Genomic DNA, 115,343 nt, shown 5'->3' on the forward strand with positions numbered 1-115,343 from the left:
TCAAGCAGAGCAATATATTCAAAACAAGCGGTCTGAAATTGCAGATATTTTACAGCTAACTTTTAAACAATGTGAATTATATCAAGCTAAAGAAAAGAACCATTTATCTCATCAACTTCCATTTAAAGATTTCCTGACATTGCATTTGCGAAATGCCATCACTCAATCGTTGCGTAAATATGATGGCGGTTTAGTTGCACTCGCTTCTATTGGTGCAGTTGCGCCGTTTATTGGATTATTTGGCACAGTCTGGGGAATTTTTAATGCACTTATGGATATTAGTCAGCAAGGGCAAGTCAGTATTGCAACCGTATCTGCCCCTATAGGTGAGGCTTTAGTTGCAACGGCAATGGGATTATTTGTCGCCATTCCTGCGGTGCTTGCTTATAACTTAATTACTCGCCTTAATCGTAATCTTTCTCAAGATTTAGATCATTACGCAAACGAGTTATTTATCTATTTATTACATCACTATGGAGAAAATAAATAATGGCATTTGGAAGTTTTGATAAAAATGAAAATTCGGTAATGTCAGAAATTAATGTCACGCCATTAGTAGATGTAATGTTGGTGTTATTAATTGTTTTTATGATCACAATGCCTATATTAACGCAATCTATCCCGCTTGAACTACCAACCGCCAATGTTGAGAAAAAAGATGAAGCAAAAGATATTTTCAGGGTGGCGATTAATCCTACTGGCATTTATTTAGGCGAAAAGCTAGTGAATGAAGAAGAATTAAAACAATCTTTTCTGACAAAATTTCAGGAAAATAAAAATACCGTTATTGCTATTTCTGCGGATATTTCCGTGGAATATCAACATATCGTGAAAGTCCTTGAATTAGCTCAAAATGTTGGGCTAACCAAAATTGGCTTTGTAACCCAACCAACTAAATAAATGCAGTGTTTTTATATCGGAGGCAAATATGCATTTTAAACTTAATCCCTATGCGTTAGCGTTTACTTCGCTGTTTATTGTCGCTTGTTCTGGCGGAAAAGGAAGTTTTGATTTAGAAGATGTTCAGCCTAATAAGACAACGGGCGTGTCTAAAGAAGAGTATCAGGATGTGGAAACGGATAAGAAAGTAAAAGAACAGTTAGGGGAATTGATGGAACCTGCTTTGGGGTATGTTGTAAAAGTTCCGGTGAGTTCTTTTGAAAATAAGAAAGTTGATATTTCAGATATAGAAGTGATTACGAACGGAAATTTGGATGATGTGCCATATCAAGCAAATTCTTCTAAATATAGCTATCCAGATGTAAAAACAAAAGATTCTTCTCTTCAGTACGTTCGCTCAGGATATGTTATTGATGGGGAACACTCTGGTTTTAATGAAAAGGGATATGTGTATTATAAAGGTAATTCACCTGCAAAAGAATTACCCGTTAATCAGCCTTTAACTTATAAAGGAAGTTGGGATTTTACTTCCAATGCGAATTTAAATAATGAAGAGGGAAGACCTAATTATTTAAACGATGATTATTATACTAACTTTATAGGTAAACGGGCAGGGTTGGTTTCAGGAGATGCGAAACCTTCAAAGCATAAATACACTAGCCAGTTTGAAGTTGATTTTGCAACTAAAAAAATGACAGGTAAGTTATCCGATAAAGAGAAAACGATTTATACAGTCAATGCTGATATTAGAGGCAATCGTTTTACGGGTTCTGCTACAGCAAGTGATAAAAACAAAGGGAAAGGTGAATCATATAACTTCTTTAGTGTCGATTCTCAGTCTTTAGAAGGTGGTTTCTATGGTCCAAAAGCGGAAGAAATGGCCGGTAAATTTGTAGCCAACGACAAATCTCTTTTTGCCGTTTTTTCAGCAAAACACAATGGCTCTAATGTTGACACCGTTCGTATTATTGATGCCTCCAAAATTGATTTAACTAATTTCAGTATTTCAGAACTTACCAATTTTGGCGATGCCTCTGTTTTGATTATTGATGGGAAAAAAATGGAGCTGGCAGGTAGCGGGTTTACAAATAAGCACACTATTGAAATCAATGGCAAAACAATGGTAGCCGTAGCCTGCTGTAGTAATCTAGAATATATGAAGTTTGGTCAATTATGGCAACAAGCAGAGGGCGAAAAAGCTAAAGATAATAGTTTATTCCTACAAGGCGAACGTACCGCAACAGATAAGATGCCAAAAGGCGGAAACTATAAATATATTGGTACTTGGGATGCTCAGGTTTCAAAAGAAAATAACTGGGTTGCTACAGCAGATGATGATAGAAAGGCTGGCTATCGCACAGAATTTGATGTTGATTTTGGCAACAAAAATTTAAGCGGTAAGTTATTTGATAAAAACGGTGTAAATCCTGTATTTACCGTAGATGCAAAAATTAATGGTAATGGTTTTACCGGAAAAGCTAAAACCTCAGATGCTGGCTTCGCTCTAGACTCAGGTAGTTCACGTTATGACAATGTGAAATTTAGCGATGTAGCAGTTAATGGTGGCTTCTATGGTCCAACGGCAGCAGAGCTTGGCGGACAATTCTTCCATAAATCAGACAATGGCAGTGTAGGTGCTGTCTTTGGTGCAAAACAACAAGTAAAAAAATAATAAGGAATTTGCTATGAAAAATAAATTAAATCTTATTAGCCTTGCTCTTCTTAGCCTCTTTGCCGCACAAAGCTATGCAGAACAAGCGGTACAATTGAACGATGTTTATGTCACAGGTACCAAAAAGAAAGCACATAAAAAAGAGAACGAAGTGACAGGCTTAGGGAAAGTGGTGAAAACGCCAGACTCACTCAGTAAAGATCAAGTGTTAGGGATGCGAGATCTGACTCGTTACGACCCCGGTATTTCTGTAGTAGAACAAGGACGAGGTGCAACAACAGGCTACTCCATTCGTGGGGTAGATCGTAATCGTGTTGGATTGGCGTTAGATGGTTTGCCACAGGTTCAATCCTATGTAAGCCAATATTCACGTTCCTCAAGCGGTGCCATTAATGAAATAGAATACGAAAATCTGCGTTCAATCCAAATTAGTAAAGGGGCTAGTTCTTCTGAGTTTGGTAGTGGTTCGCTAGGCGGTTCGGTGCAATTCCGTACCAAAGAGGTAAGCGACATTATTAAGCCAGGGCAATCTTGGGGATTAGATACCAAAAGTGCTTACAGTAGTAAAAATCAACAATGGCTAAACTCACTTGCTTTTGCGGGTAGTCACAATGGCTTTGATGCTCTTGTGATTTACACTCATCGTGATGGTAAAGAAACGAAAGCTCATAAGGATGCAGAAAGCCGTTCTAAGAGTATTCAGAGAGTGGATCTCGCAGACAATAATCCTCAAGATAGCAATTGGTTTATAGTTAAGAATGATTGTCCAAGTTTGAACTGCGAACCACGTCAGCAGGCTAAAGTGTCTTATGATGGGCAAAAGTATCTAACAGAGCAACTTAGTGCTAAAGAATATACAGGTGAAGAACGAGCTTTGCCTGATCCAGTGAAATATAAATCTGATTCTTGGTTGGTTAAATTAGGTTATAGCCTTTCACCAAAACATTATGTGGCTGGTGTTTATGAACATAGCAAGCAACGCTATGATACTCGCGATATGACCTATCCTGCTTATTGGCAGCTATCAGATTTAAAAAATGGTAATACGTGGTATCCAATGAATAATGCTAAAGGGTTATATCGTAGTAATGCTTTAGATGGTGTTGCTATTGATTACTTTACAGAAGATGGTGTGAAATCCTCAAAAGGATTACGTTGGGCAAAAGCTCGTTTTATTGATGAGTGGCACACTCGTGATCGCTTAGGTGCTTTATATCGTTATACCAATCAAGATAAAGATCGTCTGATTGATAGTCTATCTTTAAGTTTCGATCAGCAAAAAATTGATTTATCTACCCGCTTGAGAGAAAACAACTGTTCGGAATATCCAACCATAGATAAGAATTGCCGTGCAACTCTTGATAAACTTTGGTCTTCTACTAAAAATGAGCAAAGTTCTTATGAAGAAAAACACGACACTATTCAGCTCTCGTTAGATAAAACCGTACAAACGGGATTGGGCAAACATCAATTAAATATGTTATTAGGTTCAGACCGTTTCAATTCCACCTTAAAACGCCACGAAATTTTGAGTGAATTTTCTGTAGGGAGTTGGGGGCTTGTTAGAAACATTGGCTATCGAAATGGAGCTTACAATAAGCCTTATGTGTATGAGCTAAAAAATCAAGCAATTTATAGTAAAAATGAATGTGATTATAGTGGCACTATTGCAGGTAAGGCTGATTGTGCTACAAGTAAAATCAAAGGGCATAATCACTACATTGCTCTGAGAGATAATTTTGCTATAACCAAGTATTTGGATATTGGTTTGGGTTACCGTTTCGATAAGCATAAATTCCGTAGCACTCATCGCTGGGCAAATCAAGGCGATTATAAAAACAGTGCGTGGAATATTGGCATAGTCGCAAAACCAACGTCATTCCTATCGCTCTCTTATCGAGCATCATCAGGCTTTAGAGTGCCAAGTTTCCAAGAGCTATTTGGCTTACGCTATGATGGTGCAAGAGTAGGCTCCAGCGATGCTTACCAAAAAACAGAGAAGTTATCTCCTGAAAAATCCTTAAACCAAGAGGTTGCTGCGACTTTCAAAGGTGATTTTGGTATCGTTGAAGTCAGTTATTTCAAAAATGACTATAAGCAGTTGATTGCTCCAGCAGAAAGAATGCACCAAACTCAATCAATGATTAACTATTTTAATGTGCAAGATATTAAATTAGACGGTATTAATCTGATTGGTAAGTTAGATTGGAATGGGGTATTTGATAAGATTCCAGAGGGCATTTATACAACATTGGCATATAGCAAAATGCGAGTGAAAGAGGTGAAAAATTATCCTGGGTATATGAACATTCGCACCCCATTGTTAGACACCATTCAGCCTGCTCGCTATGTCGTAGGGATCGGTTACGATCAACCAGATGAAAAATGGGGCGTGAATCTAACAATGACTCATTCCAGCGGAAAAAATCCAGATGAGTTAAGAGGTAATGAACAAGTCGGTTTTGCCAATTATGAACGAACTGCTACGAAAAAAAGAACACGCTCTTGGCATACCTTTGACTTAACAGGATATGTCACCCCTTGGAAACATGTAACGGTACGAGCGGGTGTATATAATCTGATGAATTACCGTTACACCACTTGGGAATCCGTACGTCAATCTTCGCTTAATGCGATTCATCAGCATACTAATGTGAAAGATTACGTAAGATATGCCGCACCTGGTAGAAACTATGTCCTTTCAGTAGAGATGAAGTTCTAACTTTCTATAGAGCATGGAATAAATTTGTGTAAATACCTGTTTCTGTGATAATACATCTAGATACAGGTATTTTTATAGGTGAGCAGGAATTCGGCATATTATACGACAAGTGTTATTGAATCTCTAGGTGATGTAATCCGTCGAGTAATTAAGGAAAGAAACGTATTTCCAATTGATGATGTGACATTTTAAATAGCATAGTTTTTGGCAGATCAGCAAACAAATTTGCCTACTTGCCGCAATTAATGAGGTGGCGAAAATGAAGCATGCTAACTCTAAACTAGAAACAGCCAGCTTATTGATTTTGGTGATCGCCTAAGCGACCACCATAAGTTTAAAATGAAGATACTTAGAATTAGAGATAGATGTACAAATAACAGCGCTTGGATATGTTATCTCAGATACAAATATTTACGCCATCTATAATGCTTCATTCGCTTTTTTAATACTATCATCTGCTCTGCGTGCTTCACCTTTATGTTTTTGTTTATTTAACTGGGTTTCAAGTTTTGATTCTACTTCGTTGATAGCTTTATAGAGATCTTCATCATGTGCTTTTGCAAATAAATCGCCAACAGGGGTTCCAATAGAAGCCTCAACTTCGTAACCATTTGGTAATTTGTGGATAATAAAGTGAGGGTTAATTAACTGAGTTTGCCATTTATTCAGTTTAGCCAAACGCTCCTCAATGTGCGTACGAATTGCAGGAGTCACTTCCATTTGTTTGCTTGAAATATTGATTGTCATAGCATGTACCTCTTTTATTATGACCTTATTGGTCGTTGAATGGATGACTTCAAATTATGCTTTTCCCCCTAAAATTTCAACCCCTAAATCTAAGTAACTTTCAAAAACTTGATCTACTTAACACTTTTCTGGTTTTTTTGACTATAATTCCAACGATATTTATGGGAAGTATTCTATGTTATCAGAAACTCGCTTGGCAAAAATTCATGAAATGGAACAGATTTTAAATGAAGCAAATAGCCTAATGAATAAAATGGAACAGCTTCAACAGTCGTGGACAGTTCTTTTACCTAAAATCCGAGAACTAGAAAATTATTATTCTGAACAGTGGCAAGAAGATTATAATGCTGATGAACGAGGGGAAATTCCCTCAGAGATGATTCGAGGCGTATTAAGTGAAGATGCCGTGTATAATTTATTCATTGCTCATCGAGAAATCGCACTGGAGTGGATTCGCTTGTCAGTGAAATCAATGGAAACAACATAATGATAGATAAACCACTTCCTCCTTTTCAGCGAGCCTTTTTACATCCAAAGTATTGGGGTTTATGGCTAGGATTGGGAATTTTCAAACTGATTTTATGCTTACCTTACCCTATTTTAGCGAAAGTCGGTAAGGGCTTAGGTAAACTGTTTACCCGATTAGGTTTGGATAAACGCCGTATGCGAATTGCCAAACGGAATTTGGAGCTTTGCTTCCCAGATTATACTGCTTGTCAAATTGATGAAATTTTAGCTCAAAATGCCGAATCTGTCGGAATGGCAATTATTGAAACAGGGATGGCGTGGTTTTGGTCAGATGAACGTATTCTTAAATGGTCGAAAATAGAAGGATTGGAACATCTGAAAAATCAGCCTGAGGGTTCGGGGATTATTTTTGTCGGTGTTCATTTTCTGACCCTTGAACTTGGGGCAAGAATTGTCGGGCTTCATCATCAAGGGATTGGCGTATATCGTCCGAATGATAATCCGCTGTTAGATTGGATTCAATTTCGTGGGCGAGTACGTTCTAACAAAGCCATGCTAGATCGCAAAGATTTACGCGGTATGATTAAAGCTCTTCGTGCAGGGGAAACCATTTGGTATGCTCCCGATCACGATTACGGACGCAAAAACAGTGTTTTTGTGCCGTTTTTTGCGGTGAAAGAAGCGTGTACAACAGCTGGAACGAGAATGTTATTACGTTCCGCCCCAAATAGTATCGTTGTGCCATTTACCCCAATGCGAAACGACGATTTTTCAGGTTATACCGTCAAAATCAGGCCTGCAGTAGATTTTAGCCAGTGCAAAAATGACGTTGATACTGCAACCTTAATGAACAAGGTCGTAGAAAGCGAGATTATGCAAGCTCAGAGCCAATATATGTGGCTACATCGTCGTTTTAAAACCCGACCGAATGAGAGCGATCCGAGTTTGTATTAAACCGCCGACATTAAACCTAGTAGGGACGCCACGCTTGGCGTCCTAGCAAACAATTTTTAAGGTAGGGACACACTGAGTGTGTCCGAAAAATGAATAAATAACGGACACACGCAGTGTGTCCCTACTGTATTTGTGAATGCTCATAGTTTCAGAAATTTCAATATGAGGAAAGAGATAGTGAACAAAACCAAAATTGTCCTTGCCACAGGCAATCAAGGAAAAGTGAAAGAAATGGCTGATGTGTTAGCTGAATTTGGCTTTGAAGTAATCGCCCAAAGTGAATTTGGCATTCAAAGCCCAGAGGAAACAGGCTTAACCTTTGTAGAAAATGCATTGATTAAAGCCCGTTATGCCTCACAAATGACAGGTTTACCGGCGATTGCCGATGACTCTGGTTTAGCGGTTGAAGCATTGGGCGGTGAACCAGGGCTTTATTCTGCTCGTTATGCAGGTGAAGAAGGAAACGATCAAGCCAATCGCCAAAAATTATTGGCTGAAATGGCAAATGTTGCCGATGAAGATCGCACGGCAAAATTTGTCAGTTGCATTGTGATGTTACAACACCCGACCGATCCTACTCCAAAAATTGCCATAGGCGAATGTTACGGACAAATTTTACGCGAGGAGCGTGGTTCAAGCGGTTTTGGTTACGATCCACTATTTTTCTATCCGCCTAAAAACTGCACCTTTGCAGAACTTGAAACCGTCAAAAAGAAAAAAATCTCCCATAGAGCGATTGCATTACAATCCCTGAAACAGCAATTGAAATAGGAACATTATGATTATTAGCACAACCTCGAATATTGAAAATCATCAAATCGTTGAGTACAAAGGCTTAGTCTTTGGTGAAGTCGTGTCAGATGCAAATGCCGTTGTCGGGGTGTCTATGGAATATCAGTCTATGGGCGGTGATAAAGGAATGTTTATTGTGGTTGCGATCGGCACAGCGGTTGTTATTCGCTAATGTTGCAAAAAAATCTTCAAATCACACCGCTTTTTTGGCAAACTAAAACACTGCTTGAAATGAATGAAGCAGAGTGGGAAGCCCTGTGCGACGGCTGTGGTAAGTGTTGCTACCGCAAATATATTCAAGGCAGAGGCAAGCGGGAACGGCTGTATTACACCTCTGTTGCCTGTAATTTGCTTGATGTGAATACAGGTCGGTGTAGCAACTATGCGGAGCGTTGCAAAATCGAAAAAGATTGTACCAAGCTCACCAAAAAGAACCTATCCGATTTTGGCTGGTTGCCGAAAACCTGTGCCTATCGACTGATTTATGAAGGCAAGCCGTTGTTTGATTGGCACCCACTGATTTCACAAGATCCTAATTCAGTGAAAAGAGCAGGGGTGTTAATCCCCAACGGCATTCACGAAAAAGATGTGATTGATTGGTTTGAGTTTGTGATTGATACTGTATAAATCTCAATATGGTTAGTATTCTTTATGAGTAATTTAAATTACTTTTAAAGTTCTAACAAATACGCCTTCAACTGATGAATCTTATCCCTCACCGCAGCCGCTTTTTCAAACTCAAGATCTTTAGCAAAATCTCTCATCTGTTGTTCAAGCACTTTCAGTTCTTTTTCTAACTCTTTGCGAGTTTTCGGAATGTAAGCGGTCTGATCATCGCTTGATTTTGCAGATTTCTTACTGCGTTTCGGTTTATCCGTCTGCCCAATATCAAGCAACTCGCCGACTTTTTTGTTCAATGCTTGTGGCACAATGCCGTGTTCTTCGTTGTATTTTTGTTGTTTCTCTCGACGGCGTTCAGTTTCGGTGATCGCTTTTTGCATTGAATTGGTAATACGGTCGCCGTATAAAATCGCTTTGCCGTTGAGGTTTCGGGCAGCACGCCCGATGGTTTGGATTAAAGAACGTTCGGAACGCAAAAAGCCCTCTTTGTCGGCATCTAAAATCGCCACCAGCGACACTTCCGGCATATCCAAACCTTCTCGCAGTAGGTTGATCCCCACTAACACATCAAACATTCCCATGCGTAAATCGTGGATAATTTCGACCCGCTCGACTGTGTCAATATCGCTATGTAGATAACGCACTCGTACGCCGTGTTCATCGAGGTAGTCGGTTAAATCTTCCGCCATTTTTTTTGTCAGCGTTGTGACTAGCACTCGTTCGTCCACTGCTACACGCTTATGAATTTCCGATAATAAATCGTCCACTTGCGTTGCCACAGGGCGAACTTCGATAATTGGATCTAACAAGCCAGTCGGACGAACCACTTGGTCGATCACATCAGGATTTTTCTCTAACTCGTAAGGTCCAGGGGTTGCCGATACATAGATTGTCTGTGGCGATAAGCGTTCAAACTCTTCAAAACGTAACGGACGGTTATCCAAAGCGGACGGCAAGCGGAAGCCGTATTGCACCAAAGTTTCTTTTCTTGCTCGGTCTCCCCTAAACATACCGCCGATTTGTGGCACGGTGACGTGAGACTCATCAATAATCAGCAAGCCATCAGACGGCATATAGTCAAACAAGGTCGGGGGCGGTTCGCCCTCTTTTCTGCCCGATAAATAACGTGAGTAGTTTTCAATGCCTGAGCAGTAGCCCAACTCGTTCATCATCTCAATATCAAACTGAGTACGCTGGGCGATCCGCTGTTCTTCAAGCAATTTATTCTCTTTGATAAAGTAAGTTCGACGGTCGGCAAGCTCTTTTTTAATCTGCTCAATCGCCTCTAAAATCCGCTCTCTCGGCGTAACGTAGTGGGTTTTCGGGTAGATTGTATAACGGGGAACACGCCCTAAACTATGTCCTGTAAGCGGATCGAATAAAGAAAGGTTTTCGATTTCATCATCAAACAGCTCCACACGCAGAGCAACATCGTCCGATTCGGCAGGGAAAATATCAATCACTTCGCCACGCACACGGAAAGTCGCCCGCTGAAAGGCTTGATCGTTACGAGTATATTGTAATTCAGCAAGGCGAGAGAGAATTTTGCGTTGGTCGATCATTTCCCCCACTTGCAGATGTAACATCATCTGCATATAGGCATCTACATCTCCCAAGCCGTAAATTGCCGACACCGATGCGACTACAATCGTATCCCGTCTTTCTAAAAAAGATTTGGTGGCAGACAGTCGCATCTGTTCGATCTGCTCATTGATAGACGCATCTTTTTCAATAAAAGTATCGCTGGCAGGCACATAGGCTTCAGGCTGATAGTAGTCGTAGTAGGAAACGAAATACTCCACCGCATTTTCAGGGAAAAAGGCTTTCATCTCGGCATAAAGTTGTGCCGCAAGGGTTTTGTTCGGGGCAAGCACCATTGCTGGACGGTTTAAAGTCGCAATCACATTGGCAATGGTAAAGGTTTTGCCCGATCCTGTTACACCTAGCAAGGTTTGATGTGCCAAGCCATCATTCAATCCCTCGACTAATTTGGCAATCGCAGTCGGTTGGTCGCCTGAGGGTTTGAAGGGGGAATGTAAAATAAATGGTTTACCCTGTTTGCTCATTGAAAATCCTTGTCTGAAAATTTGCTAGAATTCTAACATAGAATAAGTGGTGAGATTTTGGGAATTTCAGCCTAAAAAGAAATTTTGTTATTCATACAATTTACTTTAAAAATCCTCTTTGGTGGACGCTCAGAAATCCATTACAATTCTTCGTAAAATAATGCTAAAACTCACCGCTATGATTGATACACAAACTTTAAAAACAGAACTTCAGCAATTTAATAGCACACAAAAATCCCTTTTTAGTACTGAAGATATCAAAAATTTACTCGAACAACGTAGCCATTTTTATGATGATTTACTGACAACGCTCTGGCAACAATTTGGGTTGATGGAGCGGCAGGACTTGGCTTTAGTGGCAGTCGGGGGATATGGGCGGAGGGAGATGTTTCCGCTGTCTGATTTGGATATTTTGGTGTTGAGTGAACAGCCTTTAGATGAACAGACGCAAAATCAATTAAATCAACTATTTAACCTCTTGTGGGATTGCAAATTTCAGCTGGGGGCGAGTGTGCGAACCTTGGCGGAGTGTGTTGAGGTGGGCAGAGCGGAAATTTCTGTGGCAACGAATATGTTTGAGAGCCGTTTTTTGCTTGGCAATGAAGCCTTGTGGCAACAGCTGATGAGCAAGCTGTTCCATGCGGAGTTTTGGTCTATCCAAGCCTTTTTTGAGGCAAAAATGGCGGAAAAAAATGAACGTTATGCCCGTTATCATAATACCAGTTATAACCTTGAGCCTGATTTAAAACATAGTCCGGGGGGGCTACGGGATTTGCATTTGCTCTCTTGGATTATGTTACGCCATTATGGGCTGTATAGCCTAGAGAGTTTGTTTAGTCGGGGTTTGCTCTATCCTGAAGAATTTATTGAGCTTCAGCAGGCTCAACATACGTTATTTAGAATGCGGTTTGCCTTGCATTTGCAATTAAAGCGTTACGATAACCGCTTGCGGTTTGATCGCCAGTTACAACTGAGTGAGCAGTTAGGCTATCAGGGCGAGGGTAATCAGCCTGTGGAAGCGATGATGAAAGATTTCTTTCAGGCGACGCAATCTATTTCGCAATTAACGCAATTGTTGCTCAATCATTTTCATCAAGAGGTGCTACAGGCTTTGCAAAATGTACAGCAAAAACAGCCGCTTGATGACTATTTTTATTTGCAAGGGGAACAGCTAATTTGTAGTAACACTTTGATTTTTAAGCAACAACCTGAGCGGATTTTGGATCTTTTCTTCTATCTCACTCAGCATACGCAGGTGCGTGTAGCCAGTACGACGTTGCGACAACTTCGGCTGGCGTTACAGACCTTAAACCAGCCGTTGTGTGAACTGCCTCAAGCTCGACATCGCTTTATTCGGCTGTTTTCTCAGCCTGATGTGGTTAAAAGAGCCATTATGCCAATGCATCAGTTGGGCGTTTTAACCGCTTACTTACCGCAATGGGTTGGTATTCAAGGCTTGATGCAGTTTGATCTTTTTCATATTTATACGGTAGATGAGCATACTATTCAGGTGATGCTTAAATTGGAAAGTTTTCTGCAACAGGAAAATGCCGAAAAACATCCGCTTTGTTGTCGTCTGTTTCCGACACTTGCAGACCGTCCGTTGCTCTATTTGTCAGCCTTGTTCCACGATATTGCTAAAGGCAGAGAGGGCGATCACGCTAAAGTTGGGGCGGAAGATATGCGTGCTTTTGCTCAACGACACGGCTTTTCTCAAGAGCAAAGTGATTATATGGCGTGGTTGGTGGCAGAGCATTTGACGATGTCAATTACGGCACAACGTCGGGATATTCACGATCCCGATGTGGTGAAAACTTTTGCAAATGTGGTGAAAAATCCGACCGCTTTAGCTGCTTTAACCTGTTTAACCGTTGCAGATATTTGTGCGACGAATGAAACCCTTTGGAATGATTGGAAGCGGTCGCTTTTCCTTAAACTTTTTCAATTTACCGAACAGCAGTTGCAGTTAGGCAGTGAGGAAACGATTAATCATCAGCAACTGAGCCAAGCCCATCAGCAGCAAGCCTATGCAGAGCTTGAGGGGGTAATTTCGGCGGAACAAAAAACACGGCTGTTGCAATTTTGGCAATCCTGTCCTGAAAGCTATTTTGTGCGAAACAGCCCGACACAGCTCTATTGGCACGCGTTGCATTATTTGAAAGATCCTGCGTTGCCGATGGTGTTGATTAGTAATCAGTATGCACGGGGGGCGACGGAAATTTTTGTGCATTGCCAAGACCAAGCCCAGCTTTTTGCGAGAATTGCACAGATGTTAAGTCAGAAGAAAGTGAGTATCCACGATGCTCAAATCCTTACGAGCGATCACGGTTTGGTGTTGGATAGTTTTATTATTACGGAAATGAACGGCGAGCCACTGGATGATGAGCGAAGCGAGCAAATTCAATCGGCATTGCTGAAAACTTTGCTTGCGGATACGGAAAAGGTGTTTAATCCGAGTAAGAAATCCGTTAAACATCAGGCATTTAAGCGAAAAACCAAGATCCGTTTTTTAGCAAATTCCCAGCCAAATCAGACCGCTTTTGAGCTATTTACCTTAGACCGAGAGGGGCTGTTGGCTCAGATTGGGTATATTTTCGGGCAACTTAAGCTGAATTTGCTTAACGCTAAAATTACGACCATTGGTGAACGGGTGGAGGATTTTTTTGTGGTGAGCAATCAGCAAAATGGGGCGTTGGCGGAGGAAGAACAGGCGATGTTGAAACAACATTTGTTGGCGATGTTAGAACAAGAATAGAATGCTATACTGTCTATCAAACAATGAATTAAGAGTAAAAGATGTTATTGTTATATTCAGTATTAGTAAAAAGGTAATAAAGAATGCTACTCGCACAAGACCCCGAACAGTTTCGAGAATCTGCGTATTTACGCCAATTTTGGATAGAGTTGAGGAAAGACACCTTTGCACTCATCAGCCTTAATCTCTTTATTCTTCTGATGGGATTGGTTTTTTTTGGCTATTTACTTGCCCCTTATGCAGCCGATCGGCAATTTAGTGGAATGGAATTAATGCCACCATCGTGGAGTGATAGCGGTCAGATTAGCCATTTTTTTGGCACAGACGATCTAGGAAGAGATATTTTCAGTCGCGTCCTCTACGGCTTCTACTACACCGTTGGTTCAGCATTGGTCATTACCATTGCTATCGGTATTTTAGGTGGCATTCTTGGCGTGATTGCAGGGACAAAACGGAGTGGATCTATTTTTATTCTCAGTCATCTTTTTGATACCTTTTTATTTACGCCGATTTTGCTGATTGCCATCATCATTGCAACTTTAATGGAGGTCTCGCTCATTAATGCAATGTTGGCCATTTTTCTTGCTATGTTGCCTCACTTTATCCATAAAATTTATCAAACGACCCAACGGGAGCTGGCGAGAGAATATGTCATCACTTTAAAATTAGAGGGTGCAAGAAAACGAGATTTAATCCGTGAAGTGATCTTACCTAATTTAACTGTGATTGCCGTCAAAGAACTTGCGCATATTTTTGTTATTGCCGTGTTAGACATCAGTGCATTGAGCTTTATTTCACTGGGGGCAACGAGCCCAACGCCAGAATGGGGAGCGATGATCCGCGATTCTCTTGAATTAATTTATGTTGCCCCTTGGACGGTCATTCTTCCTGGATTTGCTATCATTTTTACTCTACTTATCATTACAATGCTTGGAAACAGCATTGTACGGGTGCTTGAAAAATATCGTTATTAGGGAAGGGAAACAATGGCATTACTGGATATTAGACATTTAAGTATCGAAATTGATACGCCAAACGGGCGTATAAAAATGGTAGATAATATCAATCTTACCCTTGATAGCGGTGAGATATGTGGTTTAGTTGGCGAATCAGGGTCAGGAAAAAGTTTAATTGCTAAAGTGATCTGCGGATTAGTCAAAGACGAGTGGATCATTACTGCCGACCGCTTTCGCTTTAACGATATTGAATTACTGAAACTTTCCCCCTATCAGCGCCGAAAACTGGTTAGTGATCAGATTTCAATGATTTTCCAAGATCCACTCTCTTGCTTAGACCCAAGCGAACGTATTGGTAAACAATTAATCGAAACTATCCGCTTTAAAGGCAAGTGGTGGGAACGTTTTGGCTGGAAAAAGAAAAAAGCCATTGAATTACTACACAAAGTGGGGATAAAAGATCATAAAGATATTATGCAAAGCTATCCAACGGATATTACCGAAGGTGAAGCACAAAAAGTGATGATTGCAATGGCAGTGGCAAATCAGCCTCGCTTGCTCGTGGCTGACGAACCAACCAATACAATGGAATCAACCACACAGCTACAAATTTATCGCTTGCTTTCCAGTATGAACAAAAATCTTGGTACGTCTATTATTCTAGTGAGTAACGATATGCTCAGTATTTACAAGTGGGTAGATTCATTTAACGTTTTGTACTGCGGGCAAACCGTTGAAATTGCAGAGAAAGAAACCATTATGGAAACCCCTTATCACCCTTATACCGCAGTACTATTGCATAGCGTACCCGATTTTTCTAAACCTTTGCCTTTTAAAGGTCGCTTGAATACCCTTAAAGGCTCAGTTCCAATGTTACAAGATATGCCTATTGGTTGCCGTCTTGGGCCTCGTTGCCCTTTTGCGCAGAAAAAATGTGTCGTTAAACCACCGCTACGCAAATTCCGCCAACACGAATTTGCCTGCCATTTTCCGATTAACTTTAGAGAACAAAATTTCTTACGTAAGGAAGAATTTGTGCCAGTGATCGTAAAAGTAGATTAGATGTTATATAGCTTAGTCCATATTAATGATGATAGAAAAAAGTCTATATCGGTATTTAATACTCGAATATATAATTGGTCTTAATTTAGAAAAATCCCTTTTCGATCAAATATCCTTTAAATTTTTGTGAAGCTCATCACTTTTTTACAAGACAAATTTGTAAAATCCCATTACCATATGCAAGTCTTTTCAACATTAACTATTAACTCTCATAGAGGATATTAACAATGGCAAAAATCGTTAAAGTAATTGGTCGTGAAATCATTGACTCACGTGGTAACCCAACTGTTGAAGCAGAAGTTCACCTTGAAGGTGGTTTTGTTGGTTTAGCAGCAGCGCCATCAGGTGCATCAACAGGTTCACGCGAAGCATTAGAATTGCGTGATGGCGACAAAGCACGTTTCTTAGGCAAAGGTGTATTAAAAGCTGTTTCTGCAGTAAACAACGAAATTGCTAATGCAATCGTAGGTAAAGATGCATCTAACCAAGCTGAAATCGACCAAATTATGATCGACTTAGATGGTACAGATAACAAATCTAAATTTGGTGCAAACGCAATTTTAGCGGTTTCTTTAGCAAACGCAAAAGCGGCTGCAGCATCAAAAGGTTTACCACTTTATGCTCACATTGCAGAGCTTAACGGTACTCCAGGCGTGTACTCTATGCCATTACCAATGATGAACATCATCAACGGTGGTGAGCACGCAGACAACAACGTTGATATCCAAGAGTTTATGATCCAACCAGTGGGTGCATCAACATTAAAAGAAGCACTTCGTATCGGTGCTGAAGTATTCCACAACCTTGCTAAAGTATTAAAAGCGAAAGGCTTAAATACTGCTGTGGGTGACGAGGGTGGTTTCGCACCAAACCTTGCTTCTAACGCAGATGCATTAGCTTGTATCAAAGAAGCAGTAGAAAAAGCAGGTTATGTTTTAGGTAAAGATGTAACTTTAGCGATGGACTGTGCGTCTTCTGAGTTCTACAACAAAGACAACGGTTTATACGAAATGAAAGGTGAAGGTAAATCATTCACTTCTCAAGAATTTACTCACTACTTAGAAGGCTTATGCAAAGAGTACCCAATCGTGTCTATCGAAGATGGTCAAGATGAGTCAGACTGGGAAGGTTTTGCATACCAAACTAAAGTATTAGGTGACAAAGTTCAATTAGTAGGTGACGACTTATTCGTAACCAATACTAAGATCTTAAGCCGTGGTATCGAAAATGGTATCGCAAACTCAATCTTAATCAAATTCAACCAAATCGGTTCATTAACTGAAACTTTAGCCGCAATCAAAATGGCTAAAGATGCAGGTTACACAGCGGTTATTTCACACCGTTCTGGCGAAACTGAAGATGCAACTATCGCTGATTTAGCGGTGGGTACAGCAGCAGGTCAAATCAAAACGGGTTCAATGAGCCGTTCAGACCGTGTTGCGAAATACAACCAATTAATCCGTATCGAAGAAGCATTAGCTGCAGCAGGTACACCAGCACCTTTCAACGGTCGTAAAGAAGTGAAAGGTCAAGCGTAATTTGCGTTGATTTATTGAATATAGCCACCTTGAGAAATTGAGGTGGCTTTTGGCTTTTATCAGCTATGTGCCATAAAACTTACCCTTTCGGGCGGAGATATAAGGTACAAATAGCGTAAGTTATTTCAATCTTGTTAAGTTTGTGATTACTTGATAATAAGCGTTCAGCAGAAAGAGCTCACCGAGGGTAGCCTATAACAATCAATCGGAGCTAGTTGGAGCCTTCGTCTTTAAAGACTTGGACGTCAACAATTCTTCAATCTAATAAAATACATCAAGAAATCTTATAAGAATTAATTTCATAGTTTGTGGAATGCTATGGTAGAATTGCGAAAAAACTCTGATTTGATTTCATAGAAGGAGAATAAGATGTCATCTTTTGATATTGTTTCTGAACTTACCATACATGAAGTACGCAATGCAGTAGAAAATGCAAATAGGGTATTAAGTACACGTTATGATTTTCGAGGAGTTGATGCCACAATAGAACTTAATGAAAAAAATGAACTTATACGGGTTACTACAGAATCTGATTTTCAACTTGAACAGTTAATTGAAATTTTAATAGGATGCTGTATTAAACGTGGTATTCAACATACTTCCCTAGATATTCCTTCTGAAAGTGAACATCATGGTAAACTTTACACAAAAGAAATTAAATTAAAACAAGGGATTAAGTCCGATATGGCTAAGCAGCTTGTTAAACTTATTAAAGGCTCTAAAATCAAGGTACAAGCTCAAATTCAAGGAGATTCCATACGCATAACAGGAAAATCCCGTGATGATTTACAATCGACAATACAGCTTGTGAAAAATGCTGAATTAGGGCAGCCTCTTCAATTTAATAATTTTCGTGATTGATTTTCCATATAGATCTTCTTTCATTTAATCAATATAAAGAATCTTTTCATTGAATCTAATCGCTCAACCTTACTAGAGTGATTTCTCTGTTTTCCTATAGGCTGTAAAGAGATACTTATGTCAGAAAAACGCTACGGTGCTGATGAAATTACCGTTCTCAAAGATCTTGAACCTGTGCAACTTCGCCCAGGTATGTACACTGATACCACCCGTCCAAATCACTTAGGGCAAGAAGTAATTGATAACAGTGTCGATGAAGCGTTATCAGGTTTTGCTAATCAAATTGATGTTATCTTACATAGCGATAATTCCCTTGAAGTCGTTGATAATGGACGGGGTATGCCTGTGGATATTCACTCGACTGAAAAAATTTCAGGGGTGGAACTTATCCTAACAAAACTGCACGCAGGCGGTAAGTTCTCTAATAAAAATTACACCTTTTCAGGTGGTTTGCACGGTGTAGGGATTTCGGTTGTAAATGCCCTTTCTGAAAGTGTTGAGATCACCATTAAACGTAATGGCGAGATTTATACCATTGCTTTTGCAAATGGCGTTAAAGTGGAAGAGCTGAAAGTGATCGGTTCTTGTCCAAAACGCCAAACAGGCACAACGGTTCGCTTTTATCCAAATCCAAAATATTTTGATTCGCCGAAGTTTTCGGTTAGTCGCCTACGTCATCTATTGCGAGCCAAAGCGGTACTTTGTCCGAAATTAACGATCAATTTTACCGACCATATCAATAATACCCAAGAAACGTGGTACTACGAAGATGGCTTGCGTGATTATTTAACAGATGCATTGAAAGAATATGAATATCTGCCAAATCCTCTTTTTGTTGGTGAAGTGATTGGGGAAACTGAAGCTGTGAGTTGGGCGTTAAGCTGGCTCACAGAGGGTGGCGAGCAGATTAATGAAAGCTATGTAAACTTGATTCCAACCGCACTTGGCGGCACACACGTCAATGGTTTGCGCCAAGGTTTATTTAAGGCAATGGCTGAATTTTGTGATTTTAGAAATCTGTTGCCTAAAGGTGTCAAATTAACTGCCGACGATGTTTGGGGGCGTTGTTGCTATGTGCTATCACTTAAAATGCAAGAACCACAGTTTGCAGGGCAAACCAAAGAGCGTTTATCATCACGACAAGCGGCGAGTTATGTTGAAAATAGTGTAAAAGATGCTTTTAGTTTATGGCTAAACCAAAACGTACAGGTTGCTGAACAACTGGCTGAAATGGCAATCAGTTCTGCACAAAATCGCCTTAGAGCCGAAAAAAAAGTCGTACGAAAAAAATTGGTTAGTGGCCCTGCCTTACCTGGAAAATTGGCAGATTGTATCTCACAAGATTTAACACGTACTGAGCTATTCCTTGTAGAGGGAGATTCTGCGGGCGGTTCTGCAAAACAAGCGAGAGATAAAGAGTTTCAAGCGATTTTGCCGCTTAGAGGTAAGATTCTCAACACTTGGGAAGTATCACCTGATCAAGTTCTCGCGTCTACAGAAGTACACGACATTGCTGTCGCATTGGGCATTGATCCTGACAATGAAGATCTAAGCCAACTACGTTACGGTAAAGTTTGTATTCTTGCTGATGCGGATTCAGATGGTTTGCACATTGCCACATTATTGTGTGCTTTGTTCCTCCGCCATTTCCCAACATTAGTAAAAAATGGCCACGTTTATGTTGCAATGCCGCCACTTTACCGTATTGATATTGGTAAAGATGAGGTGCATTACGCATTAGATGAATCTGAAAAAGAGGCTATTTTAGCTCGTCTTGCAAAGAAAAAAGGAAAACCAAATGTTCAACGCTTTAAAGGTTTAGGTGAGATGAACCCAAGTCAATTGCGTGAAACGACAATGGATCCAAATACACGACGTCTAGTTCAGCTAACCTTAGAAGATAATAGCGATGATGAAGAGGTTTCAACCTTTGAATTAATGGATATGTTGCTTGCTAAAAAACGGGCTGAAGATCGCAAACAATGGTTACAAGATCGTGGTGATGAGGCGGATTTATAAATAAACCAAATAAAGATTGGCGTTGAAAATTAATAGTATTTTTTTATTAATTCAATAGTTTTACAAACTTATAACTATCAATGATAATACTCGTAACCTATTAATAAGCTATTTTTGGAGGAAATTCACTATGTATAAATGTCCATTTGATCACGGATCAAAAACCTTAACAACAGCAGCAGGCGCCCCTGTTGTTGATAATGACAACACAATGTCTGCTGGCCCACGTGGTCCACTTCTTTTACAAGATGTATGGTTTCAAGAGAAATTAGCACACTTTGCTCGTGAGCGTATTCCTGAGCGTGTGGTTCACGCTAAAGGTTCAGCAGCTTACGGTACATTTACTGTAACTGCAGATATTACTAAATACACGAAAGCTGCGGTATTTAAACCAGGTGCACAAACTGAAGTATTATTACGTTTCTCAACTGTTGCTGGCGAGCGTGGGGCTGCCGATGCAGAGCGTGATGTGCGTGGTTTCTCATTAAAATTCTATACCGAACAAGGTAACTGGGACTTAGTGGGTAACAATACACCAGTATTCTTTATCCGTGATCCATTAAAATTCCCAGATTTTATTCATACACAAAAACGTAACCCTCAAAATAACTTGCGTGATGCAAATGCAGCGTGGGATTTCTGGTCACGTCACCCTGAATCAATGCACCAAATTATGACATTGTTCTCAGATCGTGGTATTCCAGCGACTTTACGTCACATGAACGGTTACGGTAGCCACACTTATAGCTTTGTAAACGCAAACAACGAGCGTTTCTGGGTGAAATTCCACTTCAAAACACAACAAGGTCACAAATTCTTCACTAACGAAGAAGCAGCTAAAGTTGTAGGTGAAGATCGTGAGTCTAGCCAAAAAGATTTATATGAAGCGATTGAGCGTGGTGAATTCCCACGTTGGACTGTTCAAGTGCAGATTATGCCAGAAGCAGATGCTCACAAACATAACTATGCCTTTGACTTAACTAAAGTATGGCCACACGCAGATTACCCAGTGATCGAAGTGGGTGTATTAGAATTAAACCGCAACCCACAAAACTACTTCGCAGAAGTAGAACAAGCGGCATTTGCACCATCTAACATCGTTCCGGGAATCGGCTTCTCGCCAGACCGTATGTTACAAGGTCGTCTGTTCTCTTACCAAGATGCACAGCGTTACCGTTTAGGTGTAAACCACCACCAAATCCCTGTAAATGCACCAAAATGCCCATACCACACGACTCACCGTGATGGTGCAATGCGTGTAGATGCAAACGGTGGCAACCACCCTAACTATGCACCGAACCGTTTTGACACTTATGTGCCAACCCACGATCAATTACCATTACAAATTGAGCGTGAAGCCGCACACTTTAACTTCCGTGAGTACGATGAAGATTACTACTCACAACCAGCCGCACTTTACAACTTGTTCACAGCGGAAGAAAAAGATCGCTTAGCAGGTAACTTTGCAGCAGGTTTATCAGGTGTAACTATTCCTGAAATCGTGGAAAGACAAATGGCTCACTTTGAAAAAGTTAGCACAGAATTAGCAAATGCGATTCGTCAAAAATTAGCAAAATAAGCTAATTAAAGACTTATTTTCTCCTTACACTTGTATTTGCTATACTTTAAGCCCAACCGTTTTTGTTGGGCTTTTTTCTTGGAAAGAATAAATATGGAATACCGCTATTACATTATCACAGCCGTTTCAGTTATCGCTCTTCAATTTCTGCTCTTTTGCTTTTCTAAAACAGCAACTTGGTTAGGCGATTTATCAAATAGAAGTCGTAAGATCGTTACATTTTCTATCTATATCGTTGCAAATCTGTTGATGATATTGCACGTTACACGCATTTTGCCAAACTTCCGCTTAATTGCTTTAATACTCACATTACTTTTATTTATCTTCTTCATCAGCTTCTGTTTTTGGGGGATTTATACTGTCGGCAAACAGATATTCTCGCCGAATAGCCTTAATCGCTGGCTTAAAATAAGCTATATCCCTGTTTTATTCGGGTTAATTGGGCTGACTATTTACAACGCCTATTCAACCAAAGTGGTGCATTATCAAGTCACATTAGATAAACCTATACAGCCACTTAAAATTGGCGTCGCCAGCGATTTCCACTTAGGGAAATTTTTCGGGGGGAAACAGCTAGATAAGTTAGCAACCATCTTTAATCAAGAACAAGTTGATCTAATTTTGCTCCCTGGCGACATTATGGACGATAATGTTGAAGCCTATTTGGCGGAAAATATGCAACCGCATTTGGCAAAGTTAAAAGCACCGCTTGGGGTATATGCTACAATGGGAAACCACGATTTTTTTGGGGCTGAAGCTGAAATTTATCAAGAAATCACTAAAGCTGGCATTACTGTGCTATGGGATCAAGCGGTTACTTTAGACGGAAAATTTACGATCATCGGTCGTAATGATGAATTAGTGAAAAATCGCCCTGAAACAGCAGAGTTATTGGCTCTGGTAGATAAAAATTTACCCGTTTTCCTAATGGATCACCGCCCAACACAAATTGAGCAACATGCTCAACTGCCTATTGATATTCAAGTGTCGGGCCATACCCATAATGGGCAAATTTTCCCAGCGAATATCATTACTCACTTTATTTACCGACTTGCTCACGGTTATGAAAAAATCGGTAATGGACATTTTTTTGTTACTTCGGGATACGGATTTTGGGGGATACCGATGCGACTAGGTTCACAGTCGGAAGTGATGATTATTGAGGTGAAAGGGAAGTAATTACACAAAGCACAATTCAAGGCTACTTTTTAGGGGCCATTTTGCCTGTTACTCCCTATGTTTTAAATGACGCTATCCCAACAACGCCTTCAAATTTGCTTTCATCTTATCCACTTGCTCTGCATAAATCTGTTTCTTCTCTAATTCATCAATCAAATAATGAATGGTTTCAGACAAGGTCAGATCCATTTCTTTGGCTTGCTTGGACAGGCGTTGCCAGCTGGCGTATTCTAAATCGATAGATTTTTTACGGGTAGATTGCTTTTCGGCATTGAAAAAACGCTTGCGTCTTGCTCGAATAGATTGACGCATTTTCTTGCGTTGCTCAGATGTCATTTCCGCCTTAATCCATTGCTCGATCTCTTCGGGCGAGTTTTGTAAGGTGGTTAATAATTGAACTTTCAATTCGATCAAGCTCTGTTCGTCGTATTTGGTGATATTTTCGCCTTCACGATATTTTTTCAGCAAGTATTTCCATTTCCAACTTGCTTCTTGAATTTCAAGTTTTTGGTATCGCATTTTGCCTCCGAATTATTTGTGAAGTATAGCGTAATTATAGGTATAATGAAGCAAATTTCTATAAAGAGGCAAATTTGTGCAAGTATCTCCATTATCGTTGCAATCATTAAGCGTTCACTATCCTTTCAAACAGACCGATCAAGCGGTGAGATTTTTGGATTTTCAACCAAATACACAGCAGGCAATGCAACAATTTGCCCTGAGTGAATTTGGTTCGGCACTCATTTTGAAAACGGAATTATTTCCCGAATTTTTAAATGAAATCACGGACTATTTTGAAAATTTGCATTGTCAAACTGTGTTGAAAACAGAATTTAATCACCAAAGTTTATTTGGATATAGCCTTTATTTAGAAAAGGAAAACCAAATTAAAACGGTGGCAGGGGCAATTGAGCAAGCTCATAAGGGTATTCTAATTTTAAATGTGAGTGCATTATTATTAGATATTGTGCAATGGGATAAATTAAAACAAGCTCTTTTATTTGGGCAGTTTGACCCGATTATTGCGGGAAAATTACCTGAAGCAATTATGCCTATTCAATCTCAATTCAAATTGATATTAGTGGGTAGTCGAGATGATATTGCGACTTTGCATAATTATGATGAAGATTTATATCAATTTTGCCAATATGCTGAAATCGAGTCGTATTTGAATATTGATGAAGAAAATAGCGAACAATGGGGAAGCTATATTCAATCTTCAGCTAAAAAATATCTAAATAGAACCTTTTCTAAAACAGGTTTAAATCAGCTTTTACATTATTATATTCGTGAAAGTGAAAACCAAACATTAATTTCTATTTCACCGACATTATTAAAAAAACATTTATTAGGATTACAACATTTTTATCCAAAACAAACCCAATTTAACCATATTCAAGATTATTTTGATTATTTAGAAAAACAATCTGGTGTATTAAATAAATTTGTTTTAAATGATATTTTAAATCATCAGCTTTATATTGAAACGGAAGAAGAAACCATCGGGCAAATTAACGGCTTATCTGTGGTCGAGTTTGATGGTGTTCCCCATAGTTTTGGTGAGCCATTACGCATTAGCTGTAACGTGCAATATGGTGATGGAGAAATTCACGATATTGAACGCAAAGTGGAGCTGGGGGGCAATATTCACTCTAAAGGGATTATTATCGCTCAATCTTGCTTGGCAAATTTACTGGAATTACCGACACAGCTTCCGTTTTCAGCGTCCGTTGCCTTTGAGCAATCTTATGGTGAAATTGATGGGGATAGTTCATCGTTAGCCATTTTCTGCGTGCTTATCAGTGCCTTAACCAAGTTGCCGTTGCCACAATCCCTTGCGGTGACAGGGGCGATTGACCAATTTGGGAATGTATTAAGCGTAGGGGGCGTTAATCAGAAAATTGAAGGCTTCTTCAATGTTTGTGAAGCAAGGGAATTAACGGGGAAACAAGGGGTGATTATTCCTGCGGTATGCGTTTCCCATTTGAGCTTAAAACCTGCAGTATTATCGGCGATTGAAGCAGGAAAATTTCATATTTGGGCGGTCGAAGATGTCTTTGAAGCCTTACAAATTCTGTTACAGCATCCGTTTTATGATGAAGATCTACCTGAAAATAGTGAGAAAAAATCACTTTTCGCGTTAGTTCATCAAGGGATCGAACAGAATGAAAATGAAGACGCAAGCGGTTCGATTTTCCACAAAATTCGCAAACTGTTAAAGGGTCACTGATCCGACAAGTCAGCTTACAACTGTTCGCTATTTTAAAAGTCTGTTAAGATGTGTTTATCAAGCAAACGTAACATAAACCGTCAATAACGGACTTTTCTACTTTATTACAGGAACAAAATAATGAACACTTGTACACCTAACATCAAATCAAGTTATGATTACAACGATCTTTTAGCGTCAGGACGAGGCGAACTTTTTGGTAGCGAAGGTCCACAACTGCCAGCACCGTCGATGTTGATGATGGACAGAATTACCAAAATCACCGACAAAGAAGGTCTGTTTGAGAAAGGGTATATTGAAGCGGAATTAGATATTAACCAAGATCTGCCTTTCTTTGGCTGTCACTTTATCGGCGATCCTGTAATGCCGGGTTGCTTAGGCTTAGACGCAATGTGGCAACTGGTTGGCTTTTACTTAGGCTGGGTCGGCGGTAAAGGCAAGGGCAGAGCCTTAGGGGTTGGCGAAGTGAAATTTACGGGGCAAATTCTACCGACTGCCAAAAAAGTGATTTATCGTATCAATATGAAACGTGTGATCAACCGTAAGCTCGTGATGGGGCTTGCTGATGGCGAAGTCGAAGTTGATGGCAGAATTATCTATACTGCCACAGACTTAAAAGTAGGTCTATTCCAAGATACAACATCTTTCTAATTTTTCGATCTATGTCGAAAAAATAAAAATTGCCTATTTACAAAATCCTTTCAACATCTAATATCTCTCTCACTTTGGGAGAGATATTATGTTTCGTGCGATCACTATTATTGAAACTCTATTTGCGATGAGCATAATGGCAATCGCACTCTATTTCTTTTCCCCCACCTTATTTTATTTACAAGATCATATCGTTTTAAATAATGAAATCGATCAGATAAAGTCTTTTATTTATCAAATTCAAGCTAAAGCACGCTATCAAAAACAGAATTATTCTATTTCTATCAGCCAAAATGTAGCAGATAAAAAATGGTGTATGGTCGCCATTGAAAAAATCAGTGATAAACAGATCGCTTGTAACTGTTTGAATATCGCAAGTTGTGATATTCAAAAAAGTTATTATCTCTATCAAACAGAAAATGCCGTAGTTAAAAATAATAGTTTATATCCCAAAGTTTTTATTAATGTTGATGGAAAGTCTGGGCGATTAGAGTCAAAGTGCTTAAGGGTTACGGTAAATAAAATCTATGAAATCTTACAAGTAGAACAAAATGGAGTGATTAATGTTATTCAAAAAGGCAAACGCACCAGTTGTTAATCACGCCTTTAGTTTGGTTGAAATATTATTATCTTTATTTCTAGGTTGCATTATTTTATGGAGTTTATCTTCTTTTTATAGTGATAGCTATCGCAATCAAATCAAACAACGGGAATTATTGAATTTACAAAAGCATACTCACCAATTACTTGAGTATTTTCAACAACATATTCAACATTTTAATTATCAAGGACAAAATAGAAAAGAAACCAATTATAGTTTATTTGTAAACGATAATAAGCGTTATTCACTGAACAATCCAAATTGTCTAATGTTTTTCTATGATTTAAGTAGTGATGGCTGTGTAGGTAATCGAAATAAAAAACAATCTTGCGAAATAAATGGTGTAAATAATACCAAAGAGGTAAGCCGAGAATTTTTTGGTTTTAAATTTGAGAAAAAAGCGATTTTTATTTATGAAGATAGTCAAATTCAGTTCTGTCACCAAGCAGATTGTGAAAAAATCCTAACAAATTGTCAAAAAGGCAACTGGCGAAAAATGTCAGATATGTCTGATTATAATGTCGAAAATTTATCTTTTGAGTGGCTTGAGCAGAATAGATTATTGAAAATAGAACTGGCTCTCTCGTCTAGCAAAGATAACCAACTAAGATATAAAGCTACCGCTTATAGTTACCTATTAAATGGAAGTGATAAATGAAACGTTATTATTCAGCCAGTAGTTTATTAATTACCTTGATATTATTAAGCGGTCTGTTTGCAGTCATTTTTCTCAATAAAGATAGCTTATTAAAACAAGAAAAAGTGAGCCTATTCTATTATCAACAATATCTCACCGATAAATATCAACTTATTGAAAAGTTAGCAATAGATCCTGAAATAGAGTGTCAAAAACAAAAAAAGACAAATGTTATTTTTGAGTTTAAGGTAATGAAATACAGTTTTCATTGTCAATTTTCATCTATTTTTGATCCTTTTAAACCAACCAAAGAAAAATATATTCAAGTGGATAAAATTGAAAACTGGTTGAATTTATTACCTTATCAATCGGAAATATATAAAATCAATCATTTAGCGGAGTTGCCAGAAAGTAGTCTAGAGAATCCAAAAATTGTGATTGCATTACAAGATATTAATGAAAAGTTAGAAAAAGATTTTTACGGTATTGTCATTACCGATTATTTATTTGATCTTACAGGAAGAAAAAGAATGTATGGTACACTTTATTCCACCTATGATAATTTACGAGAAGAAAGAAATCTCAGTTATAAAAAAGAAGTTATTCAACATCTGGAAAATAAATTTTCATCTTGGCACTATTTGCCTTATTCACGGAATATATTAGCAAATGAATAAGCTCATTAAAGCAGAAAGCCTGACATCATTAATGGTCGTTATGTTGATTTTTTCAGTGATATATTTAGCTTATAGCCGTTGGCAACATACGCAAAATAAGCAAAGCGTGCTTATTTTTCAGCAACAGCAAGCCCTACAAATTGCCGAAAATCAGATTGCGTTACTAATGGCAGGGAAGCCCTGTGAAAACGAAATCCGCCAAAATGAACAGATATTTAAGGTAGAATGTCGCAGTAATACACTTAAAGTCAGCTTTGCAAGCGGTGAGATTGTGATCACCAAATATTAAGAAATTAATGGTTTTTTGTATTGAAAGCAGTTGTATATATGAGTTTAAGAATTGGTAAAATGTGGTTGTAAACTATAACTTTAGAAATGAACATAAAAATAATTGTGAGCTTCATCACATTTCTAAAATGTTACATTGCAATGGATTGAAGTCAGGGATTGCGAGTGATAGCATTTTGCCATTTCTTAGCAATGGAATTGATGTTATGCCGTTACCAAATTATCACCAAGATCCCACTTTATTTCACATTAACACCACACCCCATCACGCCTATTTTATTCCCTTTGCGACACAAGATAAGCTCGCCCCCCTTGAGCGTGAACAATCTAGCCTATTTACCCTACTCAATGGTGAATGGCAATTTAACTATTTTACGAGCGTGATGGATTTGCCTGAAGATTTTCTTTCTCAGCCTTTTGAGCATCGCATTCCTGTGCCATCAAACTGGCAGACACAAGGCTTCGAACAACATCAATATACCAATATCAACTACCCATTCCCTTTCGATCAGCCTTATGTGCCACACGACAATCCTTGCGGTGTATATCAACGGACATTCCACTACGAGCCTAAATCGACAAAACGCTATTTACTGAATTTTGAAGGGGTGGACGCTTGCCTTTATCTCTATCTCAATTAACAATTTGTTGGCTATGGGCAGGTCAGTCATTGCACAAACGAATTTGATGTCACCGACTTTTTAATCTCTGGGGAAAATCAGCTCAATGTCGTGGTGCTTAAATGGTGTGATGGTAGCTATTTGGAAGATCAGGACAAATTCCGTATGTCAAGGATTTTCCGAGATGTTTATCTGCTGGAACGAGAACCAAATTATCTACAAGATTTCTTTATCAAAACCAGCCTGTCTGAAGCATTAGAGCAAGCGGATTTATCGGTCGAATGTACCTTTCTGCAATCGCCACAACAGCTCACTTTCCAACTGTTTGATCCACAACATCGCCTAATCGCCGAACAGACAAGCGATCACTTTAAGGTAAAAATTGACAAACCACAGCTCTGGAATGCCGAACAGCCACAACTTTACACCTTACACCTTGCCTATGGAAACGAAGTGATTGAACAAGCGGTCGGTTTTCGTCGGATCGAAGTCAAAGACGGTGTACTCTTGCTCAACAACCACCCGATCAAATTCCGCGGAGTAAACCGCCACGACAGCGATCCCCTAACGGGTTATGTTATCAGCCGTGAGCAAGCAGAACAGGATTTTAGGCTGATGAAACAACATAACATCAACGCTATTCGTACCGCCCACTACCCGAATGCCCCTTGGTTTAGCGAATTATGCGACCGCTACGGCTTCTACCTGATTAGCGAAAGTGACATAGAAAGCCACGGTGCCAGTATGCAATACGTTCCAACGCCAGAACACAGCATTTTACTGAATGTAGCAAAACAAGATGATAACCAACGTATTCAGCAACAAACGATAGATAATTTCTGCTATTTTGCCCGACACCCAGACTACAAACAAGCAATATTAGACCGTACCTACGCTAATGTAGAACGAGATAAAAATCGCCCATCGGTACTGATCTGGTCGCTGGGTAATGAAGCAGGTTACGGGGAAAATTTTGAAGCCAGTGCAAAATGGATCAAACAGCGAGATCCAAGCCGTCTGGTTCATTATGAAAGTACCATTTATCAACATTCTGAACATCGCAATGATCTTACCCCGTTAGATTTTCATAGCGAAATGTATGCCAGCACAGAAGATATGGATCGCTATTTTGAACAGCCACAAACCAAACCATTCCTACTCTGCGAATACTCGCACGCAATGGGGAACTCTAACGGTGATTTAGAAGATTATTTCCAAACCTTTGAAAAATATGCAGGGGCTTGCGGTGGTTTTATCTGGGAATGGTGCGACCACGCCCCATATCTTCCTGATGGATCAGGACATTTCGGCTATGGCGAGAGTGAAAGTTACATCGACAAACACCACACAATCCGACTAGGTCTATACCAAACCACTGCCGAGCAAAATTATCAAGACTACGTCAAACCACAGGAAAACGGCAGTCACTACGGTTGTGAATATCTTCATACCCAAGATCTCGAGATTACCGCACCACAGCCGTTCAGCTTCAATTTTTCCCCTTATACACAGGAAGAATTGACCCTGAAAAAACATCATTACGAACTAGAAAAATCGCCGTATCACATTCTGTGTGTCGATTATAAAATGAGTGGTATTGGTTCGAACTCTTGTGAACCGAATTTGAAAGAGGGGTATCGGATAAATGATAAAGAGATAAGCTGGATAATTCAGCTATATATGAATACCTAATATAAAATGACAATGAGTAAAGTTGTGTCTATCCCCATCTGGTACAATAAAGGATAGACATAACTTTAAGTGCTATTTAATAGACTCTAGTTTTTTAATTAAAATCTCTTCTGGCATAGCCTGAATTTTTCGCATAAAGTAGAAAAATAGCCCTGCGGCTAAACTTAAGCAGACACAGAATGTCAGCCAAAATCCTGCCGCCGCCATCGGCTGAACGATCCAATCGGTACGAGCCAAAATAGTACCTAGTGGCATTCCGATTAACCAGTAGCAAATTAAGGTTGTTAGCAAAATAGGTTTGGTATTTTTATAACCACGCAAAATGCCATTGCATACCGCTTGGATAGAGTCGGGGATTTGATAGATCGCTGCAAAAATCAATAAACTAGATGCGATTACAATAGAAGTCGGATCACTGGTAAAGGCATAGGGGATCAGATCTTTGAGCAGTAAAATCACCATTGCCAGCCCCATTGCGACCATTGCACCCGTAAAAATGGCGTGATGAGTCAGATATTTTGCTTCTGCAACACGCTTTTCTCCCAACGTTTGCCCAACTAAAATGGTTGTGGCAATGCTAAATGAGAGTGGGATCATAAAAAAGAGCGAGCTGGTTTGTAAGGCAACCTGATGGCTTGCCACCACTTGCGAGCCAAGTGGTGAGATAATCAAGGAAGATGCCGCAAACAGCATCACTTCGGTAAACAGAGCAAACCCTATCGGTGTACCAAGTTTGAACAGTTTGCTTAAGGTTGCTTTACAGGGTTTTTCGATCCATTTTTCAAATAGACGGATATCCTTTTGTGCTGGATTGGTATAACAATAGTGTAAAATCAGCCCAAACATTACCCAGTTTACGATTGCCGTTGCCACACCACAACCGACCGCCCCTAATTCAGGCATACCCAGTTTGCCGAAAATAAAAATATAGTTGAGCGGAATGTTTAAAATTAAGCCAAAAAAGGTGATATACATCGCTGGTTTAGGGTTGGATAGTCCGTCGTTAAAACAGCGTAAGTTCACCGCAAGCAAAGCTGGAATAATCCCGACACTTAAAGCGGTAAGATAATCTTGTGCTTTTCCTGAAAAGGCTTTTGGGGTATCCATTAGATCTAAAATCAAATGAGCATTGAGATAGATAAAAATTAACGGTACGCTAAGCATTAATACAATCCAAACACCTTGACGGATTTGATGTGCAATCAGGGAACGTTGGCTCGAACCGTTCAGATAAGAAACCGTTGGGGTAATCGCATTTAATATCCCCAGCACAAATAAAAACAAGGGAAAGTAGATCGAATTACTGACTGCTATCGCCGACACATCATCATCGCTGACTAACCCAGCCATAATAATATCCGCCAGTCCCATTCCCGAAGCAGCTAACTGAGAGATGAAAATCGGGATCGAAAGTTTGAATAATTTTTGCGTATTTTCAGGATATTTCTGCCATTGAAAGTTCATTCTATCTACCTTTTAAAATTCAGGTTTCGCTTCAAATGTCATCAGTTCTTGCGTAACTGGGTGCGTAATGGTTAATGCTTCTGCGTGTAAACAGAGCCTTGGCGATAGACTTTTTGCCAACGGATTTGCATAAAATTTATCCCCTACAATTGGATGCCCTAAGGCTAAACAGTGTACACGTAATTGGTGTGAACGCCCAGTATAAGGGGTTAATTTCACCCTTGTGGTGTTATTGGGATAATGTGCAAGAATTTCATAAAAAGTAACCGCTTGTTTGCCCCGTTCGTAGCAAATTTTTTGGCGTGGACGATTTTCCCAGTCGCAAATTAACGGAAAATTCATTGTCCCCGTATCGCCAACTTTTTCGCCTAATTTGCCCCAAACTAACGCTTGATAGTGTTTTTTCGGCTCACGTTCACGAAATTGACGTTTGAGTTCTTTTTCCGCCTGTTTGCTTAATGCAAACAACAAAATACCGCTTGTCGCCATATCTAAACGGTGAGCTGGCTCAGTAAAACCATATTTCTGTTGTACACGCACCATCGCACTGTCTTGATATTCAGGGCGATTTCCGGGAATAGAAAGTAAGCCACTTGGCTTATTAATCACTAAAATATGATTATCACGATAAACTTCGTCAAGCCAAGGCTCAACAGGGGGATTGTATTCGATTAATGCCATTGTATTTTTGATATTTAGTAAAAACGGTAATGATATTATCAAAGATAAAATGATTTCCCAAACGAATCACAGAAATCTCTTGTTTTTTATAAAAAATAGCGTATCTTTCGCTCGTTCATTTTGAACATCACAATTTATTTACATTTCTTTTGGAGAACACCATGAAACCGCTTTTTGCAAGTTTTGCAACTGCTTTCACCGCTCTCAGTGTGCTGTTTAGCTCAGTTGCTATCGCATCACCTTCCGATAAAACCTTTAAAATCAGTGCTATTCCTGACTATAACGCTGCCGAAATGATCCGTTCGTTCGACAGTTTTGCAGAGTATTTAGGCAAAGAAACGGGGTTAAAGGTGCAATATGTGCCTGTCACCGATTATGCTGCCGTAGTCACCGCATTCCGTCGTGGCGAAATTGATTTAGTCTGGTTCGGTGGTTTAACGGGGGTACAAGCTCGTGCCAAAGTACAAGGTGCTGAAGCTATCGCACAACGTCCGCAAGATGAAAAATTTAAGTCCGTCTTTATCAAGCAAAAAGGCTTAGATAACGTGAAAGAGATTAAAGATGTCAAAGGTCACACCCTTGCTTTTGGTAGCGAAAGTTCGACATCGGGTCACTTAATGCCACGCTTTTTCTTAACAGAAGCCGGAGTTAACCCTGAAAAAGACTTAGACGCTCAACCGACTTACAGCGGTTCGCATGATAAAACCTACGGCTTAGTAGAAGCAGGTTCAGTGCAAATCGGTGCGGTGAATAAGCAGTACTGGGATAAAATGGTGAAAGAAGGCAAGGTTAATCACGATAAAGTCGAGCTTTTCTACACCACACCAGATTACTATGATTACAACTGGACCATTAATCTTGTTGATACAAAATTTGGTGACGGTACCAAAGAGAAAGTCAAAGCGGCATTATTAAAAGCCGATGCGTCAAGCTCGCAGGTGATGAATTTACTCTCTGCCGAGAAGTTTATCCCAACGCAAAACAGCAACTATCAAGATATTGAGAAAGTAGCGAAAGAGTTGAAGTTGATTAAGTAATCGCTTATTTTCTTCGTGAAAATCTTCTGCCAAATCTCCCCTAGCCCCTCTTTGCTAAAGAGGGGAATTTGTTTATCGTAAATTTTAAGATCGAAGTACTTCATAAACGTAAAGTATTTGATTTTTCAGATGAATGTATATTTCCTTCGATCTGTTCCCCCTCTTTAGCAAAGAGGGGCTAGGGGAGATTTGGCAGACTAAAATAGCGAAGTGAGAGCGTAATATAGAAGACAATTTTTTAACACTGAATTGATATTGATAAAATATGAAAACCCCACTTCTTCAATTCCACCACACCACCAAACATTTCGGCAAGCAAGCCGTTTTAGACGACATCTGTTTAACCATTCATTCAGGTGAAATCGTGGCATTAGTTGGGCCGAGCGGTTCGGGGAAATCGACATTAATGAATAGCATTATGCGTGCCGTACCTTTGACAAGCGGTGAGATCTGGTTGGAAAATCGCAACATTCAAGATTATCAAGATAATAAACAGTTTGCCCAACAAGTCGGTATGCTTCATCAACAGTATGATTTAGTCAAACAACTGGAAGTTATCCACAATGTCTTGGCTGGCAGGCTGAACCGGTGGGGCTTTTGGCGATCTCTGTTCTCTTTGGTTAAACCGCAAGAAAAACAGATTGCAGAGCAAGCACTTGCTGCCGTCGGGCTATTGGATAAAATCGATCAGCCGACAGCTGAACTGTCGGGCGGTGAGCAGCAGCGTGTTGCAATAGCTCGTCTGTTAGTTCAAAACCCTAAATTGGTTTTAGCCGATGAACCAGTGTCCGCACTCGATCCTGTTAATGCACAAAATGTCTTGGCATTATTGACTGGGCTGGTGAGAGAGCAGGGGAAAACATTGATTGCCAGTATGCATTCGGTGGAATATGCCAAAGCCTATTTTGATCGTATGATCGGCATTAAACAGGGAAAAATTGTGTTTGATTTGCAAACAGAACAAGTCACTCAAGAGCAACTCAATGTCTTATACGGATTGGTAAAAAATGAAACATAACCGACCGCTTGGACTAAATGAACGGCGAAATTTGCTGACGGGCATGTTGTTGCTTGCATTTTTGTTGAGCCTATTTGCTGTGGATAACGACAAAGGGTTGATGCATTCTGGTGGTTGGGCAACGCTTAATCGACTATTTTCCAGTTTATTGTCCCCTGACTTTTCTACTGATTTACTGAAACTCGCCTTGCAATCCACTTGGCTCACTTTTGCTTATGCCTTGATTACACTCTCTTTGTCTATGCTTGGCGGATTTTGCTTAAGCACCTTTGCATCCAGTGTGCTGTTTCGTTCACTCATTTTGCAGGGGGCAGCTCGAGCGATATTGGGCTTTCTACGTGCTATTCACGAATTGATTTGGGCATGGTTCTTTGTTGCGGCTGTCGGGTTAAATCCGATAGGTGCAGTGTTTGCCCTTGCTATTCCTTATTCTGGCTACTTAGGCAAAATCTATGCAGATACGTTACAAGCGGTGCCTTCCAAACCTATTTTTGCGTTAAAAGAAGCAGGGGCAACGCCGATGCAATGTTTGATTTATGGCTATCTACCCCAAGCCTTGCCGACGATGTTGAGCTATACCATGTATCGCCTTGAATGTGCGATCCGCTCTTCATCGGTACTTTCTTTTGTTGGGTTAGGAGGGATCGGTATGCAAATTCAGCTTTCTTTACAAGATCTGAAATACGATCAGGTTTGGACATTCTTGATCTTTCTTGTTGGGTTAATTGTTTTGGTTGACCGCTGGAGCTATGCTGTCAGGAGCCGAGTAAAATGAGAAAACATATCGACCGCTATTTTATCCGCTATTCTTTTTGGATAGTATTAGGACTTATCGGGCTGTCGTGGGGCTATATTCTTAAAGATCAACCCACTGCACTTAGTGAACTGTTTCGAGCGGAAAATTGGGATTATCTTACGGAATTTTTAGTTGGAATGGCTGGTGTGGGTGAAGAGCTACCTGCCTATCTTGACCCCGAAATGTGGCAAAAAGCCCTATGGCTCTCGTGGGAAACCTTTGTGATGAGTATTCTGGCAACAGGCATTGCAGGCATGGCGATGTTCCTTTTGGTTCTGCCGTCCGCTCGCAACGTGGCACAGGGACACTTTCGCCACAGAACATACTGGTATCATCGTGTCGCTTATTATATCAGTCGGGGGCTATTTCTGTTTAGTCGATCCGTACCGGAATTGATGTGGGCGATGATTTTAGTCTTTATCTTCAAACCAGGGATCATTCCAGGTGCATTAGCATTAGCCATTCACAATTTCGGTGTATTAGGCAAACTGTGCGGCGAAGTGGTTGAAGATGTGGACGAGAAACCGATCCGCCATTTAATGCAAAATGGGGCTTCACAAAACCAAATTTTGTTTTACGGGATCTATCCTGCTGTGATGCGTACTTTTCTCAATTACATTCTTTATCGTATGGAAAACATTATTCGGGCAACGCTGATTGTCGGTTTTGTTGGGGCAAGTGGTTTAGGTATGCAGTTTAAACTGGCGATGAGTTTTTTCCATTACTCTGAAATTACCCTTTATCTGCTCTGTTATTTGCTGTTAGTTTATGTGACCGATGCACTGTCGGCGTTGGCAAAGAAATTTATTGCAGAAAAAAATTGAATTATTTTGATAACATAATGTCTACTCTTAACTATTTTTTATTAACCAAAAGGAAGGCAATATGAATTTTAATAGCATTTTAAACGGCGTTTTAAAATCTGTCGGCAACACAGCTAATCAAAGTAAATCGGACTTAGGTAACGTATTAAGCTCTGTATTGGGTTCTGCCAAAAATACTGCTGGTGAGATCAAATCGGGCAACGTAGATACTATTACCAAAGTTGGTGGTGGGGCAGCATTGGTCGGTATTTTATCAATGGTGTTAGGCAGAAACGGCGGAGCTAATTTGACTAAGCTCGGCTCTTTAGCCGCACTTGGTGGATTGGCTTACAAAGCCTATCAAGATTATCAAAAGAACCAGGCAACAAGCCAAACGACAGAACTAAGCCAAACAGCTTTTGAAGCGGATAGTTCGGAAGAGAAGGGAGCAATTATTTTACGTACAATGCTTGCAGCTGCATTAGCAGACGGTGAGCTGGATGAGAACGAAGAAGCTTTAATCTTAAAAGAGGGCGGTAATGACCCTGAATTACAACAATGGTTACTGCATGAAATGCACGAGCCAGTATCCGTGAATGAAATTGCAAAAACTGTCGGAAACGACACCGCTTTAGCGGCACAAGTTTACCTTGCTGCACGCTTGGTCTGTCAAGAGCTCTCTAGAAAAGAGATCGTATTTTTATCCCACTTAGCCGAGAAGCTAAATTTAAACGAAAATTTTGTAGAACAATTAGAAAAACGGGCTGGATTCTAACATTAAACATGATTTTCCCACAAATTCACTATTTTGATAGTTGTTAATGTTTATATTATGTTTAATAAATGAGCACTTGTTTTTTTCGATAAGAAGAATAAAATAACATATTGTTTTTTAAAGGAAAAAAGCAAAATATCTGGGCTGATTTTAGGTTATACACGATCATTATCCCGATCTATCACAATTTTATCCACAGGGAATGGGGATAAAAGCACATCAAATGTGAATAGAATGGCAATTTAGTCTGAAAAGTGGTTAAGTTATCCTAGAAAGAAAATAAAATGAGCGATTAAATGTGTGCTTATACAGTGAAAAGGGATCGAAAATGATCGATGGCAGGAAGTAAGATCTGAATTAAGATCAAGCGGTTAGATAACTTATCCCAAAAAAGTTATCAACAAATTTTCAAGTTATCCACAGAGTTATCCACGGTTGCGAAAAAATTTGGCTATCTCACCGCTTGTTTTTGCCTTGCTAGTTGTTCAAATAGCCGAAATATGAAACAATCACACCATTTTCAAATTGATTAAATAAGGCGGTCTAAATTGATCGATTTCGATGGTTACCGCCCGAATGTTGGTATCGTTATCTGTAATAAGCAAGGGCAAGTTCTGTGGGCGAAGCGGTTTGGTCAAAACTCTTGGCAATTTCCTCAAGGGGGAATTAATGAGGGGGAAAACATTGAACAAGCAATGTACCGTGAGCTTTATGAAGAAGTCGGCTTAGCGAAAAAAGATGTGCGATTGCTTTGGGCATCGAAGTATTGGCTGAGATATAAATTACCAAAACGGTTAGTTCGTAATGAGCAAACTCAACCTGTATGTATTGGTCAAAAACAGCGTTGGTTTCTGTTGCAGTTAGTGGCAGACGAGGGGGCTATTAATCTTAAAACCAGTAAAACGCCAGAGTTTGACGGCTGGCGGTGGGTGAGCTTTTGGTATCCTGTGCGACAGGTGGTGTCGTTTAAACGTGATGTGTACCGCAAGGTGATGAAAGAGTTTGCTCAGGTGTTGATGGGTGAGCAGAAAAAAGTCGAAAGCGAGAAAAATCGAGATAACAAAGAGTTTACCCACGAGAGAAAAGAGTTTCGTACTCAGCCAAAACGTGAGCTTCGTAAACCATATCGGGTGTTTAAGGGGAAAAAATGATGGTGGAAATGTTTGTCTGTTGCTTGATTTTAGGCTCAGTTGCTGGTTTTTTAGCAGGGTTGTTTGGTATCGGTGGCGGTATGATTATTGTTCCAACCCTTGTGTATTTGTTGCCTCAAATTGGTGTGCCAGATGATTTGTTGATGTCGATTGCATTGGGTACGTCGTTTTCAACGATTGTGCTAACCACATTTTCGGCAGCACAACGCCATCATAAACTTGGTAATGTGCAATGGTCAGTTGTGAAGTTTTTTGTGCCTGCGTTGATGGTGGCAGTGTTTATTTCAGGCTTGATTGTGAGTGATCTGCCAAAAAGTGTAATGACAAAAATCTTTGCGGTGATGATCCTGTATCTTTCGCTGAAGATGTTTTTATCGCTCAAGCCAAAGCAAGCAGAGCCTAAGCCTCTGACTACTCAATCTACGTTGATTGCTGGAGGGGTAATCGGGGTGTTATCCAGTTTTGCTGGCATTGCAGGCGGTGCTTTTATTGTGCCATTTTTAAATAGCAGAGGGATTGAGCTGAAAAAAGCGATTGGCACTTCTTCTTTTTGTGGTGGTTTATTAGGATTAGCTGGAGCGATTAGCTTTGTGATTAGTGGTTGGGATAATCCGAATTTGCCACAATATGCGGTAGGTTATGTGTATTTACCTGCGTTGTTGGGAATTACGCTGACCTCTATTTTTACCTCAAAATTAGGGGCAACGGCAGCGAACAAATTGCCTGTGCCGATTTTAAAACGTGCTTTTGCCGTTTTCTTGATGTGTGTTGCCGTGAATATGTTTTTAAAATAAAGGAAATTTATGTCTGAACAGTTTTTAACTTTTCCTAATATCGATCCCGTTGCGTTGCAGTTAGGTCCGGTTTCTTTACACTGGTACGGCATTATGTACCTGCTTGGTTTTGGCTTTGCCTATTGGCTTGGTACCAAACGTGCGAAAAATTCTAATGGGGTATGGAGTGTCGAACAGGTCGATCAACTGCTGTTTAATGGCTTCTGGGGCGTTGTTCTAGGGGGAAGAATTGGTGATGTGTTCTTTTATAGCTTTGACCGTTTCCTACAAGATCCTCTCTATTTATTTCGTATTTGGGAAGGGGGAATGTCGTTCCACGGCGGTTTACTTGGTGTGATTGTCGCAATGCTTTGGACCTCTCGCCGTCAAAATCGCAACTTTTGGCAAACCGCTGACTTTATCGCACCGCTTATTCCTTTTGGTTTAGGATTAGGACGTATTGGTAACTTTATTAATGATGAACTTTGGGGACGTGTGACAGATGTGCCTTGGGCGATAATGTTTCCAAGTGGCGGTTATTTGCCTCGTCACCCCTCTCAACTTTACGAAGCGGTTTTAGAAGGCTTAGTGCTGTTCTTTATCCTCAATGGCTATATCCGTAAGCCTCGACCGACAGGCTCGGTGGCAGGCTTGTTCTTAGTTGGCTACGGGGTGTTCCGTTTTATCGTTGAATACTTCCGAGAGTTCGATCCAAATGTAAATACGGCAGCGGATTTAATCACACGAGGGCAGTTGCTTTCATTACCAATGATTATCGGGGGATTGGTAATTATGGTTGTGGCTTATTACCGACATAGGTTAAGTAATGACTAACTAAAATTAGTTTACATTTTTTATTTAGTTATATGGCAGCAGAATAATAGCTAATTATGTTTTAGGTAATCTCAATTTATAATGAATATTTTGATAGGGCGTTTCCAATAATTCTATATTGTGCTATAGTTCGCACTTTGATAATTAGCTTCTCATTCGCATCTGAGTAAGAAGCACTCAGCCCAAAAATTGTAGTAATGGCAAAGCAAGATTCGGATTGTATTACGCTTGATCTGTTTGAAAATATGCCAAAGGTTGGGCGACCTCGCACAAATCCTCTAAGCGGAGAGCAACAAGTTAGAATTAATAAACGTAATCAACTCAGGCGAGATCGTTCGTCAGGATTAAGACGGATTGAGCTTAAATTGCATTCGGATTTGGTAGCGGCATTGGAACAAGAAGCTGCGGTAAAAGGGCTGTCTAGAGGGCAGTTAATTGAACTCATTTTAAACGATTATCTCAATGGAGATTCCATTGAATTAAGTAAATAGGTATTTCAAATGGCAGTTGTCGGTTTATTTTACGGTAGTGATACTGGAAACACAGAAAACATTTCTAAAATGATTCAAAAACAACTAGGTGAAAATCTAGTGGATATTCGTGATATTGCAAAAAGCACGAAGGAAGATATTGAAGCCTACGATTTCTTATTAATTGGTATTCCAACGTGGTATTACGGTGAATCTCAAGCAGATTGGGACGATTTTATGCCGACATTAAAAGAAATTGATTTTACAGGAAAAATCGTGGGTATCTTTGGTTGTGGCGACCAAGAAGACTATGCAGAATATTTCTGTGATGCAATGGGAACTGTGCGTGATGTTATTGAACCTAATGGCGGTACAATTGTCGGTCACTGGCCTACGGAAGGTTATACTTTCGAGGCTTCACAAGCATTAATTGATGATGAAACCTTTGTTGGTTTATGTATTGATGAAGATCGCCAGCCAGAACTCACCGAAGAACGTGTAAACCGTTGGTGTAAACAAATTTTTGATGAAATGTATTTAGCGGAATTAGCTTAATATATCTATTGGAGGATATATGTCTGAAGAAAATGTGAAATTGTTGAAAAAAGTAGGTTTAAAAGTTACTGGGCCACGTTTAACAATCCTTGAGTTAATGCAAATCACCCGTGATAGTATGCAGCATTTTTCTGCTGAGGACATTTATAAATTATTGCTAGAACGTCAGTCTGAAATTGGATTAGCAACAGTTTATCGTGTATTAAATCAATTTGAAGAAGTTGGCATTTTAACTCGCCATAATTTTGATGCGAATAAAGCCGTCTATGAATTAAATATGAACCACCAGCACGACCATATTATCTGTATGGATTGTGGTAAAGTGTTTGAATTTAAAGACTCTGAAATTGAACGCCGTCAGCGTGAAATCAGCCAACAACACGGAATTGAGCTTGCAAACCATAGCTTATATTTGTATGGTAAATGTAGCAATATTCAAAAATGTGATGAGAAAGACAAAAAATAATTCTTCTTTTTCAATGAGTTAATAAACACAAGAGCGGTGAGATTTCGCAAACCTTTTGCAAAATCTCGCCGCTTGCTTGTATTTAAAAGTGATAAAATGATGTCTGAAAATATGCCAAACAGTATTCCTGCTAAAATTAGACAGCCTCGTAAAATTTCGCCATTTTGGTTATTGCCAATTGTCGCTTTTGTGATTGGTTGTTTGCTTTTTTTCCAAATTCTTCAAGAGCAAGGACAGAAAATTACCATTCGTTTTAGTAAAGGCGATGGGATTACTGCAGGAAAAACCGCTATTCGTTATCAAGGCTTGCAAATTGGTCAAGTAAAAAAAGTCTATTTTATCAATGAGTTAAAAGAGGTTGAGGTGGAGGCGGAAGTTAATCCCGAAGCGAAATCGGTATTAAAAGAAGGAACAAAGTTCTGGCTAGTCAAACCGAGTGCCTCTTTAGCTGGGGTGTCGGGGTTAGATGCACTTGTTTCAGGTAACTACATCACTTTATTGCCGAATGATGATGAAGATGCCTCTAGTGAAGATGAATTTGTGGCTGAAGATGAACCACCTGCAGTGACCGTTGCTGATGGCGATTTATTGGTGAAATTAGTTGCCTCAGATTTAGGCTCAATGACTGTGGGGGCAAGCGTGTATTATCGAAAAGTGCCAGTGGGAAGCATTGCCGATTACCGCTTTACTCCAGATCAAAAGAATGTCGAAATTGACGTAGTTATTGATAAAAAATACGCCAATCTCGTCAAAAAAGAAAGTCGCTTTTGGAACATTAGCGGTATTCAATTTAATGCCAATCTTACTGGCGTAAATCTCAATGTAGATAGCCTTGCTTCAATGGTGCAAGGGGCTGTTGCTTTTGACTCGCCTGAGATGGCAACAAATGCCAAACAGGGCGAACGTTTTCAACTTTTCGATAACTTAAAATTGGCTCAACGAGGGACGGAAGTCAATATCACCTTGCCAATGATGCCGAATTTAAAAGTAAATGAAACGCCGGTATATTTCCAAAACCTGCAAGTTGGCGTACTTTCGCACCTCGAACTGAATGAAACCGAACAAGATTACTTTGAAACCAAACCAACCAAAGCGACTATTCAAGGTAAATTATTGATCGACCCTGCACATACGGATTTATTACGCTCAGGCAGTCAAATTCTCCTGAAAGAACCTAAATTTGCACTCAATAAAGAACAATTGAGTAAAGTGGGTGAGCTATTGAGAGGGACTTACTTTGAAATTGAAAAGGGTGATGGCGAGCCTAAACTGACGTTTAATGTACAAAAAGAAGCTGATTATTTGCTCACTCGTCCTAACGTTTTAGCAATTACCCTTTCATCGCCGCAATCTTATGGCGTAAGCGAAGGACAAGGCATTTACTATAACGATATACAAATCGGTGAAATTGTGAAACGCCAGTTATCGCTTAACGGCGTAGAATTTCAAGGCATCATCTATCCGCCTTATCGTACCCTTGTCGCAGGGAACAGCAAATTTGTGGCGATTTCACACTTAGATATTGCTGTTGGCTTAGATGGTCTAAGAGTACAATCTGCTTCTCCATCTGAATGGCTTGCTGGCGGTATTCGTATTCTCTCAGATAAAGCTCAAGGGGAAGCGAAAAAACAATATCCGTTATACAAAGATCTTGAGAGTGCTGAAGCTGGTATTGTAAGCGGTGAGAAAAAGGCAACGCTGAGTTTGTCTGCTACAGAATTATCCGGCATTGATAAAGGCTCACAAGTGCTTTATCGCAACTTCCCGATAGGTGAAGTACTTAATATTCGCCCACAAAAAACGAAGTTTGAAGTTGATCTATTTATTGAACCTAAATATCGCCATCTGCTGACGGAAACTAGTCGATTTTGGGTTGAGCCTGCGGTAGATGTAAACGTGTCTACCAACGGTGTTAATCTCAAAATGGGTTCACTAATGCGAACACTCAAAGGGGCGATTAGCTTTGATAATCAAGGAACTAAAGGTAACAAAACCTTATACAGCAGTTATACGAAAGCGACTTCTGGTAATACTTATATCACCTTGATTGCTCAAGATGCTTCTAAATTAAGCAAAGGAATGCCGATTAAGTATATGGGATTAACCATCGGCAATGTTGAAACGCTACAGCTAGACAATGCAAAAAAACAGGTTAAAGCCACCGCTTACATCGAAGGACAATATTATGCCATCGTTGCCAAAGCAGGTAGCAAATTTAATGCCGTTTCCCCTGAAATTGACACAACAGGCTTCAAAAATCTTGATGCCGTTATTCAAAACTACATCAGCGTAGAAGCCGGAAATGGCAAACGAAAAACACAGTTCAAATTAGGGGCAACGGACACCTCAGATACACAATACGGCAACGGCTTCCCAATCATTGTGGAAACCACAGACGCAAATGGCATCACCCCTCAAGCCCCTGTAATGTATCGAGGAATGCAAGTGGGTATGGTACAACAGCTCAGTTTAAGCGAACTCGGCGACCGAGTGCTGATCCATTTACGCATAGCCAACCAATATAAACACCTTGTCCGTAAAAATAGCGAGTTCTGGGCTTCGTCAGGCTATACAATGGATATTAGCCTCAATGGTGTCAGTATCAACTCAGGCACAATGTCTCAATTATTTAACGGCGGAATTAGTTTCTCAACCCCATCAAGTAAGGTTGTTCAACCTCAGGCAGAAGCTAACCGCAGATTTTTATTACAACGTAAATTACCTGAAGAAGCATTAGAGTGGGATCAGGGGTTGGCAGAGTAGGAAATTCATGTAACAGACAAAACATTCTGAATTAAATATAGAAAAGATGGCAAATCGTTTAGAGGGATCATTTAGTGAACTTAAGCGAAAATTAAATAGGTGTAATAGACAAATAGTTGCTAAAAAGTGGCTTAAAGCCCTATAGTACAAGGCCTTAAGCCCTCTTTTTGAAATATGAACAAAAAACTGCCCATTTTGCCAAAGTCTGAAAATAAAGAAACATGGAATACAAAATAAGACTCAACGTTATTTTTGTAATGAATGTCATAAAACCTTTATCTTAAAAACTAAATTAGATCCAATTAAGATTTGGACTGATTACACATCCGGAAAACAAACCTATCAACAACTCGCCGTTAAATATCATTGTTCAGTCAGAACGATTCAAAGATATATCGATAAAGCACTTAAAACGGCTTTAAAACTGCCTTCAAATCGATACCTGAATATCATTATGGATACAACGTTTTTCTGACGTTATTTTGGCGTATTAGTGTTAATGGATACGCTTTCAAATAATGTCATTTCCCATTATTTTGTGCGAACCGAAAAATATATTTACTACAAACTTGCCCTGAATAGGTTAAGAGAAAAAGGCTATATAATTCAATCGATTACCTGTGATGGTAGACGTGGTTTGATGAAAGATTTAGAGGCTGACGTAGATTAGCTAGCATGCTAACCTACAAAAATGAAGATAACTCATTGTAAATTAAAGAAATCTATACAGAAAAAGCTACTTGAATTTTTTGTGTTAGAAGTAACTGCTCGATCAGCCGCAGATTTACTCGGTATTCAGCCCAATTCAGCAATCCTGTTTTATCGCAAAATCCGCGAGGTCATCTGCTATCATTTAGCACTTGAAGTGGATGAAGTATTTGACGGACAAATTGAGTTGGATGAAAGCTATTTTGGTGGACATCGTAAAGGAAAACGAGGTCGTGGAGCGGCAGGAAAAGTGGCTGTCTTTGGGATATTGAAACGGCAAGGAAAAGTATTTACTGTGGTAGTCAATGATACGAAGACAACAACGCTAATGCCTGTTATATCAAGGAAAATCAAGCCCGACAGCTGGGTTTATACAGATACTTATCGTAGTTATGATGCCCTTGATGTAAGCGAATTTCACCACGAACGAATTAACCATTCGGAGCTGTTTACAGTGAAACAAAATCACATCAACGGCATTGAAAATTTTTGGAGTCAAGCCAAGCGGATACTCCGAAAATATAATGGAATTGACCGAAAAAGTTTCCCTTTATTCTTGAAAGAATATGAATTTCGGTTTAACTTTGGGATACCAAAAGAGCAGTTAAAAACATTGAGAAAATGGTGTGAAAATTAGAGCTAATCTGCGTCAGCCCCTAAAAATGGTTGAAAATTTCAACGGGCAGCATTACAACATTTATCACTGTATAAGGCAAATATTATTTTAAAAAATAAAATTTTTACTAAAGAATAAGGAACTTATTGGAAAGTCTATGGACTACTGTAACTAAATAAAATATAGTAGGTAGCATTTTTATTCGCTTACCTAACATTCATTTTTTAGATTGGAACATTTTATGTCTGAACAACAACTTAATACCATTCAAAACCTAAAAACCGCTTTATCTACAAAAGAAATCATTGCTTATTTGGCTGAAAAATTTCCGCTTTGCTTTAGTTTAGAAGGCGAAGCTAAACCTCTAAAAATTGGACTTTTCCAAGATTTAGTTGAAGCGCTGAGTGATGATGAAAAAATCAGTAAAACGGGGCTTCGTCAAGCATTACGCGTTTATACAATGAGCTGGCGTTACTTACACGCTTGTAAAGAAGGTGCTGTACGTGTCGGTCTTCAAGGAGAAGAAGCGAGTGTTGTTGAAGCTGCACAAGCAGAACATGCAGCGCAATCTTTAGCCGAAGCAAAAGCAGCTTATGCAGAACGTAAAGCTCTACAATTAAAAGAGAAACGCAAGGAAGAGCGTAAAACTTTCTTTAAACAAAAAGCACGTGAAGCACATGCCAAAAAACGGGCTGAAACGAAAAAACAAGAAATGCCAAAAGCATCTTTAGAAAGTTTGTCCGCATTAGAAAGCAAATTTGCCAAAGGCAAGAAATAGTCGCATTTATAGGATTGATATGAAATATAATAAATTCACCACATTACTTGGGTTATGTTTGGGAGTTTGTAGCATAAATAGTTTTGCTGCAGAACCTCAAATAAAAGAAAGTGAATTAATCATTCCAAAACCAACAGAACAACATAGTATTTCAACTAAACGTGTTACAGCTCGTTTAACACAATCGCATTATCATAAGTTTCAACTAGATGATGCTTTTTCTGAGAAAATCTTTAATCGTTATATTGATTGGCTTGATGGTTCTCACAATACCTTTTTACAGTCTGATATTGATGAATTGCGTGCTAAGTATGCAACCAAGTTAGATGAAGAACTCTATGAAGGCAAACTAGATATTGCCTTTGAAATGTATGAGTTAATGACAAAACGTCGTTATGAACGTTATAAATATGCTTTGTCTTTGTTAGATAAAGAGCCTGATTTAAAAGGGCAGGATCAAATTGAAAATGATCGTGAAAAAGCACCGTTCCCGAAAACTACCACAGAAGCTGATGAGCTTTGGTTGCAACGAGTAAAAAACGATATTATTAATCTTTATTTGAAAGATAAGAAATGGCCTGAAATCAAGAAAACACTGACTAAACGTTATAACTTGGCAATTCGTCGTTTAACACAAAATAAAGCCGATGATATTCTGCAAACTTATCTCAACGCTTTTGCAAGAGAAATTGATCCGCATACAAGTTATCTTTCACCTCGTGCAGCTAAACGTTTCCAAGAGAGTATGAACTTGTCTTTAGAAGGCATTGGTGCGACGCTTTCAATGGAAGATGATATTACGATCATTAAATCTTTAGTGCCTGGTGCGCCAGCAGCGCGTAGTAAAAAAATTGCAGCAGGTGACAAAATTGTTGGTGTGGGGCAATCAAAAGATAAAATCGAAGATGTGATTGGCTGGCGTTTAGATGATGTTGTCGATAATATCAAAGGTAAAAAAGGTTCGACGGTTTATCTTGAAATTGAACCTGCTAAAGGCGGCAAAACCAAGATTATTAGTTTAGTTCGGGATAAAATTCGCCTTGAAGACAGTGCGGCGAAATTAACTGTTGATAAAGTAGACGGAAAAAATATTGCTGTGATCAAAATTCCAAGTTTCTATATTGGTTTGACTGCAGATGTGCGTAAACTTCTCGAACAGATGAAAACCAAAAAAGCAGATGGGTTGATTATTGACCTGCGTGAAAATGGTGGCGGTTCTTTGCCTGAGGTAGTGGAATTAACGGGATTATTTATTAAAGATGGTCCTGTTGTTCAGGTTAGAGATGCTTTTAATCGTATTCGTGTTCACGAAGATACCGATAGTACAACATTATATGATGGCAACATTTTAGTGATGATTAACCGTCATAGTGCTTCGGCTTCTGAAATTTTTGCGGCTGCAATGCAAGATTACAATCGTGCGATTATTATCGGGCAGCAAAGTTTTGGTAAAGGTACTGTTCAACAAAACCGTTCTTTAAATATGGTTTATGATTTGGATCAAGAGCCGTTAGGTTTTATCCAATATACAATCCAAAAATTCTATCGAATTAATGGTGGCAGCACCCAAATTAAAGGGGTTGAAGCAGATATTCGTTTCCCTGAAATTATCAATGCAGAAAAAACAGGGGAAGGATTTGAAGATAATGCTTTGCCTTGGGATAAAATTCCTGCAGCAACTTATTCAGAAGTCGCAAAAGCTAGAGATGTAGTTGCACAACTCACTGAAAATCACGAAAAACGTATTGCTAAAAATCCTGAATTTATTGCTTTAAATGAAACTATCGCAATTAATAAGGAAAGAGATGATCGTAAATTTACCTCACTTAATTTAGCTTCTCGTCAAGAAGAGAGTAAAGCTGATGAAGCACGTCGTTTGAAAGATTTAAATGCACGCTTTAAACGCGAAGGTAAAAAACAGATCAAAGATCTTGAACAGTTACCAAAAGACTATGAAGCTCCTGATTTCTTCTTAAAAGAAACAGAGCAGATGATGGTTGATTGGTTACAATTTGATAAAAAATAATAAATACGTTTATAATGTGGAAGTTTATCAGGCCGCTGTTTAAGCGGTCTGATTTATTATTCATTTTCCTAATGGATTAAATTGAATGAAAAGTTTAACTTTTTTGTCAGTAATATTGTTTTCTAGTGCTGTGGTTGCTGAAAATGGAAGTGCGTTGAATGTTAGTTCTCAACATAATGCTGCAACGCCTGTTCCTGATGAACAAATTTTGCCTCAGTTAAGTTTTAAAGCGCAATTAGTCCGTATTGCTGAACTGACACAAGATGCAGAATATCAATTTCAATTGGCTGAAAGAAAACGCATTGAAGCCGAAAAATTAATTCATGCCGAACAACGTATTCAACAAGAAACATTAGGCTATCATTTACTATTATCCAATACGACAGCAAAAGTCTATCTCAATAATGAGTTTGCCCCTTTGTGGAAAGATAAAGTGGCAGAAAAACAGTTTTTAAAAGAATATGCAGTATTCGCTGTAAGCGGCGTTTCGCCTAAATCGGCTAATGCGTTACAACAAATTCTAAATATGAATGAGGGATTTGCTCGCGATATTCTACTCACAGATAGTTTCTTAGACTATCTCTATTACACAGAAAATGTCGATCAATTTGCAAATCAATGGTTATATCATTTAGGAAGTTATTCAATTAAAACACCAACAGAATATCGTATTGCTACTTGGTTGGAAGCGATTAAGCAAGATCGCTACGCTCAGTTTGTCACGGATCTAATACCTAAAAACCATATTTACCAAGAAACCGTACAAAAATTATTTGAAATATCATCTAATGATGCTCTCAATCAGGGTGGTAATAAATCAGCAAAATCTACAAAAGAGAATAAAGGTAGTGTAAACACGCCTTCATTTACTCAATTAGCACTTAATGCGCAGCGTTTACGTCTTATTCCAAGTTTTAATAATGGAATTTTTGTCAATATCCCAAGCTATCAGCTCTATTATTTCAGAGAGGGCAAACTTGTTTTACAGTCTAAAGTAATCGTGGGAAGAAATGATCGCAAAACACCTGTCATGTACAGCAAACTGAGCAACGTTGTCGTCAATCCGCCTTGGAATGTTCCATCAACAATTAAGAATAAAGATTTAGTACCAAAACTTCGTAAAGAACCAATCCTTGCTGATAAATTAGGCTATGAAATTTTAGATGGGAAAGGGAATAAATTTAGTGCTCATAGTATCAACTGGGCAGCTTATGAAGGAAAAAATAATTTCCCGTATCATATCCGTCAAAAAGCGGGAGATGATAGTGCTTTAGGGCGTTATAAATTTAATATGCCAAGTTCCGATGCAATCTATTTGCACGATACACCAAATAGAGGGTTATTTAGTAAAAAAAATCGTGCGTTAAGCTCTGGCTGTGTTCGTGTAGCTAAAGCAGATGAACTAGCTACGTTATTATTAGCAGAAGCTGGGTGGTCAGCGCAGAGAAAACAGGACGTTCTTGCAAGCAAAAAAACAACTTCTGCACCTATTCGTTCAGATAATCCTGTTTATTTATATTATGTAACATCCTGGATTGAAGGCGGTAAAATATACACCTTACCTGATATTTATCAATTTGATAAATCATTACCTAAAATCAACTTAGATTGGGAAAAAGTAAAAAGTGTGATCTAGTCCACAAAATAAAAAATTTCCGAAAACGATAGGCTATTTTTTAGAACTTCCTTTTTGATAAAATGTCGAAGTCAGGCTGAATATATTTACCTTCAAGAGATTAAAGGAGAGATTGTCGGTAAATAACCCAAATGCGAGGATAAAATGGAACAAACAAATTTACAACGCCAAAGATGGCTTGCATTAGGCGGAATAGTTTTGGGTGCAACCTTGTTACCTAATTTAGTTCATGCGGTAACGTCAACTCCAAAACCTCTTATTCTACGTTTAAAACGCTTAAGTACAGGCGAGACCTTATCTGCTAATTATCACACTAACGGATTTGCTGCAAAGGATCTTAACAAATTAAATCATATTATGCGCGATGTGCATATCAACAGAATTAAGCGAATTGACCCAAAACTATTCGTAAAATTAACTCAAATTCAAGCTCGCTTGGGTCTTCGTAAATCTGAAATTCTTATTGTAAGCGGATATCGTTCTGCTCAAACAAATGCTAGATTACGCCGTCGTAGTCGAGGCGTTGCTAGCAATAGCTACCATATTTTAGGTAAAGCCATTGATTTCCGTATTGAAGGTGTTCCTCTTGCCCGCATAAAAGCGGCAGCAGAAAGCCTGAATAACGGGGGGGTTGGTTATTATCCTCACAGTAATTTTGTCCACGTCGACACTGGCCCTGTTCGTACTTGGCGTGGTTCATAAGCGGTTTGATTTTATGTTTAATTTGCAAATTATCCCTGTAAGTGTTTTCCAACAAAATTGTTCTGTCGTTTGGGATAACGAAAAGAATGCGGTTATTATTGACGCTGGTGATGATGCAGACAAAATAATTCGGTTTGTGGAAGAACAGCAATTAAATGTGCAGAAATTGTTGATTACTCACGGTCATCTTGATCATATTATGGCTGTCGATCAACTGAGAAAACATTTTAATGTTGATGTCTTTGGTTCTCATCAAAACGATCAACCTCTTTTTGAACAACTTCCTAATATTTGTCAGAGCTACGGGCTTCCTGCATCGCCCGCTTTTCTACCAGATCACTGGTTAAATGCAGGTGATAAAATTCAAATTGGGGCTTTAACATTCCATATTCGCTATTTACCAGGCCATTCACCAGGTCATATCGGCTTTTTTGATTTTGAGAATAAAATTGCCTTTAGTGGCGATGTGCTTTTCAAAGATAGTATTGGAAGAACCGATTTATACCAAGGTAATTTTGAGCAGCTCATTTATACAATAAAAACACAACTATTTGATTTAGAAGATGATTTTATCATTATTCCTGGACACGGATCTCATACCACAGTAGGACGTGAAAAACAACACAACCCTTTTTTAAAGTAGTCATATGAAAAAAATTAAACTTCTATTTTTAGTTCTCAATACCGCTTTTCTAACCGCTTGTACTGCTTCTATTGATCCTGAAACTGGCACCCGTTCAGATCCGTTGGAAGGATTTAACCGTGCCATGTGGAAAGTCAATTACGAATATCTAGACCCTTATATTCTTGAACCTGTGGCAAAAGGTTGGCGAGATTATGTACCTAGCCCAATTAAAACAGGTTTAGTCAATGTGGCAAATAACCTTGATGAACCTGCCAGCTTTGTAAACCGATTAATTGAAGGGGAAGGACAAAAAGCGATGGTTCACTTTACTCGCTTTTGGTTTAACTCTATCTTTGGATTAGGCGGGTTAATTGACTTCGCGAGTATGACCAATGATCTTAAAATTGATAAACGTAGAGAATTTGGGGATACTCTAGGCGCGTATAATGTGCCTACAGGACCTTATGTGATGTTACCAATGTATGGACCCGCAACGCCTCGTCAAGATTTAGGTCGATTAGTAGATACTAGTTATCCAGTTTTATCTTTACTCGCTACACCTTGGAGTATCACAAAATATGTCGTACAAGGAGTAGATTCCCGTGCACAGCTTATAGGACAAGAAGCGTTATTGAAGCAATCTCAAGATCCTTACATTACTTTCCGAGAAGCTTATTTTCAAAATTTAGAGTTTAAAGTAAAAGATGGTAAAACAGAAAATAGTGAGCAAGAAACATTATCTGAAGAACAGCTAAAAAATATTGATTGATGATTTACCTGTAAAAATTTACACTAAAACGCAAAATTCCTATTGACACTGTGTGTTTAAACAGTAAAATAACTGTATAAACAAACAGATTTATTTTAGAGGATTTTATGGCGTATCTTAGATCACTAACATTGGCACAATCCCATCAGCCTTTACCCCTTTATCGAGATTCTAATATAAAGCACCCAATCAAACTGGATCTCTATTCTCTTTATGTTCGTCGTCCTTCTGAAACCTTTCTGGTTCATGTGAAAAACCCTAATTTAATTGCATGGGGGATCGAATTAGATGATTTGTTAATTGTAGAGAATAATCAATCTGCTGAAGTTAACGATCTTTTGGTATTAGAGAAAAATCAAGAGTATAAGTTCTACCAATTTTTCAGTGAGATTAATGGAGAGAAGATTTTATTTTCTTTAGACACCTCAGAACCTAATTTACGCATTAAAGAATGGAGTGATGTAAATATCGCTGGGGTGATTACAAATATCGTACATCAAGTAAAACATCGCGCATTGCAAAAAAACAGATTGTCTAATTGATAGGTATAATAAATAAAATACTTGCTAATGGAGCCTCTCCCACAATTTGTGTAAATACCTGTTTCTGAGATAATACATTCAGACACAGGTATTTTATTATGAACGAAAAACAACTTCACGCCTTGGCAGCGGAATTTGCCAAAAACCTAAAAACACCAGAAGACCTCAATCAATTTTCACGGATGCTCAAGAAAATCACCGTCGAGGCTGCGTTAAATGGTGAACTGACCGACCATCTTGGTTATGAAAAACATCAGCCTAGAAAAGGTAAAAATGCACGTAACGGTTACACATCTAAGACCGTCATTTGTGATGAAGGTGAGATAGAAATTGAGACGCCTCGTGACCGTGACGGCACCTTTGAACCGCAACTTATCAAGAAAAACCAAACCCGCATCACAGGAATGGATGAGCAGATTATTGCCTTATATTCCAAAGGGTTAAGTAATCAGGAAATCGTTGAAATGTTCAAAGAACTCTATGATGCGGATGTGTCAAGCAGCCTGATTTCTCGCGTTACCGACGCCGTGAAAGAACGCGTAATGGAATGGCAAAATCGCCCACTTGATGCGGTTTATCCAATTGTTTACCTAGATTGTATCGTAGTGAAAGTACGCCAAGATGGACGAATTATCAACAAATCCGTGTTTGTTGCCTTGGGTGTGAATCTTGAAGGACATAAAGAGTTATTGGGGCTTTGGATTGCTGAAAATGAAGGTGCGAAGTTCTGGGCGAATGTGCTGACAGAGCTTCAAAATCGAGGCTTAAAAGACATTTTTATTGCCTGTGTAGACGGTTTAAAAGGCTTCCCGGAAGCCATCAATGCAGTCTATCCTAAAACGAAAATTCAGCTTTGCATTGTGCATTTAGTGCGTAACAGCTTGAAATTCGTTTCGTGGAAAGATTACAAAGCCGTCACCGCAGATTTAAAGCAGGTTTATCAGGCCCCGACGGAAGCACAAGCTCGCGAAAATCTGACCGCACTTTCGCAAAAATGGCAGGCAAAATACCCGCTTGTGGCGAAAGGCTGGGAAGATAACTGGGCAAATATTGCCACATTTTTTGATTATCCGGCTGATATTCGTAAAGCGATTTATACCACGAATGCTGTGGAATCGCTTAATAGCGTGATTCGTCGCGTGATTAAAAAACGAAATGTATTCCCGACGGATGATTCAGTTTTCAAAGTGATTTGGCTTGCGATTAAAGATGCATCAAAAAAATGGACAATGCCGATTCAGAACTGGAAACTGGCGATGAATCGATTTATGATTGATTTTGGTGATCGCTTAGACGATCACCGTTAAGTTGAAATGGGTGTTTACACAGAATTTGGGATAGGGTCTGCTAATGGGTATTTTTAATTATTCTTAGCAACTCTTTTTATTTAAAAAAATCTTGTATAAACAAAATATTACGCCTTTTTGTTAATCAGTTATGATTATTTAATTTTTGCTTAAGCTCGCTAAATAATCCCTCTAAGCGATTTATTGTATTTTCTATATTTAATTTAGAATATTTCTCATAGGTAAAAATAAAATCCATATAACGCTTTAAGCTGGTATAAGCACTTCTTGCATTACGACGTTTATAAGGGAAATGGTCTTTTTTATTGGCTTTATCACTTCATTCTTTTAAAAACGTTTGGCGTTTTATAAACTAAGGACGTAATCGCTAATAAAATTCATTTTTTAAGATAAACGTTTTATGACATTCATTACAAAAGTAAGGTTGAGTATTATTTTGTATACCATGTTTCTTTATTTTCGGACTTTGGCAAAATGGATAGTTTTTGTTTATATTTCAAAAAAAGTGGCTTAAAGCCTTGTACTATAAGGCTTTAAGCCACTTTTTAGCAACAAATTTGTCTATTACACCAATTTACTTCAACTGAGCAAATGCTTGTAGCAAGTCTGCTTTAATATCCTCAACGTGTTCAAGCCCCACCGAAAAACGCAAGAGCTTATTACATACACCACGAGCGATACGTTCTGCTTCAGGAATATCCATATGGGTTTGGGTTGCAGGGTAAGTAATAAAACTTTCTGTACCGCCTAAACTTTCCGCAAAGGTAATCATCTTGATCGCTTTTAAGAATGGATTAACCCAGTTTTCATCTTTCAAGCGGAAAGATAACATACCGCTTTTACCAGAATAAAGCACATCTTGCACTTGCGGTTGTTCCGATAAGAATTTAGCGAGTTCAGTGGCATTTTGTTGGTGATGCTCAACACGCAACGCAAGGGTTTTTAAGCCACGAATAATCATATAAGCGTCAAACGGTGAAAGCACCGCCCCAGCACCATTTTGCAAATAGAACAAGCGGTCACATAACGCTTGCCCTTTTGCTACCACCAAACCTGCTAACACATCATTATGTCCTGCCAAATATTTGGTTGCACTGTGAATAACAATGTCTGCCCCAAGTTCAATCGGGCGGAATAATACTGGTGTTAAGAAAGTATTATCGACAATCAGCAGTAAATTATGCTTTTTAGCAATTTTCGCAATCGCTGCAACATCACACTCTTCCATCAACGGATTAGACGGTGTTTCAACAAAAATCGCTTTGGTATTTGGGTTAATCGCTTTCTCAATCGCGTCTAGATCTGCCGTGTTCACATAAACAGGCTTCACGGTATTGTTATTTTTGTAGCTAAAATCTAACAAGCGGTAAGTTCCGCCATAAACATCGCTAGAGATAATCCACTCGTCAGGGGCAGTAAAGAGCGACATAATTAATTGAATTGCCGCCATACCTGACGCTAATGCAAAACCTGCATCGCCACCCTCTAAGTCCGCAATGCCTTGCTCAAGTACACTACGAGTTGGGTTTTTGGTACGAGTATAGTCAAAGCCTGTGGACTCGCCGATCCCCATATGTCCATAGGCAGTCGAAAGGAAAATCGGGGTCGCCACCGCACCAGTACGCTCATCAGTACGATTACCCAGTTGGACTAAAGTACTTTCAATGTTGTTATATTTCATATCTATCCTTTTGCAAAATTTTGATTAAATTTGACCGCTTTTCTTTATTATAAATTATTTAAATCCAACACATCGGTCATATCAAATAGACCGTTTTGTTTGGTTTGAAGCCATTTTGCTGCACGCACAGCACCGTTAGCAAAAGTCATTCGGCTTGAAGCTTTATGGGCAATTTCAATACGTTCGCCTTCATCAGCAAACCAAACACTGTGTTCACCGACTACATCACCTGCACGGATCGTCGCAAAACCGATTTCATCACGCTTACGTTCCCCTGTGATCCCTTCACGCGCAAATACGCCGTGCGTTTTTAAATCACGACCTAAGGTTTTGGCAATATGCTCACCCATTGAAAGTGCCGTGCCAGATGGCGCATCAACTTTATGGCGGTGGTGAGCTTCAATCACCTCAATATCGTAATAATCGCCCATCACTTTTGCCGCTTTTTCTAACAGTTTAAATACTAAGTTCACCCCAACGCTGTAATTTGAAGCAAAGACGATACTGATTTCCTCTGATGCAGATTTAATCGCCTGTTTGCCCGCATCATCAAAACCAGTTGTGCCGATCACCATTTTTTTATTATGTGCGACACAAAAAGCGATGTGTTCCAACGTCCCTTCAGGGCGAGTAAAATCAATTAATAGATCAAAATGATTGAGCTGTGAAGCTAAATCGTCCGTGACAGTCACGCCTAAATGCCCAATACCAGCCAACTCGCCAGCATCAGCCCCGACTAATGATGATCCTTTACGTTCAAATGCTGAACCTAATTCTACGCCCTCTGTGTTATTTACGGCTTGGATCAACTGACGACCCATTCTGCCACCAGCACCGACAACGCCAATTTTTAATGTCATTATAAATCCTCTATAAAATGTCGTGATAAGCGGTTGGATTTTACAAGAAAGTTACGTTTTTGAATACAGAAAGATAAGCATCCAAATAGAGAAAACCCGATCTGCGAAGATCGGGTTGGTCTATAGTGAATAGCTTATTCAGGTCTTACCCCTAAAGTATGACAAATAGCATAACTTAATTCTGAACGGTTTAAGGTATAAAAGTGGAAATCTTTTACTCCCTCTTTAGAGAGGATTTTCACCATATCCATTGCAATACTTGCCCCTACAAGGTTACGGGTAGTTTGATCATCGTCCAAACCTTGATACATTTTTGCCATCCAGCTAGGGATTTTCACATTAGTGATTTTTGCCATTTTTTCTAGCTGTTTAAAGTTCGACACAGGCAAAATGCCAGGCACGATTTCAACATCAATCCCCACCGTTGCACAACGATCACGGAAGCGAAGATAGCTATCAATATCAAAGAAAAACTGAGTAATAGCACGGCTTGCACCTGCGTCAACTTTCTGTTTCAAATAGAGCAAATCAGATTGTGCTGATTTTGCTTCAGGGTGAACCTCAGGATAAGCGGCAACAGAAATCTCAAAATCGGCAACCTCTTTTAACAGTTTTACTAAATCCGACGCATAAAAAGGTTTCTTCGTATAGCCAGCAGGCTCATCGCCTCGCAAAGCCACAATGTGACGAATGCCACTGTCCCAATAATCTTTTGCAATAGCACGAAGTTCGTCAAGGGGTGCATCAATACCTGTTAAATGTGGAGCAGCGACAATCCCTGTTTCTTGTTGAATGGTTTTTACGATAGAGTGCGTGCGATTACGTTCCCCAGAGTTTGCACCATAAGTCACAGAAACAAACTTCGGTTTAAGCACTTTCAAACGATGAATAGAGTCCCATAACAGCGTTTCCATCTTTTCATTTTTAGGTGGAAAAAATTCAAAAGACACATTAATTTTGCCGTTTAAGTCGGCAACACTTTGATTTAAAAGATCAATCTCTTTTGCATAACTCATTCAACACCTCTATAGAGCTTCTATTGTTGTTATTTGTATAATGTTTAGTTTGCATACTGCCGTCTTTTTTAGACGTTTAGATGGCTAAAACTTTAAAATGCCAGCGATATGATGTCAATAAAATTATTTTCATTATTTCATGAATTTAATTTATGTAACTTGCAGATAATGATGAAAATTTTTAAATGTAAATTTTTTGTTAAATTTGTTATCTGATGGTATTATCCCGTTGCTTGTAAAAAATACAACATCTGCTGTTTTTATTTTCAAATTCAATTAAGCGGTATCAGGTCGCATTTAAGGGGGAAATAATGCTATCTCAACTCACTACACCAAAAGGGCAAGCTATTCAACTAAATCATGATGGTTCATTGTCTGTTCCAAATTACCCAATTATTCCTTTTATTGAGGGAGATGGAATTGGCGTTGATGTCACACCAGCCATGCGTTTTGTAATTGATGCTGCGGTAGAAAAAGCCTATCAAGGTCAACGAAAAATTGACTGGTTAGAGATTTATGCAGGGGAAAAAGCTAACCGACTTTACGGTGAAAACACATGGCTACCCGAAGAAACATTAGCATCAATTAAACAGTATCATATTGCGATCAAAGGCCCATTGATGACCCCTGTCGGTAAGGGGATTCGTTCTTTAAACGTAGCAATGCGTCAAGAGTTAGATCTCTATAATTGCTTGCGTCCAATCCGTTACTACCAAGGTACGCCAAGTCCTGTGAAATATCCAGAATTAGTGGATATGGTGATCTTTCGTGAAAATTCAGAGGATATTTATGCTGGGGTAGAATGGGCGGCAGGTTCCCATGAAGCTGAAAAAGTAATCGCTTTTTTACAGCAGGAAATGGGCGTGAAAAAAATTCGCTTTACGGAAGAATGTGGCATTGGTATTAAGCCTGTTTCAAAAGAAGGGACTCAGCGTTTAGTGCGGGCTGCATTACAGTACGCGATTGATAATGATCGTAAATCACTCACTTTAGTGCATAAAGGCAACATCATGAAATTTACCGAGGGGGCATTTAAAGAGTGGGGATACCAAGTTGCCAAAGACTTTGGTGCAGAGCCAATAGATAATGGCTCTTGGCATCGTTTAAAAAATCCAAATACAGGACGAGAGATCATCATCAAAGATTGTATTGCTGATGCTTTTTTACAAGAAATTTTATTACATCCAAGTGATTACGATGTGATTGCAACGCTTAATCTTAATGGTGACTACATATCCGATGCACTTGCGGCACAAGTTGGCGGTATTGGTATTGCACCTGGTGCAAACATAGGGGAAGAGGCGGCTATTTTTGAAGCAACGCATGGTACAGCGCCTAAAATCGCAGGTCAAAACAAAGCAAATCCAGGCTCGATCATACTCAGTGGCGAAATGATGCTACGCCATTTAGGTTGGACTGAAGCGGCAGATTTAGTGGTAAACGCAGTATCCAAAACCATCTCAAATAAGACAGTGACCTTTGATTTTGCGGAAACATTAGAGGGGGCAACACTCCGTACAACTTCGGAATTTGCCCAAGATATTGTCGCCAATATGTAACCACTTATACACATAGAGATAATCATGCAATTTTGTGATCTTGTTAACAAAATGTAAAATTTGTTAAATTTATTGCTTGTCGTTTTTACTCTCTCTGTTATGATTATCTCATCGCTCATTTTTTATCTATATTGAAGTGGGGATCATCATTATGTCTTTCTTAACTGAATACCAAACACACCTTTTTGAACGAGCTGCACAAGGTATTGTGCCACTGCCATTAAATTCAGCGCAAACAGCAGAGCTTATTGAATTACTTAAAGAACCTGCTGATGCAGATAAAGCATTACTCTTGCACCTCTTTGAAAATCGAATACCAGCAGGGGTTGATGAAGCAGCCTATGTTAAAGCCAGCTTTTTAGCAGCCTTAGTAAAAGGGCAAGCAGTTTCGCCGCTCATTTCCCCACAACAAGCCGTCAGCTTGCTAGGCACAATGCAAGGGGGGTACAACATTGAACCGCTTGTTGAAGCACTTGATGATCCAAACCTTGCTCCTATTGCTGTCAAAGCACTCTCTCATACGCTCTTAGTATTTGACAGTTTTCATGATGTGGCAGAAAAAGCGAAGCAAGGAAACCGCTTTGCTAAAGAAGTATTAACCTCTTGGGCCAATGCCGATTGGTTTTTATCTCGTCCAAAATTAGCCGAAAAACTCACACTGACCGTGTTTAAAGTGACAGGAGAAACCAATACAGATGATCTTTCGCCTGCACAAGATGCTTGGTCACGCCCAGATATTCCATTGCACGCACTGGCTATGCTTAAAAATGAACGGGAGGGTATTGAACCTGACCAAGCTGGTGTAGTTGGCCCAATGAAACAGATTGAAGCCCTTAAACAAAAAGGTTTTCCACTTGTTTATGTTGGCGATGTTGTAGGAACAGGTTCTTCACGTAAATCGGCTACAAATTCGGTCTTATGGCTTATGGGAAATGACATTCCTTACATTCCTAATAAAAGGGCTGGCGGTGTGGTATTAGGCGGTAAGATTGCCCCTATTTTTTTCAATACGATGGAAGATGCAGGCTCATTACCCATTGAAGTGGATGTAAGCCAATTAAATATGGGCGATGTAATCGACCTCTATCCCTATGAGTGCAAAATTTGTAAGCATGGCAGTGACGAAGTATTAGCCCAGTTTAGTCTTAAAACGAATGTGCTTCTTGATGAAGTTCGTGCAGGCGGACGTATTCCATTGATTATTGGTCGAGGTTTGACACATAAAGCACGCATGGCACTAGGATTGCCAGAAAGTGAAGTGTTTGTTAAACCTCAAATACAGGCTAAAACAACAGTCGGCTACACACTTGCACAAAAAATGGTTGGGCGAGCTTGTGGCGTGGAGGGCATACGCCCAGGGCAGTATTGCGAACCTCGAATGACAAGTGTTGGCTCACAGGATACCACAGGTCCAATGACCCGTGATGAGCTTAAAGATCTCGCTTGTTTAGGTTTCTCAGCTGATTTAGTGATGCAATCATTTTGCCACACGGCCGCGTACCCTAAACCTGTAGATGTTGTGACACATCATACCTTACCTGATTTCATTATGAACCGAGGCGGTATTTCACTACGTCCAGGTGATGGTGTTATTCACTCTTGGCTTAATCGAATGCTATTGCCCGACACCGTAGGTACAGGTGGCGACTCACATACACGTTTTCCGATTGGCATCTCATTTCCTGCAGGTTCAGGCTTAGTTGCCTTTGCGGCTGCAACAGGAGTAATGCCATTAGATATGCCAGAGTCTGTTTTAGTCCGTTTTAAAGGCGAATTGCAACCAGGCATTACCTTACGAGATCTCGTACATGCAATTCCCTATTATGCTATTAAACAAGGGCTATTGACGGTAGAAAAAGCGGGTAAGAAAAATATCTTCTCAGGTCGCATTTTAGAAATTGAGGGATTAGAGCACCTTAAAGTTGAACAGGCTTTTGAACTTTCAGATGCCTCAGCCGAACGTTCTGCTGCTGCTTGTACCATCAAATTAAATCAAGAACCGATCATCGAATATCTTCAGTCTAATATCATCTTACTAAAATACATGATTGCTGAGGGTTACGGCGACAAACGAACCCTTGAACGCAGAATTAAAGCCATGGAAGAGTGGCTGGCTGTCCCACAATTATTAGAAGCAGACAGTGATGCTGAATATGCCGCTATCATTGAAATTGATTTAAATGACATCAAAGAGCCTATTCTTTGTGCCCCAAATGACCCTGATGATGCTAGAACACTTTCCGAAGTGCAAGGTCAACAAGTCGATGAAGTCTTTATTGGCTCTTGTATGACGAACATAGGTCATTTCCGTGCCGCAGGTAAATTGCTTAACCAGCATCAAGGCATGATCCCAACACGTTTATGGATTGCTCCACCAACTAAAATGGATGCAACACTACTTAGTGAAGAGGGCTATTACAGCATTTATGGCAAAAGTGGAGCAAGAATTGAAATACCAGGTTGTTCACTTTGTATGGGAAATCAAGCTCGTGTAGCCGACGGCTCAACCGTTGTTTCAACCTCTACACGCAATTTCCCAAATCGCATGGGTAAAGGCTCTTTTGTCTATCTTGCTTCTGCAGAGCTTGCGGCAGTCTGTGCATTACTAGGACGCATTCCTACATGGAAAGAGTATTTAGATTATGTACAACGCCTAGAGGCAGATAAAACGGATACATACCGCTACATGAATTTTGACCAAATTCAACGTTATACCCAAAAAGCGGATAACCTCATTTTTCAAACAGCGGTTTGATTTTGCATAAAATTTACGATAACAGGGAGGACAAAATGCCTAAACTACACCCGACTTTAACTGCAGAACTTCACCTTAACGATGGGCGTAAAATTCCATTGCCCGTTTATCAGAGTAACTTAGGTTTTGATGCAATTGGCGTTGAGGCATTACAAAAGCACCAACTCTTTACCTACGATCAAGGGCTAACCTCTACCGCACTATGCCAATCCAGTATCACCTACATTGACGGCGAACAAGGTGTCTTATTGCACCGTGGCTATCCGATTGACGAGCTTGCTTTAAATAAAACCTATCTTGATATCGCCTATCTTCTTCTAAATGGCGAACTGCCTACAGAAGAAGAATTGGCTGAGTTCAAAAAAGAGATCTGTTCACATTACATGGTAAATGAACAATTTACCCGCTTGTTTCAAGGTTTCCGCCGAGATTCGCACCCAATGGCGGTTATGTGTGCAGCAAGTAGTGCTTTAGCCGCATTCTACAATGACATGCTAGACAGTGATGATGAAGCACATCGAGAAAAAACCGCCATTCGCCTCTTAGCCAAAATGCCAACCCTTGCAGCCATGTGTTACAAATACAACATCGGCCGCCCATTTATGTATCCGCAGTATCACTTATCCTACGCAGGCAACTTCCTACACATGATGTTTGCAACACCTTGTGAACCTTATGTGGTTAACCCTGTACTAGAACGAGCCATGGATCGCATCTTCACACTTCACGCAGACCACGAACAAAACGCTTCAACATCAACAGTAAGAGGCGTTGCTTCCTCTGGTCCAAACCCATTTGCTTGTATTGCGGCAGGGATTGCATCACTGTGGGGGCCAGCTCATGGCGGAGCAAACGAAGCTTGTATCAAAATGCTACAGGAGATCGGCACGGTTGACCGTATTCCTGAATTTATCGCAAGAGCCAAAGACAAAAATGATCCATTTCGTCTAATGGGATTTGGTCACCGAGTATATAAAAACTACGATCCAAGGGCAAAAGTTATGCGGGAAACCTGCCACGAAGTCCTTGCAGAATTAGGAATAACAACACCATTACTTGAAGTTGCAATGGAACTAGAACGCATTGCCTTAAGCGATCCTTATTTCATTGAACGCAAACTTTATCCTAATGTTGATTTCTACTCAGGTATTATTTTACAAGCCATAGGCATTCCAACTTCCATGTTTACTGTTATTTTTGCCTTAGGCAGAACAGTCGGGTGGATTGCAAATTGGAAAGAAATGTGCGAAGAGAGCCTCAAAATTGTCCGTCCAAGACAAATTTATACGGGGTATCAAGAAAGACATATTAAATAATAAAACGTTGAGATAAATAGTTGCTAAGATCGTATTGGTTCTTAGCAACTATTTTTGATTCTATATGTAGAAAGGAAATTACCCTAAAATTTTATTGAGTTCATCGCTTATAGATTCTACAGATTGAGTACCATCTAAACGGTAATATTGAGTATTTCCTGCTTCAGCTTCCGTAGTATAGTACGCTATCAATGGTTTAGTCTGTTTATGATAAATCGTTAAACGTTCTAGTACAGTTTCTGGTTTATCATCCTGACGAATAATTAGGTCTTCGCCAGTTATATCATCTTTACCTTCTACTTTCGGTGGATTATATACAACATGATATGTGCGACCAGATGGCTGATGAACTCGACGTCCACTCATACGCTCAACGATTACTTCATCTGCCACATCAAACTCTAATACAAAGTCGATTTTTACACCAGCTTCTTTTAGTGCATCTGCTTGTGGAATAGTGCGAGGAAAACCGTCTAGCAGGAAACCATTTGCACAATCTGGTTGAGAAATTCGGTCTTTAACTAAGGCAACGGTTAATTCATCTGGAACTAATTTTCCCTCGTCCATTAATGCTTTGATTTGTTTACCTAACTCTGTTCCTTCCTTAATGGCAGCTCGGAACATATCCCCTGTTGAAATTTGTGGAATACCAAATTTCTTCATCATAAATAGGGCTTGTGTACCTTTGCCTGCACCAGGTGCTCCTAATAAGATAATTTTCATAGTAAGACCTCTTAAAATAAAAATAGTGGAGTAGATTAGTAACCCTATTGATTACTGCTTGAGTTGTGAATTTTATTATGTAAATGCTCACTTGTTAAGTCAGTTTAAATTAAAGCGAGCTAAAAAATACCACTAAAATCAAAAGCGGTATCACATATTTAACATAGTTAAACCACAAATTCGTTAATGTTTTCCCTGCCCCTAATTCTTCCTTCGCTTCATCTTTTAAGACAAAACCAACGAAAATTGCACTGCCAAGAGCGGTGAGAATAAATAAAATGTTACCGCTGATATAGTCAAAGGCATCAAAAATACTTTTGCCCATAATGGTGACATCTTTCCAGACATTATCGCCTAGTACAGATGGAATATTTCCAAAAATGAAAATCAGGGTAAGTGTCCAGAAAATCGCTGCTTTACGGCTCATTTTGGTTTTTTCTTGTAAAGCGGTGATGATCACTTCATAGATGGTTAATGAGGTCGTCAATGCTGCGACCACTAATAATCCAAAGAAAATAATAGCAAAGATCGTACCGCTCCACATATTAGAGAAGACAATTGGTAGGCTTTGGAAGACGAGAGCTGAGCCTGAATTTGGGGCAATGCCAAAGCTAAAGAGTGATGGGAAGATCATAAATCCTGCTATGACTGCAATCACGGTATTTAATACCCCTGTGATTGTCGCGGTTCTCACTAGATTTTCTTTTTTATCTAAGTAGCTAGAAAGGGTAATTAATACACCGAAACCTAAGCTAAGTGCAAAGAAGACTTGCCCTAATACAAAGACAAACAATTGCGGTGTAATTTTTGAGAAATCAGGCATTAAATAGAATTTAATCCCTTCCGCTGCCCCTGGTAAAGTGACATTACGGATCACCATAATAATCAAGAAGATAAAGAGTATCGGCATCAGATATTTAACTGAACGCTCAATACCATCAACAATGCCTTTGACTAAGATGAAGTAGTTTACTAAGACAAACAAGCCAGTATAAGCCAAAATGGTAACTGGGCTGTTAAAAATACTCTCTTTAAAATAAGTAGATGTAGTTTCTACGGTAACAGGTGATGATAGATCTAAACCGCCCGTTACAAGACTGCCGATATAGTTTAATACCCAACCACCAAGCACCATATAGTAAGCAAGGATACCAAAAGATCCTAATAATCCCATATAGCCCAAGATTTTCCACGCAGGGTGAATAGCCTTACCATTCGCTTTTCCCGTAAAGGCATCAATGGCATTTACTCGCATACGGCGACCAATCACATTTTCAACCAAGATCATCGGAATACCGATCACGATCATTGCGATACAAAATAGCGCGACATAAGCTCCACCACCATTTTCACCGACTAAATAAGGGAAACGCCACGTTGCACCAAAACCAACGGTTGCACCTGCTACGGTCATAATATATGCCAATCGATTTGACCACGATTGGCGTTCTTGGGGTTGTGTATTCATATTTTTTCCTACTGCATACAAAAGGAAGTTAAGAGAACAGAGCAAAAAGTTCATCGACTTTAATTCGAGAATCAATGGATTGACCGATGTGACGCTGAACTTTCAGTTTTTTGATTTTTGCTCCACGGTAGATTTGCCGAGTAAACTCGGTATCGTGATTTGAAATTAAGACAGGGATTTTCGCCTGTTGAGCTTGTTTTGCTCTGTCTGCTAAAGCAATTTGTTGCTCAAGGGAAAAACCGCCCCCAGCATAATGGGTAAAATTCGTTTCTTGCTTCAACGGGGCATAAGGCGGATCGCAATAGACCGCATAATCATCAGGATTATCTAATAGATATTGAAAGACTTGATGAAAATCGGCACAGATAAATACCGCTTTCTGAGCTTTTTCCGCAAAAAAGCGTAACTCTTTTTCAGGGAAATAATAGGTTTTATAATCGCCAAATGGCACGTTGAACTCATTTTTTTGGTTATAGCGACATAAACCATTAAAACCAAAACGGTTGAGATAAAGAAACAGTGCTGAACGACGTAGCAGATCTTGGCAAGCATTAAATTCCTTACGTCGCTCATAATAAAATTTTGCCGTATTTGCTTGTGGATCATTAAACAAGGCTTGCGATTGCTGGATATAGCTTTCCACATCAGCTTTAATCACATTAAAGAGATTAATCAGATCAGGGTTAATGTCAGCAAGAATATAGCGTTCAAAATGTGTATTAAGAAAAACTGAGCCAGCCCCAACAAAAGGCTCAACTAGGCAAGCCTTTTGGGGTAGGTGCCGATTAATTTCATCGGTCAGGCGAAATTTCCCACCTGCCCATTTTAAAAAGGCTCGCTGTTTCATTGTTAAAACTTAGGATTGAGTAAATCGACGGATAGCATCTAACACTTGAGTTTCGGTTGCTTGAGCGGTGACATAAGCTGTGCCAAGTGATTTTAATAAAATCAGACGCAACTGACCGCTTAGTACTTTTTTATCTCGCCACATATAAGGCAGATATTCTTCAGGCATCATTCCATCTGGTGAAATGGTTGGCAAGGTTGCACGAGCAATCAATTTTTCTAAACGAGCCACATCTTGTTCCGTAAGATCGCCTAGAATATGGGACAAGGCAGCTGCTTCAAGCATACCGACTGCAACCGCTTCCCCGTGTAACCAGTTACCGTAGCCAAGATGTGCTTCAATCGCGTGTCCAAAGGTGTGACCTAAATTTAACAAAGCACGGTCGCCTTTTTCTGTTTCATCACGAGCCACCACATCGGCTTTCAGTTGGCAACAACGTTGAATACAATACTCTAATGCAGACTGTTCAAGGGCAACGAGATCGTCAATATGCTGTTCAAGCCATTCAAAAAATTGAATATCAAAAATTGCACCATATTTGATCACTTCCGCTAAGCCTGCACTCACTTCACGTTTAGGCAAGGTTTTTAAGGTATTTGTATCAACAATGACTGAAATCGGCTGATAAAACGCTCCAATCATATTTTTGCCAAGCGGGTGGTTTACCGCCGTTTTTCCCCCAACGGAAGAGTCCACTTGAGCTAATAAGGTGGTTGGAATTTGAATAAAACGGATACCACGTTGATAAGACGCAGCAGCATAGCCAGCCACATCGCCAATTACACCACCACCTAACGCAATTAATACCGAATCACGATTGTGATTTTTTTCAAGTAATGCGGTAAAAATAAGATTGAGTGAGTCAAGGTTTTTATATTGCTCTCCATCGGGAATTAAAACCGAATCAACTTTACAACCGATAGCTGTTAGCGTTTGTTCTACTGTTGCAAGATAATGGGAAGCAACCGTTGGATTAGAGACGATCATCACCTTATCCCCTGATTTTAACGGGTGATAACTCATCGGATCCGTTAATAACCCTGCCCCTATTGCGATAGGATAGCGACGTTCTTTTAATTCCACATTAACTTGCAACATATAGACTTCCCTGATTACTGTAAATTATCAATCATATCAATGATTTGCGTTGCGACTACTTTTGCACTTTGTTCATCAGTTTGCAAAATAATGTCCGCAATTTCTTCGTAAAGCGGATTACGAATTTTCGCCAATTCAACTAACGTTTGATATGGATCTTCCGTTTGCAATAACGGACGTTTTTTATCACGTTGAGTACGCTCAAACTGTTTATCCACCGTAGTTTCAAGATAAACCACAATACCACGAGCTGAAAGCACATTGCGGTTATCTTTAGACAACACCGAACCACCGCCCGTCGAAAGCACAAGACCTTGAGATTGTGTCAACTCATTAATGATACGCTCTTCACGTTTACGGAACCCCGTTTCGCCTTCAATATCGAAGATCCAATCAATATCTGCCCCAGCACGCTCTTCAATCACAGCGTCTGAGTCTAAAAAATCCATATTTAACATTTGTGCTAATTGACGACCAATCGTGCTTTTACCTGCACCCATAGGGCCAATTAGAAAGATATTACGTTTTTCTGCCATTATTTGTTCTATAAATAAAAATAGAGTGAAAAATTGATTTGTGAATTTTTAGAAAAAACAGACCGCTTGCACATACAAGCGGTCTGTTTTATGTTGAATTTTGTAAAAGTGATTAAAATTAAAACACTTATCTTATAAATTTACCACAAATCGCCCAAAATAAAGATGGGCGATATTATCTCAATAAATCGCCCTACTTTTCAACTGGAACAAAGAGAATTATCGAATTTTAGAATAATTCTTTACTGATTTTTTCAGTTCCTTCAGGATTTGTACCTAGAGGTTGTTCAAGTGCCTTCTCTACAATATAACGTTTCTTAGGTTCAGTTCCTTTAATGAAATATTCGCTCATATTTCCCCCTAATAGACCGCTTGTAGGCTCAATTTGTAATTCTATGATATTAGGTGGCAACTGTTCTTTTCGCTCTTCTTTATCCGAAAGAGCCACTTTCATATACTTAATCCACGCTGGCAACGCTGTTTGAGCGCCAGCCTCACCACGTCCCAATTCACGTTTATTATCATCAAAACCAACATAAACTGTCGTCACGAGGTTTGAGCCAAAGCCTGCGTACCAAGCGATCTTGGCGTTATTTGTAGTCCCTGTTTTTCCACCAATATCACTGCGTTTGATCTCATTTGCCACACGCCAGCTTGTTCCTTTCCAGCCTTGACTAGCTTCACCTGTAATAGCTGTTTTCAATGCACTTCGCATTAAGAATGCAATTTCCCCACTGATAACCCTTGGGGCATAATGCACTTCTCGATTAACAGCTATGGCATCTGCCATCAAGCTTGGGGCATTTTGTTTGGTTTTAGTGGCAATATCCAGTTCAGGAATAACATCACTTTCATCATCTTTAGGAATTACAGTTTCTTCTGTAGTTTCCTTTACTTTGACAAAATCAAAATAGGTTGGCTCTGGATAAATGACTGGCTTATCATCACACTCTAAACAGGCAATTGCAGGGTTTGCTTTAAAGAGTTCATTGCCTGTACTATCTAAAATACGACCAATGATATAAGGTTCAATCAAATAGCCACCATTATCAAACACAGCATATCCCCTAGCCATTTCTAACGGCGTGAAGGACGCTGCCCCTAATGCCAATGCTTCTGTCGCTTGATATTGATCTTTTTGGAAGCCAAAGCGTTGTAAGTAATCCGCTACATACTCTACGCCAGCCATCTGAACTGTACGCACCATCATCACATTTTTCGACTTACCCAAGCCTACTCGCAAACGTAACGGACCTTCATACACATTCGGTGAATTTTTCGGTGTCCACGGTTTTTGTCCTGCTTTTGTAATAGTAATAGGCGTGTCGCTTAGAGTGGTTGAAAGGCTCAATCCTTTATTTAATGCTGCAGCATAGATAAAAGGTTTAATCGAAGAACCTACTTGCACTAAAGATTGTGTTGCACGGTTAAAACGGCTTTGTTCAAAACTGAAACCGCCCACAATCGCTTCTATCGCCCCATTATCACTATTTAGTGAAACCAGTGCAGAGTTTACATCTGGAATTTGCCCTAATTCCCATTCACCCTTACTATTTTGATGCACCCAAATTTGTTCACCAACATTGATCACGTCTTTTACTTGAGTAGGTGCTTTACCTTGGGCGGAGTCATTGATAAATTTTCTTGCCCAACGCATTCCAGACATTTTAAGCTCAACACGCTCCCCTGTTGGCAACATCACATTCGCTTTATCTTTTGAAATTGCCAATACTGCCGCACTCGTAAATGGCTCAGAGCTTGGCAATTTGCTTAGGTGATCGATGATCTTTTCTTCGTCCCACGCTTTCTCTTTAGGGTTCCACAGTTTCTCAGCTCCACGCCAGCCGTGACGGCGGTCGTAGTCAATCAAGTTATTGCGTAGTGCATCTTGTGCTTCTTTTTGGTCAGCTGATAACACTGTTGCAAACACTTGGAAACCTTTGGTGTAAGCGACTTCTTCACCATAACGTTTTACCATTTCTTGACGGATCATTTCTGTCACATAGTCGGCGCGAAATTCTAACGCAGCACCGTAATATTTGGCTTTAATCGGTTCTGCTTTAGCCTGTTCATACTGAGCTTTGGTGATTTTTCCGACTTCTAACATACGCCCAAGCACTACATTACGGCGTGCTTCTGCTCGTTTAAGCGAGAAAAGAGGGTTCATCGTGGAAGGGGCTTTTGGTAGCCCTGCAATGATCGCCATTTCCGATAAGGTTAATTCTTCTAGCTTTTTACCAAAATAGGTTTTAGCCGCAGCCACCACCCCATAAGAGCGATACCCCAAGTAAATTTTATTAAGATATAACTCTAAAATCTCATTCTTAGACAGATTTTCTTCAATTTCTAACGCCAAAATTACTTCTTTTAATTTACGCTCAAGTTTGCGTTCTGGCGAAAGGAAAAAGTTGCGTGCTAACTGTTGCGTAATGGTACTCGCCCCTTGCGTATCCCCTTGGCTTGAACGCCAAACGGCACGCATAATGCCTTTAGGATCGATCCCCTTATGTTCATAAAAACGGGTATCTTCTGTCGCAATAATCGCATCAATTAAGGTTTGCGGAATATCGGCAAGTTTCACAGGAATACGGCGTTGCTCCCCGACTTCCCCAATGAGTTTACCGTCAGCGGTAAAAATCTGCATAGGTTGTTGAAGTTCAACGGTTTTTAGGCTTGCTACATCAGGTAAATCTTCTTTTAAATGAACATAAAGAAAACCTACAGCAACTAGACCCACAATTATTAGTGTAAGTAAAGCACTAAATATGATTTTTACGATCTTCATCGAAAAATTCTCTTTTGCTAAATGACGAAAGGATAATTCTAGGTCAAGATAACCTAAATCCGAAAACTGCCCCCTGCTTATACATCAGTGGGGTAGAAACGAGTAATTATAGTTTTAATTGACCTCATAATCTATTTTTTATTCGAGGGAAATATGGGTAAATTCTTTCAATTTCGTACAACACCGCAACTCAAACCTATTCAAGTTGGCTTTTTCTGGCAAGAAAATACCGCTTGTATCGTCTATTTTGAGCAAGAACAACCTCACACCTTTTACTTTTCAAACAAAGTAGAAGCGGATAGTTTCCTACAACAATTTCCCTTTAACTATCAGCTTATTCAAGGCATTTCTCATCAGCATATTTGGCGAAAAACCTTGATACTGCCAGAGCTACATTCCCATTTAAAACAAGCTGAGCAAATCATTCGTGTACTCAAACAGAGCCTACCTTTAGCTTTATCTGAAGTAAACATTGATTACCACATTACCCCTTTAGCCGAAAGCCACCTTTGCCAGCTTAATCTATATGCTCTAAGAAAAAGCAACAGCTTTGACCCAACGGCTATTTTAGATTGCGAACTCTACTGCCTACTACGAGCGGTAGGATTTCTGACAAAAATAACGGAAACGCAAATTCTTGAACACAGTTTCCACATTCAAGACAAATTTATTCACTTTCAAAATCAACGAATTATCGTCGAAAAGCAGAATAATAGCACCAAACCAATCATTGAAGTGGACGGCTTGCCCCAAGCTCAACACTTTCCCCATTTTTATCCTTATCTCATTGCATTAGGAGCGAGCTTATGGAATGGCAAGGCATCAATCTAAATGGCTACCGCCAACAGCAATGGTTGAAACAGTCGCAAAAAAACCTCAAGCATCTCACCGCTTGTCTTGTGGTTAGCACACTACTGGCGTTACTTATCAGTTGGCAAAATCAACAGCAACAACATCAATTTCACACTTTGGCTCAACAGCGACAACAAAGCCAAGAGCAACAAACCGCATTAAGCCAGCAGATTGAACAACTGACTTTGCAATCACAAAATAAAAGCACACAAAGCCTAGAAAATAGGCAGATTACCGCATTTTTGAATTATCTGTTAGGCATTCAATTATCAGGAATTATTGAGATAGCCCAACTATACCAAGCAGAAAATACCGTCTTTAAACTCAAAGGCAAAGTGTCTAGCCCTACTCAATTTAGCGAGCTTGAACAACAATTAAAAGCAATGAATTACATTTATCAAATAGAACAATTTGAAACGCGTGAAAAAAGCGAGATTGAATTTAGCCTACATATTGATTTAAAGGAAAAAGAATGAAATTGTCCTTAGCCAAGTATTATTTAATGCCAGAACATCCATTATATCGTGGCTTATATTATTTAAACCAAAATAAAGGATTTATTCTATCGGGAATATTTTTATTGATTGTGGCATTTCCAGTAGGAAATTATTTTTATCTTAATCAGAAAATAGAACAACAACAAAAACAGCTCACTGAAGTTAAACAGATTATTGAGCATAAACAGCAACAATTAAAATTATTACAACAACGCTATCAACTTGCTCAAGATAAAAGTGAATTATTAACCAAAATAAATCAACAAATTCAGCTGATTTTAGATAAAAATAGCGTAGAAATTGACAGTATTCAATGGAATATGGAAGAAAGAAAAATCTATTTATTAATTAGCCAATCTACACAAAAGATATTTAATGTGATTGCTGAGCTTAATCAATTAACAACAGTTAAATTTCAGGAAATTCATTTAACTAAAAAAACAAAACAGAAATATATTCAACTCAATGCCACTTTACTTTTTCAAGCTGACACAGGAGAACCGTAATGCGATTATGCTTTTTCTATTTTGTCTTTCTAAGTGCTGTTACTATGGCAGATCCTTTTTATGCCAAGGAAAATGCCCAAGATCAGCCACAAACGGCAAAAGATCAAAACAAAACGACCGCTTGTACGCCAACAGAGAAGGTGAACGAAATTCACCTCACCACAGATTTTGATAAATTACAGCTTATCGGCATTATTCAGATCGACGATAAAATCCGAGCGATTTTTATAGATGATAAAAAACAGCTTATAGATTTATACCCTGACGACTATTTAAGCCATTCCTTTATTCAAATTAAAGAAATTAATTTTAAATCTGTTAGTTATATTAATTGGCAAAAAACAGAAAATTGCCAATCCCCTAAATTGTTTACTTCAAAATTTTAGGAGTATATTATGCGTTATTTATTCCTGCTATTCTTTGCTACTTTTCCTGTATTAGCAAACCAACAAATTTCACTTTCGATAAGAAATGCCCCAACGGCAGAGATTATTAGTTATTTGGCGGAGGAAACTGGAAAGAATATTACAATTTCGGATGAAATTAAAGATACAAAAAATTTCAGAGTAGAAAAAAGCCATTTTGATGAGATATTAAATAGTTTAATCAAAACACATCAATTAAATTTAAAAAAAGAAAATGGCATTTACTATATTCATCAAGCCCAAGAACATAAACAACATACTACGGCACAATTAGTTAATGCTCTGCCTAAATTAATCACCAAAACAATCAAGTTACACTATTCCAAAGCCTCTGAAGTAATAGAGTCTTTGACAAAAGGGCAAGGCAACTTGCTATCAGAGAATGGTTATCTTCATTTTGATGATCGCAGTAATAGTATTATCGTCAAAGACAGTGCCGCCTCAGTTAAAAACTTTACTCAACTTATCGAAAGCCTAGATAAACCAACGGAACAAATTGCAATTGAAGCCCGAATTGTCACGATCAGCAGTGAACATTTACAACAACTTGGCGTGCGTTGGGGCTTATTTTCCCCTAACGAAAATCACTACAAATTGGCAGGAAACTTAGAGGGCAACGGATTAACTACCAACAACTTAAACGTAAATTTTCCAGTAAATCCGTCCGCTTCCGTTGCCTTACAAATTGCCGCTATCAACAGCCGTGTACTTCATTTAGAACTCACCGCATTAGAGAGCGAAAATAACATTGAGATCATTGCAAGCCCTCGCTTACTCACAACAGATAAAAAACCAGCGAGTATCAAACAAGGTACAGAGATTCCTTATGCAATGTACAGTAAGAAAAAGGAAATCACCGATATTGAATTTCGTGAAGCGGTTTTGGGGCTAGAAGTCACGCCACATATTTCTAAACAAAATCAGATTTTGTTAGATCTTGCCATTAGCCAAAATTCGCCAAATAACCAGATGAACAATATGATGGCAACGATTGATAAACAAGAAATTAATACACAAGTCCTTGCTAAACACGGCGAAACCATCGTATTAGGCGGTATTTTTCAACATCTGATCGCCAAAGGCGAAGATAAAGTCCCGCTGTTAGGCAGTATCCCCGTGATTAAACGCTTATTTAGCCAAAACCGAGATAAAATCTCTAAACGGGAGCTGGTTATTTTTGTTACGCCTTATATTGTAAAATCTGAAAAAATGGGAGCGGAAAAGCAGAAATAACTTCACCTTTATTTTGCGGGAAAAGGCTACAATGTGTTAGAATTGCCGACTATTTTTATTTCGATAAATTGAGGTTTTATGAAAGTTTCTCCCCGTCGTCGTGCGAGAGAATGTGCGGTGCAAGCACTTTATTCTTGGTACATTTCGCAAAATAGTATTGAACAAGTTGAATTAGCCTTTGTGACCGATCAAGATATGCAAGGCGTAGATATGCCTTATTTCCGTAAATTGTTACGCGGTACGGTAGAAAATGTAGATGTTATTGATGATATTCTTCGTCCATATTTAGATCGTGCAGATAATGAATTAGATCCGATTGAACGTACTATCTTACGTTTAGCCAGTTATGAACTAAAATTTGAATTAGATGTGCCTTACAAAGTGGCAATTAATGAAGCGATTGAAGTGGCAAAAGTATTCGGTTCTGACGATAGCCACAAATATGTCAATGGCGTATTAGATAAATTAGCCCCTGCGTTGAACCGCAAATAAGGATTACAATGGGCGAGTTTGATTTGATAAAGCACTATTTTAGTCGTGACAAGCGGTTAGATCGCCACGATATTTTACTTTCCGTGGGCGATGATTGTGCGGTGACAGAAATTCCAACGGATCATCAGCTCGCCATTACCACAGACACCTTAGTGCTTGGTACACATTTTCTTCCTACGATTTCCCCTGCTGATTTAGCTTATAAGTCCGTTGCGGTTAATCTGAGCGATCTCGCAGCAATGGGGGCAAAACCCGCTTGGGTTTCCTTGGCATTAACCTTATCCGACGTTGATCATCAATGGCTTGATAGCTTTAGCCAATCACTTTTTGCTATTTTAGCCGAGCATCAAACCGCTTTAATCGGCGGTGATACCACCAAAGGTCACTTGGCGATCACCTTGACCGCACAAGGCTTTCTGCCTAAAGGCAAAGGATTATTCCGCCATAAAGCACAGGTGGGGGATCTTATCTATGTTTCAGGGCATTTAGGCGATAGCTCGGCAGGGTTAGCCCTGTTGCTCAATCCGCCAGCCACATTGACCGACGCTCAACACTACTTAATTCAACGCCATTTACGCCCAACACCTAGAGTGACATTAGGACAGTGTTTGCTCAACTATGCACAATGTGCGATTGATATTTCCGATGGATTGTTAGCAGATTTAGGGCATATTTTAGAACGAAGTGGTTGCGGTGCGGAAATTAATGTGGATAAGTTACCGCTTTCAGCACCACTGTTACAAACTTATTCACAAGAACAGGCAGAACAATTTGCTTTAACGGGTGGGGAAGATTATGAACTCTGTTTTACCGTATCGGAAGACAATCGTTCTGCAATGGAACAAGCCGTTGCAGATTTAGGCATTTCTTGCCATTGTATCGGTAAAATCACCGAAACAAGCGGTCGTTTAACCTTACTAAAACACGGCACTGTTTATCCACAGCCTAATCAAGTTGGCTTTGATCATTTTAATTAACAATGAAGATAAATTTAAAAAATCCTATTCATTTTCTCGCATTCGGCTTTGGTTCAGGGCTAATCAAACCTGCCCCTGGTACTTGGGGAACTTTGGCTGGTTTAGGGGGGGCGATCTTGTTGTGGCACATCACAGAAAGCACGCTCTTTTTTGTGTTACTGAGCTTGATCACTTTTGTTGCTGGGTGCTACATCTGCGACAAAACCAGTCACGATCTTGGCGTACACGATGATGGGCGGATCGTCTGGGACGAGATCGTTGCGGTGTTTGTGATCTTCGGTTTTCTGCCTGAACACAACTGGCTCTATTATCTGCTGACCTTTGTCACTTTCCGCTTGTTTGATATTCTCAAACCCTACCCTATCCGCTATTTTGATGAACATCTGCAAGGCGGATTAGGCATTATGTTTGATGATATTTTAGCGGCAATCTACTCGATTATTACTCTCTATTTGATCTCTTGGTGCATTTAAAATGTGGACAATTTTTTTCGTACAATTACTGGGCTTAATTAGCCCTGGTCCTGATTTTTTCTATGTCAGCCGTAAAGCAATGGCAGATACTCGCCGAAATGCGATTTTAGGTGCTATCGGTATCTCTATCGGTGTTGCATTTTGGGCATTGCTCACTTTGTTTGGCTTGGCATTTCTCAATAAACATTTCCCTTCATTTCAATTTGTGCTGATGATTTGTGGCGGAAGCTATCTTGCTTATAGCGGCATTCAAATGGTGCAAATCACGAAAAATGCGGAAATTGGCTCGGCAACATCGACATCACAAGCAACTTCAACCGTTAAAGAAATTCTAAAAGGATTAATGATTAACCTTGCCAACCCTAAAATTGTGGTGTTTTTCAGCAGTGTTTTAGCTGGTTATGTTGCTAATCTCTCGGCATTAGCGGACTTACTTGCGGTACTTGCCATTTTAGTGGGCAGTGCAGTGGTTTATTTCTGGCTTGTCGCTTTGCTATTTTCTCGACCAGCTATTCGCCATTTTTATGCCAAATATAACCGCTATCTAGATAATTTTGCTGGGGCAGTGTTTATTTTATTTGGGGGGAAATTGGTGTATGAGGGGGTATTTAGCCTATGGATATTCTCCTAAATTTGTAAGGTAGACAAAGGCATCAACAGATATGTCCCATAAAAATGTTGTAAATAAGATATAATGTATCAATGTGTTAGTTATTCACTGAACTATATGAGGATTTGCCGTTTAGTATTCTTATACATAGTGGAAATTTCCCTAAGTATAAAACTTCATAGCACGCTAGGTAAAATTAATTACATTAATACTTAATTCCTACTTGAAAAGTCAGGAATAAAGCACTATCTTGTGCACGTCTTAACGCTTTAGATGTTATAGAAGCGTTTCTTTTTTATTTTAGTTAAGGAAAAATTATGAGTACAGTAATTCATACAACTGACGCATCTTTTGAACAAGATGTATTAAAATCGGATGTCCCAGTATTATTAGATTTTTGGGCTCCTTGGTGTGGTCCTTGCCGAGCAATTGGTCCAGTATTAGATGATTTAGCCATAAATCTTGGAAATAAGGCTCGTATTGTGAAGATGAATGTTGATGAAAATCAGCAGATTCCAGCAGAATTTGGTGTTCGTAGTATTCCATTTTTATTGATTTTTAAAAATGGAGAAGTCGTAGCTCAACAAGTAGGGGCTCAAAATTTGCCAGCATTTTTAGAACATCTATCTTAGTTTCTATATTAAAAACTCCTATATTTTAGAGTCTTCCTGAGTATAGCTATTAACATCTCACGGTTAGATTGCTCTAACCGTGAGATTAATAGCAGACATTAAAAAATCAAATCATTACTGTATAAGAGGGATAATTAATTTTCCTCAATAAGGTTGCAGTTTCTTTAATGTCCTATGCGATATTTACTGGTGTAATAGACAAATTTGTTGCTAAAAAGTGGCTTAAAGCCCTATACTACAAGGCTTTAAGCCTCTTTTTGAAATATGAACAAAAAACTGCCCATTTTGCCAAAGTCTGAAAATAAAGAAATGTGGTACATCAAATAATATTCAACGATATTTTTGTCATAAATGCCATAAAACCTTTATCTTAAAAACTAAATTAGACCCAATTAAGATTTGGACTGATTACACATCTGGAAAACAAACCTATCAACAACTTGCCGTTAAATATCATTGTTTAGTCAGAACTATTCAAAGATATATTGATAAAGTCCCTAAAACAGCTTTAAAACCGCCTTTAAATCGATACCTGAATATCATTATGGATACAACGTTTTTCTGTCGTTATTTTGGCGTATTAGTGTTAATGGATACGCTTTCAAATAATGTCATTTCCCATTATTTTGTGCGAACCGAAAAATATATTTACTACAAACTTGCCCTGAATAGGTTAAGAGAAAAAGGCTATATAATTCAATCGATTACCTGTGATGGTAGACGTGGTTTGATGAAAGATTTATTTAATACGCCAGTACAGATGCGTCAATTTCATATGGTGGCAATTGTGATGCGGAAATTAAGAAAAAAAACATCAATCACAAGCGGGTAAAGAATTAAAAATAATTGCAAAAACACTCACAAAAAGCTCAAAAAATGAATTTTATCGGCGATTACACTCTTGGTTCATAAAACACCAAGCATTTTTAAAAGAAAGGAGTGATAAAGCGAATGAAAAAGGCTATTTTCCTTATAAACATCGCAATGTAAGAAGTGCTTGTGCCAGTTTAAAGCGTTATATGGATTTTATTTTTATCTATGAAAAACATACTGAATTAAATATAGAAAAGACGACAAATCGCTTAGAGGGATTATTTAGTGAACTTAAACGAAAATTAAATAATCATAATGGATTAAGGAAAAAGCGTAAGATTATGTTTATACAGGATTTTTTAAATAAAAAGAGTTGCTAACATTTAGAGAAAATAGATATTAGCAACTGTTTTGTCCACTTGGCATAGTTTTTGAGGAATCAGCAACTATTTTGTCTACTATGCCAAATACTGGGTTTGATGGTGATGAAGAGTAATCATTTATAGGTGGGGATTCCCCCACCATTATGAGAAATGAAAAGCCCCAAATCGAAAGGTTTGGGGGGTTGTTTTATCTTTGGGAGAGTAGCTTAGTACTTAATCTTGCCACGGCACATAACTGTTGCGCATCATCTCGAATTTCTATTTGCCACACTTGGCTCTCTTTACCTAAATGTAACGGTGTTGCTCTGCCCGTGGCTTTTCCGCTTTTTATCGCTTTTAAATGGCTGATATTCAATTCTGTGCCGACAGGGATTTGATTTTCTTCACAACAAAGTAATGCAGCTGCAGAGCCTAAGGTTTCCGCTAAAGTCGCAGAAATACCGCCGTGTAATAAGCCGAATGGCTGTGTTGTGCGATGATCGACAGGTACGGTCGCTTCTAGACTATCGTTTTGTTGAACGGTAAATTCAATGCCTAAATGCGAAATAGCAGAGTGTTGGCAAAGCTGATTGAGTTGTTCCGTGGTGGTGCTTTTTTTCCAAATCATTTTGTGTTTTCCGTATATAGATAAAACAAAAGCCTGTTCAAATAAACAGGCTTTGTGTATAATTTTTCCCAATGTTTTATTGTTTAAACATAATAAAACAGAGGCGGATCTGCGAAAAATCAGTCCGCCAGTAAGCACCTAGCGGGCTGTTTTAGTAGATCTTTACGTTTAATGTTATCCGTGGAGATAAAAACAATGAAACGCATTCTTTTGTGGTTAATTGTTATTCTGCTATGCCTGTTACTTAAGGGTAGCGCGGGCTAAGCAGTGAAACCGAGTAGGAACGGTGACCGCCGTCCCTTGTTTTTATTTTATGCCTATTTTTTATCTAGGTCAAATCACTTCCAACAACGCTTGTACAGGGTGTTTGAGTAGCTGATGTTCCATTCGTTTCACTTGGCTACGGCAAGAGTAACCAGTGGCAAGGCAACGGGATAAGGTTTTGCCTTGTAACTTCACTTGCCACGATTGTGCGTAAATCTCTTTTGACATTGCAAGGTGTTTGGTTTCGTGCCCGAATGTGCCTGCCATTCCGCAACAGCCGATATTTTCCGCCGTTAAGGTTTCGCCGAAATGGGCGAAAATCTGTTGCCACTCTTTCAAGCTGTTTGGCAGCGAGGTGCTTTCGGTACAGTGTGCAAATAAGTGCCACGGTAAGCGGTTGGTTTCAGCTGATTTTTTGCAATGGTCGAGAGTGCCGTTTTTCAGTTGAGCCAACAGCCATTCGTGAGCCAGCAACACCTTAAATTCGCCACAGTCGTCTTTTAAAATTTGGCGGTATTCTTCACGGTAAATCAAGGTTAAGGCAGGATCAACGCCAACCATTGCAATGCCTAATTTGGCAACACGGTTTAACAATTCGGCTTGTGTGCGAGCGGTGTTGGCAAACTTGTGCAAAAAGCCTTTGATATGTTGTGCTTTACCCGTTGGGTTGAACGGCAACACAATCGCTTTGAAGCCGAGTTTTTGGGCGAGCTGAACAAAGTCCGCCACCACTTTGGCATCATAATAAGAGGTGAAGGGATCTTGTACCACAAGGACATATTTGCAAATTTCTGTGTCTAACTGACCGCTTGTCGCAAGCTGTTCTAGTTCTTCCAAGGTTTTGCCTTGATAGCCGATTTCAACTAACTGTTGCTGTAATGTCGGCACGGATAAGGCTGGTAGATCGACCATTCCGATGGTTTTACTTACAACGGTTTCAGCCAGTTTGTTGGCACTGAAAAAGTTAAACAACTTCGGCTGTTTTGCCATTATCGGTGCAACAAATTCGAGGTTTGCCACCACATAATCTTTCAGCGGACGCAGGTAACGGCGGTGATAAAGTTCGTTAAATTGTGAACGGAACGTTGGTACATCAATTTTTATCGGACATTGGCTGGCACAGGCTTTACAAGCAAGGCAAGTATCCATTGCCGATTTCACTTCGTGGGAGAAATCATACTCTTGTGATTTTCGCCACTGATTACGGATTTTCTTCGCAAAATCGACTAATTTCGCCGATGTTTGCTGTTTTTCAAAGATCAACTCATCAGGGGAAACATTTTGTTCCGCCAGTAAACGTAGCCATTCACGCACTAACGTTGCTCTTCCTTTCGGTGAAAATAGGCGGTTGCCCGACACTTTCATTGACGGACACATTGTACTGTGTACATCAAAATTGAAGCACAAACCGTTGCCGTTGCAATTCATTGCCCCTTTAAAGGCTTCTCGCACTTGAATAGGAATTTGTCTGTCTAGATCGGCACGCATTTGCGAGTCAATCGGATAAAGGCTGGCTTGGCTATCTAACGGCGTACAGATTTTACCCGGGTTCAAGCGGTTTTGCGGATCGAAAAGCTGTTTGATATAACGCAACTCTTTCCATAAGGTTTCGCCGAAGAACCGCTCGCCATAGGCAGAACGCATACCTTTGCCGTGTTCACCCCAAATCAAACCGCCGTATTTTGCAGTTAATTCAACCACTTGGTCGGAAATCGCTTTGAATTTGGCAACCTGTGCTTTGTCGCATAAATCAAGGGCAGGACGAACGTGCAACACCCCTGCATCGACGTGTCCGAACATACCGTAATCCAAACCGTGCTCGTCGAGCAGTTGGCGAAATTCCACAATATAATCTGCCAAATGTTCAGGCGGTACGCAGGTATCTTCCACGAAAGCGATCGGTTTTGCCCAACCTTTTGCGTTGCCCAGCAAACCGACTGCTTTTTTCCGCATTGCATAAATTTTTTCAATCGAAGCCACATCGTTGCAAAGTTGGTAGCCGATGATACCGCTTGTGCCGTCTTGGATTTTTTCATCTAGAGCTTGGCACAGCTTGGCAATCCGCGCTTCATTCTGAGCCTTATCATTTGAAGCATATTCAACAATGTTAATCCCCAAAATCGGATTGTGTTCATCTTCAGTGAGCAGATCCGACACCGAATGCCACACAATATCTTGTTTGGCAAGGTTCAGCACTTTGGAGTCCACCGTTTCAACCGATAGGGCTTGGGCTTGCAACATAAAAGGGGCGGAACGTAACGCCGCATCAAAGGAATTATATTTAATGTTAATCAGCGTTCGGTATTCAGGAAGCGGAAGAAGATTGAGCTTAGCTTCGCAAATAAAGGCAAGAGAACCTTCGGAGCCAGTGAGAATACGGGTTAAATTAAATTCGGAGAGATCGTCGTTAAATACATTTTTCAGATCATAACCCGTCAAAAAGCGGTTCAGTTGCGGTAGTTCTTTCAGCACGGTCGGGCGTAACGCTTGGCAACGTTGGAAGATCTCGCTATGCAATTTTTTGCCATTCGCCGTGAGATTAAGTTGATCGACATTTGCAAAAAAATCATCGGTTTTGACCGCTTGTGTTTCCAAAATATCGCCGTTCATCAACACCGCTTTAATCGCCAAAATATGATCGGAAGTCTTGCCGTATTGCAACGAACCTTGCCCCGATGCGTCTGTGTTGATCATTCCGCCTAAGGTTGCTCGGTTGCTGGTTGAAAGCTCAGGAGAAAAGAATAGCCCGTGCGGTTTGAGAAATTGATTAAGCTGATCTTTCACCACGCCAGCTTGCACTCGCACCCAACGCTCTTGTACATTCAGTTCCAAAATTTGAGTTAAATGACGAGAGAGATCAACAATGATATTGTTGTTCAGCGATTGCCCGTTCGTGCCAGTACCGCCACCACGCGGGGTAAAGGTTAAGGCTTGGAATGCGGTTTTTTGTGCCAGTTTGGTTAAAATCACCACATCAGCAACGGATTTCGGAAACAAAATCGCTCGGGGCAGTTGCTGATAGACGCTGTTGTCGGTGGCAAGAGAAAGGCGATCAGCATAGTTTGACGCAATATCACCACTGAAATGTTGCTGTTTGAGTTCAGCTAAATATTTCTGAACAAGCGGATTAAGTTGAGGTATGTTTGCAAGGCGTGGGATCATAGTTTTTTAATCTGTTAAAATTTTAACGAGATCTTAGCAAGATTTTCATTTAATGAAAATTACTACAAAAAAATTGGCAAAGCATTTAAAAAGTTGCAATTTATTACATTTACTTACATTTCCTTGAGTGCTTATAAATTGATTTCTTTTATATTAATGGGATAATAGTTGCATTCTTGCCTCGTTCTTTAAGAAAGAAAAGACAGGAATGTAAGAAATTTCAGCCTCGACACGGCTTCTTTGAAAAAGTTCGCTTGTATTTCGGATTTTTTTTAGTAAAATGTAGGCGAAATTTCGACTTTCTTTTCGTATTGAAGAATAGAAAGCGTAGTTAAAGCCTTAGCGTAATGATTACGCTAAGAATTTTGTTTAATTAGATGACGATAATAGAGGATCATCAAAATGAAAAAATCTTTAATTGCATTAGCAGTATCAGGTTTAGCAGTTGCTTCTGTAGCTCAAGCTGCTCCACAAGCTAACACTTTCTATGTAGGTGCTAAAGCTGGTTGGGCAACATTCCACAATGATATTAATCAAATTGACTCTAAGTATGCTAATGATGCACGTTATGATGCTACTAATTTAAAATATGGCATTAGCCGTAACTCTGTAACTTACGGTGTGTTTGGTGGTTACCAAATTATTGACAACTTAGCAGTTGAATTAGGTTACGATTATTTCGGTCGTGTTCGTGGTAACAAACAAGAATTCCGTGCATTCAAACACTCTGCACACGGTACACACTTAAGCTTAAAACCAAGCTATGAAGTATTAAACGGTTTAGACGTTTACGGTAAAGTTGGTGCTGCATTAGTTCGTAATGATTACAAACGTTACTCCACAACAAGAGAACCAGTTAAATCGCATAACTTAAAAACTTCATTAATCGTTGGTGCAGGTGTTGAGTATGCAATTCTTCCTGAATTAGCTTTCCGTGTTGAATATCAATGGTTGAGCAATGTAGGTAACTTCACTAAAGCTGAAGCGAAAGAGAATCGTAGAGCAACTTACAACTATAGCCCAGATTCTCATTCTGTGACCGCAGGTATTTCATATCGCTTTGGTCAAGGTGCAGCACCAGTTGCAGCAGCACCAGAAGTTGTAACTAAAAACTTCGCGTTCAGCTCAGACGTATTATTTGACTTCGGTAAAGCAAACTTAAAACCAGCTGCAGCACAAACATTAGACGCAGTACACACTGAGATCGTAAATTTAGGTTTAGCAAACCCTGCTGTACAAGTAAACGGTTACACAGACCGTATTGGTAAAGATGCTGCCAACTTAACTCTTTCACAAAAACGTGCAGAAACAGTAGCAAACTACATCGTTTCTAAAGGTGTTAACCCAGCTAACGTAACAGCGGTAGGTTACGGTGAAGCTAACCCAGTAACTGGTAACACATGTGACGCAGTTAAAGGTCGTAAAGCATTAATCACTTGCTTAGCACCAGATCGCCGTGTTGAAATCCAAGTTCAAGGTTCAAAAGAAGTTTCTATGTAATCACTTTTGAATCCAAGAAACTTAAAAAATGCCCGCAAAAGCGGGCATTTTTATTATACCGAGAAACTTTTATTCTTTATTTTACCCATCTATTTCTTCACCGGTTTGATCCCACTTAAAGTTTAATGCAATAGAATTTAAGCAGAAGCGTAATCCTGTAGGTTGAGGCCCATCTTTAAAAACGTGTCCCATATGGGCATCACAATTGCCACAGCGAATCTCAACACGATGTCTGCCTAAACTATAATCATCTACATAACGTAATGAAGACTCCGAGATCGTTTCATAAAAACTTGGCCAGCCACAACCAGCATCAAATTTGGCATCAGAACGAAATAACGCATTATGGCAACGAACACAGCGATATGTCCCCACCCTATTTTCTTTTAGGAACTTACCACTGAAAGGTTTTTCTGTACCTGCATTTAAACAAATTTCAATCTGTTCTTCGGTTAATTCACTAATATCTTTAATCATTTTAAATCCTTTTCTCTTATTGGTTTGTTACCAATTATTCTAACTTTTTTTAGTTAAAAGCAAGAGAGGGTTTTAAAAAATTTGACATAGATCACATAAAATTTATCTGCTATATTTTGCTCTGTTCTTTAGTTGTCAGAAAAGGGAAAGATTGTGTTATAATCCTCTCGCTTTTCCAATGTCTAGGAAAGAACAAATTTTGTTTAACTTTAATATAGGTAGAAAATCTATGGCAATTAAAATTGGTATTAACGGCTTTGGCCGTATCGGTCGTATCGTATTCCGTGCAGCACAAAAACGTGATGACATCGAAGTAGTTGGTATCAACGACTTAATTGATGTTGAGTATATGGCATATATGCTCAAATACGATTCAACTCACGGTCGTTTCGATGGCACTGTCGAAGTAAAAGACGGCAAATTAGTTGTAAACGGTAAAGAAATCCGTGTTACTTCTGAGCGTGACCCAGCTAACTTAAAATGGAATGAGATTGGTGTGGATATCGCAGTTGAAGCAACAGGTTTATTCTTAGACGATACAACTGCTCGTAAACACATCGAAGCTGGTGCGAAAAAAGTCGTTTTAACTGGTCCATCTAAAGATAACACACCTATGTTCGTAAACGGTGTAAACTTCAACGCTTATGCTGGTCAAGACATTGTTTCTAACGCTTCTTGTACAACAAACTGCTTAGCACCACTTGCTCGTGTTATCCACGAAACATTTGGTATCAAAGAAGGTTTAATGACAACTGTTCACGCAACAACAGCAACACAAAAAACTGTTGATGGTCCATCAGCAAAAGACTGGCGCGGTGGTCGTGGTGCGGCACAAAACATCATTCCATCTTCAACAGGTGCAGCGAAAGCAGTAGGTAAAGTATTACCAGCATTAAACGGTAAATTAACAGGTATGGCGTTCCGTGTTCCAACAGCAAACGTATCTGTTGTTGATTTAACTGTAAACTTAGAAAAACCAGCAAGCTACGAAGAGATCAAAAAAGCGATCAAAGATGCAGCAGAAGGTAAAACATTCAACGGCGAATTAAAAGGCGTTTTAGGTTATACTGAAGATGCAGTAGTATCAACAGACTTCAACGGTGCAGTTGAAACTTCTGTATTTGATGCAGATGCAGGTATCGCATTAACAGATACATTCGTGAAACTTGTTTCTTGGTATGACAACGAAACTGGTTACTCAAACAAAGTATTAGACTTAGTTGCTCACGTTTACAACTACAAAGGCTAATTAAAATAGTAATATTGGAAATGGCAATATATAAATCTATATTGCCATTTTTTATATAGAAATAAGCCTATATGAAGTAGTATATAATAAATTACCAATTCACTGAATTATTTATAGCCTCACGTTGTCCTGAATGAGATAGTCTTAGATATAAAGCAGTCATATTTACATTTGAATGCCCTAACAGATCGGCTAATAAAGCAATATTATTATTTTTCTTTAAAAATTGTATAGCAAAGAAATGCCTAAAATTATGAGGGTGGACAACATTTTTTCTGATGCCATACTTTTCTGCATATATTTTCAAATTATGAGCAATACCTCTAGCTGAAATAGGTGCTCCATATCTATTCAGGAATAATTCTTTTTTATGATTTTGAAAAAATTCACGAGATTCATTAATCAGGCTTTGAGGAATATTAATTCTTCTAAATTTTCCTTTAGAATGGCATTCAGCATATCCTTTTTCTAAATCTTGTATTGTGAATTTTACTAGTTCACTTATTCTAGCTCCAGTGCTTCCTAAGAACCTTACAATAAAGTAATAACGTAAATTATGTTCCTTTAAATAATCGCATAGAGTTTTGTATTCTGGAAATGACATGATTCCTTCTGTAAAATGATACTTAGGTAATGGAATATGCTTTAATTTAAATGGTTTTATATTCTTATGATTGAAAATACTTTGATAAAAAATTGATATTAAATGTTATATCTTATATTTATTGATCCTCCTATTAAAAATAATTCTAAATTTATCACTATTAAAAGTAAGTTCGTAATATATTTTATATGTTTTTTTATCTTAAAAATAATTAACTTTTGTATTGAAGTTGATTATTTAAAATGTTATAATTAACCTTCTTTCTATAGAAGGTTTTCACTTAATAATTGAATAGCTTATAGAAATAATTAGGTATGTTTACAACGCAATTAGGAAATTTTAATGAGTGAATTGGCTAAAGATATTATTCCTATCAGTATTGAAGAGGAACTAAAAAATTCCTATCTTGATTATGCAATGTCTGTGATTGTTGGGCGAGCGTTACCAGATGTGCGAGATGGTTTGAAGCCCGTTCATCGACGCGTACTTTTTTCTATGGATCAAAGCGGTAACGTATCATCTAAACCTTATGTGAAATCGGCACGTGTAGTCGGTGATGTGATCGGTAAATATCACCCTCACGGTGATTTTGCGGTGTATTATACGATTGTGCGTATGGCTCAGCCGTTCTCTCTTCGTTATATGTTGGTAGATGGTCAAGGGAACTTTGGTTCGATTGACGGGGATGCGCCTGCGGCAATGCGTTATACCGAAGTGCGTATGCAGAAGATTACGCAAGAATTGTTAACGGATTTGGATAAAGAAACAGTGGATTTCTCGCCAAACTATGATGGTAAAGAGATGATCCCTGATGTATTACCGACTAAAATTCCGGCATTGCTTGTTAATGGTTCTTCGGGAATCGCCGTGGGTATGGCAACCAATATTCCTCCTCATAACCTAAATGAAGTGTTAAACGGTTGCTTAGCTTATATTGAAAACGAACAAATTACGATTGAAGAGTTGATGCAACATATTCCCGGTCCTGATTTCCCAACGGCGGCGATTATTAATGGTCGTAAAGGGATTGAAGATGCTTATCGTACAGGTCGTGGCAAAGTGTATGTACGAGCCAAAGCCAGTGTCGAAACAACTTCAAAAGGCCGTGAGCAGATTGTCGTCACGGAATTGCCGTATCAAGTTAATAAAAAGAATTTAATCGAAAAAATTGCCGAATTGGTGCGTGATAAGCGTATTGAAGGTATTTCAAGTATTGAAGACTATTCTGATAAAAAAGGGATTTCGATTGTTATTGAAATCAAAAATAATGCTGTTGGTGAAGTGGTACTCAATAATTTGTACGCTCTAACACAAATGCAAGTGACTTTCGGTATCAATATGGTGGCACTCGATCATGGTCAGCCAAAAATTTTCAATCTCAAACAGATTATTGAAGCTTTCGTGATGCACCGTCGTGAAGTTGTAACACGCCGTACAGTCTTTGAATTGCGTAAAGCACGTGAACGTGCACATATTTTAGAAGGTCTAGCGATTGCATTAGCCAATATAGATCCTGTGATTGAGCTGATTCGAAATTCCAAAACTGCCGATGAAGCACGTGAAGGTTTATTGGATCGTCCGTGGTCGTTAGGTAATGTTGCACCAATGCTTGAAGCAGCGGGTGTAGATGCTTCTCGTCCAGAAGATTTAGCCTCTGAATTCGGCGTACGTGACGGGCAATATTATTTATCGGAAGTCCAAGCTCGTGCAATTCTAGAGCTTCGCTTGCACCGCTTAACAGGCTTAGAACACGAAAAAATCGTAGACGAATACAAAGAATTATTGGTAGAAATCAGCGAGTTATTACACATTTTAAATAGCTCAGAGCGTTTAATGGAAGTCATCCGTGAAGAGCTTGAAAAAATCAAAGCCGAATTTGGCGATGAGCGTCGCACTGAAATTACTGCGGCTTCAGGCGATATTAATTTAGAAGATTTAATTGCTCAAGAAGATGTAGTTGTGACCTTATCGCACGCTGGTTATGTGAAATATCAGCCGTTATCGGATTACGAAGCACAACGTCGTGGTGGTAAAGGTAAATCAGCAACGAAAATGAAAGAGGATGATTTCATTGAAAAATTATTGGTCGCTAATACTCATGATACCATTCTCTGCTTCTCAAGCTGTGGTCGTTTATATCAATTAAAAGTCTATCAATTACCACAGGCAAGCCGTGGTGCAAGAGGTACGCCAATCGTAAATATTCTTCCACTTGTAAAAGAGGAGAATGAGCGTATCACTGCAATTCTTCCCGTTCCAAATGGTGAATTTAGCGCTGATAAATTTATTTTTATGGCAACGGCGAGTGGTACGGTGAAAAAAGTTTCGCTCGATGCATTTAGTAATGTTAGATCAAGCGGTCTAATTGCATTAAAACTTCGCGAGGGTGATGAATTAATCGGGGTAGATATTACCAATGGCGAGAGTGAAATCATGTTGTTCTCGGCACAAGGTCGAGTGGTACGCTTTGCAGAAACTGCAGTGCGGGGAATGGGGCGTGTTGCAACAGGGGTTCGAGGTATTAAATTAGCAACAACCGAAATTTCAGTCGATGATGCTGAAGAAGTCGATATTGAAACTGTTGAAAACGAAGAAGCTGAAGAAGCCTCAAGTGTTAACTTAACCACCGATAAAGTGGTTTCCCTTGTAATTCCACATACTCAAGGTGAAATCTTAACCGTTACCCAAAACGGTTATGGTAAACGTACTGCCTTAGGTGAGTATCCGGTCAAATCTCGTGCAACAAAAGGGGTGGTTTCAATTAAAGTGAATGAACGTAACGGTAAAGTGGTTGCAGCAGTTCAGGTTGAAGAAAATGACCAAATTATGTTGATTACCGATGCCGGTACATTAGTACGTACTCGTGTAAACGAAGTCAGCCTTGTAGGACGTAATACCCAAGGTGTTCGTATTATTCGTACCGCAGAAGACGAACATGTTGTCAGCCTTGAACGAATCTGTGAAATTGAAGACGACGGTATAGAAAATTTATCTGTTGAAGAAGCATAATTTATTAAGGCTGTGATTCACAGCCTTAATATTTTGTAAGATAATGCCTTATTTTTATTGGGATTGTCCTAGATAATGGCTAAAAGCTCTATTTTAGATCAAAATAGGCATAGTAGACAAAAGTGTTGGTAAAAAGTGGGCTAAAGCCTTATAGCACAAGGCTTTAAGCTCACTTTTGAAATATGAACAAAAAACTGTCCTTTTTGCCTTAAGAACAATATCCAAAAGTATGGAAAGAAAAATAATATTCAGAGATACTTTTGTTCATCCTGTCATAAAACCTTTTCTTCCACAAATAAATTAAATCCAATAGATATTAATGCCATTGTTAAAATAACAATGGCATTGAGCATGAAATTCTAATTTATAGGCGCTAGATTACCACACAAAACCTACCCCTCCTCCAATCATAGTATCCCGCTGAGTATTACTGCTAACAGACGCTCGAATAAGCCATTTGCCATTATCAGAAATTTTGGAATAACCTATAGCATAGGCAGATTGCCCGCGATATTGTGCATTAGAAACAGAAATAGCACTTTTACCTGGTAAAGAAATTTGTGGCAAATTAGCCATCGCCCCAGCAGAAGCAATACCCGCTCTTGCATTAACATCAACACGACCAATATCTCTTGATAATTGATTAAATCCTGTATTCACAGAAGAAACCACTTTGTTGAGCTGACGAACATTCACAATATCGCCCTCAGCACTACCATCTCCAACGTTGGTAATTCTGGCACCATTCATATTTACAACTGGATTTCCTTGCTTATCTTTACCTAAAGATACTTTCGTATCGCCATTACTAATTGAAGTAATGTCGCTTAAATCTCCAGACACGCTCATATTGTAAATATTCTGACCATTTGCACCCGCTGTTCCCTGCGGTCCTTGTGGTCCTGCTGGACCCACTGGACCAGCTTCGCCTCTATCGCCCTTAGGACCTGCTACCCCTGGAAGCCCTTGTTCGCCTCTAGGACCTGTATCTCCTTTTTCTCCTTTAGGACCCGCTTGTCCTGGATCGCCTTTATCCCCCTTAGGTCCCTGAGTACCTGCTATTCCTTGCGATCCTTGTGGTCCCGTTGGACCCGCAGGTCCTTGAATACCTTGCTTGCCTTCAGGACCCTGTTCACCCCTAGGACCCGCAGGACCAGTTTCTCCTTGCTCACCCTTAGCCCCTGCTGGACCCGCAGGGCCTCGTGGTCCTGCTGGACCCGCTTGTCCTGGTTCGCCTTTATCCCCCTTCTGTCCCGGAGTACCCGGTATTCCTTGCGGTCCTCGTGGTCCCATTGGACCCGTAGGTCCAGTTGCACCTGCAGAGCCAGTTTCTCCTCGCTCACCCTGCGGTCCTCGTGGTCCTGCTGGACCAGCAGGACCAGCTTCGCCTCGCTCACCCCTAGGACCTGCTACCCCTGGAAGCCCTTGTTCGCCTCTAGGCCCTGCTGGACCTGCAGGGCCAGTTGCACCTGCTGGACCTGCTGGACCTTGAGCACCTGCTGGACCCACTGGACCCGTAGGGCCTGTTTCACCTCTAGGACCTGCATCTCCTTTAGGACCCTCAGGGCCAGTTTCTCCTCGGTCACCCTGCGGTCCTCGTGGTCCTGCTGGACCCGCTGGGCCTGTTTCTCCTCGGTCACCCTTAGCCCCTGCTGGACCCGCAGGACCAGGTGCACCTCGTGGTCCTGCTGGACCCGCAGGGCCAGTTTCGCCTTTCTCTCCCCTAGTAATAGTATTACTGCTGCCATCCGTATAAGTAATTTGCAAATTACCATTTACCATTTTAGTCTCTTTAATTAACTTACCAATCGTAGAAATCGTAATATTTCCGTTCGTTTGTTCTAATTTAATATTATTTCCAGCGGTAAAGGTTACGGTCTCGTCCATTTTGATAAGATGTGCCCCAGGTGGAGTTGCTTCACCCCCCATTCCCTTAGCAATTGCAAGTTTCCAACCTAAATTGTCAATGTTATCAATTTTATTTTTCAATGTTTCATCTAATTTCAATGTGATGGTATCATTGCTTGCGGAAGTCTTAATCTCACCGCTTGTACCCACTACTTTAAGCGTACCATTCCAAATGCCTACCTTGCCACTGCTGTTGTTATCGCCTTCTGTTTGCATGGTGAGCGATTTAAGCTGTGCCACGTTTACTGCATCGGTATCTTGTGTACCAGCCGCCACATTGACGATTTGGCGTTTGATTAGGTTATTACCCACAGAAACCGCACCAATTTTATTATTACCATCAACCTTTTCTGTAGATTTAAAGCCGTTAGCGACAGTTGCTTCCGTTGTGACAGAATGAGCTTGTTTTAACCCCTCTACACCGCCAGCTGTATTTGCATTAGAACCATAACCCAATGCCACACCGCCGCCCACGGTGACAACGGTATTATTACCAAGTGCGGTTGCTCTAGCAGCACCATCATTTGTCATGGCTCTTTCACCCACAGCAACAGAGTGCATACCACCGGCAGAGGCTTTATAACCCAAGGCAGTAGAATGGCTTCCAGCTTTTGCTTCGCGTCCAATTGCCACTAATTTTTCACCTGTCACATCGATACTGGCACCCACAACAACAGAGTCTGCCCCTGTTGTTCTCGCAGAATTACCTATCGCAATGGAATCTGTCCCAGCACCTTTCGAGTCCCTACCAACAGCAACGGCGTTTTTTCCAGCAGTTGCACCACCACCAACCGCAATACCGTAATCAGCGGTAGACTTACTTCTCGCACCGATAGCAATAGATTGTAACTTACTTGCAATAGCAAGGTTACCTACTACAACTGTTTGAGTACCTTCCCCCTTGGCTTGCCCGCCTAAGACAACAGATTCCTTTCCCGCTTTTGACTCTTTCCCGATGGCAATTGCTTCCTGCCCACTTACTTTAGTATTGTAGCCTATCGTAATAGTGTTTGGTTGTACTCCTGAATCTGCTTTATAACCTATCGCAACATTATGCCTAGCTTTAGCTTTTGCGAGCTGACCGATAGCAATAGCACCATACCCAGCCTCACTAGTTTTACCAATACCAATAGTACCGTCGTCAGTTCCTAAATTCGATTTAGTAGCACCATCTATAAGATATGGTTGTCCTGTGTGTTTTACACCTAATACTGGATTAAAAAATATACTTAGTAATACTAGACTTAAAAGACTTAATTTAAATTTATCTTGCTGTTTATCTAAAAAATAATCTGAGGTGCATACTTGAGCTCTTTTATCCGTGCAAGCGGATGTTTTAGTATGAGACTTTACTAACTCAGACACAACCACCCAAGCCTGTTGAGCATGACTCCAAATAACTCTAAATATTTTATTCATAATAACCTTCTCTACTGTTTTTCCTAATAAAAAATCATAAACCTTTATTTACGTTTTCAGGATGCACAAATGTCCCCGCACGCTATTGTAAAAAAAAAAAAAAAAAAACAAGAGTTACACAAAACTAAGAATAAAATAACAAGAATTTTTCAACTTTTATCAATAAAAGCTAGAAATAATAGGCGGAAATCTAATGAAAGCGGTGATTTAGATAGGATATTTGGCATAGTAGACAAAAGTGTTGGTAATAATTAGGAAAAATAATTAAAACCAACACTTTTGTCCATTAGAGGCATAGTTTGCAGAAAAACCAACACTTTTGTCTACTATGCCTCAAATTATCATAATTACTGTCTTGGCAAGTAGCGAGCAGGATCTACCGACTTACCTTGATAGCGGATCTCGAAATGCAGTTTGTTGCTGTTTGTCCCTGTGCTACCTAAAGTCGCAATGGTTTCGCCAGCTTTAACATTATCTTGTTCTTCCACTTTGATACTATCGTTGTGAGCATAGGCACTCAAGAAGTCATCATTATGTTTGATGATAATTAAGTTGCCGTAACCTTGTAGTGCGTTACCTGCATAAACTACTCGACCTGCCGCAGCCGCTTTTACTGGTTGCCCTTTCGTTCCTGCAATATCTAAACCTTTATTGCCCCCTTCAGATGCAGAGAAACCAGAAATTACACGCCCTTGCGTCGGCCACTGCCAGCGAATTGACGATGCCACTGCTGGTACAGATGTTGAGCTGTAGTTCGGGGTATTGTTAGCCGCAGTTGCGGTTACTCTTGGGGTTGTAGAAGTTTGAGCAGGTGGAACAGTGCCTACACTCGCTTTCACAGGACCAGTCATTGTACCATCTGAGCCATAAGCAGTGCCGTTCGGTGCTTGGGTATAAGTTACTACAGGTTCTGGTGACTGAACAGTTTGTTGTTTTGGTTCAACAGGTTGAGTATTACCCAATTTTAAAACCTGCCCTACACCAAGTTGATAAGGCTCGCTCATATTGTTCAAAGCAGCGACTTCCTTAACATCTTTACCTGCAATGTATGCGATGAGGAACATCGTATCGCCTTTGCGGACAGTGTAGCTATCGCCATTATAGAAGCCTTTATCAATTTGACTATAAATAGGTGCATTGTTAGCGTCACGAGGAATAGTAAAATCTTGTGATACAGGCTTTTTCGCTACGGGTGTTGTTTTAGCTGTCGGCTTTGTTATTGGCTGAGGAACAACTTGATGCACGGGTTGAGGTGCTTGATAAGTTGGCTGCGGAGCTTGATACACAGGCTGAGGCACTGGCGGTTGTGTATAAGTTGGTTGTGCCATCGTGCTTGGCATAGAAGTGCTTTGCACATCTGTCTGCCAGCCGTAATTAGTATTGTTTTCCCCCATACCAATAGGTTGCATTACGCCAGGTGATAAATCAGAACCTTCCGCATTTACCACAGGTGCAGGCGTATTTGAACCGCAGGCAGTCAAAACTAATGCTGCAAGCGGTAATAAGAAAAACGATTTTTTCATTCAATTATCCTTCAAAGAAAATGAAAACGCCAAAGGGCGTTCAAAAAAGTCTAAAACGCTACAGCGTCTGCTCAATATCGTAATAGACGCAACCTCTGCGTCTATTCAAATGTCATTACAAATAAAACTATTTTACTCTAAGTACTTGACCTACTTTCAATGGCGTTGCTGTACTCAAATTATTTAAAGCAGCAATTTGATTAGGTGTTTGCTCTGTCAAATAAGCCACTAAAAAGAGCGTATCGTGTTTGCCAACGGTATAAGTGCCATCTGTATAGCAACCTTTCTGAATTTGGCTATAAATCGGAGCATTACTTCCATCTCTTACCACATTACAACTTCCCACCACTTCACTTTGACCGCCGTAGTTCGTTTGAACATTGCTCGGTTGGCTATAAGTCGGTTGTGGTTCAGGCTGATAGGTCGGCTGCGGTGCTGGTGGCGGAGTATAAGTTGGTTGAGGCTGATAAGTTGGCTGTGTCATTGAGCTTGGCATACCCACTTGTTGAACTTCGGTTTGCCACGCAGATCCAACCTCTGTCACTTCAACATTAGGCGAGGTTTCTGACGATGTATCTGATGAACACGCAGCTAACACTACTGCTGCAAGCGGAAGTAAAAGAAACGATTTTTTCATAATAGCCTCTTATTTTAATAAGGTATAAATAACATAGGCAGCAACGGCAATAGACACTGTTCCCCAACCAATTAATTCTATTGAGCGACGGATCTTATCGGCGTATTTCTCACCGCCCCACGCAGATAATTTTGCCACAAGAATGAAGCGAGCAAAACGAGAAATTGCAGCGGTCAAAATAAAGGGTAAAAAAGACATCTGCAATACACCTGCACAAATAGTAAATACTTTAAACGGAATTGGCGAGAAGCCTGCTAAAAAGACGATTGCTACTCCCCAAGTTTCAAACCAATCCATGGCTTGATCAAAACTTGCTTGCATTCCCCAGTCTGTAATAATCCCTTTTACCCAATCAAATGCATATAAGCCGATAAAGTAACCAATGATACCACCTAAAACTGATGCAAGCGTAGTATAAATCGCATAACGTGTTGCCATCTGTGGTTTACTCATCGACATAGGAATTAGCATCACATCAGGCGGAATAGGGAAGAAAGTCGCTTCAATAAAACTGACAAAACTTAACCAGCCTGCAGCAAAGCGATGTTTTGACCATTCCATCGTTTTATCATAAATTGTTCCAAAAAGTTTCATTTAAAAAGTCTCATTTAAACGTGAAATTGACAAATATGCAGTCATATCTGGTTGAATAGGGGTGATAGACACAAAGTTATGGTTGATCGCATAAAAATCAGTGCCTTCGCTTTCATCAGTCGGCTTACCGCTTGCCCCAATCCAATACACATTTGCCCCACGCGGATCTTGTTGCTTAATAATCTCAGCCGCAGGAGAACGATCACCTAACCGAGTAATTTGAATACCTTGCAACTCGCGATAAGGAACATTTGGCACATTCACATTTAACACTTGATTTGCAGGAATAAGATTTGCCGTGATTTTCGGCAATAGTTCAACCACCACTTGTGCAGCCGTATCGAAATGGCATTTGCCTGTTAAATAGGTTGAACCGTGAGAACCCACTAAAGACACCGCCACTGATGGCAACGGTAAGTGACGACCTTCAAGAGCCGCAGCAACGGTTCCCGAATAGACCACATCATCACCTAAATTTGCCCCGTGATTAATCCCTGATACCACCAAGTCAAACGGCTCATCAAGCAAACCATTTAATGCAAGATGAACACAATCGGCAGGCGTACCTGCAATCACCGTATAATCACCATTCTCAAATTTATGCACACGAAGCGGATCAACCAGTGTTAAACAGCTTGATGCCGCACTGCGATTGCGATCAGGGGCAACAATGGTTACTTTATGTCCTGCTTCTCTTAATGCTTTCGCTAAAAATTGAATACCGTGGGCGTGAAAGCCATCGTCATTGCTTAATAGTATATTCATTGTGATTTATTTCCTTATAGTTTTAATTCCCCCCTTTTTCAAAGGGGGAAAGTTTAGTTATTCTTCGAGCTGTACTAATTCTCTCACCAACGCTGTGGCATAACTGCCAGCGTCTAAAAAGAATTTCAACCGCAATCCATCATCTTCAAATGCCCATTCAAAGTGCTGTGGTTTACAAAACATTGCACGGCGAGATGAGTTCATTCGTTCTTTTGCCGTTAATGCCAGTAGATCTTGATGTTCCACTACAATTTTTTGCTCATATTAAAAAAGGCACGAGAAAGTGCCTTATCGTTACTTAATGGCTATTTTAACAGTTATTTTTAAATATTGAGCTGAAATCTTGCGGAAAAACAATAAATTTTCTGTGAAATTTGGTATAGTTCGCACGTTTTTATTTTACATTTCACTCAATAGGAGAAACAAAATGGCACGTCGTCCGTTAGTAATGGGTAACTGGAAATTAAACGGTAGCAAAGCATTCACTAAAGAATTAGTGGAAAGCTTAAAAAGAGAACTTGATGGTGTTACAGGTTGTGATGTCGCAATCGCACCGCCAGTAATGTATTTGGCAGAAGCAGAAGCGGCATTGGCGAGCTGTGGTTGTGAATGCACCACGAAGAAACTCATTGCATTAGGCGCTCAAAACGTTGATGTGAATGTACAAGGTGCATTTACAGGTGATATTTCAACTGCAATGTTAAAAGATTTCGGTGCGAAATATATCATTATCGGTCACTCTGAGCGTCGTACTTACCACAAAGAGAGCGATGAATTTATTGCGAAAAAATTTGCAGCATTAAAAGAAGCAGGTTTAGTGCCAGTGTTATGTATCGGTGAAACTGAAGCAGAAAATGAAGCTGGTCAAACCGAAGCAGTATGTGCTCGTCAATTAGATGCAGTATTAAATACTTTAGGTGCAGAAGCATTCAATGGTGCAGTAATTGCGTACGAACCAGTTTGGGCAATCGGTACAGGTAAATCTGCAACCCCAGCACAGGCGCAAGCAGTTCACGCTTTCATTCGTGGTCACATTGCAAAACAGTCACAAGCAGTGGCAGATCAAGTGATCATTCAATACGGCGGTTCAGTCAATGATGCGAATGCAGCAGAATTATTTACTCAGCCAGACATTGATGGTGCGTTAGTGGGCGGTGCGTCACTTAAAGCGCCTGCATTTGCGGTGATCGTAAAAGCAGCAGAAAAAGCGAAAGCGTAATTTTTTCGCTTAAAGACAAGCGGTTAGATTTGGTAAAATTTTTACAGAATCTCACCGCTTGTTGATATTATTTGCTTGTAAACTATGCAAATAAGTTAAAAATATAAAAAAAGGGTTGATCTCCAACGTAAAATCCGTATGATACGCCCTCGTTACGCAACGTTAAGGGTCGTTAGCTCAGTCGGTAGAGCAGCGGACTTTTAATCCGTTGGTCGAAGGTTCGAATCCTTCACGACCCACCACTTAATCAGCGTTCTTTTCTAAAGGGTCGTTAGCTCAGTCGGTAGAGCAGCGGACTTTTAATCCGTTGGTCGAAGGTTCGAATCCTTCACGACCCACCACTTTAGAATTCAACTCCCAAATGGGTCGTTAGCTCAGTCGGTAGAGCAGCGGACTTTTAATCCGTTGGTCGAAGGTTCGAATCCTTCACGACCCACCACTTTTATTTTGCATCAAATCGAAAAAATCTTTCCGCTTGTCGTGGCTTTTTTGGTTGCCTTATAGTAAGGTTTACTCTGTTTTTCTTTTGATTAAAACTTCATAGCAATGTTAAAAAAAATTCTTATTTCTCTTGGGCTTTTATCTGTTATTGCCCTTGGCGGTGGCATTTATGTTTACCAGAAACTCAATCAGTTAGCTGAACATAAATTAACCGTTAAACCTGAGCAACTGTTTGTGTTGGAAAAAGGTACATCAAGTCAAAAACTCGCTCAGCTATTAGCAGAGCAAGGCATTATTCATCGTGATGATGTGGAGCTATTACCCTATTTGATCCGCCTTAACCCTAAACTCAGTAAATTTAAGGCTGGGGTTTATGCGTTAGATAATATCGCTACGGTGAAAGAGCTGTTGCAACATTTCAATAGCGGTAAAGAAGTGCAGTTAAATGTGCAATTTATTGAAGGAAAAACCTTTAAAACGTGGCGTGAGCAGTTGGCAAAGGCTCGCTATTTAGAACAAACTTTGACGGATAAAACAGAGGCTGACATTGCTAAACTATTGGGGATTGCTCAGGATAAATTGGAAGGTTGGCTAGCCCCTGATACTTATAGCTATGTGCCTTATTCCAAAGATATTGATGTGCTTAAACGTGCCTATCAAAAACAGCAAAAGGCGTTGGAACAGGCTTGGCAAAATAGGGCAGAAAACCTACCGCTTAAAACGCCTTATGAAATGCTAATTTTGGCTTCGATTGTCGAAAAAGAAACGGGGATGGCGAATGAGCGTCCGCAAGTAGCATCGGTATTTATCAACCGCTTGAAAAATGGCTGGAAATTGCAGGCCGATCCAACTGTCATTTACGGTATGGGCGATAAATATGATGGCAATATCCGTAAGAAAGATCTGCTTGAACCTACGTCTTATAATACTTATGTGATTGATGGTTTACCGCCGACACCGATTGCAATGCCGAGCGAAGCGTCAATTAAGGCGACGGCACAGCCTGACAGTACGCCTTATTTCTATTTTGTGGCGGACGGTTCGGGTGGGCATAAATTCAGCCGTACTTTAGATGAGCATAATAAAGCGGTGCGAGAGTGGATCCAAATTGAGCGAAATAAAAAGAGTGAGAACAAATAATGCGTGGAAAATTTATTGTCATTGAAGGATTAGAAGGGGCTGGAAAAAGCAATGCACAACGTATTGTGAGCGAAACCTTAGCGGCTCACGGTATTGAATTTATTACCACTCGTGAACCAGGCGGAACTCCGATTGCCGAAGCACTTCGCAATCTATGGAAAGAAGGCGAAGACGGCGAGCATACAACCGACAAAGCGGAAGTATTGATGATTTATGCGGCTCGTATACAGTTAGTGGAAACGGTGATTGAACCAGCTTTAGCTTCAGGCAAATGGGTTGTTGGCGATCGCCACAATATGTCAAGCCAAGCCTATCAAGGCGGTGGACGGGGATTAGCGGAATTGGTGGATGAGGTAGGTTCGGCGATTTTAGGTGATTTTGAGCCTGATTTTACGATCTACCTTGATATTGAGCCATCGATAGGTTTAGAGCGAGCAAGAGGGCGTGGAGCGTTAGATCGTATTGAGCAACTCGATATCGACTTTTTTCACCGTACCCGTGAGCGTTATGTATCCTTAGTCAAAGACAATCCGAAAGCGGTGCTCATTAACGCTGAACCAGCGATAGAACAGGTGTCGGCGGATATTCAACAAGCGGTGGAAATATTTTTAACATCAGAGAAATAATCTGAAGATTGTTTTGAATGTGTAAATATAATATATTTACGAAAGGAGCATATACATCTTTTCAGATTATTGACAAAATGATTTGGTAAGTTTTTATCTTCTTCTCTTCGGTTTTACGTCTGCCAAATCTCCCCTAACCCCTCTTTGCTAAAGAGGGGGATCAGATCGAAGGATATTCTAGTTGATCTACAAAATCCAAAATCATTTTGAAGAACTTCGATCTGAAATTTTTATCTGAGTAAATTCCCCTCTTTAGCAAAGAGGGGGATCAGATCGAAGGATATTCTAGTTGATCTACAAAATCCAAAATCATTTTGAAGAACTTCGATCTGAAATTTTTATCTGAGTAAATTCCCCTCTTTAGCAAAGAGGGGTTAGGGGAGATTTGGCAGAAGTAAAGGCAAAGTGAGGGAGTAATGAAACGAATGAAAAATAAGAGCATATTTAGTTTTATTAGCTGGTAATTTGTTGAATGAATATGAACCTTTACCCTTGGCATAAACAAACCCACCACCAAATCACTTCGACTTTTCAACAAGGTCGGGGGCATCACGCTTTATTGTTTAAAACAGACAGCGGTTTAGGCACAGAGCAACTTATTCGCCATTTTGCCCATTGGTTGCTTTGTCATACGCCACAACAGAACCAACCTTGCGGACAATGCAAAAGCTGTTTGTTATGGCAGAGTGGCAATCACCCTGATTTTCACCTGTTAGCCCCGATTGATGATAAAGATATTGGGATCGATCAAGTGCGAGAAATCACTGCCAAATTACAACAGTTTGCTCAACAAGGCGGAAATGCCGTAGTTTATCTGGCTGGTGCGGAACGTTTAACGGAAGCAGCGGCGAATGCGTTACTGAAAACCCTTGAAGAGCCGAACCAAAATGTCTATTTCTTATTGGAAGCCCCTTTGCAAGCCACAATGCTTGCCACCATACAAAGCCGTTGCCAGACGTGGTTGGTTCATACGCCTGAGCCGTCACAAGCGTTTGAGTGGCTACAAACGGAATGTCCGACCGCACAGCCAAGTGAGATTGAAACCGCACTTCGTTTATGCCACAACCGCCCATTGCTTTGCAAAACATTCCTTGAAACAGACCGCTTGCCAAGCCGTAAAACCTTTTTGCAGACCTTTTGGCGTTTTTACAAAAGCCGAGATGTTTTCTTGCTCTTTTCTGCTTTTGACAAAGAGCCTGAGCAAGTGCTACAACAGCTTGAATGGCTGGGTTCGTTTTTCAGCGATGCCCTGAAAGCCAAAATGCAAATCGCAACAGGTTGGCTCAATCCTGATTTGCAAAACGGTATTCTGCCTTTTAGCGAACAACTGACGGCTCAAAGTTTACTGAAAGGGCATCAAATTATTCAACAAACCCAACGGGATTTACGCGAAGTCAATGCGGTCAATCAAGAGTTGATGTTGTTGGACTGTTTGAGTAAGTTGGTGCTAGAGGTTTTTGAGAACTAACTTTCCCCTTGTAGTCGCTGTAATAAACGATCCATCGCCCGATAGCCCAAAGCTTCAGCCAGATGGGGTTGTTGGATTTGGGCTTCTCCAGCCAAGTCAGCAATGGTGCGAGAAACTTTGAGAATACGGTGATAAGCTCGCACCGACAAACCTAATTTCGTTAAGGCATTTTCTAAAAATAACGCATCTCGATCAGCCAGTTTGCAATCTTGTTCAATCTCTTTGGTCGTTAGTTGAGCATTGATTTTCCCCCGACGGTTAAATTGCAAATGTCTTGCTTCAAGTACCCGCTTGCGAGCCTGTTCGGTGGTTTCCCCTCGTTGATCGGTATTATTTTGCAACGCACCTTGTGGCAGTAGCGGAACTTCAATTGAGAGATCGAAGCGGTCGAGAAAAGGCCCGGATAAACGGTTGAGATAACGCATTAATTGCTGTGGCGATGTTCGGTTATGCGTACCTTGATAATGCCCTGTCGGGCTTGGGTTCATTGCGGCAATCAGTTGGAAACGAGCAGGGAACTGCACCTTGGCATTGGCTCTGGAAATAATGATTTCTCCCGACTCCAGCGGCTGGCGTAATGCATCTAACACTTTCCGTTCAAATTCGGGCAATTCGTCTAAAAACAGCACGCCATTGTGTGCCAACGAAATTTCCCCGGGTTTCGGGATCGACCCTCCCCCTACTAAGGCAACCATTGATGCACTGTGATGTGGGGAGCGGAAAGGGCGTTTTTTCCAGTTTTGGAAATTGAGTTCATTTTGTACAAGACTGGTGACAGATGCCGTTTCAATCGCTTCATCATCTTCCATTTCAGGCAACAGATCGGCAAGGCGACTAGCAAGCATTGTTTTGCCTGTACCAGGTGGACCTAAAAACAACAGATTATGCTGACCACTAGCGGCAATAATCAATGCTCGTTTGGCGTGTTGTTGCCCGATAATATCGGTTAAATCACGGCTGACAAGCGGTCTGTTTTCGGCAATATTTTGCGAAAGCTGCTGAGCAATCGGCAGTTGATCTCGATTGTTGAGAAAATTGACAACCTGCAACAAGGTTGAAGCACAATAGGTTTGGGTATTAGAAACCAAGGAAACTTCATTGGCGTTTTGTTGTGGCACAATAATTTCCCGTTTCGCTTTACTTGCTGCCAACACCGCAGGAATTGCACCGTGAACCCCACGCAAATGTCCTGTCAAAGACAGCTCTCCAAGCAGTTCAATCCGTTTGAGTTTATCGCTGTCAATTTGCCCTGATGCTGCCAAAATCCCGATGGCAATGGGTAAATCAAAACGTCCGCCTTCTTTGGGGAGATCGGCAGGGGCAAGGTTGATAGTAATACGTCTGGCAGGGTAATCAAAATTGGCATTCATCAAAGCACTTCGCACCCTATCTTGTGCTTCTTTGACGCTTTTTTCGGGCAATCCAACTAGGGTAAGTCCAGGGCTTCCGCCACTGATATGCACTTCAATGGTTACTAATGGGGCTTCAACACCGATAGATGCTCGGCTGTAAATAATCGCTAAAGACATACTTTTTCCTCTTTTTTATATTAGCGTAAAAAGTATGTTTGTTTTTGAATAGCAAAAAATGTTGGTTTTTCGACGAGTGTCACAAAAATAGTTAAAGTCGTTATGCTAAATGTTGCTCAATAGCTTCAATGATCAAGTGATTAATTGAAATTCCACGCGCCTTAGCCTGTTGAGTAACAAGTTCTGATAGGGTTTCATCATAGCGTAATGTAAAGGTTTTTTGCTTTTCTTGCTCAAATGCAACAATACCGTTTTCACGGCAGTCTGCTAGATATTCATCTAGAGAGATTTTTCCTTCTTGATATAAACCAACTACGCTATCGGCAATGAAATCACAATATCCCGTCGTATTGAGAAATTTCCCACGAAACATCTTCAATTCAGGTACATAGCTGACAATAGCAGGATAATGATCAATATAGATAATATTAGGTTGTTGTTTTGTTGCCATTTGATATTAGATGATGTTGGTGTTGCGAAAATAGTATAAAGTGTTTGCTGATGTTTCTTTCGCATTTGATTTCCCTATTTTATGACTTCAAATAATGAAGTCAATGTATGTGATGAAATCATATTATTGTGAGATGGTTACAGGGAACGCAATTTTAATATTGTGGTTTTTCGACGAGTGTCACAAAAATAGTGAAAAGATAAAAGCTATTGGGTAGTTTTAACCTTAGGCACTAGCTCAATATTTAACGCTGAAAGAATTTTCACAATGGTTTCAAAACGTGGTTTTTTGCTTGAAAGTGTTTGATATAAACTTTCTCTACCGATATTGGCTTTTTTGGCTAATTCATTCATTCCTTTTGCACGGGCAATGGTATTTAACGCTTGAATGAATTCGGCTTCATCACCGTCTTTTAGCACTTCCGATAGATAAAGTGCGATAAGTTCATCGTTATTGAGATACTCAGCAGCATCGAACGTTGATATTTGTCCGTTAAACGATTTATCTTTCATCTGATTTTATTCCTGTTCAAGTTGGTATTGTTGCCAGAATCTTTTTGCTACGGCGATGTCTTGCTCTTGGCTGTCTTTGTATCCGCCGTTGATAATGAGATAGATGATTTCCCCTTTTCTTGCATAGTAGATACGGTAGCCTTTGTTTATCATCAATCGCATTTCATAAATGCCATCACCTAGCGACTTATGATCTCCAAAATGTCCGTTTTTTGCTCGTTCTAAGCGACGGATAATCGCAATTTTTGCAATAGGATCTTTGAGTTCATTTAGCCATAATTTAAAGGTTTCAGTTTGTTCAATAATGTACATAATTGATTTTCTATGATTGTAATGTTTTCAATACAAAATAACAAGCAAACTTCATATAGTGAAGTAATCAAGAGATTGTTAATTTTTATGACAAAAAGACAAGTGAGAGAAAATCATTTTTCGACGAGGGTCACAAAAATTTTGCAAAAATCAATGCAGATCTCACCGCTTGTAGTAAACTTCTGCCTAACAAATTTGAGAGGAAAATGACGATGGCTCAACAAGATGTGATTGTAATTGGCGGTGGAATGGTCGGGGCGGCGACAGCATTGGGGCTGGCAAAGCTAGGGCTAAAGGTTGTTCTGATTGAGAAAAATCCGTTGCCGGCATTTGATCCAAATGCACCTTATGATGTGCGAATTTCGGCAATTAGTGTGGCTTCCGTTGCCTTGTTGGAGAAATTAGGGGCGTGGCAGGCGATTGAATCGATGCGAGTTTGTCCTTATGACGGCTTAGAAACGTGGGAAATTGATGGCTTTAATACCGCTTTTCACGCAAATGATCTTGGCTTAGATAAGTTGGGTTATATGGTGGAAAACAACCTTATTCAGCTTGGGCTTTGGCAAGCATTGGCACAGTATCCAAACTGTCAGCAAGCGGTTGGTTTTGAGCAAATTTCTGCAAGTCGTGATGAGAACGGTGTTTGGACGGTTGAGCTTGATCAGCAGGTGTTTTCCGCACCGCTATTGATTGCCTGTGATGGCGCAAATTCCCTTGTGCGTCGCTGGTCGGGCATTGGTTTGACGAGCTGGCAATATCGCCAACACTGTCTGCTTGCCGTAGTCAAAACAGAATTACCGCAACAGAGTGTCACTTGGCAACAGTTCTTTGAAAGCGGTCCAAGAGCCTTTCTACCGTTACTGGAACATAACGGTTGTGTGGTTTGGTATGATTCGCCACAACGTATTGCTCAACTGCAACAGATGAGCAAAGAGAAATTGAGTGCAGAGATTCAGCGCCATTTTCCAAGCCGTTTAGGCAAGGTTGAAGTGACCGCTCACGATAGTTTCCCACTCACACGTCAGCACGCCCAAAGCTATGTGCGAAATGGGATTGTCTTAGTCGGGGATTCTGCTCATACGATTAATCCACTGGCAGGGCAGGGGGTGAATCTTGGTTTTAAAGATGTAAAAGCCTTACTTGAAGTGATAGAACAAGCGGTTGAGAAAGGGCAGAATTTTGCAGATGAAGCGGTGTTAAATGGTTACGAACGAAAACGTAAGCCTGATAATCTGTTAATGCAAACGGGAATGGACGTATTTTATAAAACCTTTAAGACAGATTTATTACCTGTGAAAGTCGCGCGTAATGTTGCGTTAATTGTGGCGGAACGTGCAACGCCGTTGAAAAAACGGGCGTTGAAATATGCGTTGGGAATTATATGATAGATAATAACATCACTATAATTCTAATTATAAATTAGGTTGCCAAATAGATCATTCCCCCCAAACTCGCTAAAATAGCTTGCTTACAAAGGGGAGTTGCTATGTTTAGAGTATATTATTCAAACCAAATAACCGAACAGAAAAATCTATTGACTGCGATCTTAGCGAAAGATCCCAACCCCGATCCATTTAGTCAAGAGATTGTTCTGGTACAAAGTTTAGGTATGGCACAATGGTTGCAAATGCAGATTGCTCAAGAAATCGGGGTGGCTGGTAATGTGCAATTTCCTTACCCAACCAGTTTTTTATGGCAACAATATCGCGTGCTTTTTCCTGATTTGCCGAAAGAGAATAGCTTTGACCGCCAGTCAATGTTGTGGCGTTTAATGCGAATTATTCCGCAGTTCCTTGAACAACCTGCCTTTGAAGCACTTGCGTCCTATTTAAACCAAGGCGATCAGCTAAAACAGTATCAATTAGCAGAGAAAATCGCCGATCTGTTTGACCAATATCTCGTGTACCGTCCGCAATGGTTGGTGCTATGGGAAAAGGGGCAATCGCAAGCGGTGGTTGATGAGATTATGCGAGCGGTTTCTTTTAAGCAAAAAAATGCAAAAGAGATTGCAACGAATGTGGCGTGGCAAAGTATCCTTTGGAATGCGTTAGTTGCCGATATAAAACAGGATAGCGATGAAGCGATTTTTAATACTTCACACCGTGCTTATTTGCAACAGCGTTATTTCGATAAACTTGATAATTTAACTGCCACTGAAAAAGCTCGCTTACCGAAACGGATTTTTATGTTTGGCATTTCTTCCCTTCCCCATTCTCAGCTCGCCGTATTGAAAAAATTGAGTGAGCATTGCAATGTTCACCTCTTTTTCACTAATCCAAGTATGGAATACTGGGCAAATGATCGTGAAGATAAGGTATTAGAAAAATTAGCGTTAAAAGATAATTTATCTGAAGCAGAATTAGCAGAGTTATTTGAAAAACAAGGAAACCCATTATTAACAGTTTGGGGAAAACAAGGAAAAGAATTTTTAAATTTATTAACTGAAACAGGTATTCAAGATATATCACTTTATAATCATTTTGAAGATAAAAATCCGACATTATTAACCCAAGTAAAAAAAGCGATTTTATATTCAGAACACCAAACTACATTCTCTTTAGCTAATGAAGATCGCTCTATTCAGCTTCACACTTGCCACAGCAAAATGCGTGAAGTAGAAGTATTATATAATCAATTATTATATTTATTTGAAACCTATCCTGACTTATCCCCGAAAGATATTATTGTGATGTCTGCGGATATTGATAGTTATGCACCTTATATTAATGCGGTATTTTCTCGTTATGAAAAAGAGAGAAGATATATTCCCTTTACCTTATCAGATCAAAAAATTAGTTATATTAATCCAATTATTGCTAGCTTTTTACAATTGTTATCGATTAAAGAAAATAAATTCTCAGCAGAAGAGATATTAGATCTCTTTGATATTTCAGCTATTCGAGAAAAATATCAATTTAATGAGCAGAAAATTAATACATTAAGAGAATGGATTAAATCGGTTGGCATTAGATCTGGCTTAAAAATAGAGAACCCAGAATGGCAAAATTATAATTCGTGGGAAAATGGGCTAAACCGATTATTGTTGGGCACAAGTTTAAAAGCGGAAAATAATGGCTGGCAGAACATTTTAGCTTTTGATGAAAGTTATGGATTAATCTCTGAATTAACAGGGAATTTAGCAAAATTTATCGACAATCTCACCGCTTGGCACGCCTTTATTTGCCAGCCACAGAGCCTATCTGCTTGGCAAGAACAGCTGTTTACCCTTGTGGCACAGACCCATCAAGAAAACGATCAAAGTATTGATGCGATTTTGACGTTACAGCAGGCTATCCGTGATGTGATTGAGCAAATTCAGCAAAGCCATTTTGAAGAAGCGATAGGTATTGATGTGATGCTTGAGCTATTTACTCAACAACTGAGCGAACAGCGTAGCCACTTAAATTTCCTTGTGGGTAAGGTGAATTTCTGTACGTTATTACCGATGCGAGCAATTCCTTTCAAAGTAGTCTGTTTGTTGGGTATGAATGAAGGCGAGTTTCCACGCCAACAGACGATCAACAGTTTTGATTTAATGCAGTACGCCCCACAAAAAGGCGACCGATCAAGACGAGATGATGATCGTTATCTTTTCCTTGAAACCTTGCTATCGGCTCAACAAATGCTCTATATCAGTTATATTGGGCAATCGCTCACAAGTAGCCAAGAAAAATTACCATCGGTGTTGGTGACACAATTATTTGATTATTTGAAAGAAAACCTGCCTAAAGCTGACTATACTAAATTATTGTCTGTTCACCCAATGACCGTATTTAGCCCAAATAATTTCAAAGATGGCAAAGTGGCTTATGATAAAGAGTGGCTGGAAGTTAAAAATAATATTTTACCACGCAAAGATTTCTTGCAGAAATTAACTAAAACGCAGGAAGATATAATGTCAGATATTCCACTTAACCAGTTTATTCATTATATTCAAGAACCAATAAAATATTTCTTCCAACAACAATTAGGGGTTCGTTTTGAGCAGAATGAAGATAAAATTGAAGAAAGTGAAATTTTCCAATTGTCTGGCTTAGAAAAATATAATTTACTTGATGATTTAATTCAAGTCGAAGAACAAGATATTGAAATCTTTTTTGAGAATGAAAAATTAAAAGGCAATCTACCCGCTCGTTATTTTGCAGAGATTAATAAAACAAAACTCACCGAAGATATTCAGCTTTTAAGAAATACGTTATCTTCTTATTTGTCGCAAGAGAAAAACGTTATTGAAATAGAACACTCTGTTATTTTTTCAGAAAGAAAATATCAACTTGTGGGTAATATCCCAAATTGTTTTAATAATGAAGTAGTATTATGGCGAGTAGGCGAGTTGCGAGATAAAGATATTATTCAAGCGTGGATCTATTATTTATTATTAAAAGCAAATGATCATCCAATTCTTTCACTACGTTTTTATTATCGACAAGGCGAAAAAGCAAATTGTCTAACCTTTAATGACATTTCGCAAGCAGAAGCAACGGAGATATTAAATCTTTATTTACAAGATTATTTATCAAGCCAAACCGAATTAAAATGGGCACTTAGTGATAGTGTTACAGAATACTTTAATAACAAGAATAAAGAATTGGATCCATCAAAAATCTTAAAAAAGATTTTTGATATAAATAAAAATCCCTATCTGACTCGTATCACTGAACAATCTGAAGCGTTAGATCTAACAACAATCTCTGACAGAATGGAATCATGGTTCAGTTTAATGTATATGAGCATTAAAACTTAATACAAGGACAGTTTATCTAATAATCACTTTATTGGTTGTATTTTTCTTAAACAGTAGCATAAAGCAAGCACTAATATGTCTTCTGTATTTCACTATAGAGATAAATCTGACAAATATAATATCTATTTATATTTTTGCCTGTTAGTTTGATAAATAGTATTGATGTTGCTAATACTCTATAATACGTCTATAACTAATTACCCATGAAGGATTTCTATGAATAAATCAAAAAAAATTGGTGTGCTATTAGCAAACTTAGGCACTCCTGATGAACCAACTACTCCGGCAGTGAAACGTTACTTAAGACAATTCCTGAGCGATCCAAGAGTAATTGATTTACCGAAGTGGCGTTGGAAATTTATTTTGAACTGTCTTGTGTTACCTAAAAGAGTACCTAAAGTTGCACAGGCTTATAAAACTATCTGGACAGAAGATGGCTCTCCTTTATTATCTATATCTCGTCAGCAGCAAGCCGCTATTCAGACTTATTTTTGCTCACAGAACAACAATATTGTCATTGAACTTGGAATGAGTTACGGTAATCCTAGTATCCAGAGTGCTGTTGATAGCCTTATAGCACAGGATGTAGAAAAAATTATTATACTTCCACTCTACCCTCAATATAGCTCAACAACAACAGCCTCAGTGCTGGATGCTTTTGCACAAGCATTATATAAACACAAGAAAGTTTTGCCTTTTGAATTTATTCACAATTACCATAATCACCCTTTGTATATTAAAGCATTAGCAAATACTGTAACGCTTACAGAGAATGAGCTATTACTTTTTTCTTTCCACGGTATACCTGCTCGTTATGAAGCAGAAGGTGACTTTTATTCAGAACAATGCCGAGAAACTGCCCGTTTAGTAGCCAAGGAGCTCAATTTGACAGAAAATCAATGGCTTTTATCTTTCCAATCTCGTTTTGGTAGTGAAGAGTGGCTTCAACCTTATACCGATGAACTTTTATCGAATCTTCCTACTAAAAATATAAAAAACATAGCGGTTATTTGTCCTGGTTTTGCCGCAGATTGCCTTGAAACAATTGAAGAAATTGCTGAAGAAAATCAGGAAAATTTTAAAAATGCAGGAGGAAATAACTACAGATATATTTCAGCATTGAATGCAAATAGCGATCATATTAGCTTTTTAGTTAAGTTGATTGAGTCAAAGCTAGACTGAGAATATATCTGTTAATTTGTTTGATAGATGGTGAAGTATCCCCCTAACTACAATCTGTGTCTGTATCTGAAGTGACAACTATAAGATACAGACATTTTTATATCGCCATAGTCAAATTAGATAATTATTTTTTATAATAAAAAAATAAGCTCATAAAATCAGCAAATAACCCTCTTACCTAACTCAAAAATGAGAAGTAGATCACATTTTTATATAAATCAGATTGCTGAAAAATCGGCATCCTTTAAAATTCCACTCCGAAATTTACTCTATTGAGAATAAGTTTTAATAATCCGAATAAATCCTCACATAAGGAGCAACCAATGAGTATTGCTATTATCATAGCAACCCACGGTGTCGCCGCAGAACAACTTCTCAAAACCACAGAGATGTTAATCGGGGAACAAAGTGATGTAGCCACTATCGACTTTGTACCTGGTGAAAATGCCGAAACTATTATGGGTAAATATCAAGAGAAATTAGCGAATGAGCTCGCTCACTGCGATCAGGTGCTATTCCTTGTTGATACTTGGGGCGGTAGTCCGTTTAATGCGGCAAACCGTGTGTCTGAAGGCAAAGATAATATGGACATTGTCACAGGTGTAAATGTGCCGATGCTCGTTGAAACTTTTATGGCACGTGATGATGGTCCGTCTTTAGCTGAGCTAGTAGAAGTCGCTCTTGAAACAGGACGTTTAGGCGTGCGTGCATTACGCTATCAGGAGAAAGAAGAAGCACCTGCGGAACAACCTGCTCCTGCTGCTCAAGCTCCGGTACAACCACAAGTAGCTCAAGTCAATCAAGAAGGGAATTTAGTGATTGGTCTGGCGCGTATTGACGACCGTTTAATTCACGGTCAAGTGGCGACTCGCTGGACGAAAGAGAGCCGTGTTAGCCGTATTGTGGTAGTGAACGATGATGTGGCAAAAGATAGTGTGCGTTCAACGATGCTAAAAAGTGTAGCACCACCGGGAGTAATGGCTCACGTTGTGCCTGTGGATAAAATGATCCGCGTTTATAACAACCCTGAATATGCGAACGAACGTATGATGTTACTTTTCACTAATCCGACAGACGTGGTTCGTTTAATGGAAGCAGGCGTTGAGTTCAAATCGATCAATATCGGCGGTATGGCATATAAAGACGGTAAGAAAATGATTACCAGTGCCGTTGCTGTTGATGATAAAGATATCGAAGCATTTAAAGCATTAGATGCGAAGGGTATTGAGCTTGATGTGCGTAAAGTATCGAATGATAGCCGTCAATATATGATGGATTTACTCAAGAAAAATAACTTAATCTAAGGAAATTATTATGGAAATTTCTACATTACAAATAATCTTAGTATTCCTTGTCGCCTGTATTTCAGGTATGGGATCAATCCTTGATGAGTGGCAAACTCACCGTCCGTTAATCGCTTGTACCTTAATCGGTATCGTATTAGGCGATATGAAAACGGGGATCATTGTTGGTGGTTCATTAGAATTATTAGCGTTAGGTTGGATGAACATTGGTGCAGCATTAGCACCAGATGCGGCATTGGCGTCAGTGGTTTCAACCATCTTGGTTATCGTAGGCGGACAAGATATTCCGACAGCGATTGCACTCGCTATTCCTCTTGCAGCGGCAGGTCAAGTTTTAACTTATGTTGTACGTGCGATTACAGTTGGTTTCCAACATGCAGCGGATAAAGCCGTTGAAACTGGAGACTTAAATAAACTGGATTGGATCCACCGTTCAGCGTTATTACTTCAAGCAATGCGTATTGCAATCCCAGCGTTAATCGTTGCGATGACGGCAGGTACAGATAGTGTTCAATCTATGTTAGCAGCCATTCCGCCAGTTGTAACAACAGGTCTTAAAATTGCCGGTGGCTTTATCGCGGTTGTAGGTTATGCGATGGTTATCAATATGATGCGTGCAGGTCACTTAATGCCATTCTTCTACGCAGGTTTCGTAATTGCAGCATTTACCGATTTCAACCTTGTAGCATTAGGGGTTTTAGGTACTATCACTGCGATTATTTATATCCAACTTCACCCGAAATACAACCAAAGTAAACAAGTGGTGCAAGTGCAAGCAACAAACAACGACCTTGACAACAGATTAGACTAAGGAAGTAAGACTATGACAACTGAAATCAAAAAAGTAACACAGAGCGATTTAAATGCGGTGGTACGCCGTTCTAATCTCTTCCAAGGTTCTTGGAACTTCGAGCGTATGCAGGCGTTAGGTTTCGCCTACTCAATGGTGCCAGTCATCAAACGTTTATATCCAGATCCAAACTCACAAGAGCGTAAAGATGCTATCAAACGTCACCTTGAGTTCTTTAATACTCAACCATTCGTAGCGGCTCCTGTATTAGGGGTAACTATCGCAATGGAAGAAGAGCGTGCGAATGGTAAACCTATTGATGATGCAGCAATCAACGGGATCAAAGTTGGTTTGATGGGGCCTCTTGCTGGTGTGGGCGACCCGATTTATTGGGGGACAGCTCGTCCAGTATTCGCAGCATTAGGTGCAGGCGTTGCCTTAACAGGTAGCTTATTAGGTCCACTACTATTCTTCGTATTATTTAACCTTGTGCGTTTAGCAACCCGTTACTACGGCGTCGTTTATGGTTACAAAAAAGGCTTAAATGTTGTACAAGATATGAGTGGTGGTTTATTACAAAAATTAACCGAAGGTGCATCAATTCTCGGCTTGTTTATTATGGGAGCGTTGGTTCAGAAATGGACAAGCATTAATGTACCGCTTGTAGTTTCTACTATTCAAAAACAAGACGGCACAACGGAAATTACCACCGTTCAATCTATCTTAGATAGCTTAATGCCGGGCTTATTACCGTTACTTTTAACATTTGCGTGTATGTGGTTATTACGTAACCGTGTGAATGCACTTTGGATTATCGTTGGCTTCTTCGTTATCGGTATCTTCGGTGCGTGGACAGGTATTCTTGCATAATTTGCAAAAAATCCGATAAATTAGACCGCTTGTGCTAAAATACAAGCGGTCTTTTTTTTTAAGAACATTCTACAAATGACAAATATACTTCTGATTTTAGCTATTGGTTTGAGCTTGCTCTATATTCTCTATGATCAGCTCATTATGGACAGACGAAAAGGCGAAACTCGATTAAGCGTGCCGTTAGTTCGACAAGCAAGTTTAGACACAGGGATTTTAATTGCCCTAATTGTGTTAATTATCGTGCAGGGCGTACAAACAGGTATTGAACCTCTCACTGTATTCTTATTGTGCGGTTGTATTGTCTTAGCAGTCTATTCGGCGTTCATTCGTTACCCTCGTTTACTATTAAAAGAACAAGGCTTTTTCTTTGGCAATTTCTATTTTTTATATAGCCATATTGCACAAATTAATTTGGCAGATCAGAATATTTTAGTCATTGATCTAAAAAATAATAGGCGATTGTTTATTCGGATTAAACAAAAAGAAGATATTGAACGAGTTGTCAATTTCTTTGGAGGATACAAAAAATGATTTTCAAATTAGTGGGTAAACATCAACATTATGATTGGGGTGGAGATATTTTCATACCCAACTGGTTAAAACTTGACACTCACGAAGAGAAACCCTATGCAGAATATTGGCTTGGAGCACACCGTTCTGCTCCTTCAATGATTGAATTTGAAGGAGCATGGTTGCCTTTAGATCGCGTTTTAGATAAGGCGCCTCAAATACTAGGAGAAAAATCGCGTGAACAATTTGGAGATGAATTACCTTTCTTACTGAAAATTTTGGATGTGAAGTTACCGCTTTCGATTCAACTTCACCCAACTAAAAAAGAGGCAGAACACGGTTTTGAACGTGAAAATTATGAAGGTATTCCACTAAATGCCTCAAACCGTACCTATAAAGATCGTAATCATAAACCAGAAATGATGATTGCATTATCAGACTTTTGGCTATTACACGGGTTCAAATCTGAAGATGCGATTAAAGAAAGCCTAATGAAGCATCAATCTTTACAAGGTCTGGCGAAAGCGATTGAACAACAAAGTTTACCAACGGTTTATGCCTCCATTATGCAAGCAGAACAAACTCAGCTTGCAGAATGGTTATTGCCCATCATTGAAAATAAACAAGAGGATTATCAACAAGATAGACTTAAACTAGACGATCCTGACTATTGGGTACTATATACTATTGATGCAATGAAAATAAGTCTGGATAAACTAGATGCAGGGCTTCTCTGTTTCTATCTATTTAATATTGTAAATCTCAAAAAGGGAGAGGGAATTTATCAAGGCGCAGGCTTACCTCACGCCTATTTGCGAGGACAAAATATTGAACTAATGGCAGCCTCAGACAATGTCATTAGGGGAGGGCTAACCCCTAAATATGTAGATATCCCAGCACTTCTACATACGATTGATTATCGAGCAATTACACCTAAGATTATTCCTCAATATGAGGAAAATAATAGTGAAGAGTTACTGCACTTATATCCAACACCAGAAGCAGAGGACTTTGCCTTACAGCGACTCAGCTTTAAACCATTTGATGAAGAACAATTTACTGCAACAAGTGCAAGTATTTTATTAGTAATGTCTGGAAGTTTGTATGTCGATTTAGGATATGACTCGATTTATTTACAACAAGGCGAAGCAATTTTTATCAGCGCTAATAGCCAAGTAGATTTTATTGGTGAAATGGATGGCTATGCCGTGATTGCAACACTGCCGTAATTGTGTTCATTTTTTTCTACTCCCGATCCTATGTTCTATCTTTTGCCCGATTTATTCTTCTTTTCTTAAAATCGGGCAGTCAAAAAACGAGAACGTTTGCTTTTTTTTGTGAGCTGAATCACAAAAACAAAACAACTTCGTAAAATTTCTTTTTATTCGGTCAATTTTGTTTGATTATATGATTGTTTTCTCAATAGAGATAGCCGATAAAACAATCACGATGGAGGCAGAGATGACCGCAGTCAATAGCAATACGCCGTTACTCTCAATGAAGAACATCAGCAAATCTTTTGTGGGAGTTCAAGCCTTAAAGAATGTTCAGCTTGAACTGCATAAAGGAGAAGCCCACGCTTTAATGGGTGAAAACGGTGCTGGAAAATCCACCTTAATGAAATGCTTGATCGGGGTTTATCAAGCAGATGAAGGGGAGATCATCTATAAAGGAAAAGCCGTCAATTATTCTTCTGTGTTGGAAGCTCAGAAAGACGGTATCAGTATGATTTTCCAAGAGCTAAACCTTATTCCTCATCTTACCGTGGCAGAAAATATCTTCTTTGCCCGTGAACCAAATAAATTTGGCATTGTTGATAAAGCCAAAATGAATAAAGATGCCGCCGACTTGCTCAATATGTTTGATATTGATGTGAGCCCGACTGATCTTGTCAAAGACCTTTCCGTTGCTCGTCAGCAAATGGTGGAAATCGCCAAAGCCCTCTCTTTTGATGTGGAAGTGTTGATTATGGACGAACCAACTTCTGCTCTCACGGAAAAAGAGATTGAGAAATTATTCGAGCTTGTCCGCCGCTTGAAAGAGAAAGGCGTGTGTATCGTCTATATTTCTCACCGTATGGACGAACTAAAACAGATCTGCGACCGCATTACCATTTTCCGTGATGGCACTTATGTGTCTAGCCACCGTTTCTCAGACATTACGATGGACGAAATCATTACCAAAATGGTAGGGCGTACGCTCGATAACCACTTCCCACCAAAAACTGCCAAAATCAGTGATGAATTGTTGCTTTCTGTGATGAATGCAGAACGTAAGGGCGTATTTGAGCCGTTAAACTTTGACTTGTTAAAAGGCGAAGTGTTGGGAATTACAGGCTTGGTTGGAGCGAAACGAACAGAGCTTGCCCGTGCGATTTTTGGGGCAGATCCTCTTGATGGTGGCGA

The 115,343-nt window shown here is 39.6% G+C and carries 105 protein-coding genes, 3 tRNA genes and 3 pseudogenes (2 of these 111 cut by a window edge); 82 read left to right on the forward strand and 29 right to left on the reverse strand.

The features are described from left to right. The 4 genes in view from J1G47_RS10215 to J1G47_RS10230 are tightly spaced (at most 28 nt apart) and all read left to right on the forward strand, a layout consistent with a single transcriptional unit that may run on beyond the window. Positions 1–490, forward strand: partial view of a MotA/TolQ/ExbB proton channel family protein gene (locus J1G47_RS10215; protein WP_010785999.1) — the 3' portion only. It extends 179 nt beyond the left edge of the window; only the last 490 of its 669 coding nucleotides appear in the window; its start codon lies off the left edge, out of view; its stop codon occupies positions 488–490. Next, positions 490–900, forward strand: coding sequence for an ExbD/TolR family protein (locus tag J1G47_RS10220; protein ID WP_021110459.1), 411 nt, complete (start codon positions 490–492; stop codon positions 898–900). Before J1G47_RS10215 ends, J1G47_RS10220 begins: the two co-directional genes overlap by 1 nt. Positions 901–928: 28 nt before the next feature. Beyond that, positions 929–2,572: a transferrin-binding protein-like solute binding protein gene (locus tag J1G47_RS10225; protein ID WP_207326621.1), complete on the forward strand. Its 1,644-nt coding sequence runs from the start codon at positions 929–931 to the stop codon at positions 2,570–2,572. A gap of 13 nt (positions 2,573–2,585) precedes the next feature. After that, positions 2,586–5,294, forward strand: a complete 2,709-nt coding sequence (locus J1G47_RS10230) for a lactoferrin/transferrin family TonB-dependent receptor (RefSeq protein ID WP_207326622.1) — start codon at positions 2,586–2,588, stop codon at positions 5,292–5,294. Positions 5,295–5,714: 420 nt separating this feature from the next. Here the strand turns inward: J1G47_RS10230 and hpf are convergent, their stop codons facing one another. Next, positions 5,715–6,041: a ribosome hibernation-promoting factor, HPF/YfiA family gene (hpf, locus tag J1G47_RS10235; RefSeq protein WP_005710552.1), complete on the reverse strand. Its 327-nt coding sequence runs from the start codon at positions 6,039–6,041 to the stop codon at positions 5,715–5,717. Positions 6,042–6,216: 175 nt separating this feature from the next. On the opposite strand from hpf, the gene J1G47_RS10240 reads away from it, so the two are divergent. The 5 genes from J1G47_RS10240 to J1G47_RS10260 all read left to right on the forward strand — a co-directional run bounded on the left by J1G47_RS10240 (position 6,217) and on the right by J1G47_RS10260 (position 8,882). Continuing rightward, positions 6,217–6,528 (forward strand): DUF4298 domain-containing protein, encoded by a 312-nt coding sequence (locus tag J1G47_RS10240; RefSeq protein ID WP_075630998.1) that lies wholly within the window; start codon positions 6,217–6,219, stop codon positions 6,526–6,528. After that, positions 6,528–7,463 carry a Kdo(2)-lipid IV(A) acyltransferase gene (locus J1G47_RS10245; protein WP_010785995.1) on the forward strand — a complete coding sequence of 312 codons (936 nt, stop codon included), beginning with the start codon at positions 6,528–6,530 and terminating at the stop codon, positions 7,461–7,463. The genes J1G47_RS10240 and J1G47_RS10245 overlap by 1 nt, the downstream gene beginning before the upstream one ends. A gap of 177 nt (positions 7,464–7,640) precedes the next feature. Then, the gene (locus J1G47_RS10250; protein ID WP_021118703.1) at positions 7,641–8,234 is read left to right on the forward strand and encodes an XTP/dITP diphosphatase; all 594 of its coding nucleotides are present in this window, start codon (positions 7,641–7,643) and stop codon (positions 8,232–8,234) included. A 7-nt stretch (positions 8,235–8,241) separates the two neighbouring features. Next, a complete protein-coding gene (locus J1G47_RS10255) occupies positions 8,242–8,427 on the forward strand; it encodes a heavy metal-binding domain-containing protein (protein ID WP_207326623.1) in 186 nt (61 codons plus the stop codon). Further along, a complete protein-coding gene (locus J1G47_RS10260) occupies positions 8,427–8,882 on the forward strand; it encodes a YcgN family cysteine cluster protein (protein WP_005710562.1) in 456 nt (151 codons plus the stop codon). The genes J1G47_RS10255 and J1G47_RS10260 overlap by 1 nt, the downstream gene beginning before the upstream one ends. A 44-nt stretch (positions 8,883–8,926) precedes the next feature. Here J1G47_RS10260 and uvrB read toward each other — a convergent pair whose 3' ends face one another. Continuing rightward, positions 8,927–10,942, reverse strand: coding sequence for an excinuclease ABC subunit UvrB (gene uvrB / locus J1G47_RS10265; protein WP_075592088.1), 2,016 nt, complete (start codon positions 10,940–10,942; stop codon positions 8,927–8,929). A 160-nt stretch (positions 10,943–11,102) separates the two neighbouring features. On the opposite strand from uvrB, the gene glnD reads away from it, so the two are divergent. The 8 genes from glnD to J1G47_RS10305 all read left to right on the forward strand — a co-directional run bounded on the left by glnD (position 11,103) and on the right by J1G47_RS10305 (position 22,891). Then, complete coding sequence (glnD, locus tag J1G47_RS10270) at positions 11,103–13,697, forward strand: bifunctional uridylyltransferase/uridylyl-removing protein GlnD (protein WP_407926561.1); 2,595 nt, start codon at positions 11,103–11,105, stop codon at positions 13,695–13,697. Between the two features lie 83 nt (positions 13,698–13,780). Next, on the forward strand, positions 13,781–14,671 hold the full coding sequence (locus tag J1G47_RS10275) for an ABC transporter permease subunit (RefSeq protein WP_021115629.1): 891 nt from the start codon (positions 13,781–13,783) through the stop codon (positions 14,669–14,671). A gap of 12 nt (positions 14,672–14,683) precedes the next feature. After that, positions 14,684–15,715 (forward strand): peptide ABC transporter ATP-binding protein, encoded by a 1,032-nt coding sequence (locus J1G47_RS10280; protein ID WP_021113358.1) that lies wholly within the window; start codon positions 14,684–14,686, stop codon positions 15,713–15,715. A gap of 227 nt (positions 15,716–15,942) precedes the next feature. Next, on the forward strand, positions 15,943–17,253 hold the full coding sequence (gene eno / locus J1G47_RS10285; protein ID WP_005710572.1) for a phosphopyruvate hydratase: 1,311 nt from the start codon (positions 15,943–15,945) through the stop codon (positions 17,251–17,253). A gap of 369 nt (positions 17,254–17,622) precedes the next feature. Then, positions 17,623–18,114 carry a YajQ family cyclic di-GMP-binding protein gene (locus tag J1G47_RS10290; protein ID WP_015940131.1) on the forward strand — a complete coding sequence of 164 codons (492 nt, stop codon included), beginning with the start codon at positions 17,623–17,625 and terminating at the stop codon, positions 18,112–18,114. Positions 18,115–18,231: 117 nt separating this feature from the next. Further along, a complete protein-coding gene (parE, locus tag J1G47_RS10295; RefSeq protein ID WP_010785989.1) occupies positions 18,232–20,133 on the forward strand; it encodes a DNA topoisomerase IV subunit B in 1,902 nt (633 codons plus the stop codon). A 130-nt stretch (positions 20,134–20,263) separates the two neighbouring features. Beyond that, positions 20,264–21,712 (forward strand): catalase, encoded by a 1,449-nt coding sequence (locus tag J1G47_RS10300; RefSeq protein WP_071610820.1) that lies wholly within the window; start codon positions 20,264–20,266, stop codon positions 21,710–21,712. Between the two features lie 93 nt (positions 21,713–21,805). Beyond that, positions 21,806–22,891: a metallophosphoesterase gene (locus J1G47_RS10305; RefSeq protein WP_021114591.1), complete on the forward strand. Its 1,086-nt coding sequence runs from the start codon at positions 21,806–21,808 to the stop codon at positions 22,889–22,891. A 72-nt stretch (positions 22,892–22,963) separates the two neighbouring features. Here J1G47_RS10305 and matP read toward each other — a convergent pair whose 3' ends face one another. Next, entirely contained in the window at positions 22,964–23,410 is a 447-nt protein-coding gene (matP, locus tag J1G47_RS10310) for a macrodomain Ter protein MatP (protein ID WP_005710580.1), read from the reverse strand. 76 nt (positions 23,411–23,486) lie between these two features. Here matP and J1G47_RS10315 point away from each other — a divergent pair, with 76 nt between their 5' ends. The 8 genes and pseudogenes from J1G47_RS10315 to J1G47_RS12325 all read left to right on the forward strand — a co-directional run. Continuing rightward, positions 23,487–25,121: an AAA family ATPase gene (locus J1G47_RS10315; protein ID WP_044009127.1), complete on the forward strand. Its 1,635-nt coding sequence runs from the start codon at positions 23,487–23,489 to the stop codon at positions 25,119–25,121. Between the two features lie 120 nt (positions 25,122–25,241). Continuing rightward, positions 25,242–25,772 carry a bifunctional 3-hydroxydecanoyl-ACP dehydratase/trans-2-decenoyl-ACP isomerase gene (gene fabA, locus J1G47_RS10320; RefSeq protein ID WP_005710584.1) on the forward strand — a complete coding sequence of 177 codons (531 nt, stop codon included), beginning with the start codon at positions 25,242–25,244 and terminating at the stop codon, positions 25,770–25,772. A gap of 88 nt (positions 25,773–25,860) precedes the next feature. Then, the gene (locus J1G47_RS10325) at positions 25,861–26,370 is read left to right on the forward strand and encodes a pilus assembly FimT family protein (RefSeq protein WP_010785984.1); all 510 of its coding nucleotides are present in this window, start codon (positions 25,861–25,863) and stop codon (positions 26,368–26,370) included. Then, positions 26,336–27,031: a hypothetical protein gene (locus tag J1G47_RS10330; RefSeq protein ID WP_005710587.1), complete on the forward strand. Its 696-nt coding sequence runs from the start codon at positions 26,336–26,338 to the stop codon at positions 27,029–27,031. Before J1G47_RS10325 ends, J1G47_RS10330 begins: the two co-directional genes overlap by 35 nt. Next, entirely contained in the window at positions 27,028–27,687 is a 660-nt protein-coding gene (locus J1G47_RS10335; RefSeq protein WP_075605359.1) for a DUF2572 family protein, read from the forward strand. The genes J1G47_RS10330 and J1G47_RS10335 overlap by 4 nt, the downstream gene beginning before the upstream one ends. Continuing rightward, complete coding sequence (locus J1G47_RS10340) at positions 27,680–27,976, forward strand: DUF5374 domain-containing protein (protein WP_010785982.1); 297 nt, start codon at positions 27,680–27,682, stop codon at positions 27,974–27,976. The genes J1G47_RS10335 and J1G47_RS10340 overlap by 8 nt, the downstream gene beginning before the upstream one ends. A gap of 205 nt (positions 27,977–28,181) precedes the next feature. Further along, positions 28,182–29,912, forward strand: a pseudogene (locus J1G47_RS10345) (glycoside hydrolase family 2 TIM barrel-domain containing protein); the annotation flags it as partial. A gap of 45 nt (positions 29,913–29,957) precedes the next feature. After that, positions 29,958–30,287: pseudogene (locus J1G47_RS12325) on the forward strand (beta-galactosidase small subunit-related protein); the annotation flags it as partial. 72 nt (positions 30,288–30,359) lie between these two features. Here J1G47_RS12325 and J1G47_RS10350 read toward each other — a convergent pair. Beyond that, positions 30,360–31,751, reverse strand: coding sequence for an MATE family efflux transporter (locus J1G47_RS10350; RefSeq protein WP_075592084.1), 1,392 nt, complete (start codon positions 31,749–31,751; stop codon positions 30,360–30,362). Positions 31,752–31,763: 12 nt separating this feature from the next. Continuing rightward, positions 31,764–32,432, reverse strand: coding sequence for a bifunctional tRNA pseudouridine(32) synthase/23S rRNA pseudouridine(746) synthase RluA (rluA, locus tag J1G47_RS10355; RefSeq protein WP_035490232.1), 669 nt, complete (start codon positions 32,430–32,432; stop codon positions 31,764–31,766). A 161-nt stretch (positions 32,433–32,593) separates the two neighbouring features. On the opposite strand from rluA, the gene J1G47_RS10360 reads away from it, so the two are divergent. The 23 genes from J1G47_RS10360 (at position 32,594) to J1G47_RS10465 (ending at position 53,582) form a co-directional block, all read left to right on the forward strand. Then, positions 32,594–33,469, forward strand: coding sequence for a putative selenate ABC transporter substrate-binding protein (locus J1G47_RS10360; RefSeq protein ID WP_160416112.1), 876 nt, complete (start codon positions 32,594–32,596; stop codon positions 33,467–33,469). Between the two features lie 265 nt (positions 33,470–33,734). Further along, on the forward strand, positions 33,735–34,487 hold the full coding sequence (locus J1G47_RS10365) for a phosphonate ABC transporter ATP-binding protein (RefSeq protein ID WP_112063058.1): 753 nt from the start codon (positions 33,735–33,737) through the stop codon (positions 34,485–34,487). Then, positions 34,477–35,262, forward strand: coding sequence for a PhnE/PtxC family ABC transporter permease (locus tag J1G47_RS10370; protein WP_207326624.1), 786 nt, complete (start codon positions 34,477–34,479; stop codon positions 35,260–35,262). Before J1G47_RS10365 ends, J1G47_RS10370 begins: the two co-directional genes overlap by 11 nt. Next, positions 35,259–36,107, forward strand: coding sequence for a PhnE/PtxC family ABC transporter permease (locus J1G47_RS10375; RefSeq protein ID WP_015940140.1), 849 nt, complete (start codon positions 35,259–35,261; stop codon positions 36,105–36,107). The genes J1G47_RS10370 and J1G47_RS10375 overlap by 4 nt, the downstream gene beginning before the upstream one ends. A gap of 61 nt (positions 36,108–36,168) precedes the next feature. Beyond that, positions 36,169–36,861 (forward strand): tellurite resistance TerB family protein, encoded by a 693-nt coding sequence (locus tag J1G47_RS10380; RefSeq protein WP_010785974.1) that lies wholly within the window; start codon positions 36,169–36,171, stop codon positions 36,859–36,861. 548 nt (positions 36,862–37,409) lie between these two features. Next, positions 37,410–38,012: an RNA pyrophosphohydrolase gene (gene rppH / locus J1G47_RS10385; protein ID WP_005710612.1), complete on the forward strand. Its 603-nt coding sequence runs from the start codon at positions 37,410–37,412 to the stop codon at positions 38,010–38,012. After that, the gene (locus tag J1G47_RS10390; protein ID WP_035520492.1) at positions 38,012–38,806 is read left to right on the forward strand and encodes a sulfite exporter TauE/SafE family protein; all 795 of its coding nucleotides are present in this window, start codon (positions 38,012–38,014) and stop codon (positions 38,804–38,806) included. The genes rppH and J1G47_RS10390 overlap by 1 nt, the downstream gene beginning before the upstream one ends. Positions 38,807–38,815: 9 nt before the next feature. Beyond that, positions 38,816–39,619, forward strand: coding sequence for a prolipoprotein diacylglyceryl transferase (lgt, locus tag J1G47_RS10395; protein WP_005710616.1), 804 nt, complete (start codon positions 38,816–38,818; stop codon positions 39,617–39,619). Positions 39,620–39,816: 197 nt separating this feature from the next. Continuing rightward, complete coding sequence (gene ybfE / locus J1G47_RS10400; protein WP_005710618.1) at positions 39,817–40,110, forward strand: LexA regulated protein; 294 nt, start codon at positions 39,817–39,819, stop codon at positions 40,108–40,110. 9 nt (positions 40,111–40,119) lie between these two features. Continuing rightward, positions 40,120–40,644: a flavodoxin FldA gene (gene fldA / locus J1G47_RS10405; RefSeq protein ID WP_005710620.1), complete on the forward strand. Its 525-nt coding sequence runs from the start codon at positions 40,120–40,122 to the stop codon at positions 40,642–40,644. 19 nt (positions 40,645–40,663) lie between these two features. Beyond that, positions 40,664–41,110, forward strand: a complete 447-nt coding sequence (gene fur, locus J1G47_RS10410; RefSeq protein WP_005710622.1) for a ferric iron uptake transcriptional regulator — start codon at positions 40,664–40,666, stop codon at positions 41,108–41,110. 99 nt (positions 41,111–41,209) lie between these two features. Further along, positions 41,210–43,873, forward strand: coding sequence for a PqiB family protein (locus J1G47_RS10415; protein WP_207326864.1), 2,664 nt, complete (start codon positions 41,210–41,212; stop codon positions 43,871–43,873). A 226-nt stretch (positions 43,874–44,099) separates the two neighbouring features. Next, positions 44,100–44,348 (forward strand): hypothetical protein, encoded by a 249-nt coding sequence (locus tag J1G47_RS12330; protein WP_416352720.1) that lies wholly within the window; start codon positions 44,100–44,102, stop codon positions 44,346–44,348. 24 nt (positions 44,349–44,372) lie between these two features. Then, on the forward strand, positions 44,373–44,543 hold the full coding sequence (locus tag J1G47_RS12235; RefSeq protein ID WP_234885821.1) for a transposase: 171 nt from the start codon (positions 44,373–44,375) through the stop codon (positions 44,541–44,543). Positions 44,544–44,564: 21 nt separating this feature from the next. Beyond that, the gene (locus tag J1G47_RS10425) at positions 44,565–45,218 is read left to right on the forward strand and encodes an IS1595 family transposase (RefSeq protein ID WP_160413796.1); all 654 of its coding nucleotides are present in this window, start codon (positions 44,565–44,567) and stop codon (positions 45,216–45,218) included. 220 nt (positions 45,219–45,438) lie between these two features. Then, the gene (gene proQ / locus J1G47_RS10430; protein ID WP_075592413.1) at positions 45,439–45,975 is read left to right on the forward strand and encodes an RNA chaperone ProQ; all 537 of its coding nucleotides are present in this window, start codon (positions 45,439–45,441) and stop codon (positions 45,973–45,975) included. A 19-nt stretch (positions 45,976–45,994) separates the two neighbouring features. Then, a complete protein-coding gene (prc, locus tag J1G47_RS10435) occupies positions 45,995–48,001 on the forward strand; it encodes a carboxy terminal-processing peptidase (RefSeq protein ID WP_015940147.1) in 2,007 nt (668 codons plus the stop codon). Between the two features lie 85 nt (positions 48,002–48,086). After that, positions 48,087–49,637 (forward strand): L,D-transpeptidase family protein, encoded by a 1,551-nt coding sequence (locus J1G47_RS10440; RefSeq protein ID WP_010785969.1) that lies wholly within the window; start codon positions 48,087–48,089, stop codon positions 49,635–49,637. A 144-nt stretch (positions 49,638–49,781) separates the two neighbouring features. Next, entirely contained in the window at positions 49,782–50,339 is a 558-nt protein-coding gene (locus J1G47_RS10445; RefSeq protein ID WP_021115642.1) for a YcbK family protein, read from the forward strand. A gap of 13 nt (positions 50,340–50,352) precedes the next feature. Further along, a complete protein-coding gene (locus J1G47_RS10450; RefSeq protein WP_016528258.1) occupies positions 50,353–50,982 on the forward strand; it encodes an MBL fold metallo-hydrolase in 630 nt (209 codons plus the stop codon). Between the two features lie 4 nt (positions 50,983–50,986). Then, a complete protein-coding gene (locus J1G47_RS10455) occupies positions 50,987–51,733 on the forward strand; it encodes an MlaA family lipoprotein (protein WP_005712539.1) in 747 nt (248 codons plus the stop codon). A 107-nt stretch (positions 51,734–51,840) separates the two neighbouring features. Continuing rightward, positions 51,841–52,275 carry a LexA family protein gene (locus tag J1G47_RS10460; protein WP_005712536.1) on the forward strand — a complete coding sequence of 145 codons (435 nt, stop codon included), beginning with the start codon at positions 51,841–51,843 and terminating at the stop codon, positions 52,273–52,275. Between the two features lie 98 nt (positions 52,276–52,373). Beyond that, entirely contained in the window at positions 52,374–53,582 is a 1,209-nt protein-coding gene (locus J1G47_RS10465) for an IS256 family transposase (protein WP_016527735.1), read from the forward strand. 367 nt (positions 53,583–53,949) lie between these two features. Here the strand turns inward: J1G47_RS10465 and J1G47_RS12335 are convergent, their stop codons facing one another. The 4 genes from J1G47_RS12335 to metF all read right to left on the reverse strand — a co-directional run bounded on the left by J1G47_RS12335 (position 53,950) and on the right by metF (position 57,139). After that, positions 53,950–54,075 (reverse strand): IS1/IS1595 family N-terminal zinc-binding domain-containing protein, encoded by a 126-nt coding sequence (locus J1G47_RS12335; protein WP_415578911.1) that lies wholly within the window; start codon positions 54,073–54,075, stop codon positions 53,950–53,952. An 81-nt stretch (positions 54,076–54,156) separates the two neighbouring features. Then, positions 54,157–55,263, reverse strand: a complete 1,107-nt coding sequence (locus J1G47_RS10470; protein ID WP_010785964.1) for a methionine biosynthesis PLP-dependent protein — start codon at positions 55,261–55,263, stop codon at positions 54,157–54,159. A gap of 47 nt (positions 55,264–55,310) precedes the next feature. Continuing rightward, complete coding sequence (dapB, locus tag J1G47_RS10475; protein WP_015940150.1) at positions 55,311–56,123, reverse strand: 4-hydroxy-tetrahydrodipicolinate reductase; 813 nt, start codon at positions 56,121–56,123, stop codon at positions 55,311–55,313. Positions 56,124–56,257: 134 nt separating this feature from the next. Next, a complete protein-coding gene (gene metF / locus J1G47_RS10480; protein WP_015940151.1) occupies positions 56,258–57,139 on the reverse strand; it encodes a methylenetetrahydrofolate reductase in 882 nt (293 codons plus the stop codon). Positions 57,140–57,450: 311 nt separating this feature from the next. Between metF and icd the strand changes: the two genes are divergently transcribed. The 3 genes from icd to J1G47_RS10495 all read left to right on the forward strand — a co-directional run bounded on the left by icd (position 57,451) and on the right by J1G47_RS10495 (position 62,769). Next, complete coding sequence (gene icd / locus J1G47_RS10485) at positions 57,451–58,698, forward strand: NADP-dependent isocitrate dehydrogenase (RefSeq protein WP_021114618.1); 1,248 nt, start codon at positions 57,451–57,453, stop codon at positions 58,696–58,698. A gap of 151 nt (positions 58,699–58,849) precedes the next feature. Next, positions 58,850–61,453 (forward strand): bifunctional aconitate hydratase 2/2-methylisocitrate dehydratase, encoded by a 2,604-nt coding sequence (acnB, locus tag J1G47_RS10490; protein WP_202114017.1) that lies wholly within the window; start codon positions 58,850–58,852, stop codon positions 61,451–61,453. 35 nt (positions 61,454–61,488) lie between these two features. Next, positions 61,489–62,769: a citrate synthase gene (locus J1G47_RS10495; protein WP_005712524.1), complete on the forward strand. Its 1,281-nt coding sequence runs from the start codon at positions 61,489–61,491 to the stop codon at positions 62,767–62,769. A 78-nt stretch (positions 62,770–62,847) separates the two neighbouring features. Here the strand turns inward: J1G47_RS10495 and adk are convergent, their stop codons facing one another. The 6 genes from adk to J1G47_RS10525 all read right to left on the reverse strand — a co-directional run bounded on the left by adk (position 62,848) and on the right by J1G47_RS10525 (position 70,226). Then, the gene (gene adk, locus J1G47_RS10500; protein WP_005712522.1) at positions 62,848–63,492 is read right to left on the reverse strand and encodes an adenylate kinase; all 645 of its coding nucleotides are present in this window, start codon (positions 63,490–63,492) and stop codon (positions 62,848–62,850) included. Between the two features lie 109 nt (positions 63,493–63,601). Continuing rightward, entirely contained in the window at positions 63,602–64,960 is a 1,359-nt protein-coding gene (locus J1G47_RS10505; RefSeq protein ID WP_112063051.1) for a sodium-dependent transporter, read from the reverse strand. 28 nt (positions 64,961–64,988) lie between these two features. After that, on the reverse strand, positions 64,989–65,807 hold the full coding sequence (locus J1G47_RS10510; protein ID WP_005712518.1) for a Dam family site-specific DNA-(adenine-N6)-methyltransferase: 819 nt from the start codon (positions 65,805–65,807) through the stop codon (positions 64,989–64,991). 9 nt (positions 65,808–65,816) lie between these two features. Continuing rightward, positions 65,817–66,905, reverse strand: a complete 1,089-nt coding sequence (gene aroB, locus J1G47_RS10515) for a 3-dehydroquinate synthase (RefSeq protein ID WP_005712516.1) — start codon at positions 66,903–66,905, stop codon at positions 65,817–65,819. Positions 66,906–66,919: 14 nt separating this feature from the next. Continuing rightward, positions 66,920–67,441: a shikimate kinase AroK gene (gene aroK, locus J1G47_RS10520; protein WP_005712514.1), complete on the reverse strand. Its 522-nt coding sequence runs from the start codon at positions 67,439–67,441 to the stop codon at positions 66,920–66,922. Positions 67,442–67,670: 229 nt separating this feature from the next. After that, positions 67,671–70,226 carry a penicillin-binding protein 1A gene (locus J1G47_RS10525; protein WP_035498541.1) on the reverse strand — a complete coding sequence of 852 codons (2,556 nt, stop codon included), beginning with the start codon at positions 70,224–70,226 and terminating at the stop codon, positions 67,671–67,673. A gap of 153 nt (positions 70,227–70,379) precedes the next feature. Here J1G47_RS10525 and J1G47_RS10530 point away from each other — a divergent pair, with 153 nt between their 5' ends. The 11 genes from J1G47_RS10530 to J1G47_RS12340 all read left to right on the forward strand — a co-directional run bounded on the left by J1G47_RS10530 (position 70,380) and on the right by J1G47_RS12340 (position 77,755). Continuing rightward, entirely contained in the window at positions 70,380–71,057 is a 678-nt protein-coding gene (locus tag J1G47_RS10530) for a type IV pilus biogenesis protein PilM (protein WP_207326625.1), read from the forward strand. Next, positions 71,033–71,554, forward strand: coding sequence for a hypothetical protein (locus J1G47_RS10535; protein WP_021112068.1), 522 nt, complete (start codon positions 71,033–71,035; stop codon positions 71,552–71,554). Before J1G47_RS10530 ends, J1G47_RS10535 begins: the two co-directional genes overlap by 25 nt. Then, positions 71,551–72,081 carry a hypothetical protein gene (locus J1G47_RS10540; RefSeq protein WP_015940159.1) on the forward strand — a complete coding sequence of 177 codons (531 nt, stop codon included), beginning with the start codon at positions 71,551–71,553 and terminating at the stop codon, positions 72,079–72,081. The genes J1G47_RS10535 and J1G47_RS10540 overlap by 4 nt, the downstream gene beginning before the upstream one ends. Before the next feature lie 44 nt (positions 72,082–72,125). Next, entirely contained in the window at positions 72,126–72,467 is a 342-nt protein-coding gene (locus J1G47_RS10545; RefSeq protein WP_232422128.1) for a hypothetical protein, read from the forward strand. Positions 72,468–72,476: 9 nt separating this feature from the next. Beyond that, complete coding sequence (gene pilQ, locus J1G47_RS10550; protein WP_026917118.1) at positions 72,477–73,739, forward strand: type IV pilus secretin PilQ; 1,263 nt, start codon at positions 72,477–72,479, stop codon at positions 73,737–73,739. Between the two features lie 78 nt (positions 73,740–73,817). Next, on the forward strand, positions 73,818–74,231 hold the full coding sequence (nusB, locus tag J1G47_RS10555) for a transcription antitermination factor NusB (RefSeq protein ID WP_005712500.1): 414 nt from the start codon (positions 73,818–73,820) through the stop codon (positions 74,229–74,231). Positions 74,232–74,239: 8 nt separating this feature from the next. Beyond that, on the forward strand, positions 74,240–75,208 hold the full coding sequence (gene thiL / locus J1G47_RS10560; RefSeq protein ID WP_016528250.1) for a thiamine-phosphate kinase: 969 nt from the start codon (positions 74,240–74,242) through the stop codon (positions 75,206–75,208). A 2-nt stretch (positions 75,209–75,210) separates the two neighbouring features. Next, on the forward strand, positions 75,211–75,681 hold the full coding sequence (locus J1G47_RS10565) for a phosphatidylglycerophosphatase A family protein (RefSeq protein ID WP_005712497.1): 471 nt from the start codon (positions 75,211–75,213) through the stop codon (positions 75,679–75,681). A gap of 1 nt (position 75,682) precedes the next feature. Next, positions 75,683–76,312: a LysE family transporter gene (locus J1G47_RS10570; protein WP_005712495.1), complete on the forward strand. Its 630-nt coding sequence runs from the start codon at positions 75,683–75,685 to the stop codon at positions 76,310–76,312. A 296-nt stretch (positions 76,313–76,608) separates the two neighbouring features. Further along, positions 76,609–76,923 carry a thioredoxin gene (trxA, locus tag J1G47_RS10575; protein WP_015940165.1) on the forward strand — a complete coding sequence of 105 codons (315 nt, stop codon included), beginning with the start codon at positions 76,609–76,611 and terminating at the stop codon, positions 76,921–76,923. 301 nt (positions 76,924–77,224) lie between these two features. After that, the gene (locus J1G47_RS12340) at positions 77,225–77,755 is read left to right on the forward strand and encodes an IS256 family transposase, variant Zn-binding type (protein WP_416037124.1); all 531 of its coding nucleotides are present in this window, start codon (positions 77,225–77,227) and stop codon (positions 77,753–77,755) included. 551 nt (positions 77,756–78,306) lie between these two features. Here J1G47_RS12340 and J1G47_RS10585 read toward each other — a convergent pair. Both J1G47_RS10585 and ydiJ read right to left on the reverse strand, forming a co-directional pair. After that, positions 78,307–78,726: a hotdog fold thioesterase gene (locus tag J1G47_RS10585; protein ID WP_010785949.1), complete on the reverse strand. Its 420-nt coding sequence runs from the start codon at positions 78,724–78,726 to the stop codon at positions 78,307–78,309. A 333-nt stretch (positions 78,727–79,059) separates the two neighbouring features. Next, a complete protein-coding gene (ydiJ, locus tag J1G47_RS10590) occupies positions 79,060–82,152 on the reverse strand; it encodes a D-2-hydroxyglutarate dehydrogenase YdiJ (RefSeq protein ID WP_207326626.1) in 3,093 nt (1,030 codons plus the stop codon). Positions 82,153–82,554: 402 nt separating this feature from the next. Here ydiJ and ompA point away from each other — a divergent pair, with 402 nt between their 5' ends. Then, complete coding sequence (ompA, locus tag J1G47_RS10595) at positions 82,555–83,652, forward strand: porin OmpA (protein WP_021115555.1); 1,098 nt, start codon at positions 82,555–82,557, stop codon at positions 83,650–83,652. Positions 83,653–83,733: 81 nt separating this feature from the next. Here ompA and msrB read toward each other — a convergent pair whose 3' ends face one another. Continuing rightward, positions 83,734–84,129: a peptide-methionine (R)-S-oxide reductase MsrB gene (gene msrB / locus J1G47_RS10600; RefSeq protein WP_005714128.1), complete on the reverse strand. Its 396-nt coding sequence runs from the start codon at positions 84,127–84,129 to the stop codon at positions 83,734–83,736. Positions 84,130–84,358: 229 nt separating this feature from the next. On the opposite strand from msrB, the gene gap reads away from it, so the two are divergent. Further along, positions 84,359–85,378 (forward strand): type I glyceraldehyde-3-phosphate dehydrogenase, encoded by a 1,020-nt coding sequence (gap, locus tag J1G47_RS10605; protein WP_021112078.1) that lies wholly within the window; start codon positions 84,359–84,361, stop codon positions 85,376–85,378. Positions 85,379–85,469: 91 nt separating this feature from the next. Here gap and J1G47_RS10610 read toward each other — a convergent pair whose 3' ends face one another. Next, positions 85,470–85,982 (reverse strand): tyrosine-type recombinase/integrase, encoded by a 513-nt coding sequence (locus tag J1G47_RS10610; RefSeq protein WP_160580323.1) that lies wholly within the window; start codon positions 85,980–85,982, stop codon positions 85,470–85,472. 342 nt (positions 85,983–86,324) lie between these two features. Between J1G47_RS10610 and gyrA the strand changes: the two genes are divergently transcribed. Next, positions 86,325–88,991, forward strand: coding sequence for a DNA topoisomerase (ATP-hydrolyzing) subunit A (gene gyrA, locus J1G47_RS10615; protein ID WP_160413563.1), 2,667 nt, complete (start codon positions 86,325–86,327; stop codon positions 88,989–88,991). Positions 88,992–89,210: 219 nt separating this feature from the next. Next, on the forward strand, positions 89,211–89,354 hold the full coding sequence (locus J1G47_RS12345) for an IS1/IS1595 family N-terminal zinc-binding domain-containing protein (RefSeq protein WP_423972590.1): 144 nt from the start codon (positions 89,211–89,213) through the stop codon (positions 89,352–89,354). 15 nt (positions 89,355–89,369) lie between these two features. On the opposite strand, the gene J1G47_RS10620 is transcribed toward J1G47_RS12345, so the two are convergent. From J1G47_RS10620 to truD, 6 genes and pseudogenes are all read right to left on the reverse strand, one after another. Continuing rightward, entirely contained in the window at positions 89,370–92,318 is a 2,949-nt protein-coding gene (locus J1G47_RS10620) for an ESPR-type extended signal peptide-containing protein (RefSeq protein ID WP_207326627.1), read from the reverse strand. Positions 92,319–92,665: 347 nt separating this feature from the next. Beyond that, positions 92,666–93,841 carry a peptidoglycan DD-metalloendopeptidase family protein gene (locus tag J1G47_RS10625; RefSeq protein WP_207326628.1) on the reverse strand — a complete coding sequence of 392 codons (1,176 nt, stop codon included), beginning with the start codon at positions 93,839–93,841 and terminating at the stop codon, positions 92,666–92,668. 127 nt (positions 93,842–93,968) lie between these two features. Then, the gene (locus J1G47_RS10630) at positions 93,969–94,478 is read right to left on the reverse strand and encodes a LysM peptidoglycan-binding domain-containing protein (RefSeq protein ID WP_207326629.1); all 510 of its coding nucleotides are present in this window, start codon (positions 94,476–94,478) and stop codon (positions 93,969–93,971) included. A gap of 9 nt (positions 94,479–94,487) precedes the next feature. Further along, positions 94,488–95,072: a YqaA family protein gene (locus J1G47_RS10635; RefSeq protein ID WP_005713232.1), complete on the reverse strand. Its 585-nt coding sequence runs from the start codon at positions 95,070–95,072 to the stop codon at positions 94,488–94,490. Continuing rightward, positions 95,073–95,837 carry a 5'/3'-nucleotidase SurE gene (gene surE / locus J1G47_RS10640; protein WP_075592352.1) on the reverse strand — a complete coding sequence of 255 codons (765 nt, stop codon included), beginning with the start codon at positions 95,835–95,837 and terminating at the stop codon, positions 95,073–95,075. 57 nt (positions 95,838–95,894) lie between these two features. After that, positions 95,895–96,071, reverse strand: a pseudogene (truD, locus tag J1G47_RS10645) (tRNA pseudouridine(13) synthase TruD); the annotation flags it as partial. A gap of 193 nt (positions 96,072–96,264) precedes the next feature. Between truD and tpiA the strand changes: the two are divergent. The 7 genes from tpiA (at position 96,265) to J1G47_RS10680 (ending at position 100,731) form a co-directional block, all read left to right on the forward strand. Then, on the forward strand, positions 96,265–97,056 hold the full coding sequence (tpiA, locus tag J1G47_RS10650; protein ID WP_010786562.1) for a triose-phosphate isomerase: 792 nt from the start codon (positions 96,265–96,267) through the stop codon (positions 97,054–97,056). A 166-nt stretch (positions 97,057–97,222) separates the two neighbouring features. Then, positions 97,223–97,298 (forward strand) — tRNA-Lys (locus J1G47_RS10655). Between the two features lie 23 nt (positions 97,299–97,321). Beyond that, positions 97,322–97,397 (forward strand) — tRNA-Lys (locus tag J1G47_RS10660). Positions 97,398–97,419: 22 nt separating this feature from the next. After that, a tRNA-Lys gene (locus J1G47_RS10665) sits at positions 97,420–97,495 on the forward strand. Between the two features lie 107 nt (positions 97,496–97,602). Further along, on the forward strand, positions 97,603–98,637 hold the full coding sequence (mltG, locus tag J1G47_RS10670; RefSeq protein ID WP_207326630.1) for an endolytic transglycosylase MltG: 1,035 nt from the start codon (positions 97,603–97,605) through the stop codon (positions 98,635–98,637). After that, on the forward strand, positions 98,637–99,263 hold the full coding sequence (gene tmk, locus J1G47_RS10675) for a dTMP kinase (protein ID WP_015939900.1): 627 nt from the start codon (positions 98,637–98,639) through the stop codon (positions 99,261–99,263). Before mltG ends, tmk begins: the two co-directional genes overlap by 1 nt. A gap of 478 nt (positions 99,264–99,741) precedes the next feature. After that, a complete protein-coding gene (locus J1G47_RS10680) occupies positions 99,742–100,731 on the forward strand; it encodes a DNA polymerase III subunit delta' (protein ID WP_112063220.1) in 990 nt (329 codons plus the stop codon). Here the strand turns inward: J1G47_RS10680 and J1G47_RS10685 are convergent. The 4 genes from J1G47_RS10685 to J1G47_RS10700 form a co-directional block, all read right to left on the reverse strand. Then, positions 100,728–102,260, reverse strand: coding sequence for a YifB family Mg chelatase-like AAA ATPase (locus tag J1G47_RS10685; protein WP_015939898.1), 1,533 nt, complete (start codon positions 102,258–102,260; stop codon positions 100,728–100,730). The two genes, J1G47_RS10680 and J1G47_RS10685, sit on opposite strands and share 4 nt — an antisense overlap. Positions 102,261–102,360: 100 nt before the next feature. Further along, positions 102,361–102,711, reverse strand: coding sequence for a type II toxin-antitoxin system HicB family antitoxin (locus J1G47_RS10690; RefSeq protein ID WP_112063158.1), 351 nt, complete (start codon positions 102,709–102,711; stop codon positions 102,361–102,363). Positions 102,712–102,917: 206 nt separating this feature from the next. Next, positions 102,918–103,223, reverse strand: coding sequence for an addiction module antidote protein (locus J1G47_RS10695; RefSeq protein WP_005713249.1), 306 nt, complete (start codon positions 103,221–103,223; stop codon positions 102,918–102,920). Positions 103,224–103,229: 6 nt separating this feature from the next. Then, positions 103,230–103,535: a type II toxin-antitoxin system RelE/ParE family toxin gene (locus tag J1G47_RS10700; protein WP_021111771.1), complete on the reverse strand. Its 306-nt coding sequence runs from the start codon at positions 103,533–103,535 to the stop codon at positions 103,230–103,232. Positions 103,536–103,747: 212 nt separating this feature from the next. On the opposite strand from J1G47_RS10700, the gene J1G47_RS10705 reads away from it, so the two are divergent. The 9 genes from J1G47_RS10705 to J1G47_RS10745 form a co-directional block, all read left to right on the forward strand. Next, complete coding sequence (locus J1G47_RS10705; protein ID WP_015939895.1) at positions 103,748–104,920, forward strand: FAD-dependent oxidoreductase; 1,173 nt, start codon at positions 103,748–103,750, stop codon at positions 104,918–104,920. A gap of 101 nt (positions 104,921–105,021) precedes the next feature. Continuing rightward, on the forward strand, positions 105,022–108,279 hold the full coding sequence (gene recC / locus J1G47_RS10710; protein ID WP_207326631.1) for an exodeoxyribonuclease V subunit gamma: 3,258 nt from the start codon (positions 105,022–105,024) through the stop codon (positions 108,277–108,279). 216 nt (positions 108,280–108,495) lie between these two features. Continuing rightward, positions 108,496–109,461 carry a ferrochelatase gene (gene hemH / locus J1G47_RS10715; protein ID WP_005713258.1) on the forward strand — a complete coding sequence of 322 codons (966 nt, stop codon included), beginning with the start codon at positions 108,496–108,498 and terminating at the stop codon, positions 109,459–109,461. Between the two features lie 323 nt (positions 109,462–109,784). After that, a complete protein-coding gene (gene manX / locus J1G47_RS10720; RefSeq protein ID WP_021116397.1) occupies positions 109,785–110,765 on the forward strand; it encodes a PTS mannose transporter subunit IIAB in 981 nt (326 codons plus the stop codon). Between the two features lie 10 nt (positions 110,766–110,775). After that, positions 110,776–111,576, forward strand: a complete 801-nt coding sequence (locus tag J1G47_RS10725; protein WP_005825071.1) for a PTS mannose/fructose/sorbose transporter subunit IIC — start codon at positions 110,776–110,778, stop codon at positions 111,574–111,576. A 12-nt stretch (positions 111,577–111,588) separates the two neighbouring features. Next, on the forward strand, positions 111,589–112,425 hold the full coding sequence (locus tag J1G47_RS10730) for a PTS mannose transporter subunit IID (protein WP_010786551.1): 837 nt from the start codon (positions 111,589–111,591) through the stop codon (positions 112,423–112,425). A 75-nt stretch (positions 112,426–112,500) separates the two neighbouring features. Further along, positions 112,501–112,959: a DUF986 family protein gene (locus J1G47_RS10735; protein ID WP_005713266.1), complete on the forward strand. Its 459-nt coding sequence runs from the start codon at positions 112,501–112,503 to the stop codon at positions 112,957–112,959. Further along, entirely contained in the window at positions 112,956–114,167 is a 1,212-nt protein-coding gene (manA, locus tag J1G47_RS10740; RefSeq protein ID WP_035491710.1) for a mannose-6-phosphate isomerase, class I, read from the forward strand. The genes J1G47_RS10735 and manA overlap by 4 nt, the downstream gene beginning before the upstream one ends. 232 nt (positions 114,168–114,399) lie before the next feature. Next, positions 114,400–115,343, forward strand: the 5' portion of a protein-coding gene (locus tag J1G47_RS10745; protein ID WP_075592348.1) for a sugar ABC transporter ATP-binding protein. It continues 592 nt past the right edge of the window; the window shows 944 of its 1,536 coding nt (coding positions 1–944); its start codon is at positions 114,400–114,402; its stop codon lies beyond the right edge, outside the window.

The sequence above is a fragment of the Glaesserella parasuis genome (assembly GCF_017352235.1).
Lineage (GTDB): Bacteria > Pseudomonadota > Gammaproteobacteria > Enterobacterales > Pasteurellaceae > Glaesserella > Glaesserella parasuis.

What these genes read in the sequence shown, in the direction of transcription:
- J1G47_RS10415 (WP_207326864.1), top strand. Translation starts at nt 41,210, where the DNA reads ATGTCTGAAAATATGCCAAACAGTATTCCTGCTAAAATTAGACAGCCT.
- J1G47_RS10700 (WP_021111771.1), bottom strand. Translation starts at nt 103,535, where the DNA reads ATGTACATTATTGAACAAACTGAAACCTTTAAATTATGGCTAAATGAA.
- J1G47_RS10300 (WP_071610820.1), top strand. Translation starts at nt 20,264, where the DNA reads ATGTATAAATGTCCATTTGATCACGGATCAAAAACCTTAACAACAGCA.
- J1G47_RS10610 (WP_160580323.1), bottom strand. Translation starts at nt 85,982, where the DNA reads ATGTCATTTCCAGAATACAAAACTCTATGCGATTATTTAAAGGAACAT.
- J1G47_RS10510 (WP_005712518.1), bottom strand. Translation starts at nt 65,807, where the DNA reads ATGAAACAGCGAGCCTTTTTAAAATGGGCAGGTGGGAAATTTCGCCTG.
- acnB (WP_202114017.1), top strand. Translation starts at nt 58,850, where the DNA reads ATGTCTTTCTTAACTGAATACCAAACACACCTTTTTGAACGAGCTGCA.
- icd (WP_021114618.1), top strand. Translation starts at nt 57,451, where the DNA reads ATGCTATCTCAACTCACTACACCAAAAGGGCAAGCTATTCAACTAAAT.
- nusB (WP_005712500.1), top strand. Translation starts at nt 73,818, where the DNA reads ATGAAAGTTTCTCCCCGTCGTCGTGCGAGAGAATGTGCGGTGCAAGCA.
- J1G47_RS10730 (WP_010786551.1), top strand. Translation starts at nt 111,589, where the DNA reads ATGACAACTGAAATCAAAAAAGTAACACAGAGCGATTTAAATGCGGTG.
- glnD (WP_407926561.1), top strand. Translation starts at nt 11,103, where the DNA reads ATGCTAAAACTCACCGCTATGATTGATACACAAACTTTAAAAACAGAA.
- lgt (WP_005710616.1), top strand. Translation starts at nt 38,816, where the DNA reads ATGTCTGAACAGTTTTTAACTTTTCCTAATATCGATCCCGTTGCGTTG.
- J1G47_RS10495 (WP_005712524.1), top strand. Translation starts at nt 61,489, where the DNA reads ATGCCTAAACTACACCCGACTTTAACTGCAGAACTTCACCTTAACGAT.
- proQ (WP_075592413.1), top strand. Translation starts at nt 45,439, where the DNA reads ATGTCTGAACAACAACTTAATACCATTCAAAACCTAAAAACCGCTTTA.
- J1G47_RS10440 (WP_010785969.1), top strand. Translation starts at nt 48,087, where the DNA reads ATGAAAAGTTTAACTTTTTTGTCAGTAATATTGTTTTCTAGTGCTGTG.
- J1G47_RS10340 (WP_010785982.1), top strand. Translation starts at nt 27,680, where the DNA reads ATGAATAAGCTCATTAAAGCAGAAAGCCTGACATCATTAATGGTCGTT.
- trxA (WP_015940165.1), top strand. Translation starts at nt 76,609, where the DNA reads ATGAGTACAGTAATTCATACAACTGACGCATCTTTTGAACAAGATGTA.
- manX (WP_021116397.1), top strand. Translation starts at nt 109,785, where the DNA reads ATGAGTATTGCTATTATCATAGCAACCCACGGTGTCGCCGCAGAACAA.
- J1G47_RS10620 (WP_207326627.1), bottom strand. Translation starts at nt 92,318, where the DNA reads ATGAATAAAATATTTAGAGTTATTTGGAGTCATGCTCAACAGGCTTGG.
- hemH (WP_005713258.1), top strand. Translation starts at nt 108,496, where the DNA reads ATGAATAAATCAAAAAAAATTGGTGTGCTATTAGCAAACTTAGGCACT.
- J1G47_RS10425 (WP_160413796.1), top strand. Translation starts at nt 44,565, where the DNA reads ATGAAGATAACTCATTGTAAATTAAAGAAATCTATACAGAAAAAGCTA.
- J1G47_RS10240 (WP_075630998.1), top strand. Translation starts at nt 6,217, where the DNA reads ATGTTATCAGAAACTCGCTTGGCAAAAATTCATGAAATGGAACAGATT.
- fabA (WP_005710584.1), top strand. Translation starts at nt 25,242, where the DNA reads ATGAACACTTGTACACCTAACATCAAATCAAGTTATGATTACAACGAT.
- J1G47_RS10260 (WP_005710562.1), top strand. Translation starts at nt 8,427, where the DNA reads ATGTTGCAAAAAAATCTTCAAATCACACCGCTTTTTTGGCAAACTAAA.
- J1G47_RS10705 (WP_015939895.1), top strand. Translation starts at nt 103,748, where the DNA reads ATGGCTCAACAAGATGTGATTGTAATTGGCGGTGGAATGGTCGGGGCG.
- recC (WP_207326631.1), top strand. Translation starts at nt 105,022, where the DNA reads ATGTTTAGAGTATATTATTCAAACCAAATAACCGAACAGAAAAATCTA.
- hpf (WP_005710552.1), bottom strand. Translation starts at nt 6,041, where the DNA reads ATGACAATCAATATTTCAAGCAAACAAATGGAAGTGACTCCTGCAATT.
- prc (WP_015940147.1), top strand. Translation starts at nt 45,995, where the DNA reads ATGAAATATAATAAATTCACCACATTACTTGGGTTATGTTTGGGAGTT.
- eno (WP_005710572.1), top strand. Translation starts at nt 15,943, where the DNA reads ATGGCAAAAATCGTTAAAGTAATTGGTCGTGAAATCATTGACTCACGT.
- aroK (WP_005712514.1), bottom strand. Translation starts at nt 67,441, where the DNA reads ATGGCAGAAAAACGTAATATCTTTCTAATTGGCCCTATGGGTGCAGGT.
- J1G47_RS10245 (WP_010785995.1), top strand. Translation starts at nt 6,528, where the DNA reads ATGATAGATAAACCACTTCCTCCTTTTCAGCGAGCCTTTTTACATCCA.
- adk (WP_005712522.1), bottom strand. Translation starts at nt 63,492, where the DNA reads ATGAAAATTATCTTATTAGGAGCACCTGGTGCAGGCAAAGGTACACAA.
- ompA (WP_021115555.1), top strand. Translation starts at nt 82,555, where the DNA reads ATGAAAAAATCTTTAATTGCATTAGCAGTATCAGGTTTAGCAGTTGCT.
- aroB (WP_005712516.1), bottom strand. Translation starts at nt 66,905, where the DNA reads ATGTTGCAAGTTAATGTGGAATTAAAAGAACGTCGCTATCCTATCGCA.
- J1G47_RS10305 (WP_021114591.1), top strand. Translation starts at nt 21,806, where the DNA reads ATGGAATACCGCTATTACATTATCACAGCCGTTTCAGTTATCGCTCTT.
- J1G47_RS10685 (WP_015939898.1), bottom strand. Translation starts at nt 102,260, where the DNA reads ATGTCTTTAGCGATTATTTACAGCCGAGCATCTATCGGTGTTGAAGCC.
- J1G47_RS10230 (WP_207326622.1), top strand. Translation starts at nt 2,586, where the DNA reads ATGAAAAATAAATTAAATCTTATTAGCCTTGCTCTTCTTAGCCTCTTT.
- parE (WP_010785989.1), top strand. Translation starts at nt 18,232, where the DNA reads ATGTCAGAAAAACGCTACGGTGCTGATGAAATTACCGTTCTCAAAGAT.
- J1G47_RS10535 (WP_021112068.1), top strand. Translation starts at nt 71,033, where the DNA reads ATGGAATGGCAAGGCATCAATCTAAATGGCTACCGCCAACAGCAATGG.
- J1G47_RS10635 (WP_005713232.1), bottom strand. Translation starts at nt 95,072, where the DNA reads ATGAAACTTTTTGGAACAATTTATGATAAAACGATGGAATGGTCAAAA.
- J1G47_RS10370 (WP_207326624.1), top strand. Translation starts at nt 34,477, where the DNA reads ATGAAACATAACCGACCGCTTGGACTAAATGAACGGCGAAATTTGCTG.
- J1G47_RS10360 (WP_160416112.1), top strand. Translation starts at nt 32,594, where the DNA reads ATGAAACCGCTTTTTGCAAGTTTTGCAACTGCTTTCACCGCTCTCAGT.
- uvrB (WP_075592088.1), bottom strand. Translation starts at nt 10,942, where the DNA reads ATGAGCAAACAGGGTAAACCATTTATTTTACATTCCCCCTTCAAACCC.
- J1G47_RS10280 (WP_021113358.1), top strand. Translation starts at nt 14,684, where the DNA reads ATGGCATTACTGGATATTAGACATTTAAGTATCGAAATTGATACGCCA.
- J1G47_RS10585 (WP_010785949.1), bottom strand. Translation starts at nt 78,726, where the DNA reads ATGATTTGGAAAAAAAGCACCACCACGGAACAACTCAATCAGCTTTGC.
- J1G47_RS10290 (WP_015940131.1), top strand. Translation starts at nt 17,623, where the DNA reads ATGTCATCTTTTGATATTGTTTCTGAACTTACCATACATGAAGTACGC.
- fldA (WP_005710620.1), top strand. Translation starts at nt 40,120, where the DNA reads ATGGCAGTTGTCGGTTTATTTTACGGTAGTGATACTGGAAACACAGAA.
- J1G47_RS10460 (WP_005712536.1), top strand. Translation starts at nt 51,841, where the DNA reads ATGGCGTATCTTAGATCACTAACATTGGCACAATCCCATCAGCCTTTA.
- mltG (WP_207326630.1), top strand. Translation starts at nt 97,603, where the DNA reads ATGTTAAAAAAAATTCTTATTTCTCTTGGGCTTTTATCTGTTATTGCC.
- dapB (WP_015940150.1), bottom strand. Translation starts at nt 56,123, where the DNA reads ATGACATTAAAAATTGGCGTTGTCGGTGCTGGTGGCAGAATGGGTCGT.
- J1G47_RS10680 (WP_112063220.1), top strand. Translation starts at nt 99,742, where the DNA reads ATGAACCTTTACCCTTGGCATAAACAAACCCACCACCAAATCACTTCG.
- ybfE (WP_005710618.1), top strand. Translation starts at nt 39,817, where the DNA reads ATGGCAAAGCAAGATTCGGATTGTATTACGCTTGATCTGTTTGAAAAT.
- matP (WP_005710580.1), bottom strand. Translation starts at nt 23,410, where the DNA reads ATGCGATACCAAAAACTTGAAATTCAAGAAGCAAGTTGGAAATGGAAA.
- J1G47_RS10365 (WP_112063058.1), top strand. Translation starts at nt 33,735, where the DNA reads ATGAAAACCCCACTTCTTCAATTCCACCACACCACCAAACATTTCGGC.
- surE (WP_075592352.1), bottom strand. Translation starts at nt 95,837, where the DNA reads ATGAATATACTATTAAGCAATGACGATGGCTTTCACGCCCACGGTATT.
- J1G47_RS10275 (WP_021115629.1), top strand. Translation starts at nt 13,781, where the DNA reads ATGCTACTCGCACAAGACCCCGAACAGTTTCGAGAATCTGCGTATTTA.
- J1G47_RS10530 (WP_207326625.1), top strand. Translation starts at nt 70,380, where the DNA reads ATGGGTAAATTCTTTCAATTTCGTACAACACCGCAACTCAAACCTATT.
- J1G47_RS10255 (WP_207326623.1), top strand. Translation starts at nt 8,242, where the DNA reads ATGATTATTAGCACAACCTCGAATATTGAAAATCATCAAATCGTTGAG.
- J1G47_RS10570 (WP_005712495.1), top strand. Translation starts at nt 75,683, where the DNA reads ATGTGGACAATTTTTTTCGTACAATTACTGGGCTTAATTAGCCCTGGT.
- metF (WP_015940151.1), bottom strand. Translation starts at nt 57,139, where the DNA reads ATGAGTTATGCAAAAGAGATTGATCTTTTAAATCAAAGTGTTGCCGAC.
- gyrA (WP_160413563.1), top strand. Translation starts at nt 86,325, where the DNA reads ATGAGTGAATTGGCTAAAGATATTATTCCTATCAGTATTGAAGAGGAA.
- J1G47_RS10525 (WP_035498541.1), bottom strand. Translation starts at nt 70,226, where the DNA reads ATGAAGATCGTAAAAATCATATTTAGTGCTTTACTTACACTAATAATT.
- J1G47_RS10540 (WP_015940159.1), top strand. Translation starts at nt 71,551, where the DNA reads ATGAAATTGTCCTTAGCCAAGTATTATTTAATGCCAGAACATCCATTA.
- J1G47_RS10505 (WP_112063051.1), bottom strand. Translation starts at nt 64,960, where the DNA reads ATGAATACACAACCCCAAGAACGCCAATCGTGGTCAAATCGATTGGCA.
- J1G47_RS10565 (WP_005712497.1), top strand. Translation starts at nt 75,211, where the DNA reads ATGAAGATAAATTTAAAAAATCCTATTCATTTTCTCGCATTCGGCTTT.
- J1G47_RS10455 (WP_005712539.1), top strand. Translation starts at nt 50,987, where the DNA reads ATGAAAAAAATTAAACTTCTATTTTTAGTTCTCAATACCGCTTTTCTA.
- J1G47_RS10625 (WP_207326628.1), bottom strand. Translation starts at nt 93,841, where the DNA reads ATGAAAAAATCGTTTTTCTTATTACCGCTTGCAGCATTAGTTTTGACT.
- tpiA (WP_010786562.1), top strand. Translation starts at nt 96,265, where the DNA reads ATGGCACGTCGTCCGTTAGTAATGGGTAACTGGAAATTAAACGGTAGC.
- J1G47_RS10335 (WP_075605359.1), top strand. Translation starts at nt 27,028, where the DNA reads ATGAAACGTTATTATTCAGCCAGTAGTTTATTAATTACCTTGATATTA.
- J1G47_RS10465 (WP_016527735.1), top strand. Translation starts at nt 52,374, where the DNA reads ATGAACGAAAAACAACTTCACGCCTTGGCAGCGGAATTTGCCAAAAAC.
- thiL (WP_016528250.1), top strand. Translation starts at nt 74,240, where the DNA reads ATGGGCGAGTTTGATTTGATAAAGCACTATTTTAGTCGTGACAAGCGG.
- J1G47_RS10390 (WP_035520492.1), top strand. Translation starts at nt 38,012, where the DNA reads ATGGTGGAAATGTTTGTCTGTTGCTTGATTTTAGGCTCAGTTGCTGGT.
- msrB (WP_005714128.1), bottom strand. Translation starts at nt 84,129, where the DNA reads ATGATTAAAGATATTAGTGAATTAACCGAAGAACAGATTGAAATTTGT.
- J1G47_RS10735 (WP_005713266.1), top strand. Translation starts at nt 112,501, where the DNA reads ATGACAAATATACTTCTGATTTTAGCTATTGGTTTGAGCTTGCTCTAT.
- pilQ (WP_026917118.1), top strand. Translation starts at nt 72,477, where the DNA reads ATGCGTTATTTATTCCTGCTATTCTTTGCTACTTTTCCTGTATTAGCA.
- J1G47_RS10725 (WP_005825071.1), top strand. Translation starts at nt 110,776, where the DNA reads ATGGAAATTTCTACATTACAAATAATCTTAGTATTCCTTGTCGCCTGT.
- gap (WP_021112078.1), top strand. Translation starts at nt 84,359, where the DNA reads ATGGCAATTAAAATTGGTATTAACGGCTTTGGCCGTATCGGTCGTATC.
- J1G47_RS10630 (WP_207326629.1), bottom strand. Translation starts at nt 94,478, where the DNA reads ATGAAAAAATCGTTTCTTTTACTTCCGCTTGCAGCAGTAGTGTTAGCT.
- ydiJ (WP_207326626.1), bottom strand. Translation starts at nt 82,152, where the DNA reads ATGATCCCACGCCTTGCAAACATACCTCAACTTAATCCGCTTGTTCAG.
- manA (WP_035491710.1), top strand. Translation starts at nt 112,956, where the DNA reads ATGATTTTCAAATTAGTGGGTAAACATCAACATTATGATTGGGGTGGA.
- J1G47_RS10380 (WP_010785974.1), top strand. Translation starts at nt 36,169, where the DNA reads ATGAATTTTAATAGCATTTTAAACGGCGTTTTAAAATCTGTCGGCAAC.
- rluA (WP_035490232.1), bottom strand. Translation starts at nt 32,432, where the DNA reads ATGGCATTAATCGAATACAATCCCCCTGTTGAGCCTTGGCTTGACGAA.
- J1G47_RS10225 (WP_207326621.1), top strand. Translation starts at nt 929, where the DNA reads ATGCATTTTAAACTTAATCCCTATGCGTTAGCGTTTACTTCGCTGTTT.
- fur (WP_005710622.1), top strand. Translation starts at nt 40,664, where the DNA reads ATGTCTGAAGAAAATGTGAAATTGTTGAAAAAAGTAGGTTTAAAAGTT.
- J1G47_RS12235 (WP_234885821.1), top strand. Translation starts at nt 44,373, where the DNA reads ATGGATACGCTTTCAAATAATGTCATTTCCCATTATTTTGTGCGAACC.
- tmk (WP_015939900.1), top strand. Translation starts at nt 98,637, where the DNA reads ATGCGTGGAAAATTTATTGTCATTGAAGGATTAGAAGGGGCTGGAAAA.
- J1G47_RS10350 (WP_075592084.1), bottom strand. Translation starts at nt 31,751, where the DNA reads ATGAACTTTCAATGGCAGAAATATCCTGAAAATACGCAAAAATTATTC.
- J1G47_RS10445 (WP_021115642.1), top strand. Translation starts at nt 49,782, where the DNA reads ATGGAACAAACAAATTTACAACGCCAAAGATGGCTTGCATTAGGCGGA.
- J1G47_RS10450 (WP_016528258.1), top strand. Translation starts at nt 50,353, where the DNA reads ATGTTTAATTTGCAAATTATCCCTGTAAGTGTTTTCCAACAAAATTGT.
- J1G47_RS10545 (WP_232422128.1), top strand. Translation starts at nt 72,126, where the DNA reads ATGGCAGATCCTTTTTATGCCAAGGAAAATGCCCAAGATCAGCCACAA.
- J1G47_RS10325 (WP_010785984.1), top strand. Translation starts at nt 25,861, where the DNA reads ATGTTTCGTGCGATCACTATTATTGAAACTCTATTTGCGATGAGCATA.
- J1G47_RS10375 (WP_015940140.1), top strand. Translation starts at nt 35,259, where the DNA reads ATGAGAAAACATATCGACCGCTATTTTATCCGCTATTCTTTTTGGATA.
- J1G47_RS10330 (WP_005710587.1), top strand. Translation starts at nt 26,336, where the DNA reads ATGTTATTCAAAAAGGCAAACGCACCAGTTGTTAATCACGCCTTTAGT.
- J1G47_RS10690 (WP_112063158.1), bottom strand. Translation starts at nt 102,711, where the DNA reads ATGGCAACAAAACAACAACCTAATATTATCTATATTGATCATTATCCT.
- J1G47_RS10695 (WP_005713249.1), bottom strand. Translation starts at nt 103,223, where the DNA reads ATGAAAGATAAATCGTTTAACGGACAAATATCAACGTTCGATGCTGCT.
- J1G47_RS10220 (WP_021110459.1), top strand. Translation starts at nt 490, where the DNA reads ATGGCATTTGGAAGTTTTGATAAAAATGAAAATTCGGTAATGTCAGAA.
- J1G47_RS10470 (WP_010785964.1), bottom strand. Translation starts at nt 55,263, where the DNA reads ATGAAATATAACAACATTGAAAGTACTTTAGTCCAACTGGGTAATCGT.